76 protein-coding genes and 1 pseudogene (1 of these 77 cut by a window edge) are annotated in these 92,403 nt (G+C 38.9%); 42 read left to right on the forward strand and 35 right to left on the reverse strand.

Going from position 1 to position 92,403, the window contains the following annotated elements:
- Positions 1–750, forward strand: the final stretch of a protein-coding gene (locus FZF08_RS03475) for an efflux RND transporter permease subunit (protein ID WP_159467203.1). Its footprint begins 2,355 nt before the window's first position; the window shows 750 of its 3,105 coding nt (coding positions 2,356–3,105); the start codon falls outside the window, past its left edge; its stop codon occupies positions 748–750.
- A gap of 202 nt (positions 751–952) precedes the next feature.
- Positions 953–1,504 (forward strand): hypothetical protein, encoded by a 552-nt coding sequence (locus FZF08_RS03480; RefSeq protein WP_159467204.1) that lies wholly within the window; start codon positions 953–955, stop codon positions 1,502–1,504.
- A gap of 119 nt (positions 1,505–1,623) precedes the next feature.
- On the opposite strand, the gene FZF08_RS03485 is transcribed toward FZF08_RS03480, so the two are convergent.
- From FZF08_RS03485 to rpoN, 5 genes are all read right to left on the reverse strand, one after another.
- On the reverse strand, positions 1,624–2,343 hold the full coding sequence (locus tag FZF08_RS03485; protein ID WP_159467205.1) for a type II CAAX prenyl endopeptidase Rce1 family protein: 720 nt from the start codon (positions 2,341–2,343) through the stop codon (positions 1,624–1,626).
- A 157-nt stretch (positions 2,344–2,500) separates the two neighbouring features.
- The gene (locus FZF08_RS03490; RefSeq protein WP_159467206.1) at positions 2,501–3,925 is read right to left on the reverse strand and encodes an ATP-binding protein; all 1,425 of its coding nucleotides are present in this window, start codon (positions 3,923–3,925) and stop codon (positions 2,501–2,503) included.
- Between the two features lie 24 nt (positions 3,926–3,949).
- Positions 3,950–5,443, reverse strand: a complete 1,494-nt coding sequence (locus FZF08_RS03495) for an ATP-binding protein (protein ID WP_159467207.1) — start codon at positions 5,441–5,443, stop codon at positions 3,950–3,952.
- 4 nt (positions 5,444–5,447) lie between these two features.
- On the reverse strand, positions 5,448–6,905 hold the full coding sequence (locus FZF08_RS03500; protein ID WP_159467208.1) for a sigma-54 dependent transcriptional regulator: 1,458 nt from the start codon (positions 6,903–6,905) through the stop codon (positions 5,448–5,450).
- Between the two features lie 21 nt (positions 6,906–6,926).
- The gene (rpoN, locus tag FZF08_RS03505; protein ID WP_159467209.1) at positions 6,927–8,378 is read right to left on the reverse strand and encodes an RNA polymerase factor sigma-54; all 1,452 of its coding nucleotides are present in this window, start codon (positions 8,376–8,378) and stop codon (positions 6,927–6,929) included.
- A 256-nt stretch (positions 8,379–8,634) separates the two neighbouring features.
- On the opposite strand from rpoN, the gene FZF08_RS03510 reads away from it, so the two are divergent.
- Positions 8,635–10,077, forward strand: coding sequence for a sensor histidine kinase (locus FZF08_RS03510; protein ID WP_159467210.1), 1,443 nt, complete (start codon positions 8,635–8,637; stop codon positions 10,075–10,077).
- 35 nt (positions 10,078–10,112) lie between these two features.
- Here the strand turns inward: FZF08_RS03510 and FZF08_RS03515 are convergent, their stop codons facing one another.
- Positions 10,113–10,430 carry a hypothetical protein gene (locus FZF08_RS03515; RefSeq protein WP_159467211.1) on the reverse strand — a complete coding sequence of 106 codons (318 nt, stop codon included), beginning with the start codon at positions 10,428–10,430 and terminating at the stop codon, positions 10,113–10,115.
- Between the two features lie 63 nt (positions 10,431–10,493).
- Positions 10,494–10,781, reverse strand: a complete 288-nt coding sequence (locus tag FZF08_RS03520) for a YtxH domain-containing protein (RefSeq protein WP_159467212.1) — start codon at positions 10,779–10,781, stop codon at positions 10,494–10,496.
- 424 nt (positions 10,782–11,205) lie between these two features.
- Here FZF08_RS03520 and FZF08_RS03525 point away from each other — a divergent pair, with 424 nt between their 5' ends.
- Positions 11,206–11,574: a response regulator gene (locus FZF08_RS03525; RefSeq protein ID WP_159467213.1), complete on the forward strand. Its 369-nt coding sequence runs from the start codon at positions 11,206–11,208 to the stop codon at positions 11,572–11,574.
- 109 nt (positions 11,575–11,683) lie between these two features.
- On the opposite strand, the gene FZF08_RS03530 is transcribed toward FZF08_RS03525, so the two are convergent.
- The 4 genes from FZF08_RS03530 to pgmB all read right to left on the reverse strand — a co-directional run bounded on the left by FZF08_RS03530 (position 11,684) and on the right by pgmB (position 17,918).
- Positions 11,684–13,960 carry a hypothetical protein gene (locus FZF08_RS03530; RefSeq protein ID WP_159467214.1) on the reverse strand — a complete coding sequence of 759 codons (2,277 nt, stop codon included), beginning with the start codon at positions 13,958–13,960 and terminating at the stop codon, positions 11,684–11,686.
- A gap of 126 nt (positions 13,961–14,086) precedes the next feature.
- On the reverse strand, positions 14,087–14,812 hold the full coding sequence (locus FZF08_RS03535) for a DUF1080 domain-containing protein (protein ID WP_159467215.1): 726 nt from the start codon (positions 14,810–14,812) through the stop codon (positions 14,087–14,089).
- 75 nt (positions 14,813–14,887) lie between these two features.
- A complete protein-coding gene (locus FZF08_RS03540; protein ID WP_159467216.1) occupies positions 14,888–17,197 on the reverse strand; it encodes a glycoside hydrolase family 65 protein in 2,310 nt (769 codons plus the stop codon).
- A 64-nt stretch (positions 17,198–17,261) separates the two neighbouring features.
- Positions 17,262–17,918, reverse strand: coding sequence for a beta-phosphoglucomutase (gene pgmB, locus FZF08_RS03545; protein WP_159467217.1), 657 nt, complete (start codon positions 17,916–17,918; stop codon positions 17,262–17,264).
- A gap of 217 nt (positions 17,919–18,135) precedes the next feature.
- Here pgmB and FZF08_RS03550 point away from each other — a divergent pair, with 217 nt between their 5' ends.
- From FZF08_RS03550 to FZF08_RS03565, 4 genes are all read left to right on the forward strand, one after another.
- Positions 18,136–19,878, forward strand: a complete 1,743-nt coding sequence (locus tag FZF08_RS03550) for an alpha-amylase family protein (protein ID WP_159467218.1) — start codon at positions 18,136–18,138, stop codon at positions 19,876–19,878.
- A 327-nt stretch (positions 19,879–20,205) separates the two neighbouring features.
- The gene (locus tag FZF08_RS03555) at positions 20,206–22,197 is read left to right on the forward strand and encodes a hypothetical protein (protein ID WP_159467219.1); all 1,992 of its coding nucleotides are present in this window, start codon (positions 20,206–20,208) and stop codon (positions 22,195–22,197) included.
- A 188-nt stretch (positions 22,198–22,385) separates the two neighbouring features.
- The gene (locus FZF08_RS03560) at positions 22,386–23,222 is read left to right on the forward strand and encodes an N-acetylmuramoyl-L-alanine amidase-like domain-containing protein (RefSeq protein ID WP_159467220.1); all 837 of its coding nucleotides are present in this window, start codon (positions 22,386–22,388) and stop codon (positions 23,220–23,222) included.
- A 3-nt stretch (positions 23,223–23,225) separates the two neighbouring features.
- The gene (locus FZF08_RS03565; RefSeq protein ID WP_159467221.1) at positions 23,226–24,275 is read left to right on the forward strand and encodes a mechanosensitive ion channel family protein; all 1,050 of its coding nucleotides are present in this window, start codon (positions 23,226–23,228) and stop codon (positions 24,273–24,275) included.
- A 710-nt stretch (positions 24,276–24,985) separates the two neighbouring features.
- Here FZF08_RS03565 and FZF08_RS03570 read toward each other — a convergent pair.
- The 3 genes from FZF08_RS03570 to FZF08_RS03580 all read right to left on the reverse strand — a co-directional run bounded on the left by FZF08_RS03570 (position 24,986) and on the right by FZF08_RS03580 (position 27,812).
- Complete coding sequence (locus FZF08_RS03570) at positions 24,986–26,356, reverse strand: cell wall metabolism sensor histidine kinase WalK (protein WP_159467222.1); 1,371 nt, start codon at positions 26,354–26,356, stop codon at positions 24,986–24,988.
- On the reverse strand, positions 26,353–27,030 hold the full coding sequence (locus FZF08_RS03575) for a response regulator transcription factor (protein ID WP_159467223.1): 678 nt from the start codon (positions 27,028–27,030) through the stop codon (positions 26,353–26,355). Before FZF08_RS03575 ends, FZF08_RS03570 begins: the two co-directional genes overlap by 4 nt.
- A 221-nt stretch (positions 27,031–27,251) precedes the next feature.
- Positions 27,252–27,812, reverse strand: coding sequence for a DinB family protein (locus FZF08_RS03580; RefSeq protein ID WP_159467224.1), 561 nt, complete (start codon positions 27,810–27,812; stop codon positions 27,252–27,254).
- Between the two features lie 322 nt (positions 27,813–28,134).
- On the opposite strand from FZF08_RS03580, the gene FZF08_RS03585 reads away from it, so the two are divergent.
- The 3 genes from FZF08_RS03585 to FZF08_RS03595 all read left to right on the forward strand — a co-directional run bounded on the left by FZF08_RS03585 (position 28,135) and on the right by FZF08_RS03595 (position 31,671).
- Positions 28,135–28,740, forward strand: a complete 606-nt coding sequence (locus tag FZF08_RS03585) for a DUF4136 domain-containing protein (RefSeq protein ID WP_159467225.1) — start codon at positions 28,135–28,137, stop codon at positions 28,738–28,740.
- A gap of 65 nt (positions 28,741–28,805) precedes the next feature.
- Positions 28,806–29,465 (forward strand): hypothetical protein, encoded by a 660-nt coding sequence (locus FZF08_RS03590; RefSeq protein WP_159467226.1) that lies wholly within the window; start codon positions 28,806–28,808, stop codon positions 29,463–29,465.
- A 52-nt stretch (positions 29,466–29,517) separates the two neighbouring features.
- On the forward strand, positions 29,518–31,671 hold the full coding sequence (locus FZF08_RS03595) for a hypothetical protein (protein ID WP_159467227.1): 2,154 nt from the start codon (positions 29,518–29,520) through the stop codon (positions 31,669–31,671).
- Positions 31,672–31,720: 49 nt separating this feature from the next.
- Here FZF08_RS03595 and pheA read toward each other — a convergent pair whose 3' ends face one another.
- A complete protein-coding gene (gene pheA / locus FZF08_RS03600; protein WP_159467228.1) occupies positions 31,721–32,800 on the reverse strand; it encodes a prephenate dehydratase in 1,080 nt (359 codons plus the stop codon).
- Positions 32,801–32,847: 47 nt separating this feature from the next.
- On the reverse strand, positions 32,848–34,722 hold the full coding sequence (locus tag FZF08_RS03605) for a DNA topoisomerase IV subunit B (RefSeq protein WP_159467229.1): 1,875 nt from the start codon (positions 34,720–34,722) through the stop codon (positions 32,848–32,850).
- A 270-nt stretch (positions 34,723–34,992) separates the two neighbouring features.
- Here FZF08_RS03605 and FZF08_RS03610 point away from each other — a divergent pair, with 270 nt between their 5' ends.
- From FZF08_RS03610 to nagA, 18 genes are all read left to right on the forward strand, one after another.
- Positions 34,993–37,491: an SLBB domain-containing protein gene (locus FZF08_RS03610; RefSeq protein WP_159467230.1), complete on the forward strand. Its 2,499-nt coding sequence runs from the start codon at positions 34,993–34,995 to the stop codon at positions 37,489–37,491.
- A 19-nt stretch (positions 37,492–37,510) separates the two neighbouring features.
- Positions 37,511–38,584, forward strand: coding sequence for a hypothetical protein (locus tag FZF08_RS03615; protein WP_229216400.1), 1,074 nt, complete (start codon positions 37,511–37,513; stop codon positions 38,582–38,584).
- A gap of 3 nt (positions 38,585–38,587) precedes the next feature.
- Positions 38,588–39,415, forward strand: a complete 828-nt coding sequence (locus FZF08_RS03620; RefSeq protein WP_159467232.1) for an ABC transporter permease — start codon at positions 38,588–38,590, stop codon at positions 39,413–39,415.
- An 18-nt stretch (positions 39,416–39,433) separates the two neighbouring features.
- Positions 39,434–40,699, forward strand: coding sequence for an ABC transporter ATP-binding protein (locus FZF08_RS03625; protein ID WP_159467233.1), 1,266 nt, complete (start codon positions 39,434–39,436; stop codon positions 40,697–40,699).
- Positions 40,692–41,774 (forward strand): DegT/DnrJ/EryC1/StrS aminotransferase family protein, encoded by a 1,083-nt coding sequence (locus FZF08_RS03630; RefSeq protein ID WP_159467234.1) that lies wholly within the window; start codon positions 40,692–40,694, stop codon positions 41,772–41,774. Before FZF08_RS03625 ends, FZF08_RS03630 begins: the two co-directional genes overlap by 8 nt.
- A 4-nt stretch (positions 41,775–41,778) precedes the next feature.
- Positions 41,779–43,836 carry a glycosyltransferase family 39 protein gene (locus FZF08_RS03635; protein ID WP_159467330.1) on the forward strand — a complete coding sequence of 686 codons (2,058 nt, stop codon included), beginning with the start codon at positions 41,779–41,781 and terminating at the stop codon, positions 43,834–43,836.
- 102 nt (positions 43,837–43,938) lie between these two features.
- Positions 43,939–44,637 (forward strand): WbqC family protein, encoded by a 699-nt coding sequence (locus FZF08_RS03640; protein WP_159467235.1) that lies wholly within the window; start codon positions 43,939–43,941, stop codon positions 44,635–44,637.
- 2 nt (positions 44,638–44,639) lie between these two features.
- On the forward strand, positions 44,640–45,302 hold the full coding sequence (locus tag FZF08_RS03645) for an acetyltransferase (RefSeq protein WP_159467236.1): 663 nt from the start codon (positions 44,640–44,642) through the stop codon (positions 45,300–45,302).
- A 56-nt stretch (positions 45,303–45,358) separates the two neighbouring features.
- Positions 45,359–46,582 carry a glycosyltransferase family 4 protein gene (locus tag FZF08_RS03650; RefSeq protein ID WP_159467237.1) on the forward strand — a complete coding sequence of 408 codons (1,224 nt, stop codon included), beginning with the start codon at positions 45,359–45,361 and terminating at the stop codon, positions 46,580–46,582.
- Entirely contained in the window at positions 46,579–47,562 is a 984-nt protein-coding gene (locus FZF08_RS03655; RefSeq protein ID WP_159467238.1) for a glycosyltransferase, read from the forward strand. The genes FZF08_RS03650 and FZF08_RS03655 overlap by 4 nt, the downstream gene beginning before the upstream one ends.
- On the forward strand, positions 47,562–48,323 hold the full coding sequence (locus FZF08_RS03660; protein WP_159467239.1) for a DUF5672 family protein: 762 nt from the start codon (positions 47,562–47,564) through the stop codon (positions 48,321–48,323). The genes FZF08_RS03655 and FZF08_RS03660 overlap by 1 nt, the downstream gene beginning before the upstream one ends.
- Positions 48,324–48,338: 15 nt before the next feature.
- Positions 48,339–49,289 (forward strand): hypothetical protein, encoded by a 951-nt coding sequence (locus FZF08_RS03665; protein WP_159467240.1) that lies wholly within the window; start codon positions 48,339–48,341, stop codon positions 49,287–49,289.
- A 24-nt stretch (positions 49,290–49,313) separates the two neighbouring features.
- Positions 49,314–50,198: a glycosyltransferase family 2 protein gene (locus FZF08_RS03670; RefSeq protein WP_159467241.1), complete on the forward strand. Its 885-nt coding sequence runs from the start codon at positions 49,314–49,316 to the stop codon at positions 50,196–50,198.
- Positions 50,199–50,260: 62 nt separating this feature from the next.
- Positions 50,261–51,526 carry a hypothetical protein gene (locus FZF08_RS03675; RefSeq protein WP_159467242.1) on the forward strand — a complete coding sequence of 422 codons (1,266 nt, stop codon included), beginning with the start codon at positions 50,261–50,263 and terminating at the stop codon, positions 51,524–51,526.
- Positions 51,527–51,598: 72 nt separating this feature from the next.
- Positions 51,599–52,651 carry an acyltransferase gene (locus FZF08_RS03680; RefSeq protein ID WP_159467243.1) on the forward strand — a complete coding sequence of 351 codons (1,053 nt, stop codon included), beginning with the start codon at positions 51,599–51,601 and terminating at the stop codon, positions 52,649–52,651.
- Positions 52,652–52,758: 107 nt separating this feature from the next.
- Complete coding sequence (gene trxA, locus FZF08_RS03685; protein ID WP_159467244.1) at positions 52,759–53,055, forward strand: thioredoxin; 297 nt, start codon at positions 52,759–52,761, stop codon at positions 53,053–53,055.
- 20 nt (positions 53,056–53,075) lie between these two features.
- Positions 53,076–53,639: a pentapeptide repeat-containing protein gene (locus FZF08_RS03690; protein ID WP_159467245.1), complete on the forward strand. Its 564-nt coding sequence runs from the start codon at positions 53,076–53,078 to the stop codon at positions 53,637–53,639.
- Between the two features lie 54 nt (positions 53,640–53,693).
- On the forward strand, positions 53,694–54,803 hold the full coding sequence (gene nagA / locus FZF08_RS03695) for an N-acetylglucosamine-6-phosphate deacetylase (RefSeq protein WP_159467246.1): 1,110 nt from the start codon (positions 53,694–53,696) through the stop codon (positions 54,801–54,803).
- Positions 54,804–54,842: 39 nt separating this feature from the next.
- On the opposite strand, the gene FZF08_RS03700 is transcribed toward nagA, so the two are convergent.
- Positions 54,843–57,041, reverse strand: a complete 2,199-nt coding sequence (locus FZF08_RS03700; RefSeq protein WP_159467331.1) for a radical SAM protein — start codon at positions 57,039–57,041, stop codon at positions 54,843–54,845.
- A gap of 189 nt (positions 57,042–57,230) precedes the next feature.
- On the opposite strand from FZF08_RS03700, the gene FZF08_RS03705 reads away from it, so the two are divergent.
- Both FZF08_RS03705 and tnpA read left to right on the forward strand, forming a co-directional pair.
- Entirely contained in the window at positions 57,231–58,634 is a 1,404-nt protein-coding gene (locus FZF08_RS03705) for a metallophosphoesterase family protein (protein ID WP_159467247.1), read from the forward strand.
- A gap of 155 nt (positions 58,635–58,789) precedes the next feature.
- Positions 58,790–59,251, forward strand: coding sequence for an IS200/IS605 family transposase (tnpA, locus tag FZF08_RS03710; protein ID WP_159467248.1), 462 nt, complete (start codon positions 58,790–58,792; stop codon positions 59,249–59,251).
- 1,047 nt (positions 59,252–60,298) lie between these two features.
- Here tnpA and FZF08_RS03715 read toward each other — a convergent pair.
- The gene (locus FZF08_RS03715) at positions 60,299–60,757 is read right to left on the reverse strand and encodes a DUF1569 domain-containing protein (protein ID WP_159467249.1); all 459 of its coding nucleotides are present in this window, start codon (positions 60,755–60,757) and stop codon (positions 60,299–60,301) included.
- A 90-nt stretch (positions 60,758–60,847) separates the two neighbouring features.
- Positions 60,848–61,651 carry a DUF3891 family protein gene (locus tag FZF08_RS03720; RefSeq protein ID WP_159467250.1) on the reverse strand — a complete coding sequence of 268 codons (804 nt, stop codon included), beginning with the start codon at positions 61,649–61,651 and terminating at the stop codon, positions 60,848–60,850.
- A gap of 131 nt (positions 61,652–61,782) precedes the next feature.
- On the opposite strand from FZF08_RS03720, the gene FZF08_RS03725 reads away from it, so the two are divergent.
- Complete coding sequence (locus tag FZF08_RS03725; RefSeq protein ID WP_159467251.1) at positions 61,783–62,964, forward strand: glycosyltransferase family 2 protein; 1,182 nt, start codon at positions 61,783–61,785, stop codon at positions 62,962–62,964.
- Between the two features lie 13 nt (positions 62,965–62,977).
- Here the strand turns inward: FZF08_RS03725 and FZF08_RS03730 are convergent, their stop codons facing one another.
- The 5 genes from FZF08_RS03730 to FZF08_RS03750 all read right to left on the reverse strand — a co-directional run bounded on the left by FZF08_RS03730 (position 62,978) and on the right by FZF08_RS03750 (position 70,210).
- Positions 62,978–63,583 carry a class I SAM-dependent methyltransferase gene (locus tag FZF08_RS03730; RefSeq protein WP_159467252.1) on the reverse strand — a complete coding sequence of 202 codons (606 nt, stop codon included), beginning with the start codon at positions 63,581–63,583 and terminating at the stop codon, positions 62,978–62,980.
- A gap of 4 nt (positions 63,584–63,587) precedes the next feature.
- Complete coding sequence (locus FZF08_RS03735; RefSeq protein WP_229216401.1) at positions 63,588–64,334, reverse strand: PIG-L deacetylase family protein; 747 nt, start codon at positions 64,332–64,334, stop codon at positions 63,588–63,590.
- A gap of 50 nt (positions 64,335–64,384) precedes the next feature.
- Positions 64,385–65,602 carry an amine oxidase gene (locus FZF08_RS03740; RefSeq protein WP_159467253.1) on the reverse strand — a complete coding sequence of 406 codons (1,218 nt, stop codon included), beginning with the start codon at positions 65,600–65,602 and terminating at the stop codon, positions 64,385–64,387.
- Positions 65,603–65,636: 34 nt separating this feature from the next.
- Positions 65,637–66,779 carry a glycosyltransferase family 1 protein gene (locus tag FZF08_RS03745; RefSeq protein WP_200837018.1) on the reverse strand — a complete coding sequence of 381 codons (1,143 nt, stop codon included), beginning with the start codon at positions 66,777–66,779 and terminating at the stop codon, positions 65,637–65,639.
- Positions 66,780–67,243: 464 nt separating this feature from the next.
- Entirely contained in the window at positions 67,244–70,210 is a 2,967-nt protein-coding gene (locus tag FZF08_RS03750) for a DPP IV N-terminal domain-containing protein (RefSeq protein ID WP_159467333.1), read from the reverse strand.
- Between the two features lie 673 nt (positions 70,211–70,883).
- On the opposite strand from FZF08_RS03750, the gene FZF08_RS03755 reads away from it, so the two are divergent.
- From FZF08_RS03755 to FZF08_RS03765, 3 genes are all read left to right on the forward strand, one after another.
- Complete coding sequence (locus tag FZF08_RS03755) at positions 70,884–71,519, forward strand: response regulator transcription factor (RefSeq protein ID WP_159467255.1); 636 nt, start codon at positions 70,884–70,886, stop codon at positions 71,517–71,519.
- 516 nt (positions 71,520–72,035) lie between these two features.
- Positions 72,036–72,428, forward strand: a complete 393-nt coding sequence (locus FZF08_RS03760; RefSeq protein ID WP_159467256.1) for a hypothetical protein — start codon at positions 72,036–72,038, stop codon at positions 72,426–72,428.
- Positions 72,429–72,519: 91 nt separating this feature from the next.
- Positions 72,520–73,143, forward strand: a complete 624-nt coding sequence (locus tag FZF08_RS03765) for a response regulator transcription factor (protein ID WP_159467257.1) — start codon at positions 72,520–72,522, stop codon at positions 73,141–73,143.
- A 78-nt stretch (positions 73,144–73,221) separates the two neighbouring features.
- Here the strand turns inward: FZF08_RS03765 and FZF08_RS03770 are convergent, their stop codons facing one another.
- From FZF08_RS03770 to FZF08_RS03785, 4 genes are all read right to left on the reverse strand, one after another.
- Complete coding sequence (locus tag FZF08_RS03770; protein WP_159467258.1) at positions 73,222–73,839, reverse strand: hypothetical protein; 618 nt, start codon at positions 73,837–73,839, stop codon at positions 73,222–73,224.
- A 39-nt stretch (positions 73,840–73,878) separates the two neighbouring features.
- Complete coding sequence (locus FZF08_RS03775; RefSeq protein ID WP_159467259.1) at positions 73,879–75,111, reverse strand: efflux RND transporter periplasmic adaptor subunit; 1,233 nt, start codon at positions 75,109–75,111, stop codon at positions 73,879–73,881.
- 9 nt (positions 75,112–75,120) lie between these two features.
- Positions 75,121–79,461, reverse strand: coding sequence for a CusA/CzcA family heavy metal efflux RND transporter (locus FZF08_RS03780; RefSeq protein WP_159467260.1), 4,341 nt, complete (start codon positions 79,459–79,461; stop codon positions 75,121–75,123).
- A 94-nt stretch (positions 79,462–79,555) separates the two neighbouring features.
- Positions 79,556–79,876 (reverse strand): DUF6660 family protein, encoded by a 321-nt coding sequence (locus FZF08_RS03785; RefSeq protein ID WP_159467261.1) that lies wholly within the window; start codon positions 79,874–79,876, stop codon positions 79,556–79,558.
- 117 nt (positions 79,877–79,993) lie between these two features.
- Here FZF08_RS03785 and FZF08_RS03790 point away from each other — a divergent pair, with 117 nt between their 5' ends.
- Positions 79,994–80,335: a type II toxin-antitoxin system RelE/ParE family toxin gene (locus tag FZF08_RS03790; protein ID WP_159467262.1), complete on the forward strand. Its 342-nt coding sequence runs from the start codon at positions 79,994–79,996 to the stop codon at positions 80,333–80,335.
- Between the two features lie 4 nt (positions 80,336–80,339).
- Positions 80,340–80,666, forward strand: coding sequence for a helix-turn-helix transcriptional regulator (locus FZF08_RS03795; protein ID WP_159467263.1), 327 nt, complete (start codon positions 80,340–80,342; stop codon positions 80,664–80,666).
- A gap of 21 nt (positions 80,667–80,687) precedes the next feature.
- Here the strand turns inward: FZF08_RS03795 and FZF08_RS03800 are convergent, their stop codons facing one another.
- From FZF08_RS03800 to FZF08_RS03810, 3 genes are read right to left on the reverse strand one after another with little or no spacing between them, the layout of a single operon-like run.
- Positions 80,688–82,268, reverse strand: a complete 1,581-nt coding sequence (locus FZF08_RS03800; protein WP_159467264.1) for a glycoside hydrolase — start codon at positions 82,266–82,268, stop codon at positions 80,688–80,690.
- Positions 82,269–82,285: 17 nt separating this feature from the next.
- On the reverse strand, positions 82,286–83,458 hold the full coding sequence (locus FZF08_RS03805) for a glutathionylspermidine synthase family protein (protein WP_159467265.1): 1,173 nt from the start codon (positions 83,456–83,458) through the stop codon (positions 82,286–82,288).
- 45 nt (positions 83,459–83,503) lie between these two features.
- Positions 83,504–84,115: a hypothetical protein gene (locus FZF08_RS03810; protein ID WP_159467266.1), complete on the reverse strand. Its 612-nt coding sequence runs from the start codon at positions 84,113–84,115 to the stop codon at positions 83,504–83,506.
- A gap of 238 nt (positions 84,116–84,353) precedes the next feature.
- Between FZF08_RS03810 and FZF08_RS03815 the strand changes: the two genes are divergently transcribed.
- Positions 84,354–84,812 (forward strand): HEPN domain-containing protein, encoded by a 459-nt coding sequence (locus FZF08_RS03815; RefSeq protein WP_159467267.1) that lies wholly within the window; start codon positions 84,354–84,356, stop codon positions 84,810–84,812.
- Entirely contained in the window at positions 84,794–85,090 is a 297-nt protein-coding gene (locus FZF08_RS03820; protein WP_159467268.1) for a hypothetical protein, read from the forward strand. Before FZF08_RS03815 ends, FZF08_RS03820 begins: the two co-directional genes overlap by 19 nt.
- A gap of 87 nt (positions 85,091–85,177) precedes the next feature.
- Here FZF08_RS03820 and FZF08_RS03825 read toward each other — a convergent pair whose 3' ends face one another.
- Both FZF08_RS03825 and FZF08_RS03830 read right to left on the reverse strand, forming a co-directional pair.
- On the reverse strand, positions 85,178–86,464 hold the full coding sequence (locus FZF08_RS03825) for an aminotransferase class V-fold PLP-dependent enzyme (protein WP_159467269.1): 1,287 nt from the start codon (positions 86,462–86,464) through the stop codon (positions 85,178–85,180).
- Positions 86,465–86,571: 107 nt separating this feature from the next.
- On the reverse strand, positions 86,572–87,354 hold the full coding sequence (locus tag FZF08_RS03830; RefSeq protein ID WP_229216402.1) for a M23 family metallopeptidase: 783 nt from the start codon (positions 87,352–87,354) through the stop codon (positions 86,572–86,574).
- 120 nt (positions 87,355–87,474) lie between these two features.
- On the opposite strand from FZF08_RS03830, the gene FZF08_RS03835 reads away from it, so the two are divergent.
- Complete coding sequence (locus tag FZF08_RS03835; protein ID WP_159467270.1) at positions 87,475–88,446, forward strand: aldo/keto reductase; 972 nt, start codon at positions 87,475–87,477, stop codon at positions 88,444–88,446.
- 310 nt (positions 88,447–88,756) lie between these two features.
- On the forward strand, positions 88,757–89,068 hold the full coding sequence (locus FZF08_RS03840) for an isoamylase early set domain-containing protein (protein WP_159467271.1): 312 nt from the start codon (positions 88,757–88,759) through the stop codon (positions 89,066–89,068).
- Positions 89,069–89,412: 344 nt separating this feature from the next.
- On the opposite strand, the gene FZF08_RS03845 is transcribed toward FZF08_RS03840, so the two are convergent.
- Both FZF08_RS03845 and FZF08_RS03850 read right to left on the reverse strand, forming a co-directional pair.
- The gene (locus FZF08_RS03845) at positions 89,413–90,747 is read right to left on the reverse strand and encodes a transposase (RefSeq protein ID WP_159467272.1); all 1,335 of its coding nucleotides are present in this window, start codon (positions 90,745–90,747) and stop codon (positions 89,413–89,415) included.
- A 160-nt stretch (positions 90,748–90,907) separates the two neighbouring features.
- Positions 90,908–91,834, reverse strand: a complete 927-nt coding sequence (locus tag FZF08_RS03850) for a hydroxypyruvate isomerase family protein (RefSeq protein WP_159467273.1) — start codon at positions 91,832–91,834, stop codon at positions 90,908–90,910.
- A 343-nt stretch (positions 91,835–92,177) separates the two neighbouring features.
- On the opposite strand from FZF08_RS03850, the pseudogene FZF08_RS03855 reads away from it, so the two are divergent.
- Positions 92,178–92,403 (forward strand): annotated as a pseudogene (locus tag FZF08_RS03855) (IS110 family transposase); the annotation flags it as partial.

Below are 92,403 nucleotides of genomic sequence, written 5' to 3' on the forward strand. Positions count from 1 at the left end.
CCTACTTTAACAGGTGGCAAAATCCCGTTGAAAGAAATTTCGTCCATTCGGAAAGTTACCGGTCCTGCATTTGTTTATCGTGATAATAATAAACGGTTTATTGGTGTGAAATTCTCAGTTCGTGGCCGTGACCTTGGAGGTACTATTGCAGAAGCGCAGCAACGTGTAAGAGAAAAATTGCCTAACCTGCCAAAAGGTTATTCTATTGAATGGGTTGGAGAATTTGAAAATCAGGTTCGCGCTACTTCCAGATTAGGACAAGTTGTCCCGATCAGTTTGATCGGTATTTTCATTCTTCTTTTCATCATGTTCAGCAATGCAAAGGATGCAGGTCTGGTTTTGGTGAACGTACCTTTTGCATTGATTGGAGGAATTCTTGCACTGCATGCGACACATATGAACTTCGGAATTTCAGCAGGTGTTGGTTTTATCGCACTCTTTGGGTTATGCGTCCAGAACGGGGTAATTCTGATTTCTGTCTTTAATAAAAATCTTGCAGCCCATATGCCTCTTGACGATGCCATTCGAGAGGGTGTCAAGTCAAGAATCCGGCCGGTAGTCATGACCGCACTCATGGCTGCCATTGGGCTGCTCCCAGCTGCTACTTCCACAGGTATCGGATCGGAAACACAAAAACCGCTGGCGATTGTCGTAATCGGAGGATTAATAACAGCAACTGTTTTAACGCTGTTGATTTTCCCGATCATTTACGCATTCTTCAATAAAAAGAAACAGCCGGTACATTCTTGATATTATAATAAACTCTGCTTTCCCCGCTCTGAACATTCGGAGCGGGGATTTTTTGTTGTCAAATTTCTCAGTCACTAATAGGCTGTACGTCGACAAAAAGTAACCATACGTCGACATTACAAATCATCGATTAAACAAATCGGTTATATCGGTGTCATAGAATCACAAAACGCAGAAATTAACTTTATAAACATCAGAAATCATGAAAAAGATAATCGTAGCCATATTCGTTTTTGTTGCAGCTTTCTCAGCTCCAAAAGCAGAAGCACAAATCAGTTTAAGTATTAATATCGGTCAGCAGCCAGCATGGGGCCCTACCGGTTATGATCACGTAGATTTTTATTATCTACCAGACATCAATGTTTATTATGATGTGGTAAGAGCGCAGTATGTTTATCCAAGCGGAAATCAGTGGGTTTATGGACAAAACCTTCCGGCACGCTATCGTAATTTTGATATATACAATAGCTATAAAGTGGTCGTAAATGAAGCAAGACCATATTTGCATAATAATGTATATGTTACAAAATATGCCAGATACAAAGGTCAGCACAACCAGCAGATCATTCGTGACAGCAGAGATCAGAAATATTTCCAAAGTGCTCAGCATCCGCAACACCAACAATGGGAAAAACAACAAACAAAAGTTGTTGTGAAAACAAATAATAATAACAACAACAGAAATAATAACGCAAGAAACAATAATAACGGTCGTGATAACAAAAACGACAAAAAAGGAAATGGCAGAAATTAAGATTCTGAATTTAAGCTATTTCGTTAATTCTTTTATATTGATAAATTAATAAAAACCCTCATCTTGAAACAGGATGAGGGTTTTTATTATATATCAGATCGTTTCGGAAGATTATCGTTTTAAAACTGAAAACATAATAGGAAAAAATTATATGCTGAATGGAGCAAAATTCCGTGTAAAAAACCATATTTTAGACGGACATAACCCAACAAAAAACCTAAGGAAGTTTGTGGAAGCGTAATGATCGGAATTAATAAAAGTGTAGAAAAACGCAAATCAAAATCGGTCATATGATGCAACCCAAAACCAACCACCGACACATAGAAAATTACTTTATAATACTTTTGCCAAAATTCTTCCAACCGATTATTTATGTCCCGATTTTCATACAGAAAACTATAAACCATTGCCATTAAAATAAGACTTAATCCAACAGCCAGGGAAGTATGATTAGGCTCTCCAAAAATACCATAACCCGTGACAAATTTTTGTAATAAATAAAACAACCAAATACCAGAAAACGCTGCGAAGTTTATTTTGGAATATTTAAGACATAGACGAAATTTAAGTTCTTCCACAATGGGCGCATATAAACAAGCTAATCCGATTTTATAAACCCAGGTCTTCTGCCTGACAGAATTCAGAAAAACACTTACAGGTTTTTCTATATTGAAAATTTCAAAAAAAGAGAATACGATTAATCCTGAAACCAAACTCAACAGTAATGCCAACAGAAATACTCGAAGAAATTCTATCTGACTAAAATAAAACTGATTCTTACCAGAAGTAACTTTTCCACCTGATAATAAAATACCTAATTCCGAAATGATCATTTTCATAACAACAGGATTTACTGAGGAGATAACGTTTCTGTTGTTTGACACAAATTTGAACCTCGCGTCACTGTATGAAATGAAAAAATCCCTCGTGAAAGGGATTTTAAATCTTATTAATATGATTGATTGTATCGATTATAATCTGACTTTGGGGAATTATTTAATTTGAAAAACTTACTGTGAAAGTTGTTCCCTCTCCTACTTCTGACTGCACGTCGATACGTCCGTGGTGTGCATGAAGAATGTTTAGCGTTGTCGCTAATCCAAGCCCCATACCATTTTTCTTGCCTGTAAAGTAAGGTTCAAAAACCTTGTCCATATTTTCCTGACTGATACCTGAGCCATTATCCGCAAAAATAACCTGCAAAGAATCTGCCTGAATCCGGGTCGTTATCCTCAATATTCCTTTGTCCTCATCCATGGCTTCAATAGCGTTGGTGATAAGATTTAAAAACGCCATTTGTAAGGAAACGGAATCAAGCGGAATGAAAAAATCCTCGTCTGCATAAGCCTTGACAATCTTGATTCTTTTCAGCTGCACCCGGTCATAAGCAGTTGCAATCGCTTCATCCAGAATGTAATGGATGGATTGTTCAACCAAAACAATATCAGCAGAACTCGAAGGTTGCAGCAATTGCGTGATCAGATCATTGATGCGGGTACAATTTCGCTTGATAATCTGGGTATAAAATTTATGGTCCTCATCAACCAATTCCATTTCCAGCTGTTCCGCAGAAAGATTTACATTGGTAAGCGGATTTCTTACTTCATGCGCCAGCATTCTAACCAGCCGGCTTGTTACAGCTAGTTTTTCAGAAAAAAGCCTTTCTCTTTCCGACTGCTTTCTGGCAGTAATATCATGCAAGCGGCCCTGAACATAAGGGTTATCCTCATCCATTTCCATAGAAGCTGAAAAAACACAATACTTCTTCTCACCATCCGTCGTTGCAATCCGAACTTCAAAATCCTGTATCGCCCTATCCTCGATACCATCCCAAACCAATCCAAAATTTGAGTCATCTACAATTTCAAGAATATTTTTCCCTTTCAATTCTCTTGGCAAGTAACCGGTAAGCGTGCAGGCCGACGTATTAAAATCAGTGATAACCCCTTCAAGATCACTGATAAATAAAAAATCATTGGATTCCTCAAAGACCCTTCGATAACGTCTTTCACTATGGCGCAATGCTTTTAAAACCGAGGTGCGCTCCAAGGCATAACGAATCGTCCGTTCAAGCTTTTCAGGATCCAGCTCATTTTTTATCAGATAATCCACCGCGCCGAGGCGCAATGCTTCTACGGCAATTTTTGTATCGCCTTTTCCTGTAAGAAGAATCATTGGCTCTTCACATTCAAGGGTTGTGGCTTCCTCAATCAGGTCAATTCCATTGCGTTCACCCAACAAATAATCAAAAAAGTAGAGATCAAACTTTTTGTTTTGAATGGCATGAATCGCTTCCTTGTATGTCGCACACCAGGTTATGTCGAATTTCCAGTTTATAAGATCGTTAAAATACTCTCTGGTAAGAAAGTAATCATCTTCATCATCGTCAACCAGGAGTACGGTAATCAATTTGTTGTTCATTAGAAATGAATAGAAAAAGTCCTTTTAATTTTGACTAACCGGAAGAATAATTTCGAATGTTGCACCGTGATCCGGGATTCCAAATGCTTCAATATTTCCATGATGGCTTTCAACCACTTTTTTACATACAGAAAGCCCAATGCCCGCCCCCTCATACTCCGAACGGCCTCTTAAACGCTGAAAAATCGTAAAAATCCTGGACGCGTTGTCATTAGAAAATCCTATACCATTGTCTTTCAAAATAATCTTTATGTAATTTTTCTCTACCGGCATTTTTCTTTTCAACACCTCTGCAACGCTCAGCTCAGTTACATGAAGTGAAATCACAGGAATCGTTTCCGGTCTTGTAAATTTCAAAGCGTTGGAAATAAGATTGATAAAGAGCTGAGACATCTGAGACGGATTCGCATCTATTACAGGAAGTTTATCAAGCGCTATTACAGCTTGTTTTTGCTGAATTGTAACTTCTAAATCACTAACCGTACTTCTCAGGATTTCATTCAAATCTGTCTTCTCAAAAACATTCAAAGTGCCTGTAACTCTTGAAAATTCTAACAGATTATTTATCATTTTCTGCATTCGACCGGTAGCGCTCATAATGCGGCTTAGATAAACCTTCTGCTCCTGATTGAGTATGTCTTTTGTCTTACTTTCCAGACGCTCACCAAAAGAAGTAATTTTCCGCAGAGGCTCCTGCAAATCATGGGAGGCTACATATGCAAACTGTTCCAGGTCCTCATTGGATTTATTCAAATCACTGACTTTCCTTTCCAGTTCACTCTGTATTTCTCTAAGCGTGGTAACGTTGAAAGCGGTTCCGATTGAAATATTATGACCTGTTACTTCATCAATCGAATTATGACCGCGCACATACAAATATTTCTCCTCTCCATCCTCAGCTAAAATCCTGAATTCCAAAATATAAGCATCGGTATAGGAAAGTACATTTTTCAATTTTTCCGAGATAAGTTCAACGTCATCCGGATGAATATTTTTTTTGAAAGTTGCGCTGCTTAATTTTTCCATCGGCAAACTTTCCGGGGTGTAACCCATGAGTTTGTACATACCTTCCGTCCACTTATACCGGGCATCTTGTATGTCCCAGATCCAGCTTCCGAATTCCATGGTTTCCTCAGCCTCAGCTGATAATTTTTGCAGATGTGCCAGCTGAGCTTCTACATTTCTTTCCGCAGAAATATCGGTGAGTGTATATAAATTATGTTTTTCGTCAATTGCCGACTTATCAATTCTGCACCATATACCTGATTTAGTAAATTGAAAATTGAAAAAACCACTTTCCCTTAAAATATTAAAGTCAACATGCGCTCCGCATATCGACTTTAATGTTAATCCTTCAAGATCGGAAATTCCTGTTAGTCTGGATGCAGCATTATTGGCATAAAAACACTCAGAATCTGAAAACGGCATTACCTCTTCATCGCTTCCGCAAACAAGAAATCCGGTTGGCGAGGCATTTAATATTTCATGAAAAGAAAATGGATATAACTGATTTTTCAATCTATTAAATATCAAATTGTTTCATCTTGTTATACAACGTTTTCCGGTCAATATTTAACAAACGTGCCGCTTTGCTTTTGTTAAAATTAACATCCCTCAAAACCTGCATGATCATATCATATTCGGCTTCATTTGCGACTGTTTTAAGGCTTGGCTTTGTATCATCGGTATCGGCAGCTTCAAGTATAATCGGCGCTGAAATGATAGGCGAGGGTACAATTTCATCGTCCAGGTCTTTAAGTTTGTTATGATTGACAATCTCAAAAGGAAGTGACTTTTCTTCAATAAATTCACCATCAGACAATAGTGTTGCACGTTTTATTACGTTTTTAAGCTCACGTAAATTACCAGGCCAGGAGTAATTGACGAAATCCTTCATCACCTCATCTGAAAAGCCTTTTACATTTTTAGACAACTCTGCATTTGTCGTATCCAGAAAAGTGGTAGCAAAAAGTATCAGATCATCCTTACGATTTCTTAGCGCCGGTACCTCAATTGTAAATTCATTGAAGCGATAGTAAAGATCTTCTCTGAATTTACCATTTTTGGCTGCATCCAGCAATCTTTCGTTACTCGCCACAATAATCCTTACGTCCAGTTCAATTTCTTTGGAAGCTCCAATACGACGCATCTTACGCTCCTGCACTACGCGAAGCAAAGCAACCTGAATTTCGTAAGACAAATTGGAAACTTCATCCAGAAATAAAGTACCTCCGTTGGCCATCTCAAAGTGGCCGATTTTGGTTTGTAAGGCTCCTGTAAAAGATCCTTTTTCATGACCAAAGAGCTCACTTCCTGCAAGTTCCTTTGAAATGGCTCCACAATCCATTGCCACAAATGGCATATCTTTTCTGCGAGATCTGTTATGTATTTCCTGCGCAATCGCCTCTTTGCCAGAACCTGACTCTCCGTAAATAATTACACTAAAATTGGTTGGGGCAACAAGATCTACCTGGCGGAAAAGATTGTCCGATACTTCACTTTGTCCCATCACATAACCCGCTTTCATCTTATGAGAGGTTTTACGGGCTGCTTTTGGTGCAGCAGAAGCCGAATTATTGCCAGAAGCTACTGATTCTGTTTCTCCTGTTCTTTCAAAATCGGCATCGGCCAGGGCTTTTTTGACAGTCACTAATATTTCATCCGGAAAAAGAGGCTTTGTGATATAGTCGTAAGCACCCAGTTTCATTACGTTTACTGCAACCTTTATATCAGAATAACCTGTAATAATCAAAACCGGCACATGCGGGCGTTTGGATTTGATCGCATTCAATAGTTCTGTACCGGTAATATCGCCCAAACGGAAGTCCGTCATAACAAGATCCGGTTCGAAGGATTCAATTAACGCAAGTCCGTCTTTTCCAGTCAGAGCTGTTTCAACTATAAAATCATTCTTTGATAAAAATCTCTTTAACAAGAAGCAAATATCCGCTTCGTCATCGACCACTACTATTTTTTTCATGTGGAATAAGTGCTTTCTTAATTAAATGGTGACCCGCAAACGAGCGGTTGGTATATTTAATTGCTCCCTGTATTTAGCAACAGTGCGGCGGGCAACAGAATAACCCTTTTCTGACAACAAGTCGGTAATTTGCTGATCATTATATGGATGGCGTTTATCTTCAGCTGCCGTGATTTCCCGAATCGCTTCCTGAATTTCACGGTTTGAAACTTCCGTACCATCCTCATTTGTAACACCTTCAGTAAATAGATCTTTCAACAGAACAATTCCAAAAGGTGTCTGAACATATTTATTTGTAGTAACGCGTGATACTGTGGAGATATCCATATCAATAATTTCCGCAACGTCTTTAAGGATCATTGGGCGAAGTTTCTTGATATCACCCGTTTGGAAATAATCGTATTGCAGTTTTACAATGGCCCTTAATGTGCTTAGCATCGTATTTTCACGCTGCTTGATGGCATCAATAAACCATTTGGCAGAATTCATTTTATTTTTCAAAAACTGATTCGTTGCCTTATCGATTTTCTGCTCAGCCATTTGTGTAAACAATTTGTTCAAACGTAATGCGGGGCTGTTTCCCCAGGTCAATTGTACCTCAATTTCACTGTCTTCAATATAACGAAGCATAAAATCCGGCTTAATACTTTCATTGACAAGGGTATCATTCCTAAGTCCCGACGCAGGTTTGGGATTAAGTGTTGTGATAAGCTGAATTGCCTTTTTCAGACTTTCTTCATCCAGGCTCAAAACACGCATGATCTTATCATAATTTCGCGAACCCAGTTCATCAAACGTATCCGAAACAATCTTGTATGCCCATCCCCAAACCTCATCCTGATTTTCAATCCTATGAAGCTGGATGATCAGACATTCACGCAAATCCTTGGCGGCAATTCCAGGAGGATCCAGCTGCTGGATTACCCTCAGCATCATTTCAACTTCTTCCGTGTCGATAAACATGCTGTTGGCAAAAGAAATATCATCAGCAATTACCTCACTTTCACGTCTCAGGAATCCGTCTTCATCCAGCGAATCAAGAATAAAATCTGCAACAAGCTGCTGCCGTTCATCAAGTCGTAAAAAGTGAACCTGTTGTTTTAAATCATCCCTGAAACCGATTGATTCCACCATAGGGCGGGTATACAGCTCGTTATCAGCTGATTGATTATTTGCATACGTTTTATAGTCTGGAATATCATCATCTCTGAACTCGTCCCAGTCCTGATAATCCTGAACTGACGGATAATCATCTTCTCCTGAACTGCCAGAATCGTCGGCATCCTGAAATTCATCCGCAGTATCTTCTGAAGCTGTATCTTCCTTACCCTCTTCCAGTATAGGATTTTCCTCTAATTCTTCTTTAATTCTTTGCTCAAGCTCCATGGTTGTCAGGTGCAATAAATTCAGCATCTGAATCTGAAGAGGAGAATATTTAAGGGTTTGTCGTTGCGTCTGCGTTTGTCTTTGCATATAGCAATTAATTGTAATATTAAAAGTTCTCTTTAATGATATCGTTTGAATCGAAACCTGGTATATTACGGATTTTACCCGAAATGTAGGATCAAAAGGATCCCGCTGTTTCTCTTGCTACGTACATCTGATAAATTTACTATTCTTTATCATAACTTACTTAACCCCGATCAGCAAAATGACAATATTGCGTACATATTTCCACAGACTGAGTATATTAATTCGAAATGTAGATTTTTCACACAACGCTTAATTTATGAAACTTGCTACCTTATCTCTCCTCAACCGTACGCTTAGTGAACATTCACTTTCTTTAATCACCAGATTCCTGTTTGGTACTTCGCTGATACTAATCATTGCTTTATCATATAGTTACCATGAAATTAACCAGGAACAAAACAATTATTCTGAAAAGGTAAATCAGACTCAAAGGGTCATCAGCGTACTCCATCAGGTTTCATCTGCAATGTATGAAACGACTTACCATACCAATAGCTATTTATTTCTAAAAGATACCGCTTATGTTAACAAAACTCTTGCCGCGTTACAAACAATATTTCCTCTGACGCTAAAGTTGGATACACTGGTGGCAGAAAACCGTGCACAACAAAAAAGGCTTAGTGCTCTTAGAGATCATTATATTCAATTTGACAAGTATACAAAGCGGTTAATAAAGGGTGGAAGTTCATCCGATCCGGCGCTTGTTTTTGTCCTTTCAAAAAGAAAAAATTCCGAAGTTGATTCGATGATGAAGCTGATTGTCCAAATGGATCATGTAGAAGATCAACTGATGTTTACGCGTTTGAGGAGCCGGGAAAATTACACCGCCCAGGTTTTCCGATATAACTGGATTATTATGGTTGTGGCAATTGTTTTCCTGTCATCCGCTTTTGTCCTTTTGGATCGCGAGCTTAGGCGTAACAAATTTTACAGGGTTGATCTTGAAAATAAGATTGAAAACCTCAATCGTTCCAATAGTGAGCTTGAACAATTCGCCTATGTAGCTTCCCATGATCTGCAGGAACCTCTTAGGAAAATACGCTCATTTTCCGACCGGATTATTACGAAATACCAAAATGAAGTATCGGGAGAAATTTCGACTATGCTGGGCAAGATTGACGGATCTGCGCAGCGAATGCAGCTTTTAATAAATGATTTGCTTTCTTTTTCAAGAATTGTAAAAACCGGAACAGAAGCTAAAACGCTGAATCTCAACATGGCACTGTCCGACGCACGATCTAACCTTGCCCAAATGATTTTGGAAAACAAGGCCATAATACATGCTGAAAATCTACCAACAATCGAAGGGTATGGCTCGCAAATGGTTCAGCTTTTTCAAAACCTACTGTCCAATTCTCTAAAATACCATCAGGAAAACCTGCCACCTGTTATTTACATCACACATCGCGTTGTTGCGGGAGACATTATTCCGGGGATCAAACCTTCTCACAGCGACATCCATTTTCACCAAATAAAAATTAGTGACAACGGTATAGGTTTTAAAGAAGAATTTGCTGAGAAAATTTTTATAATTTTTAAAAGACTACACGGCCAGCACGAATTTGCAGGAACAGGAATCGGCCTGGCAATATGCAAGAGAGTAATATCAAACCATAACGGTTATATATTCGCAGAGAGTACGGAAGGAAACGGCGCAAATTTTTACATATACCTGCCGTCAGAATCCTTACTTAACTGATCGTCAAAGTTTTAATCTAGGTAAACTATAAAAAACTATTTATCAAAAACCGGTTCAAAAGGAATATTTTCATCTGTGGCTTTTTTAATCCATCTCAAACCTTTGAGCAGAACCTCACGGCCTTCTTCTACACCATGTTTCATAATGACTTTTTCCAGTATAATCGGGGCAATAAAATTCAATGGTACAGGAAGCCGTTTTAATACTGTTTTTGCGAGTGCCGCACCAACACCTATCTCAACTCCTTTTCCGGCCAGCCCTCCGGGCGCAGATGCCATAAATAAATCCTTTACATACGCCGATGCAGTGTGAAGTGATTCTTCAACTTTCTCCTTATCAATATTAGTTTTCATGAGATTAAGTGTAATTGTTAAGCAAATCAACCCGGGTGATTTTTGACATCACCCGGACCTGTTTTAGTTATATTTATTTAGCTCATCAGCGGCATCATCTTTAACCTCTTCGGCTTTTTCCTTGAAGTCACTTTTGTACTGCTCTCCTTTTGCTTTTAAATCATCAGCAGTCTTACTTGCTTTTTCTTTACTTTTTTCAAGTGCTTCAATGAGCTCACTTGCCAAACTATTTGTTCTCTTTTTAATTTTCTTACGAATCTGAGTTCCTTCTTCAGGAGCAAAGAGCATTCCTATTACGGCACCGGCAGCGGCAGCGGTTACAATTCCCCAAAACACTTTACTATTTACCATGATATTGTTTTTTAGATAATGATTTTGAAAAATTAATTGATGACATGAATAAAACTGCTAAAATCTTGTACCCGGCCACCGTAAATTTTTTTACAATATTTTTAAAATATTAAAAATCAATCAGTTGACTAAATAATTGTAAAAAATAATAATACCAAAAGCTAAGTGCAATTATATAAACCAAAATTTCTACTATACACAAATGGGACGGGGTTCTACAAGATGGGGAAGAGCTTTCCGAAAACTAAAATTAAATTAATCCATGAAGATTTTCATTCGAATTTCAATGAACAATATGGCAAGGTTATTGTTTAAAACCGATTATTAATTTAATAGAAAGTACTTGCTGGACTTTCTATTAAATATTAAAAATACTATCACAAATTCCAAAATTTTATCGACTACTTATTTTAGATTGGCAACCATGAAAATTGTTATTATTGAGGATGAAAAGGATTTGGGGATATTGATGCGCAATTTTTTGGTTAAACAATTTAATGTAAAAGCTCCTGATGTTGTAAAAATAGCAACAACGCTGCATGAAGGCATTAATTTTATTGATCAACTAAATCCTGAATGGGTTTTTATTGATAATAACTTACCAGACGGAAAAGGAATTAACGAAATTGAAAATATCAAAAACAGTGGAAGATTTTACAATAGGAAGGTTGTGATGATGAGTGCAATGACAAATCTTCGTGAAGAGGCATTGAGGAAAGGAGCAGATTATTTTCTTGATAAGCCTATCAGCTTTGTTGAAGTTAAAAATCTATTTCACGGGGAGCAACAGTAGATGTTGTTTCCATAGATGCACAAATTATAGCATTTCCCGAATTGGGCAACCAATTCACACTCGTGTAGAGATTAATACACACGAAATAAATGTTCATTTTAGACTATTTTTAGATTAAAACAGGACATCGAGTCCCGCTCCTGCCCTTTTTTCCAGGCATTTTTACTTTCTGAGATTTGTATTTAGGCCTTTTACCTTTCACCATATCCTTGTGCTTTGGATAAGGCAAAAATTTAAAATCGTATTCCGGTATAAAGTAATCCTCCTTATACTCAGCCACAGGTAGTGGCATATAATGTCTTCCTTTGAATGCCAGCGTATCGTACTCATAATCGTAAAGATAAATGGTCACGAATCCGTCTCGACTATATTTTATACCAATGTCGGCGAATGGACCATCATCACCCGCAGAAGCTACCAGTTTCATCATTTCTTTTTGTTTCCCTTTTACAAGTACATTCATATTGTACTGAAAAACCCGGTGAAGAGAATCAATCTGTATCGCGACGCCAAGATAGTATTTGGCATCCTTCATTTTCTGCTGCCCGGCATACATAACAGCCGTATTATTCAACGCACTTTTGTCCTGATAGGTCTGATAACTCAGAGACGCTTCGTCATATTTCTGCCAGTATTTATAAACATTCCCTTGATTAACATTATAAAACTTTCTGGCAGGGGCAACGTCCATGGCCGTTTTGAAATCCTGAAAAGAATTTTCATAACGCACATTTGCATCTTCAATCTGGCGACGCTGCTCATGACGATTTCCCAGGTAAGCCTGCACAATCCCACGGTTGTTATACAAATACGGTAGCTCCGGATTTTCCTTAATCAGACTGTCAAATAACACCATCGATTTGTCAAGCTGATCATTTTCGAGCAAGGTTACTCCCCAGCCATTTTGTGCTTTTATATTTTCACGGTTTAGAGAAATGGCTTTTTTAAATACGTTATATCCCTTTTTAAACATGTCAAAATGTAAAAGAAGGTTTCCGTAATTGCTCCACATCCGGTCGTAAGTCTGTTCGTAATTAAGTGCTTTGCTCAAAAATTGGCCTGCTTCCGAATATCTTTTCTGGTCAATCATGATACTGCTCATACCGGCCAAAGCCTCGTAACGCGCACCATCCAAACGAATTGCGGTTGCAAAATCTTCCTGAGCCTCCTTTGATTTTTTCAAGTAATAGTTTGTAAATCCGCGGGTAACAAACAAATCAGCATAAAATTTATTTTCCGGATCCATGATCGATTCGGCTTTTTTGAAATCCGCCAGCGTAAGTTCAAACTGTTTCATTCCATAATGCGCAACCGCCCTTCCCAGATAGGCGGGCAGATAGGCAGTATCCTTTTTTATTGCCCGGTCGAAAGAATTATAGGCTGATGGATAATCGTGGTTGGATAAATGCGTGTTACCAATTCCGGAAAGTAAAGCGGGTGTTTCCCTTTTCAGCGTGGATGCCAACCGATAATATTGCTGTGCTTCTCTGATCTGGTTCAGTCCGTAAAAAGCATGGGCAATTCCCAGATAGGCATCGCCGCGGAACATTTTGTCATCACTTTCAAGATATTTTTCAAAAACGGCTTTTGCGTTTCCAAACTGGTTAATAGAAAGCAAAGCGTTAGCATAACGAATCTGTGCTTTGGCATGTTTTCGTGCCACTTTTTCAAAATCCTTAACTGCTTTTTTCTGATTTCCGGTATGCATCAAAATATCACCGCGCTGCAAACGATACGCCATGATCTCATCTTTCTGACGAATAGCGTTTGAAAATTCATCTGTAGCCTCTGGAAGTAGATCTGTTTTTTTGTACAACAGCCCAACATTATAGCTCCATTTTCCTTCGGAATTCTTTTGCTGGTTTCCCTGGGCAAAACTTAATCCTTCCGAAAATTTTTTCTCTTTTCCATACGCTACGATGGAGTTTACAACACTGTAAGAATGGTTGGAAACATTGGAAAAATCATCCCGGGCTGCCTGAAATTTACGACTAAGAAGATTGAACAAACCTCTGTTGTACTGCAACTGAGCCTCCTGATCTGACACATCAAGAGATTCCAAAATATGCAGTGCCTTTTGATAACTTCCCGATAACGCAAGGACAACAGCCTCGTTGTTCAAACGCTGAACTGAATCGGAAGGCATAAAAGACTGTTTATCGTATTTTAAAAATTCAGTTTGAAGTTCCCGGAGTTGGTACTGATACTCAGGAGTTTTTAGTAAGGCAGGATTATTTTCTTCGAATGACCTATTGAAAATAACCAGCATATCTTTCAGAAGTCGCTGGCAGGCACTAAAATCCTGCGCTGATGCCGGCTGTTTTACACATACCAAAAACATCACCGACATAATGATCAAGAACGACTGAATGACTTTCCTTCTCATGAACCATAGGCTAGCGCAATTACTAACGTACTATAAATGAACTACATTATCAAAAATTACTTAGTGACCGTGTCATTATAGTTCTTTAGTATCATTTTTTCTTACAATAAACTTATTCAGAATATTTTACAACTTTTTCAACTTAATGTTGCGGTACCAAACCGTACTCCCCCAATCCTGCAAACCGATCCTTCCTGTAAAAGATCCTTTTGCAATAGGTGCTGCTTTGAGCCCGCTGCCTGCGATCCGCTGTTTCCAGTCTGCTCCGGCCAGGTCATGTTCCTGAACCATGAATCCGTTCTGGTATACAGTAAGTTTGTTTTGTTTGATAATAAAATGGATCTGATTCCACTCACCTTCCGGATTTCCTTCTCTCAAACGCGCATTGGCAACACTGAAAAAATCGCTGGCGCGATGCGTATTTTCTTTGGCGCCTTCATAAATTTTATCATCAATGACCTGAAGTTCGAGGCCCGTATCGTGCATGTTTTTGTATTGTGGCGCTTCCTTTACAAAAAAGAAAATACCACTATTGGCATATTTACTAACTTTCCATTCCACCTTAAACTCAAAATCTCCGTTTATAGCTTCATCGATAACGATATCACCACCGCCTTTTGCTTTATTTCCGGCACGTTCCGGCACATTCAATTTAATGGCTCCTTGCTCAATAATCCATGCCGGACCAACCTCTTTTGCGCCATAGGAATGCCAGCCTTTATAATCTTTGCCATCGAAAAGCAATTTCCAGCCTTCCTTTTTTTCCTGTGCCGAAAGTGTATTTAAACTTTGAGAATTAACCTGAAAACTAAATAAAAGAAGAAAATAGAAGAGATGAGGAAATTTGCGCATGATAAATCAGTATTTTATTGATCCGGTGAATACAAGTTCGCCGGATCAATAAAATACTGATTTATCTAAAATAAATTATTTTTTCTCTGTTGTATTGGCAGCAACTGTAAGCGGCTCGCCCTTTATCAAAATGGTAACATCATGGTCTGAAATATTTTCAACAGCCACGCATTCCTGAGTCACCTCAATGCGAAGCAAAGCACCCCGGAATCCGATCCTGAAAGAATAGGAATTCCATTGTTCCGGAATGTACGGATTCAGCGTAAGTACTCCATCTTTTATCCGCTGACCTGCAAAGCCTTTTACAACACTCATCCAGGTACCTGCCATGGAAGTGATGTGCAATCCGTCTTCAGTATCGTTATTATAATCGTCCAGATCAAGCCGGGAGGTCCTAACATACATTTCGTATGCCTTTTCTTTCAAACCAATTTTGGCGGCAAGAATAGAATGTACACAAGGCGACAGTGAGGATTCGTGAACCGTCATAGGCTCGTAAAACTCGAAATTCCGTTTGATTTCCTCAACAGAAAAGTCATCTTCAAACAAATACAAACCTTGCAGAACATCCGCCTGTTTGATAAAACAAGACCTCAAAATTCTGTCCCACGACCATTTCTGGTTGATCGGGCGATGCTCTGTGATATCATCTACTGTCAATATTTCCTTATCAAGAAATCCCTGCTGCTGCAAGTGAACCTGTCTTTCCTGATCGTAAGGGAAATGCATGTTGTCAATAATATTTTTCCAATCTGCCATTTCACCATTAAGGTTAAAATGCGTTTGGAAAATAATTTCGTTTAACCGTTCTGAACCCCATATTTTACTGATCACTTCCAGTGTATACCGCAGCGTCCAGCAAGCGATATAATTGGTATACCAGTTGTTATTGACGTTATTTTCATACTCGTTCGGCCCGGTTACACCCAGCATCACGAATTGTTTTTTCTCGGCAGACCAGGTAATCCGCTGTTTCCAAAATCTCGAAATTCCGATTAATACTTCAAGTCCGTATAGCGACAGATACGTTTCATCACCGGTATATCTTGTATAATCATAAATCGCAAAAGCAATGGCACCGTTCCGGTGAATTTCCTCAAACGTGATTTCCCATTCATTATGGCATTCCTCGCCATTCATGGTCACCATCGGGTAAAGTGCCGCACCGCCGCTAAATCCTAGTTTTTCCGCATTTTCAATTGCTTTTTGCAAATGTTTATGACGATAAACCAGCAGATTTCTGGCAACTTTTTCGTCTGCCGTTGAAAGATAGAATGGAATACAGTAAGCCTCGGTATCCCAATAGGTACTGCCGCCATATTTTTCACCAGTAAATCCTTTCGGCCCGATATTCAGGCGCTCATCTTCCCCGGTGTAGGTCTGGTTTAAATGGAAAATATTAAAGCGGATTCCCTGCTGGGCGGCAATATCACCTTCAATGGTAATGTCATTTTTCTCCCATTTGGCAGCCCAGGCCTGCACATGTTCTGCATATAATTGTGCAAACCCTTTTTCCGAGATGCGTTTTATGTATGTCTTAGCCTCAGGAATCAGCTGATCTCTGTCATAATTGGTTGACGATAAATTAACCGCGTATTTATAAATCGTCAGTTCGTCTCCTTCTTTCACTTCCAGATGCACAACACCGGCCACGTACTTTTCACGGCGTGCTGGTAAAGATTGATAATCCGTTTTCAACCCATTGATTTTCAAATCAAAAGCCATCCCGGTCGCTACCTGAAATTGCTCAACACCATATGGATTTTCTTTCGTTTCCAAAACCAGGTAACCTTCGGAAAAACTGGTTTCCTTATGGATCTCATTCCAGAAGGTTTCATCATAATTAGAATCCCGGTTGCTGATATTCCCATCCAGATACGGTGTAATGGTAAAAGTATCGGTAAAATCCAGCGGCGTAACAGCGTACTGAATCGCTCCGGATTCATCGTCTGCCATACTGCAAAACCTTTTTGAATAAATCTTCAACCGTCTGCCACTGGCAAGCTGAACCGTCGTGACACGTTCGAGTGTTCCTTCCTGCATATTGAGCTCGCGACGAAAATCTTCCACCTGACACGTATTCAGATCCAGGGTTTCCTCTCCTATTTTTATATCAATTCCCGTCCAGTTGCAGGCATTCAGTACTTTTGCAAAATAATTTGGATAACCATTTTTCCACCAGCCAACACGTGTTTTATCCGGAAAATAAACACCTGCGACGTAATTTCCCAGCAACGTTTTTCCGGTATATTGTTCTTCAAAATTCCCGCGCTGACCCATCCGGCCGTTGCCGAGGCTCATCAGACTTTCTGTAATTTCATTGTTGGCAGCGTGGAAACCGTCTTCCACAATGCTCCATTCCTCGTGTGTTATGTAGTTCTTCATTGATTCTGGCTATTGGCTTTTAGCTTTTAGCGGTTAATTTTAGCAGTTCGAATTCTGGTTGCTATTATTTTAATTTTTCGAAAAGATCTTTTACAGTGACACCATCAAAACCGGGCATCACATAATCCGCTTCCGTCAAAACTGAGGCCTGCCCAATACCAACCCCGATCATCCCACCCGCTTTTGCAGCCTGTATGCCAGCCACGGCATCTTCAAACACAATGCAATGTTCCGGTAAAACTGACAAATCTTCGGCACCCATTAAAAAAACCTGAGGATCAGGTTTTCCTTTTGTGGCGCGGTTTCCGTCTACTATGGTATCAAAATAGGCAAGCATGTCCAGATTTGTGAGAATGGTTTTTGCATTCTTACTGGCCGATCCCAAACCTGTTTTTATCGAATCTGCTTTTAATTCATCCAAAAAATCACGCACCCCCGGAAGTGCATCATCTGGCGTAATTTGTTTGCAAAATTCCAGATACTTAACATTTTTCTCAGCAGCATATTTCAATTTCTCCTCTTCGCTTAATTTTACCTTGCCAATTCCAAGCACGATTTCCAGCGATTCCATACGGCTGATCCCCTTTAATAATTCATTTTGTTCCAGTGTTAAATCAAATCCAAGCTGGTTAGCAAGCTGGCGCCAGGCCAGGTAATGGTATTTGGCAGTATCTACGATCACTCCATCCAGATCAAAAAGGCAAGCTTGAACAGTCGGCATATCATTTCAAAATTTAATATCTTGCAAAATAGTAAAAAGAGCATTTTCGCTCACGTAGTCAAACGTTATTTAAAAAAAGTAATTCTATAATCCGTAATAAACCTGAAATTAGCCTAACTAATTTTATCAATTAAATAAAGATTTCTTTTTATTTCAAACAAATAACACGCCCGGTGCCTGTTATTTGTATTTTTGTTCTAATACACCGAAACCTGCTATGCCTGCGATCAACCAAGATAAACATATCTTTTATCAGATTTTTACACGATTATTTGATAATCAAAATACAACAAACAAAATATATGGGACAATCTCGGAAAATGGGTCCGGGAAATTTAATGATATCACGGCAACTGCGCTTGAATCGATTAAAAAATTCGGGATAACGCATGTCTGGTATACCGGAATAATCGAACACGCAACGCTGACTGATTATTCCGAATTTGGAATAAAAACAGATCATCCGCTGATTGTTAAAGGAATGGCGGGTTCACCTTATGCCGTAAAAGATTATTATGATGTGGATCCGGACCTTGCAGTTGACGTAAAAAACCGGATGCAGGAATTTGAAGATCTGGTAAAAAGAACGCATCATTCCGACTTAAAAGTCATTATTGATTTTGTCCCCAACCACGTTTCCCGTCAATACCATTCAGACACGGCCCGGTCATCAGGAATCAAAGATTTTGGAGAAGATGATGATACTTCGGTAAGCTTTAATCCAAATAATAATTTTTATTACATTCCAAACCAGGATTTCATTGTTCCGGAAGGCCACAAACCGCAGGTTAATGTGACCTCTCCCTATTCGGAAAGACCAGCAAAAGCGACAGGAAACGATGTTTTCCAGGCACAACCAAGCCAGTACGACTGGTATGAAACAATAAAATTGAATTATGGTGTAGATTACCTGGACGGGCACAGAACCTATTTTGATCCGATCCCGTCGACCTGGTTGAAAATGCGGGATATTCTTATTTTCTGGGCTGCAAAAGGGGTTGATGGATTTCGTTGCGATATGGCAGAAATGGTACCTGTTGAGTTCTGGGGCTGGGTGATTCCGGAAATCAAAAAGATCAATCCTGAGATTATTTTCATCGCCGAAATTTATAATCCAGCCCAATATCACAGTTACCTGAAAACCGGCCAGTTCACGTATTTGTATGATAAAGTTGGCTTATATAATTCCCTTCGCAGATTAATGGAAGGCGGCGGAACTGTGGAAGATATCACAAAATTGTGGCAGCAAGAGTCAGGCGATATTTCTGAAAATATGCTCCGATTTTTGGAAAACCATGATGAACAACGTATTGCATCGAAATATTTTGCCAACGATCCATGGATAGCGGTACCTGCCATGACGCTCAGCGCTACCTTGCACACAGGCCCTTTGATGCTTTATTTCGGACAGGAATTGGGCGTGAACCCAACTGAATCCGAAGGTTTTCAGGGAGAGGATGGACGTACGACTATTTTTGACTATTGGAGTATTCCCGAAATTCAGGAATTTGCAAACGGGGGAAAATTTGACGGCGCATTATTGGGAAATGATCAGAAAAGACTGCGTGCTTTTTATGAAAATCTGAATAAGTTCGTCACCAAAAATGAAGCGGTTTATGCAGGAAGTTTTTATGATCTTCAATACGTAAATATTGACGGACAAAGCCCGGATTATGACAAAACACGTATTTACAGCTATTTACGTTACACCGACAAGCAGAAACTGTTGTTTATTTACAATTTTGATAAAGAAAAAACCTATCATACTAACGTCCGTATCCCTCAGGATGCGTGGACGGATACTTTGAAATTAAAATCTACAGGATCTTATATTTTGAAACAGGTTTTCCCATTGCTGATCTTAACTCCAAATATTAAACCATCCGAAATAACTTCTACCGGAATTGCCATCACACTTCCGCCAGTTTCGGTTTATGTTTACGAAATTGTTGAAAATTAGTATGCTTAACAATACTGGAAATTGGCCTTTATTCTTTCTTCTAAACACAAAAGAAAGAATAAAATTACCAAGCCAATTTTCCTGTATTATAAAAAAAATAAACTTTAAATATCCCAACACATCCTTGCACTATTGGGGCAAAAGTCCTATTTGGGTCAAAAAGAAGTATTAGATTTACGTTAATGGCATAGCATTTATTGATTCGTGCCGGTAACGAAACTGATATTTATTGAAAATCAGATCATTTTATTTTTTATCAATATCCCGAATATACGGATCGGACGAAATATTTTTTATCCGGTATAAACGCTTAAATTCTTCTACCTTATGAGCAGCGTTTTAGATCCAAGCCGTATTAATTATCTGGGGAAATTTATTGAACTCATCCGAAGTTCATACAACGCGAAGACCAACAAGGATAAACCCTCTTCGGAAATCCTTACTGCTGTCCTGATGGATCGTCGTGAAAAAGACCTGTTAGCAGACCAGATTAATTCCATTCTTAAATCAACCAAATTCGTTTCACTGCTTACAGAATCTGAGATTGGTGCGAACCGCGGTTTTTTTTCGGATGCATTTGCAAGATTAGGTTATAAATTTCTCCCGCCGGTTCATGAAGAAACCGAACTTCGTACACAGTTTGATAATTTGTTTAATCACAAAAAAGATTATTTCTGGGTACAGGCCATTCCGGATGAAAACTGGTGTAATTTCTTTGTAGACATATTCAGGAAAAACAGCCCGGCTTTAACTCAATACATTGAACGAGAACTTTTAAACTCCATTTTGGTGCTCGCACAACGCGCTGCCAATTTGGGAATTGAACCGGAAGTCGTCTCCAAAATTCCACGTGTGGATGATCTTGATTCTCCTTTTTTAGGATTGAATCGTGAAGTGATGCTGTATGTTGAAAAAACGATAAACCAGTTTGACTACAAAAACGAAGACCGGGATAATGATTACAAACATATTCTGGTGATGATTAATCAATGCAAAAGCCAGGTTTCATATATCTATAAACACAAAGATCTTTTTGGAATAAGTTTGCAACTTACAGCGCTGATCCGGCAACTGGAACAATATTTAAAACGACTTACCCAATTACTTGATTTGCTGCAAACGAATGAAAAAGACAGGCAGTGGCTCATTATAACACATTTGTTGAAAGAATTCGTTTATGCAGAAAATACAAAATACAGTCTTCGAAAACACTTTTCTATAAACCTGCAATTACTGACTTTCAAAGTCATTGAAAATACTTCCAAAACAGGGCAACATTATATTTCTTCAGACAGGGCCGGTTACTGGAAGTTATTTCGAAGAGCTTTGGGAGGAGGAGTCGTGGTGGGTTTGCTTTGCTGCAACAAAACAAGATTGTATTTTCAGCATCTGCCTATTTTCTGGGAAGCCTTTTTTTACAGTATGAATTATTCGTTTGGCTTCATGCTGATCCACATACTTGGTTTTACAATCGCGACCAAACAACCAGCCATGACGGCCTCCACTATTGCTGCCAATCTTAGCAACAACGGCGAAAACCCAAACTGGCTTGAAACAACTACGCAGCTTCTGATCAGACTTATCCGAAGCCAGTTTATTTCGTTGGTGGGAAATGCTGCCATTGCTTTCCCCGTTGCTTATGGTTTTGACAGACTTTATTATTACGCCTACGGTTATCACATTGCCGATGCTGCGAAAGCAATAAAACTGATTGGAGAACTGAATGCGTGGGAAAGTCTGGCTATTCCCCATGCAGCTATTGCCGGCGCTTATCTAATGATATCAGGCTTAATTTCAGGATATTATGAAAACAAATGGATTTATGACAAGTATACTTTAAGGATCAAAAGTCACCCCGGACTTATCCGGTTTTTTGGACAGGACAAACTGAACCGGATTGCGATTTACCTTGAACATAATTTCGGCGCTCTGGCCGGAAATTTTGCATTGGGTATTTTTCTTGGAGCAACAAGCGCGGTTGGTTTTACGCTCGGGATACCGCTGGATATCCGTCACATTACATTTGCTTCTGGCAATTTCGGATTGGCATTTGCCGGATTGCACAGCCACATTTCAACTGATTTGTGGATTAATTCCATTATTGGTATTTCTTGTATTGGCATAATGAACGTGCTCGTAAGTTTCGGGCTTTCTATCGCGTTTGCTCTTAAATCCAGAAATGCAAAATTTAGTGAGGTGAAAAGCCTGTTGGGGAATTTGTCATGGCAATTCTTTCATCACGGGTCTGCATTCTTTTTCCCGGTGAAGGAAACTGTTGCAGTCAATGACGAGCTTCCTGAGGTAATTGTTAACCGATAGGTGCGCAATTGATATGGAAAGTGGTTTGAACGAAGACCATTATATTTCCAAATTATCATAAATTTGTTTTAAATAGCAGTTTTAGTGAAGTGAGTGATGTAGATACTCTTCAAAATTCACTTTATTGTTAAAAATAATTTCTCCTTAAAGATTATCACGTTATGAACAGCGGTAAATTATTACCTGCAATGAAAATAAGAATTAAGATTTTACAATTATTCACATTTTCATTACTAATATTTTTCTCATCAGCATCACAGGCGCAATTAGCCACACAGAAAGTTTTTACCCAAAAAATGGAGCTTCCCGGTAACGGTGATTTGGGAACACAGGTTTTACGCATGGCAGAATCTTTTCTGGGTACGCCGTACGTCGCAAGCACATTGGAAGGAAATCCGACTGAAAAGCTTGTCTGCAAATTCGATGGACTGGATTGTACCACGCTTGTTGAGAGTTCAATAGCACTGGCTATTGCGAAAAGTGAAAACCTGAGTTATGATGGCTATAAAACTGAACTTACAAAAATCAGGTACCGGGATGGCGTTATAGACGGCTATCCTTCAAGATTACATTACGTTTTGGACTGGATGTATGAAAATGAAAAACGCGGCCGACTGGAAGATATAACATCCAAAGTGGGTGGTATACCTTATAAAAAGGAAATTAATTTTATGTCAACCCACGCTAATTTTTATCCGGCACTGGATAATACGGAGGTTTGGGAGAAAATTAAGGAACAGGAAAATATTATTAACAGCAGAGAGTATTCTTACATTCCAAAAGCGCATCTTCAAAAAACAGAACCTATGCTGCGCGATGGAGATATTGTTGCTTTCACCTCCTCTGTGGAAGGACTTGATTGTAACCACATGGGTATTATTACAAAAATCGGAAACCGCGCATACTTAATGCATGCATCGCTGGCAGGAAAAAAAGTAATGTTATCCAGTCTTCCCTTAGCAGAATACGTGGCATCCGTTCCTAAACATACAGGGATGATCGTGGCGCGGCTCACAGAACAATAAACAATGAATAACTTTCTGGCATTACTTGATTACAAAAATTCTCCCTGGCTAATTATTTTACTGGCCATGATCATTGGCCTGGTCATTAGTTTGATTGTCATCAAAACAATTGCGATTACCGCAAGAAAAAAGGAATGGCCAGTCATTCGGGCAATTCATCAGAATCAAACCAGCGTTCTGTATTTTTTCATTCCGTTACTGATCATCACATTAATAACAAAAACCTACTCAGAATCACATCCTCCCTATGAATTTACGCATGGAATCAGCAAAATAGCACTGATTGCGGTAAGTACCTGGTTGATGACGCGTATTGTTATTATCGTTGAAAAAATCCTGATTGATAAACTTGATTTTGACACTCCGAATAATAACGATGCAAGAAAGCTTTACACTAAAATCAAATTTGTAAAGCGGATGATAATCATTCTGACAATTATTTTTGGTGTTTCAATCTTATTGTTGAGTTTTGACAGCGTTCGTCAATATGGTGTCGGGATACTAACATCAGCAGGTATTGTCAGTGTGATCATCGGTTTTGCAGCGCAAAAATCGCTTGGTAATCTGTTAGCGGGTATTCAAATCGCCTTTACCCAGCCTATCAAAATTGATGATGTTGTGATTGTCGAAGGCGAATGGGGACGAATTGAAGAAATAAATCTGACTTATGTCGTTGTTAATATCTGGGATCTGCGCCGGATGGTTTTACCGATAACTTATTTCATCGAAAAACCTTTTCAAAATTGGACAAGAAATGACAGCACCTTAATTGGTACAGCATTTTTCAATTTAAATTATCACACGCCCGTTGAAAAGTTACGCGAAAAATTGGAACAAATTCTGTTAAATACGCCTCTTTGGGATGGGAAATCCTGGGCTTTACAGGTGACAGATACACAGGCACAATTCATGGTTGTTCGTGCTATTATGTCTGCCCGAAATTCTTCACAGGCTTTCGATCTGCGTTGTCTGGTTCGTGAAAAAATAATTGAATTTATTCGTGATGAATATCCGGAATCTTTGCCAGGACTGATGATTGAAGAACAGAAATAACTATCCCACGGGATAAATCCCACGGCGATCAAATCGGTCATACCTATGTTATTTTTCCTAAATAAATTTTAGATTGATATAACCAATGCCGTAGGCATGGCCGACATTGTAGCCGTGGGTTTCAACCCACGGAACCACGGAACCACGGAACCACCGACGCACGGAACCGAAACCTACGGAAAACACGAAAAAAACCAATTTATATTTTCAAACAAAACGTAAAAAAATGGCCATCGAAACCCGATGGCCATTTTTTGTCTTACTACTCACCTCTCAATTTAACTTATTACAGTTAAGCGTTGAATCTTACATGCTGCCAATAACTCATTGAACAGCGTCGATAGTTATTTCTATCAATTTCATTTTTCCATTTCCAAGTCAATATGGAACGGGTTATATTTTCATTGCTCCGGATCAATTAAGACACTTTAAAATCTCAATTACTTCCTTTTGGCAATTTTATTATTTACTTATTTATCAAACAATTAATATCACCAACACCCATTTCACTTTTGACAATAAACCCTGCGGCCGGACCATTTATTGCCAAGTAAATACCTTCCTAAAAACGGCGATATGAAAACTTATACAATTGAAAACCAGTCCTATCATAAAATCTTCGACCGCGATTTTATGATACAAATGACCTCAGACCTTGTTAAAGTCAGATTAATGCAAAATTAAAAACGAATTAAAAAGAAAGAGATTTTTCAGAAAGGCGGGAATTTCAATGTAAAGGTACTTCCAAGGCCAACTTTGGACTCCACATCGATACTTGCGCCCTGCATTGTGATAATGCGTTTTGTAAGCGCTAATCCAATACCATAACCGGCCTTGCTCATCGTAGTGGCACTGCGGTAAAAAGTATCAAATACATAAGGTAATTCAGAAGCTGCAATACCCATGCCGACATCCTTGAAGGAGATTTTAATAAGGTCTTTATCTATTTCAAGAAATACATTAACGCTATGATTATCAGAATATTTACATGCATTATCCATCAGATTCATAAATGCAGTTCTCAAAAGGCTTTCATCGCCATATCTTAATAATTCCTCTTCATTTTCCGGAATCTGGTCATAATTGATATGAACCTTATAGCCCGAATTTTTTTGCTGGATAGAAGCTTGCGCCTGCCACAAAACTTCATCAATCCTGATTTTCGAAAAAGTAACCCGAAATGCATGTTCCTCCGTCCTTGCCAGTTCAAGCAATCTGCTAACGAGTTCATTCATTTCCTTTACCTCTTCCAGAATTCCTTTTAAAGCTTCCTCATAATAATCCCCGTTCCGGGCCTTCATGAGGGCGACTTCCACTTCGCTCATAATTAACGCAAGCGGTGTGCGCAATTCATGGGAAGCATGTGAAACGAAATTCTTCTGGGCTACAAATGCGATTTCCAGCCGGTTCAGCATAAGATTGAACGTTTGTGCGAGCAATGCCAGCTCGTCCTTTTCGCGGCCAACTGTAACTTTATCATGGAGGTTTCCTGCGGAAATATTATTTACCTGAGCGATAATATCGGATACAGGTTTTATCGCATCCGTAGCAAATTGCCAACCAGCCACAGCTACCAAAATGAGCGAAAGTAGCCATCCAATAACCAAAATCTCGCGCAAGCGCTGTAATTGACTTGAACCAAGATGGTCATTTGCAATAGCCACCACCACCCAGGGCTTGCGGTGGTCCTGCAAAATATGCCTGATAACTATTACTTCTTTTTTAGCATGTTTGGTGTGAATCTCCTTGCCGCTCCGGGCATCCGTCAGCATTTGATGTGTAAGAACAAACTCAAAAGAACCACTATTAAAAATCACAGAATCCCCACCGTCATAAATCGTTATTTCTTCATCGAGCAATACGGTGTTATTTTCTTTCTCAATTTTGTCAATGTCCGCCTTACTTATTCCTTTACTAGCCTCCACCAACTGCGCAATTGTTTGTCCACGTTCATTCAGGAATGAATAAAACTGTTTTTCCCGGTACTGATCATAAAAAAAGTAAATCGACAAACAGAAAAGCGCCATGATGGAACCAACCAACATGGTAAATAGTAAAGTAAGCCGGGTTTTTATGTTCATTCTTCCTTAAAAATATAACCCATCCCAACCACCGTATGAATCAGTTTTGTCGTGTAATCTTTATCTACCTTTTTGCGTAAAAAATTGATATAAACGTCAATTACATTCGTACCTGTATCAAAACGAATATCCCATACCTGTTCTGCAATATCAACCCTTGATACTACCCTTCCCCGGTTTCGCATCAGATATTCCAGCAAGGCAAATTCTTTGGCTGTCAGATCGATCCGGTTACCGGCTCTTCTGGCCACTTTTTCGTCAAGATTCAATTCCAGATCAGCAAGTTTCAATATCTGGCTGGATTGCTCACGGTTGCTGTTTCTTTGTGATAAAACTTTGATACGGGCAATCAGTTCCCGGAATTCAAAAGGTTTTACCAGATAATCATCACCACCTGCTTCAAAACCATCCAGTTTGTCATCAATCGTGCCAAGTGCCGTTAGAAACAAAATTGGCGTGGTCAATCCGTCATTCCTAAGTTGTTTAGCCAAATCGTAGCCATTGAGCAATGGCAGGTTAACGTCCAGAATAATGACATCAAATCTGTAATTGGAAGCCATTTTCTTTCCGACCTGACCATCATAGGCGAGTTCTACTTCCCAAGACTGTTCTTCAAGACCGCGTTTTAAAAATCCAGCCAGTTTCGGCTCATCTTCTACAACTAATATTTTCATACGCTTAGGGTTATTCTGAAAAATCTATCAAATGTGGCACAGATTTCAGACATTTCATAAAAAAAGCCACTCGATGAACCGAATGGCTTTTTGACATATATCCACACCATTAAAGAGATTGTATTCATAGAATACTTCCTTCAATTATTATGCAAAATATAACATTTTCTTAGTATTTATCGCAAAGTTTATAAGAAATGCAAAATTTTATATAAGTCAGATCAATAATAATCGTCACTGCCACCAAAATTCGCTTTGTCATCAAATGCTCCGAAATCATCTTCTTCTTCCAGTTGCATTCCCTTCAAAGCCTTCTTGATCAGACCTATCTGGCCGGCATGATACACATCATGCTGGATTACGCCGTGTATCATTGTGTAGTAAGAATAATCTCTTCCAGGCACAAAATCTTCTAGAAAACTATCATTTTCTAATTTTTCAAGCTCTGAAATAAGCTCTTCCTGTGACAAGCTTAATTCCATTTGAATAGCTTCCCATTCAAATTCGTCTACAACAGGAAACTTTTTCCAGTCCTTGTCCAGCGTTTTTATATCAAATTCTTCATCACCCTGAATTTTGCGGACGGCAAATATTCTCCAGGTAGTCATGTGATATACAATTTCTGCAATGGAATGTGTATTTGAGCTTAGTCGTAACTCAGCCATTTTTGGCGTCACATCCCGTAATGCCTCAACTACGGACGGGCCGTACCAGGCTTCCTCACTTTCATAAGTATCGTTGAGTACATCTATGATCCTTAAAATCTCTTCTTTTGTTTCCATATATAATTGGTTCGAATCTCGAAATTACATTTCAGCTTGCGTGACAAATTTTTATTAATACTAAAATAAAACAACGAACGGGACAAAATCAAATAAAGTTCGGCGGCACTAATTTCAATGTTCCAAACTACACAATTCCACCGAAATAAATTTATTCAACATTGTTATTTTATTGAAATCATTACAACCAAAATCTATTCCGCATGGTCATAATAAAACGTATCGCATAAATAAAAAGAAAAAATAAATGTGTTAAATACGGAAAAGTAAAATGATCATTTTTAAAATTCGTTATTAAAAAGTAAAAACAGAAAATATCATCATGCTAAAAAAAGCTTCATTTTTAATCATTTTTGCCGCAATCTGGCTGACATCCTGCACCAAGGATCCGATCAACGATTTAACTGATCTGGATTCTCAGGTTTTTATTACAAATCATGATAAAAGTATAGATTTTAAACAATTCAAAACTTTTAGTATTGCCGATTCTGTCATCGTTGTCCAAGACGAAAGATCTGGTACCGCGCTGACTGATCTTGACAAACAAATGTTATCCAGCATTATATCAAAAATGCAAAGCCAGGGCTACACCTATGTAGCTGCCAGCAGCAAACCTGATGTTGACCTTACCGTTGCCCGAATTACAAATACGTATCTTAATGTAACTTCTACTCCCTATTCATCCTATTACGGTGGGTATTATGGAGGTTATGGCTACGGCTATCCAAGTTATTATTCTTATTACGAAACCAGCGAAAGCTATTGGTCCGTTTCCATGCTTGACCTAAAAAATGCAAATGCCACAACCAAGACTTTAAATGTGGTATGGAATGCGCAAATTCGCGGTTCCGGTTTAGCTAATACGGATTATTTCAGCCAGATGATGGATTCCATTTTCGGCCAGTCAACCTATCTGAAAATCAACTAGACCAGTTTTATTGCTTTCTGATTTTATTGATCGGGAAATAAATAATTTAAAAACATTATTTCAAAATGAAAAAATTAGTCATTGCTGCGTTTCTTTTAGCTGGTTTTGTACCTGCTTTGGCTCAGGAACAGGCACCGAAATTATATACATTAGCCTCTCCTTATGAGCGTTACACCACTTATCTCGTAACTGCACGTTTAACGAGTGCTATACCGATTGGATCTTTCAAAAATGATTACATTGATAAAACATCCTTTGAAAATTATTCGATTTCACTGGAATGGGTTTTACAAAATTCTTTTTCTGTCGGCGGTGAGATTGGATATTCTTATTTCAAACAAAGATTACCAAGAGCACTTTACATGTCAGGAGACCAGACAATTTCTGCTGTTCAAACCCGAACTGTATCTCAATATCCAATCCAGGCATTTGTGAACTATCACTTGTTGCCAAAAAATTCATCCATCCAGCCTTACGTCCAGCTAAGCGCCGGAGGCAGTATTCTTGATTATACCGTTTATTACGGAAGCCTGGCCGATCAGAAACAGAAAATCCGTCCGACTTATGGCGTTGGCGTTGGTTCCAAATTTCTGTTTAAAAAAGACGGCTCTTTTGGCGCGGATGTGCGGGTCAAATACGCGGCAACATCTTTTAAATACGACTATCTTACCACCGGAATTTCATCTCTCAATACTTCCATTGGTTTGTTTTACCGTTGGTGGTAGCCTATATTTAGCCGTTCACAGTTAATTTTCAGCTTTGCATAAAAAAAATATTTTGTCAAAATCAGTAATTATTTGGATCAGTACACTACTCCTGGTTTTTTCGGGAGCGGGTATCTGGGCCTGGCAAAGGTATGGGCCATCAGAAGGAAAAGTTTTTGTAGAAATCCCAAACGAGCTGCCTGTCGCCATCACGATCGATTCTGCTTCTAATGCCTGTGATCTAACCGTGCGTCGCTACCGGCAAATTGGAAAAGAAATGCAGTTTGAACTTGCCGCCAACGCGGGAGGACTTGCGCCATACAATGTTGAAATTGTCCAGAATGGAAAAGTACAACGTTTTGAAAAAGTACCGCATCGTCTGGGTCTGTGGCTTACGTTGACCAATCTTACTTTGAATGGTGGAAAAACTTCAATAAAGGTAAGCAGTCTTGGACAGCCTGGATGTGAGACAACGGCAGAATTTGATTACAACGCTTCTTTAATAACCCAGATTCTTGACGAGTCAAAATGGGTACGACAAGGCAGTAAGGACACCTGGCTTGATGTCCGTCCGGTTGTCAAAAATAACCGCATTTACCTCAAAGATTTTGCCAATTTTCAGGATGGCCGCACGCATGTTGTCATGATTGATAATATTGTGGTAAGCGGACTCGAAAACGGCGTGGAAGTTAAACCCGGATATCTTTACAATGTTACTGCCAAATGGATTGATGCACCCTATAACGATTGGTGGAACAGTCTGAAAAACCGCAGCGTACGTCAGCAAAATATCTGGATCAGTCCAAATGGTGTTGCAACAAAAGAAGAGTCCACGCTCACGCGCATAGATATTCCTGCATGGTACGCACCAAAAAAGGATATTAACGTGCACTTTGACACCGATTTTCCTGAATTCAAACCCATTGAAGGAAAGCTGGTAATGCAATACAGGCTCAACAACTGGGTACCTGCGCAAAATTATTTCAACCGGGGTATCACACATTTACCCGCGTGGGAAAAAAATATCCCTACGGATAAAATGCACTGGACTGCGTCTCCTGGTCTTTTTCAGGATAAAAATCAGGATTGGTTTGCAAGTTTATCAAGGGAAGAAGTAGAGAAATCAGGAAATAATATTACAGGTTTCGGAGCTTATGCTTTCGATTTTGAATTCTGGAACCAGGTCTATAATCCGGAAGTAAAACAGCGCCTAATCTGGTTTGCGGAACGGATCAGAAAAAATAACCCAAACATAAATCTGTTCGATTATTGGGGAGGAAGTGCTTACACCAATCCGCATTTCAATACACTGAATGATAAAAAGCCGGGTGCGTTTTTGAAAGATTATGACAATCCTGCTCCCAATCATACCAACTATGATGCTTTGCCAAATGGCGACAGTTTTCAAAATGTATTCAATGTTTCGCCCACGGATGTGTACCCACGGCCTTCTTTTGGGGTAGATGAGCAGGGAAATACACCTAACAATTTCGCTTTACTTTCTGCCATTCACGCCCTGCGTATCAATGAACTGATTCCGTTTCAAAAGAAAAATAAATCGATATTTTACGCCTGGAACCGTTATATGCCACTCTATAAAGATCCGGTTGTGCCCTGGCATTTAGAAACTTCCAATCCAAAAGGAGAACTTGTTTTTGGTCAGCTCGAAATGATGCCTGCGAGCCAGGCATTGAGTATGTCGCTTTTTTCACTTATTCTTTTCGATGGTTATTACATTTGGCATGATAGCCAGCCGGCAGGCAGAGGCGCAAATTCCTACCGAATTACGCCGGAATCATCGGATTGGGGAAAGGAATGGTATCCGGCTGATGCGAAAACCAATATTTCCGTTTTCAACAGAACAGTTCCTGATGGAGAAGCTCCCCGCTATTGGGATTATCCCACAGAATTCTACGTCCTGGGAAACTGGATGGCAAAACAGGTTGAAGATGTTCTCGTTGGCGGGACAAATCAAGATTTGGCCTATGAAATAAATGGAATCTGGCACGAGCCAAAAAAAGGCCAGGCAGCGTTGGTAGCAGATAAAAAAGAACCTTTTATTTCTGCAATTGTAAAAGGAAATAAAATTGTAGTACTGGGTGTAGATAGCTTCCAGCCTCCTACCGCTACTAAAAAACTTACAGTAAAATTACCTGACGGAGAAAAAACCACGATTTCACTTTACGGAAATTGGCCTGCGCTATACCGCGGTACTTTGAAAAAATAAAATGATTGAGCCGGAATTTCTTACAAATTCCGGCTCAATCATTTCAATATTATAAATCTGAAACTCTTACATAACTTCCAAGCCATTTCAGATGCGTTCCATATTTGTGCATGATTTCCTGAACGCCCGGATCATTGACGTGACCTAAAAATTCTACAAGAAACCAATTACGGAAAACAGATTCTCCCCGAAGCGGACGACTTTCTATTTTTGTAAGGTTGATTCCTCTGTCATTAAAATCTTTCAAAAATTCGTACAAAACACCCGGACGGTTTGTATTTGGAAGATTTGCAATAATCGTAGTTTTATCATCTCCACTTTTATCGTTCAATACATCTTTTGACAGAATCAAAAAGCGTGTGCGGTTTTGATCGCTGTCTTCTATGTTGTCAAAGAAAATCGGCACGCCGAAAATATGTGCTGAAATTGATGAGCAAATAGCGGCCGAATCAGGCTCGTTTGCAGCTAACCTTGCCGCTTTTGAGGTTGACTCAACCGGGATCAGTTCAACGCCAAGTCCTTCAAGATATTCACCAATAAATTTCCCGCATTGACGGAACGCGATATCTTTTGAATAGATACGTTTGATATCTTTTAAAGAATCCGACTGCGTGGCAAAAGTAAAATGGACCTGCAATAAAACTTCGGCAACAATTGTAAGTGCTTTTTCTCTTAAAAAATCAGCAGTTTCAACAACAATTCCTTCCTGGTTATTTTCAATAGGCACTACACCAAATTTGGCCCGGCCTGTTTCTACACTTTCAAAAACTGAATGAATCGTAGGCAACACAAGATATTCACTCATTCCGCCAAAACGGCTTTCGGCTGCCTGGTGTGTAAAACTTCCCTCTGGCCCCAGATAAGAAATCCTTTCCGGCAATTCAAGATTTCTGGATACAGCAAAAATTTCGAAAAAGATTGCGTCAATTGCCGAACGTGTCAGAAGTCCTGTATTTCTCATCTCAAGACGGTCCAAAATCTGTTTTTCACGCTCCGGACGGTAAATCATTGATTTTGAAGAGCGTTTTAAATCTCCGACACTTTTCACCAGTTCCATTCGTTCGTTAAGAATGTTCAGCAGCTGGTCGTCCAGTGTATCAATCCGCTCTCTTAATTGTTGTAAATCCACAAATAATCTAATTTATTAAACAGTATCAGTATCGTAATCGGAACAGGTTAACTCACAATGGCCAACTCTTCAATATTATTTTCGATTTTCAGATTATCAATAATAAATCGTTGGCGTTCCGGTGTGTTTTTACCCATATAGTAGGTTAGCAACTTTTGGATCGAAGTTTCCTTTTGAAGAATAATAGGTTCCAGATGCATATCTTCACCGATAAACTTACCAAACTCTTCAGGTGAAATTTCTCCTAAACCTTTAAAACGCGTGATCTCTGGTTTGCTACCCAATTTGGCAATAGCCGCCTTTTTTTCGTCGTCATTATAGCAATAAAATGTTTCCTTCTTATTCCGAACACGGAACAACGGCGTTTCCAACACGTAAAGGTGTCCATTTCGAACCAGATCAGGAAAAAATTGCAGGAAAAAAGTCATTAACAGTAAGCGGATGTGCATCCCGTCAACGTCAGCGTCCGTAGCAATGACAATACGTGCAAACCGCAAATTTTCGACACCGTTTTCAATATCCAGCGCGTGTTGAAGAAGGTTGAACTCTTCATTTTCATACACGATTTTTTTATTCAGACCAAAACAATTCAAAGGTTTTCCCCGCAAACTAAAAACAGCCTGTGTCTGGATATTTCTGGATTTTGTAATCGATCCACTTGCTGAATCTCCTTCTGTAATAAATAAGGTACTTTCCTGACGCAGATCACTTTTAAGATCCGTCAAATGAACTCTGCAATCACGAAGTTTCTTGTTATGCAAATTTGCTTTTTTCGCACGGTCATTAGCAAGTTTTTTAATTCCCGCCAATTCTTTACGTTCCCTTTCCGACTGCTCAATACGTTTTTTCAGAGCATCCCTCGATTCGGGATTCATGTGCAGATAATTGTCAAGCCTTTCCTTAACAAAATCGTTGACAAATGTCCTGATCGTAGTACTGTTCGGATCCGGTGTAATGGTATTTGATCCAAGTTTTGTTTTTGTCTGAGATTCAAAAACCGGCTCCTGAACCCTTATCGCAACGGCTGCAATAATCGAAGAACGAATATCTTCCGGCGCATAATCCTTACCAAAATGTTCACGAACTGCTTTTACCACTGCTTCCCGGAAAGCCGCCAAATGCGTACCTCCCTGGGTTGTATACTGGCCATTTACAAATGAATAGTATTCTTCACCATATTGATTTCCATGCGTCATCGCAAAATCAATATCCTCACCTTTCAAATGGATAATCGGATAACGGATTGCTTCTGCATCGGATTTACTAACCAGAAGGTCCAGCAAACCATTGTGTGAAATATATTTTTGCCCATTAAAACTCACCGTAAGCCCGGCGTTCAGATAACAATAATTCCAGATCATATTGTCCAGATATTGCGGAATATATCTGAAATTTTTAAATATCAGCCCGTCTGGTTCAAACGCAATGTGAGTTCCGTTACGCTGATTTGTGGTTTCCTCTTTGGATTCTTTTAACAAAACCCCTTGCTGAAATTCGGCAATTTTGGATTTCCCCTCACGGAAAGACTGTACTTTGAAATAATTGGAAAGTGCGTTTACCGCTTTGGTACCTACTCCATTCAATCCCACAGATTTTTGAAAGGCACCGGAATCATATTTTCCACCCGTGTTAATTTTTGAAACGCAGTCCACCACTTTTCCCAAAGGGATACCTCTCCCGTAATCCCGCACCTCCACTCGGTGCTCCGAAATTTTGATCTCGATGGTTTTTCCATTTCCCATCATGTGTTCATCAATGGAATTATCTACGATTTCTTTTACAAGAACATATATACCATCATCAATCGAGGAACCATCACCCAACTTCCCGATATACATCCCCGGCCGCAGGCGGATATGCTCTTTCCAATCCAGTGACTTAATGCTATCCTCGTCGTATTGTATGCTGACAGTATTTTCCATAATCTACGAATACTCTAGTTTGGATATTTATGATTTTAATATTGTATTTTAATAATTTGGGTCATTTATCGTTACCCTATTGTACCTTTGCTAGTGTGCTAGTTTCAAACCGAATACTAGAAATTCTTTAAAAATAAGAAAAATCTAATTTACTTTGTCTTAATAATAGAAATCCGAAATCTAATTTAGGTCTAATTTAGGCGCAAAAATAACAGTACAATTATATATTATTAATGAACCGGTTGCATTTCATAGTACAATAAACTTCATATGAACACATTCAAGTTGGCTAAAAATTGTAAATTTCTATTACCATATCTATTAAGCCTGATCATCTCATTACCTGCTTTAGCACAAGTTGTAGCGCCATCTGCGCCGACGACTGCGCCAACATCAACCGGAGCAGGAAACACACAAAGTGGCCAGCCATCAGGTAATGCTCCCCAAGGATCTCAACAGGGAAATCAGCCGGGAAATTCAAATCAGCAACCGAATACGCCAAAAGCGACTGATCCACAATCTACTGAAAAAGGGAAAGCGGCAGCGAATACAGATCCCAATGCTCCAAAAGATGCAGCCACGGATCAAAGTAAAATCAATACATCAACTTCCGGAACTTTGACTCCGGCAGAACAGGAAAAATTGGCTCTACGGGAAAAAATTTACGGTTATTCTATTTTCGCCGATAAAAAATTTGATCCGATTCCCGATTTGCAAATTGCAACGCCAACCAATTATGTAGTTGGCCCAGGAGACAATCTTAATATTTACCTTTACAACTACGCGGAAGCTACTTATAAGACCATTGTAAGCAGAGATGGTTTCATTACCATTGTACGTCTGGGAAATATTTATGTAAACGGAAGAACAATTGAAGAAGTCAGAAAAATATTAATTGATAAATTTTCCAAATTTACACCCGGCCTGATTGGTGAAAACGGAGAGACCGCCAAAACCAAATTAATGGTAACGCTTGGAGAGATACGAAATGTAAAAGTATTTGTGACAGGTGAAGTTATCAATCCTGGAACTTACACCATTACTTCTCTGGCTTCTGCATTTAATGCGCTTTATCAGGCTGGTGGGCCAAACGAAATTGGTTCTTTCCGTGATGTTCGCGTAGTTCGTGCAGGGAAAGTCATTTCTCATATGGATATTTACGATTACCTCGTAAATGGAAAAATTGATGGGGATATTCGTGTTCAGGACAATGATAATATAGTTGTTGGTTTTTATAAAAAGAGAGTGGAAGTTACAGGCGAAATGAAAAGACCTGGTATTTATGAATTGAAGCCGGAAGAAAAACTGGCCGATGTAATTAAATATGCAGGTGGTTTTACAGACCAGGCTTACCAGTCACGTGTCAAAATTGAGCGTATTACTGCCAAAGAAAGAAAAATCGTAGATGTTCCTCAGGATCAGTTTGCAACGGCCGACGTTGTTACCGGTGATTTAATAGATGTAGAAACGGTTCTTGACCGTGTTGAAAATATTGTCACCATTGAAGGTGCTGTGATGCGTGCCGGAAATTTCTCTCTTGATACAAGTCCTACATTAAAGACTTTAATTGAAAGTGCACAAGGTTTGAGAGAAGATGCCTTTACAGGAAGAATATCAGTATTAAGAACAAGACCGGATCTGACTATCGAAAGTATACAGCTGAACCTTGGCGATGTCTTGAATGGAACTGTGCCTGATCTGGTACTGACCCGTCTAGACCAGATTGTAATTCCTTCCAAATTTGATATGGCACAGTCAGCTATCGTAACGGTTGAGGGAGAAGTTAATAATCCAAAATTTGGTGACAACGATGGAAAATATCCTTATGTTGCCAACATGACACTTGAAGATGTACTTGTAAAAGCCGGTGGTTTCAAAGAATCTGCTTTCACTACGGAAGTAGAAGTGATCAGAAGAAAAAGAAACAGCATTCCCGGAGCAGCCAATGCTCAAATTGCAGAGACATTTAAATTCAATGTGAACCGCGATCTTTCTATAGGCAACAAAGAAACTAACTTTGTCCTTCTTCCTTTCGACCAGGTTATTGTAAGAAAATCACCTAACTATGTAGAGCAGCAGTCTGTTTTCCTTGAAGGTGAAGTTCTTGTACCAGGCTCTTATACTATTGTCAATAAAAACGATAAAATAAGTGATATCATCAAAAGATCAGGCGGGTTAACCGAACTTGCATTCCCTGAAGGCGCTACTTTATTGAGAAGAACTTTTGTACAAAATGTAAGTCAGGCTACGGATTACGAGCAGGAAGAGGCAAGTCAGCTTAGTATTAAAAAAGGTAAAGCAGCAACAGCTCTTCCAGGTGTTAAAGAAGAATCTATCGGAATTAAATTGAGTATTATCATGAAAAATCCTGGTTCATTTGAGGATCTGGTTGTTCAGGAAGGCGATATTATACGTATACCTAAAAGACTGGAAACGGTACAGGTTACAGGAGAAGTTCTTTATCCTACCACAGTAAAATACGGAAAAGGCTTATCATTTGCGGATTACATTTCACATTCAGGAGGATTTACCACAAGATCTTTACGTAAAAGCTCTTACATCAAATATCCAAACGGATCGGTAGACAGAACAAGAAAATTCATGTTCTTCAATGTATATCCAAAAGTTCAGCCAGGATCTGAAATTTTTGTTCCATCGCGCGGAGCTCCTTCACTAACTCCGCAACAGGCGATTCAAACAACTATTGGTGTATTGAGTTCTGTAATGACATTAATTGTAACTATTCTTGCCTTCCGTACTTTAAAGTAATCACAATAGAATGTCGAATATGACTAATCAAGTTTCTGAGGAACAAATTACACCGAGGGAAGTTATATTAAAGGTTGTTGCAGCAAAGAATGCTCTTCTTAAAAGCTGGAAAGCATTTTTGCTACTGATATTGCTGGGGTTTGGAATTGGATATGCTATGGATGTATATCTTATAAAACCAAATTCCTACGAAGCGACCATCGTGTTTAACATGGGAGGTAGCTCCCCAGGCAGCGATATGGGAAACCTTGGCGCGCTTTTTGGCATGAGTTCAGCAACGGATGCCAATATTTTTACAGGAGAAAACTTTTTCTATTTTGTTGAATCCCGTCCTGTTATCGAAAGAGCACTCTTGAAAAATGTTGTTGTAAGTGGCAAACCCATGATTCTGGCAAACTTTGTAATTGATTCCAGTGGAATTAAGGATGAAGAATGGAAGGATTTACCAACATTTCATAATTTCAGGTTTAGTAAAACAAATCCAGATTCTTTAAGTATGGATGAACGGGTTGTGTTAAATCAGCTTGTTATAAAGTTAAAATCACTTACTGATATCGCAACATTAGAGCGCAAATCGTCATTTATTGCACTGACAGCAACCATTCAGAATGAGACTTTAGCAGCTTTATGGGCAAAGACCCTTCTAAAAACAGTTGAGGAGGTTTACACAGAAAAACAGACAAAAAAATCCCGTAATACATTAACATTGCTACAAAGAAGGGCGGATTCACTAGCTATTATGCTGGGCAAAACCGAACATAAGCTGGCAAAAGAAATGGATTACAGCACACAGCTGATCGTTCCGGAAGCCAAAATTTCGGTAAATAAACTGGAAAGAAACACCAGTTTCTTACAACAGCTTTATTACGAAGCAATGGGTAATGCAGAAAAAATGCGTGTATCTCTTGTTAGAGAAGCACCACTTTTCACCATGATTGAAGATGTTAAAGTTCCCTTGGATCTTAAATCAGAAAGTAAAAAAAGAGCAAAAATCGGAGCATTGGTTGGCCTGATGCTTGCTTTGATTTATGTATATGTTAAAAGCATTTACAGCGCCATTGTTGAGGATACCACACCATTGCCTAAAGCATAAATAATGCAGCATACGACTACTATTAAAGCCGGAGGATCGGAAAAGGATTACTGGAAAGATTTATGGAGAAATAAACAATTGCTACTAATCCTCTCCAAAAGAGATATATCAGTTCGCTATAAACAAACACTTTTAGGAGTGGCATGGAGTGTTTTACGCCCCATTATGACAATGACCGTTATGGTCTTTGTTTTTAGTTATGTAGCAAAATTAAAAGGTGATGAAGGAATACCATATCCTTTAATGGTTTTGTGCGGTATCACAATCTGGACTTTTTTCGCCAACACATTTTCCCAGATTAGTAACAGCATACTTATTAATTCCAATCTGGTTTCCAAAGTATATTTCCCAAGGCTGCTGATGCCCCTTAGTTCGGTGGCTGTCGGATTTGTTGATTTTCTGATAACACTCGGAATTTTCCTGATTCTGACGGTATTTTTCCATCACCCACTTAGCTGGAATATTATTTATCTGCCAGCATTTTTGTTACTGGCCTTTATTACATCAATGGGTTTCGGCCTGTTCTTTGCGGTTTTAAATGTGCGTTTCAGAGATATCGGACAATTAATTCCATTCATCGTTCAGGTTGGATTCTATGTTTGTCCTATTGCTTACAGCAGCAGGCTTGCACAAGGTACATGGTATGAGAAATACTATAATTTAAACCCGATGGTTGGGATTATTGATGGTTTCAAATGGTGCCTTTTAGGTAACAAAGCTTATTTTAATCCTAATAGCGTGTACTCCACTGCAATAATTTCGGTTGTTATTCTGATATTATCCTTAATTTACTTCCGTAAAAAGGAAAATACTTTCGTAGATCATATTTAGAACCTGTTACTTTTGGCCATGTCTGTAATCACAGCTGAAAATATCAGCAAAAAATATATTATCGACCACAAGCAAAAAAGCAGTGGTCCATCAACCTTTCGTGACATTTTCAGCGAATCGTTTGATAAAATGTTTTCATCAAAAAAGAAAAGTCAGTCTCACTTTGATGAAAAAGAAGAATTCTGGGCACTCAAAGATGTAAATTTCACAATCGATCAGGGCGACCGGATTGGGATTGTTGGTCATAACGGAGCAGGGAAATCTACATTGCTCAAAATTCTTAGCCGTATCACAGAACCTAGTACCGGTCAAATCACGATTGATGGCCGCGTTGCAAGTTTACTGGAAGTAGGTACAGGCTTTCACCCTGAACTTACCGGCCGCGAAAATATCTATCTGAACGGTGCTATTCTTGGCATGGCAAAAAGTGAGATCAAACAATCTTTTGATGCGATTGTTGATTTTGCGGGTGTTGAAAAATTCCTGGATACTCCGGTAAAACGATATTCTTCAGGCATGTACGTGCGTTTGGGATTTGCCATTGCTGCACATTTAAATCCCGAAATTTTGATCGTAGATGAAGTACTAGCCGTTGGTGATACTGAATTCCAGAAAAAATGTCTTGGTAAAATGCGTGACGTTTCTGAAAGTGGCAGAACACTTTTATTCGTTAGTCACAACCTTACGGCAATTCAGGCGCTTTGTAATAAGTCTTTTTACTTTGAAAAAGGAAAACTGATTGACCAAGGCGAAACAACACATATTGTAACCAATTATCTGAGTAAAGTTTCCCACAAAACATTAGAACGCCATTGGGATGATGTAAACAACGCTCCTGGGAATGATCAGGTGCGTATAAAAAGTTTCAGGCTGCTGGCGGAATACCAGGACAACCTGATGCACATCGATGTGCGCACGCCGATGAATTTCCAATTTGAATTTTGGAATATGGAAGAAGGTGCTAATCTGAATTTAAGTATGCACCTTTACACCTTCACCGGTGAATGTATATTTAACGTGGGAACAGCATCACAACAATTTGGTAAAGGATTAGTAACAGGTACCTGCGAAATTCCTGGTCACTTTTTGAATGATGGTTCCTACGTAGTTTCCATGATGATAGTAAAAGATACAAGTACCGTACTTTACAACATGGAAGAAGCGCTGATTTTTGACATAGAAGATTACCGTGAAAACGTAACCTGGTATGGCAAATGGCCTGGGTACATTCGCCCGAATCTTAATTTTTCTATTCGTCAAACTGAACATATAGTGAATGATTAACGTCACTAAGGCATATTTACCAGATCAGGAGCAGTACATTAAATACGTTCGTGGGATTTGGGACCGCGGATACCTGACCAACAACGGTCCGTTGGTTCAGGAACTTGAAGCCAAACTGAAAGAATATCTCAACGTAGATTATCTCTATTTTTGTGGCAATGGCACAGTTGTGCTTCAAATTGCCATGAAAGCCTTGGGAATAAAGGGAGAAGTGATTACCACACCTTTTTCCTATGTTGCCACTTCCAATGTTATTCTTTGGGAAAACTGTTCACCTGTTTTTGTGGACATCGATCCGGAAACTTTCAATATCAATCCGGATTTAATTGAAGCTGCGATCACACCAGAAACTTCTGCTATACTGGCAACGCACGTATATGGAAATCCATGTGATGTAGAAAAAATTGAAGCCATTGCCAAAAAGCATAACCTTAAAGTAATTTACGACGGAGCGCATGCCTTTGGTGTAACCTACAAAGATCGTTCTCTTTTTTCTTATGGTGATTTGAGTACATGCAGTTTCCATGCTACAAAAGTTTTTCATACGATTGAAGGCGGCGCATTAATTTCAAATCATCCTGAACTTGATAAGGAATTACATCTACTTCGGGCTTTTGGACATAAAGGTGACGAGGAATATTATTTCGCTGGAATAAACGGTAAAAATTCAGAATTCCATGCCGCCATGGGTTTGTGTAATTTGCCCAATGTGCCGGATATTATTGCAGCCAGAAAAGAAATTTTTGACTGGTACGACAGTTTTATAAACTGGGATGTTTTGTCAAAACCGAAAATAAGTAAGGATATTGAATACAACTATGCTTACTATCCTGTTGTTTTTCCATCGGAACAAGTACTAAGAAAAGTACAGGCGGCATTAGCTGCTGAGGACATAATACCAAGAAGATACTTTTACCCATCGTTGAATACTTTGGCCTTTATGCCAAAATATATACCTTGCCCGGTTTCGGAGGATATGTCCGAAAGAGTGCTAAGTTTGCCGCTTTATGTCGGCCTCCCTCTTCCGGACGTAGAGCGAATCAGTAAAATTATCAATGATCACATATCTCCATAGTCTCATGGCTATTCTTTATCTGCTTTCTTTTTTTCTGTTTATATATAGTGTTGGTTATACTTCAAAGAAAATAGCACAACCATCACTGACCGAATGGCTCATCACATCATTTATCCTTTTTGTCGGAAGCATAATCCCAACCGGGTTTGTGCTTTCAGCATTGGATCTTACAGCAAATGTTCCTGCCTGGATAGCAGGTAATTTCATTGCCATCGGCCTGCATTTTGCGCTTTGGTCAAAGCTTCTTCCCGGCAAACCCATATTTTCCGTACGTGCTATTATCAGCAACCGGTTCAGCACTTTTAAATTGTGGGCCAGAGAATTGTCTCCGTATCTGAAATTTATTTTCGTGATGATGTTCGGTACGCTAACCATCATTGGGATCACAAATCTGATATTGGTACTTTTTACGGTTCCAAACGAATGGGATAGTATGACCGGACACCTTAACCGGGCCGTTCGCTATATTCAACGCGGAACCATGGAACATTTCGGTGGTACAAACTGGAATATGGATACCTATCCAAAAAGTGTCACCACAATTCAGATTTATTCTTACCTGATTACCGGGAAAGTTGAAAACGCTTTCAAGCTCATTCACCATCTTGCATTCTGGGTCACGCTTATTTCTGTTTTCGGGATAGCACAAAGAATTGGCAGAAATCTTTCGGCAAGTTTTTTCTGCGCGCTGGCTTACAGCATGTTCCTGAATTTCCTGATGCAGGCGGTTACTACCGAAACGGATATCGTTTTAACGGCCTATTTGAGCTGTCTGATGTATTTCATTTTTACATTTTACAGTACGCGCGACAACCGTTATCTATATCTGGCGGGTATGGCATTCGGTATCGTATTCGGGCATAAAATCACGTTTGCCTTCCTGTTGCCGTCTGTTTTTGTGTTAATGATCTATGCGGTTTTCATTTCCCCAAACCTAAAAATATTCTTTGACAGGTTTATAAAACTGGCGATTGCTATATTTCTGGCTGTCCTGATTTATACTTTGCCAACCGGATATATAAAAAATATGCAGGTTTTCGGACATCCGATCGGGCCGCCAACGGCATTGAAACATCAGTCCGTTGAACGCTTTGGAACAGTAAGAAATCTTTTAAAACAAGGTACAAGAAATGTTTTCCGTTACAGTTATGAATTTTTTAACCTGGATGGAATACGGAATGCGCAGTGGGGATATGATTTGAATACTCAAATCCGTAAACCGATTGTGGTGCTGGAGGATAAAATGCATTTACGTTTGGATGAAGAAACGACTTATGCCATTGTTCCTTTTTCATTCCAGCGACATTTTGATAATTACAATGCCAATCCTTACTGGGGCGTTTTTGGTTTCGCTCTAATTTTGCCTTTGTTGGTTCTGGTATTTTTAAGAATATTTTCATCCAGAGTTCACTGGTTTCTGGCGCTGGCATTTATTCTTGATTTTATCGCGATTTCCTATTCCGCAGTTTATGATCCGTTTAAAGGAAGATATTTTATAGAACCCGGTTTGTTCGGCGTATTATTTCTGCTTCTTCTTTTTTCAAATCATCGCCTATCCATTATAAAACCACGACGCAGAATCTGGAAAGGTTATGTGTTGATCGTTGTTGTTCTAGCTTGTACTTCTGCGATTATGGCCGTATTTCTTAATATTCGGAGTCTGCCATTTCCTGCTTACGGAGCTGAATCTGCATTGAAAATGGATCGTATCAAATACCAGACATTTGCCCGTCCTGATATTACGAAAGCTTATGAAACGTATGATTCTATTGTCCCTCAGGATGCAGTAGTGGCATTGGCTACGATCAATGATGATTTTGAATATCCATTATACGGGGCAAAATTAAGCCGCAGGTTAATTTCAATTAATCCTTTTGAAAAAGGTTTACAACCTATTCCAAAGGATGCGGACTACTTATTTTATGACAGAAGTGTCGTAAATGATACCAGCAAAATTAAGGCATTACCAACCGATTTTAGATTAGGAAGTGATACCATCTCAGCAAAATACCGTGGCCTCGCTGTTAAAGGAGAGGATTATTACCTCAGAAAGCTGAAATAATTCGCACCGTTAAATATGTTTTTCCGCTAACCCGGAAGATCATTTTTTTGATATAAAAGCATAATACAGCACACTTTTTAGTATTCATTAAAAAATTCTTCCATGACCATTGCCATCATGCAGCCTTATATATTCCCTTATATCGGGTATTTTCAGCTGATTAATGCTGTTGATAAGTTTGTGATATATGACGATGTGAATTTCATAAATAAGGGCTGGATCAACAGAAACAACATTCTCGTTTCTGGGCAGGAACATCTTTTTACTATTCCCCTAAAAGATGCAAGTCAAAATAAACTGATCAACGAAGTTGAGCTGGGGATAAATGATCCGTGGAAGAAAAAATTTATTAAGACCGTTCAGCAATCTTATCTGAAAGCACCCAATTATCAAAAGGTTTTTCTTCTGGTTGAAGAAATTGTAAATTTCGGTGCGGAAACGATATCAGAATTTACTTTGAATGCTTTGCAGCAAGTTTGTGCTTACATGGAAATTACGACAGAAATTGTTCCGTCTTCTTCCTTATACAAAAACACTGATCTGAAAGCGCAGGAGCGAATACTGGATATTTGTAAACAGGAACAAGCCAATCATTACATCAATCCGATTGGTGGAATGGAATTGTATGATAAAAATAAATTTGAAAAAGAGGGTATTAAACTGAATTTTATCAAAAGTACAGCGAGTGCTTATCCTCAATTTAAAAATGCTTTCGTACCTTGGCTATCTATTATTGACATACTAATGTTTAACGATGCAGAAAGTATCGGCAAACTTCTTAAAGAATACGAACTTATATAAGCATGGCAAAGGTTATTATTTTTGGAGTTCTGGATACAGCGGAATTGGCGCACTATTATCTTGAACACGACTCGGAACATGAAGTAGTAGCTTTTTCAGTAAATCGGGAATATATACAGGAAGAATCATTTCGCGGCCTCCCATTGGTGGCTTTTGAAGATGTGGAAACGATTTTTCCACCGTCTGAATTTTCATTTTTCGCGCCAATGACTGGACGAAATATGAACAGAAATCGCGAAGCGATTTACAATGAAGTAAAAGCCAAAGGATACAAGTTTATATCATACATCAGCTCGCACGCCACAATTCTGGACAGAAAAAATGTAGTTGGCGATAATTGCTTTATTCTGGAAGACAATACGATTCAGCCTTTTACAACGGTTGGAAATAACGTGGTCATGTGGAGTGGAAATCATATCGGGCACCACGGAAAAATCAAGGATCATGTTTTCTTTACCTCGCACGTAGTTATGTCGGGCCATTGTGTGATAGAATCGTATTCTTTTTTTGGTGTAAATAGTACAATCAGAGATTATATGACCATCGCTCAGGGAACTCTTGTCGGAATGGCGTCTGCTATTACAAAAGATACGGAGGAATGGGGAATTTACATTGGAAATCCGGCAAAGAAAGTGCCTGGAAAAAAGAGTTTTGAAGCATACTAAGCGACCCTCCCATACGACTTTGAGATCTGAAATTTGAGATATCAACTTATTACCGAATGACCCAAAAGAAAATACTATTTATAAGCCACGATGCAAACCGCGCAGGGAGCCAGTTATTGCTGCTTCAGCTGTTGCGTTTGCTGAAAGAGCGACGAGTTCCAATGCACTTGCTCCTATGTAACGGCGGCGAGCTGGAAAAGGAATTTGCAGAAGTAGTAACCATTACGCGGTTATTTAGTCAGGACAGTATTATATCAAAACCTTTGTCAGGAAAAATACTGAGAAAGATAAGATTGCATAGGTTATACGAACAGCACAGTGAACAAAAAGATCGGGAACGTGTTGTGGCAGAACTTGAAAGCCAGAATATCGGACTTGTTTTCGTCAATTCTATTGCTAACGCAGAAGTGTACTGCGAATCCCTGAAATTTTTGCACAATCTGCCGGTTGTCCTTTTCGTACACGAATTAGGCATGTCGGTGAAAATATATACTTTCGAAAGTCACCTTAAATTTTTACTTAAAAAGGCCGACCATCTTATTGCAGTTTCACACGCAGTTGCCAACCATTATGTTCGGGATTATGGATTTCCAGCTGAGCAGGTCAGTACATTTACATTAATCGATCATGATCATATTGATGAAATACTGAAAAAAGCACAGCGTAATCTTTTAGAAAAAACGTATAATATTCCAAAAGACGCCGTTATTATTGGCGGCTGCGGAAATGCGGAATGGAGAAAAGGAAACGATATTTTTAACTGGATCGCCCGTCGGGTTATCCAGAAAACGAGTCCTTTGCCCGTTTATTTTGTCTGGGTTGGAGCTGGTTCCCAGCATGAAATTTATGAGCTGATAAAAAGCGACATTCACCGGATGGGACTTGAAGAGCGTATTATTTTGATACCTCCAACTTCTCAGGCCCTGGATTATATCAGTCGTTTTGATGTACTGATGTTAAGTTCGCGTGAAGATCCATACCCGCTTGTGGTATTAGAAGCTGCATTGAATGAAACACCTGTGGTATGTTTTGATGGTGCAGGCGGAGCACCGGAATTAATAGAGGCAGATGCCGGATTTGTAGTTCCTTACATGGACATTTCTGCTGCTTCGGAAGCGATTATAAAACTGGTCCTGGATCCGTCAATGCGGGAAACTATGGGCCAAAAAGGACGTGAAAAGGTATTGGAACGCCATAATACGGACAAGAGCGTTTCAAAAATTGAAACCATTATTCAAAAGTACTTACCTTTGCAGGTCTCTGAAAAACACAATCAATGACCATTGCTTTTACAATTTGTTCAATAAATTACCTTGCACAGGCCCGCACACTCGGAGATTCCCTTGCCAGCACCAATCCTGAAATTCTTTTTGTGATTGGTCTGGTTGACAGTCAGGAGGGCGTAGCTTTTGAAGAATCTTATCAGCCAAAATACCCGATGGTTGAGATCGATAAAATAGGCATTGAGGGATTTGAGGAAATGGCTGCACGCTATAATATTACCGAGCTCAACACGGCTGTTAAACCTTTTTATTTTACCTATTTTTTCAGGCAATATCCAAAGGCTCAGAATGTGATTTATTTTGATCCTGATATTATTGTTTACCAGCCATTAACCGAATTATTAACTTCGTTAAAAAATCATGAAGCGGTTCTAACGCCACATATCAATACACCCATTGAAGACCGGCTGACACCTAATGAACTACATCATTTAAATACAGGTATTTGCAATCTGGGTTTCGTCGCATTCCGGCGGAGTGAAGTGAATACAGAATTTATCAAATGGTGGGAAGAAAAGCTTCGTTATGAGTGCCTGATCGATCTTTGTAACGGGTTATTCGTAGATCAGAACTGGATGAATTTCCTTCCTGTTTTTGTTCCTGATACGCATATTGAAAGAAATCCGGGTTATAACGCGGCCTATTGGAATTTGCATGAACGTACATTTTCACAAAAGGAAAATGTGTTTTATGTCAATGAAAATAATCCGCTTATCTTTTTGCATTATAGCGGATACGACCCGGAGAAACCAGCTGTTTTATCAAAATATCAGGATCGTTTCCAACTTTCGGAGCGTCCCGATGCTATGCCGTTGTTTGATATTTATAGGGAAAGTCTGATTAAAAACGGAAACGCATATTACCGAAAATTCGCTTGCGCTTACATAAAGCCGCCAAAAGTTTTTAGATATCAACGCGTCCGCAAGCTACTGAAACGGCCATTTAATTATTTAAAAGATCAGCTTGATACGATGTAATGAAAGAACTTGTATCCATACTGATCCCGATATTAAACCCGGAACTAACCGTTCTGGAAGAACTAATTTTAAGACATAGTCTCGAAGCGCTGAAAAGATATCCGGTCATTTTATTTTCTTATGATGGAGCCGATTTATCTGGTATAGAAAAGAATCATCCAAATCTGGAAATCTTAACTTTCAGGCCAAAATATTTTGAAAACAGACAAGCGTTAGCGAACCTCTTCCTGATGGAAGATTTTTATAACCGGTTTACATGGAGTGATTTTGTTCTAATTCATGAGCTAAACAGTTGGATTGTCAAGGACGAAATTCATTACTGGTGCAAGCAGGGCTATGATTATCTGCATGCAAATCCGGTTCTTGATAATTCAGTTTTCAAGAATGGGCAGCTGAATGACTTTTCAAAAGTTTTAGGTCTTAATGAAGGACAGAAAAAAGCGCTTGGCAAGAGCTTTGACCATGACGGATTAAAACTTTGTCATGTACAACGGATGATCAGCACTTTATCTGCCAAGAAAAAAGAAGCATATAAATACAGGGAAGAAAATAATTTTGAGAATAAGGATTCTCTTTTTTGGGAACTGGAAGCCAACAAGCTGTGGCCCTATCTAAGGAAACCGACATCGATTGTTCAAACTCGTTTTTCTCAAAATATTGAAAAAAATTCAAAGTTATTTCCGGATAACCGGGATGCATGGCCAACCGGAATAACCGGCGTCACTACCCAAAATATTGATCATCTTCCTTTTTATAAATAGAAGAAACACACCATAATGAATATAGTTTTTACCGTTTGCAACAGAACTCAGTTACCCAATGCTCTGGCCTTGGGCGTATCGGTGTTGCGCCACCATCCTGATTATTTATTTTACATTGGCTGGGCGGATACAACACCGCTATCCAACCTACCCAAAAACATAAAAACGATTTCGGCAGAAAAACTTGAAATTCAGGAATGGGGAGAAATGTGTGCGCGGTATTACGATTTTGAACTGGTCGCAGCTTCGCGTCCCTGGTTTGCAAAAGGCATTTTAAAAGCAAATCCTGCTTGCAGTTCGCTGACTTTTTTGTCCCCGACAACCCTACTTTATGACTCGATGCAGGAAATCAATGATCCTGCCGCCGATCTGTTTTTAACACCCAACATTACCAAACCACTAGCCGCCTCAAAATATCTGGATGACAAAAGAATTTTGAATATTGGTATGTTTCATTCCGGAAGCTGGACTATAAAACCTAATCCGGTTACGATCAAAATGCTCGACTGGTGGGCTCATCGCACGATTGACAGAGCAAAATTTGACCTTTGCAATGGTATGTGTATGGATCAGCTCTGGCTAAATTTTGCACCGGTTTGGGTAGCAAAAAACACAAAAATCAGCCATCCCGGTTGGCACTACGGATTGCATAGCATTTTGAATAAAGCTTTAACAGAGAAAAACGGAAACTATTCCGTTGACAACGAAAAGCTCATTTCGGCAGATTTTGCTGGACTTATGCACTTTGATCCGGTTTGGTCGGATCATGTAATGCTTGTAGATCAAAGTCCGGTATTTAAAAAGTTATTTAAACAATATTCAGAAACCGTTAAGACTTTTGACAAAGTATTCACGGAAAAAGAGCCTGGTTACGGAATGATTCCTGAAATAAGCGATCAAAGATTGCTTCGGAAAAATTTGACCGGCAAATTAAAAGCTATCACAAAATTCATTGATCAGTTTTAAGATCAATAAACAGGAATAAAAAGCATGAAGCCTCTTCAGGAAAGTACAACCGAACTTCGCAATTTTGTAGACTCACTAAAAGTGAAAACTTTCAGTGCTGAAGAAAAGTCGCGTTTTCCAAAACTTACCATCATTACCCCGTCATACAACCAGGCAGATTTCCTGGAACGCACCATTTTGAGCGTTTTAAATCAAAATTATCCAAATCTGGAATATATCATTATCGACGGCGGCTCAACCGACAAAAGCGTTGAGGTTATAAAAAAATACGAATCTTACCTGACTTACTGGGTTTCTGAAAAAGACCGGGGACAAGTTCACGCCATTAACAAAGCACTGGAAAAAGCCACAGGTGAATGGATAAGTTTCCAAAATTCGGATGATGTATATTTTGCCGGAACCTTTGCGCGTTTTGGTAAAGCAGCATCGGAACAACCGGCAGATATTTTGTATGGCGATTTATTTATGATCACCACGGATGACGAAGTGACGGAAATATTAAAAACAACGTCTTACAGTTTAACCTGTCAGATCCTGGAAGGAATGCAGATTCATAACCAGTCATTATTTTTCAAAAAATCACTGGTCGAAAAGTTTGGGAAATTTGATGAATCGTATCGTTTTGCATTTGATTATGAATTTATCACCCGTTACACGATGCATGATACCACACGGATCAGGAAAGTGGAAGGATTGGGCGGAGCACTTCGCGTACATGCAGATGCGAAGTCATCTACCATTGCATCCGTTGGCTCGGAAGAACATTTGAAGATACAACAATTGTACAATTCTGCGTTAACATTCCCGGCTCTGAACAAAATCAGGTATCTTTGGTGCAAGGTTAGAAAAATAGCCTATTTTACTTTTCGATTTGATTTCAAATACATACGTTTCAGGCTATCAAGATGAATTTGAGTCTAGGCAATTTATTGAAAAACTTTAACTATCTGAGGTATTCCGTGGGTATAGCTATGCTATTCAATGGATTTCCTCTAATATTCTTTTTCCGTGATACTTTGGGAATTGGCCCTGCAAGCAGCACTTTCACAGCTGTTTTCTTTGCGCTTGCGCTTCTTTTGATGGTTCCGACAAATCTCTTTCTCAGATTTTACCATCCCAATCCGGTTTTGTTCAATCTGGGAGTTGGTTTTTTACTGTTATCGGTATACTATTTTCTTTTTTTCAACAACATGGGAATGGGCGTTACCGATATTGGTAACTATGCCTATATTTTTGCTTTTTTAATATTACTACTGAGTATTCCCAGCGATGTAAAAGATACGCTTGTACCCGTTCTTTTCTTCTTTTCCTTGTTTTCAAATCTAACGCTTGTGTATTCGCTAATGACGGATCCGAGTTGGTCACTTGGTATGCGGGCCGCGGTAAGTTTCTCCAATGAAGGTGCCCAGGCGGGTGGAAACCCCCATATTACCGCTAGGAATGGTGTAATTTGTCTGCTAACTGCTATGGTTCTGATACCTAAATACAAAAGCATCTTTGCCAAGCTATTCCTATATTTTTCCGTACTGTTTAGTTTGGCAGTAATTGTACTTTCTCTTGCGAAATCCAGTTATCTGGGTGTTGGTATGATGTTGGGTTTATACATCTTTTATAATTTCAAAGTCACCAAAATATTCTCAGCCGTTGGAAGCTTCTTCACCTTTAAAAATATATTGCTGGTTTGTCTTGTCATGCTTGGTATAAGTTATTTCCTTAGCCAGTATGGTGGAGTTCTGGATAACCTCCTCAATTATTGGGATATATTTGAAGGACGGATAATGGATGTAATATTTACATCCTTCGGTGTAAAATTATCTGATACCGCTGATATTGACGCATCAGCTATGGGTCGTGTAAGTGGTTTTGGAACATTTCTTGATACTATTTATTCATGGGATGTGTTTTTAGGACGTGGCTATAAAAGCGGTTTTCTTGACGTTCCTATACTTGAAGCTTGGGTAAATCACGGGATTTTAGGATTTCTTTTTTTCAACGGATTCAACTTTTTTCTTTTCATTTATTCCATTCAGGAAATCAGAAGAAATACTACTCCACTCTCAACCTTTCTGGCGTATTTCTTCATTTCACTTATTGTGCTTTTGATTTCCGGCGGACGGCCTTATGATATTTCATACTGGTTTCCATATGCTGTGATGATCCGCTTTCTGGGTATTGATTATTTTTACAAGTTATCGCGACAACCAGCCAACGGCACATTAGCCGCTGCCAGTTCCTAATATCATCCAATTATCAATTTCGAAATGGCCTCGATCCAGTACAAATTGAGGTTAATGACATTGTATTCATAAATGAGAAACAGAGTAAAACAGTTGGATGGATTAAGAGGGATTTTTTCCATTCTGGTCATTGCCCATCATCATAATGCATTCAGAGATTCCATTTTTTACAACAATTTTTTCGTAATCAATTCCAGCCTTTTCGTTGATTTCTTTTTTGTATTAAGTGGATTTGTTATCGCGATGAATTACATCGAAAAAATCCAAACTGGCGAAGATTTCATTACGTTTCTTAAGAAAAGGTTTGTCCGCCTTTATCCGCTTTTATTTTATACAGAGGTCATTTTTATCATTGCCAATCTTATCGGAGATCAAAGTGCCTTGAAAAATATGACTGATATGAGGCTGTCTTATTATTTAAGGTCAGGGCTGGATACACTTACTTTTATGGGCTCTACTCCTATTCTCGGTGACTGGATGGGAATTAATTATCCGGCCTGGTCGATATCGTCAGAGATGATTTCTTACGTCGTTTTTGGTTTGATACTCTTATTCATTCCACACAAAAAATATTTAATTTTCCTGCTTGTAAGCTTAATTTGCGTTGGATTTATCGTTTCAAAAAATGATTATATGCTCGTATATGATTACGGGTTTGTTCGCGGCCTGTTATGTTTCTGTATGGGAATATTCACTTTTGAATTTTTAAGAAATAGGACTTTTGAACTGACCTATTTTGAAATTCCATTCCTCTTGTTGCTGGTTTCTGCGATGTATTTAACGCATCATTATGAATGGAATCTGATCAGACTCATTTTCCCTGTTTTGTTCTCCCTTGGCATTATCATTTTTGCCAGCTCGACTGGTATAGTTACTCAGCTGCTTTCCAGTGCACCGTTTCAATATCTTGGCAAGATTTCCTACTCGATTTATCTGAATCACGCGATTGTTCTCATCTTTGTCAACATCTGTATTTTCAGGATTTTAAAATCGGAGCCGACAGAACCTATGATTGCATTTTCATTAATTACTTCGATCGCGCTTACCATCATTTATTCGCATTTCACATACGAACTGATAGAAAAACGATTTGGGAAATTCTTAAAATCAAAATTTGATTTATAAATACATACAACGGATCATTATTTAAAAATCAATATAAAGTTCAGGTTAACAAGTAAACCATTCGGCTCGGAGATTGGTTATGGTGATGTACTTATCCAATGTAAATCATGTCAGCATTTTCGGATTTAATTAACAGCAACAAACCGGTTCTTGTCGACTTTTCAGCCGAATGGTGTGGACCTTGTAAAATGATGAAACCTATTCTGGAAGAATTAAAAGCAGATTTGGGTGATAAAGCGACGATTGTGAAAGTGGATGTGGACAAAAATCCATCCGCTGCAAAAGCATATAAAATTCAAGGCGTACCTACCCTGATTGTTTTCAAACACGGCAAAGTCATGTGGCGTCAGTCTGGCGTTGTACAGGCCAGTCAGTTGCAAAGTATTATCAGTAAATATTTATAGCAATCCTATTTTTTAATTTAATGTTTAATAAAAGAAACGTCGAGTCAATCAGTAATATAGATTTCACAATTCAGGATCTTCCGCTGCAAAGCTTTGAACAGTACGAATTTACAAATTGCACATTTTCAAATATTTCGGGTACTGATTTCACCGACTGTTCTTTTATTGAATGTAATATGAGTAACGCGGTCATTACAAACTGTAAATTGTTTGATGTTGAATTTGTTGACTGTAAACTGATCGGCGTTAACTTTTCTGATACAAAAGACTTTGGATTTTCGGTTCGTTTTGAAAAATGCCTGTTGGATTACACCAATTTTGACAATAAAAAACTGAATAAAAGTACCTTCGTAAATTGTAAAATTAACGGTGCCGATTTTACCCAGGCCGATCTTTCCAAATCAAAATTTGTGAATTGTGATTTAATGGCTTCCGTTTTTTCTTATACCAATCTGAGTGGTATGGATTTCACAACGAGCCAAAATTTCACTATTGATCCTGCTACCAATAATGTTAAAAAAGCAAAATTCCTATCTTCCGATCTAGCGGGTCTTTTGACTAAATTTGACATTATAATAAAATGACGATCATCTGGTTTTCGTCATCAGTCCTAAACCTCATAAAAACGCCTTTACCCTATGTCTTCTTACCAGATATTTGCAGAGAAAGTTTATACCGGTAATTCCATTTTAACCGGACAGCTGATTTCTGTTGAAAATCGTGTGATATCATCCATAACTTCTTCCGGATTTGTCGAAGGAGCACGGAGCGTTCAAAATATTTGCGCAGGTCTTTTTGATGCGCATATCAATGGCGGTGAACGTTTTCATTTTACTGAGAAAGCAGATGAAGAAACGATCGATGATATATACCAGGCCAGCAAAGCCCTAGGAACTGCCTACGTTTTGCCAACACTGATCACTTCTTCTCTTGAAAATATTCTGAAAGGAATTGAAGCCACCAGAAATTATATCCGGAATAATCCGCGATCAGGTGTTCTCGGAATGCATCTTGAAGGTCCATTTTTAAACCCTATAAAACGGGGTGCCCATCTTACCGAATATGTGAGAAAGCCTTCTGACACGGAACTTGAAGCCATTATAACGCATGGAAAAGATGTGATCAAACTGATTACGATTGCTCCCGAGATGTTTACGCGTGAGCAAATTGATATGCTTTTAGCGTCTGGAATCGCGGTTTCGGCAGGACATTCCAATGCAACGTATCAGGAAGCCAGCCAAGCTTTTGATCAGGGAATAAAACTGGTAACGCATTTATATAATGCGATGTCGGCCTTTGGTCACCGTCAACCCGGACTTGTTGGCGCAACTTTTGACAATAATTCCGTTTATGCACCAATCATTATTGATGGTGTTCACTGCGATTATGCAGCCGCAAGAATTGCGTATAAAGCCAAAAAAGAAAAACTGTTCCTTATCTCGGATGCACTTTTTGTTGGAGAAAAGGTAACAGAATTCAAGTGGGGCGAATTTGACGCTTATCTGCAAAATGGTCAATATAATAATTCAGAAGGAAATCTTGCAGGTGCTACCATTTCTTTGGCTGATGCCGTTAGAAATTCTGTTCGTGAAGTTGGAATTCCGTTACAGGAAGCTATTGAAATGGCAACCATTCGCCCGGCAATTGCCGTTGGATTAAACGAAAAAATCGGAAGTCTGGAGTTAGGTTATCCTGCCGTTTTTACTTCTTTTGATGATTCGTTAGAGAAATTTGAGGTTATAAACTAAGTTATTCTTAACCGCTCCGGTAGCCCGGATCGGTTGAATTTACACGACCAGTAATCCTCCGCTTTTCAATTCCTCCCAGACTTTTGAACGCATAAAAGTTTCGAATTCACCTAAACCTTGTGATTCAAAAGTGTTTTTCAATTTGTCCAATGGGTAAGGATCATGTCTTCCGATAAGCAGTTCCGGCATTAACTCTGTCAGCCATTCGCCCACTGGCACGCTGGTTTCCAAAGCCCATTCCTGTTTTTTGTTATAAAAAACCAACTCGGCAACTTCCACAATATTTTTTCCTTTTTTCTCTTCAAAAACAGAAAGTGAAGGCAAACTTCCCATCCAGACAACCATCGCATTGGTTCGCGGAATGGCATCAGGAAACTGGCTTATGCTTTTTTCAATATATTTTGGCGAAATGGACGGTGATGGAATCTTGAAATTAAACCATTTTGACAAAGGAAAATCGAAACAAACGCCGTGCATATAATTGAACAACGATTTCCGTAAACCTTCCCCAAACAAGTCATGATTTGCTCCGGAAGGATCATCATGTTCCAGATCATTATTTGCAAATCCTCCAATCTCGGGTCCAATGCGCATCACATCAAATTCTTCTGGATGAAGCCCAACCGGACTATGGGCCGTCATGGCAAAACGATGCCAAAAACCCGATTGAACAATTCCCTGATGAAATAATTGACGTACCATTTCCAGAGAATCAATAGTTTCCTGAGCCGTTTGGGTTGGAAAACCATACATCAAATAGGCATGAACCATAATACCAGCTTGTGTAAAAGCATCCGCTACCCTTGCAACCTGAGCTACGGTTACACCTTTTTTCATTCGTTCCAAAAGCCGATCTGAGGCAACTTCCAGTCCACCGGAAATGGCAATACATCCGGAAGCTTTTAACAGCAGGCAAAGATCATGGGTGAAATTCTTTTCAAAACGAATGTTTGTCCACCAAACCACGGTTAACTTACGGCGAATTATTTCCAAAGCGAGATCCCGCAATAAAGCTGGCGGTGCCGCTTCATCGACAAAATGGAAACCGTTTTGCTGGGTTTGTTCGATAATTTCCTCAATCCGGTCACAAAGAAGTGCGGCCGTCATGGGTTCATATCGTTTGATATAATCCAGAGAAATATCACAAAATGAGCATTTTCCCCAATAACAGCCATGTGCCAAAGTCAGCTTATTCCAGCGACCATCACTCCATAACCGGTGCATTGGATTGACTATTTCAATAACCGACAAATAATCATGTAAAGGCAGATCGCTGTAATCTGGCGTTCCGGTATCTCGTTGCGGCACATCGCGTTCCTTTGCACCGTTGTAATAAATTACTTTGCCGTCAGTCCTGGCGTAAACACGTTTTAATTTTTCTCTTTCACGATGCCCGTCCAGATATTCCAGTAATGACAAAAGCGGTGCTTCACCATCATCCAGACAAATAAAATCGATGTAATCAAAAACGCGGGGTTCTTTTAATGAGCGTAATTCTGTATTGGCAAAACCACCACCCATCACCACAGAAATTTGCGGATAATGTTTTTTGATAAATTGTCCGCACTTCATCCCTCCATAAAGATTACCCGGAAAAGGAACAGTAATACAAACAATATCAGGCTTATAACTCTGAATTTTTTCATCCAGAATATTCACCAGTAAATTAGTCAGTAAGGTATTTGGCATTTCCAGAGCCTCACACATTTCATCAAAATGGGAAGCTGAACGGCCAAGGCGTTCCGCGTAACGGCTAAAACCAAAATGCGGATCGATGGCTTCCTGGATCAAATCGCCAAGATCTTCAAGATATAAAGTGGCCAAATGCCGCGCTTTATCGTGAATTCCCATAGTCCCGAAGGCCCAGTCCATATCTTCCAGCTGTTGAAAACGATTTGCTTCCGGCAGATAACTTCGGTCACAAATACTATGAGCTAATGTGGGATTTCTATTTTTAAGAAAACGGATTACAGGATCAATCGTACTGATATATTCATCCCGGAGCGAATAAATCCGGAAGCTGTTGTCGGTTAATTCCGTATCAGAATCTTCCAGCAAATTAAATAACTGACGCAGCCCTTTCGAAGAAAAAAGTGCCAGAATTACGTCAATTCCTAAATCCGCCTGATGTGATTCCCGTCCTAATGTATTTAAAAACCCTTTCAGGTAAGCTGTGGCCGGATACGGAGTATTTAGCTGCGTAAACGGCGGGGTTATAAATAAGGTTTTCTTTTTCAAAGCACTACGTATCTCAATTTTCACAGTACAAAGGTACGGTAAGTTTTGGAGGGATTTAAGCAAAAAAATGAGGGATCGACATCCAAATAAACTGATTATTCACATTATCATAACATTGCTTTATAGCCTGATATTAAACATAAAAAGTACTATTACAGCTTCTACTATTTTACTAAATGCAAATTGCCCATGTTATTTTCTTCAAAAAATAATCCTCTCATCTTATTCATAACGGTAAGCCTTGCACTTTTGCCGGCTTTTGCTTTCTCTCAGGAAAATAAATCCTACCCCGCTTCCAAATTTCCTGACCGTATTATTCTTGGTTGGAAAGGCGATGCCGCTCATTCCCAGGCTGTAAACTGGCGTACGGATTCTACAATCACAAGAGCAATCGCAATGATTCACGAGGCAGATCCTTCGCCTGATTTTCAAACCAGCGCAAAAAGTGTTGATGCAAAAACAACAGCAGTTGTTCTGGAAGGCAAACAGGTAAAGTACCATGAGGTAGATTTTACCGGACTTAAACCTGCGACGCAATACATGTACCGTGTTGGCGAAGGAAAACACTGGAGTGAATGGTTTCATTTTACAACGGCATCAGATAAACATGATCCTGTATCTTTTCTTTATTTCGGAGATGCACAAAATGATATCCGGTCTTTATGGTCGAGAGCCATTCGCGGGGCTTACTCTACTTTGCCAAAAGCTGATTTTATGATTCATGCAGGCGATCTAATCAATAGCTCCAATGTTGATTATCAATGGGGTGAATGGTTCGAAGCCGGTGGCTGGGTCAATGGAATGGTGCCAAGTTTGTCAACACCTGGCAACCATGAATACTATATGGATAAGAATAAAAAACCTCATGTTTCCATGCATTGGAGACCACAGTTTGCACTGCCGGAAAATGGACCGGAAGGTTTAACTGAAACTGCATATTATTTTGATTATCAGGGAATAAGATTTATTTCTCTCAATTCACAGGAAGCAATTCTGGATTCAACAGTTTTGGACAGACAAGCTGCCTGGTTCGAAAAAGTTGCGACAGGACATGCTATGCGCTGGACAATTGTGATGCATCATCATCCTATTTATTCGACTAAAAACGGACGCGATAACGACGAATGGAGGGCAAAAATGGAACCTCTTTACAAAAAACACAAAGTCGATCTGGTATTACAGGGACATGACCATACCTATGGCCGGGGTATTAATATGCCTCTGGGACAAAGTAGAAAAAAACCGGATGGACCGATCTATGTCGTTTCTGTAAGCGGGCCAAAAATGTACGATATCGGTCTGCAAAACTGGATGGACAGAGCGGCATCTAATACTCAACTTTATCAGGTTATTACGGTAAACGACGCCTTGCTTTCATTCAAAGCCTTTACCGTTAGCGGAGATTTATATGATTCCTTTAACCTTGAAAAAGATAAAAAAGGACAAAATACACTGGTAGAATTATCTACAACCCTAAAAATGCAGGAACGTCTGGAACTGCCCGACAATTTGAAAAAGAGTTTTAAAGCTGAACAATTAGAGGAGTATAACAAAAGATTTAAGGAGTATAAGGCAAGGAAAAATTTGAAATAAAAATTGATTATAGTACCAGAAAGAGCACTTTGAGGAAATATCAAAGTGCCCTTTTTGCTTTTAACGAAGGTTTAAATTTTCCCAATATTATACATTATAGAGACATTTTAAATATTTCACGTCTTATTGATCGCATTCATTAACATCAATAGGCTATGGCAAACACTTATTATCAACTCTACGTGCACAGCGTCTTCGCTATAAAATTTAGAAATGCAGTCATTGGGAAAGTATGGAAAAATGATTTCAACGGTATTATCGGAAATTTAATTAATGAAACTGGTTGTAAAACCTATATCGTCAATGGCGTCGAGGATCACGTACATTGCTTTTTCGGTTTAAATCCCGCAGTTTCCATATCAGATGTTATGAGAAGTGTTAAAGCAAAGTCGTCAAAGTGGGTCAATGAAAGTGGGATTTTGCAAGACAGGTTTGAATGGCAAAAGGGATTTGGTGCATTTTCTTACAGCCACTCACACGTAGACAGTGTTTTTAGATATATCCAAAATCAGGAGGAACATCATAAAAAAAGAAGTTTCAGTGAGGAGTATTTGGAGTTACTTACAAAATTTGAGACTGAACATAACAAAAAATATTTGTTTGAAGATTTGATATAAATCTGGTTTAATTAATCATATCGGTCATGCCTCACGGCATTTGTAACCCGATAAATCACTCTCAAACCACGGAATAAATTCCGTGGCTATTATGTCGGTCATGCCTCACGGCATTTGTAACCCTATAAATCAACCTCAAACCACGGAATAAATTCCGCGGCTATTATGTCGGCCATTCCTCACGGCATTGTAACCCAATAAATTAACTTCAAACCACGGAATAAATTCCGCGGCTATTATGTCGGCCATGCCTCACCGCATTTGTAACCCGATAAATCAACCTCAAACCACGGAATAAACGAAACAATTTCAAGATACCACGGAAATTCAAAATTATCCACAGTGCCAGAAGCACGACCGATATGATAGCCGCGGAATTTATTCCGTGGAAAATAAACGAAACAATTTCAAGATACCACGGAAATTCAAAATTATCCACAGTGCCAGAGGCACGACCGACATGATAGCCGCGGAATTTATTCCGTGGAAAATAAACGAAACGATTTCAACATACCACGGGAATTCAAAATTATCCACAGTGCCAGAGGCACGACCGATATGATAGCCGCGGAATTTATTCCGTGGAAAATAAACGAAACGATTTCAACATACCACGGGAATTCAAAATTATCCACAGTGCCAGAGGCACGACCGATATGATAGCCGCGGAATTTATTCCGTGGAAAATAAACGAAACGATTACAACATACCTCGGAAATTCAAAATTATCCACAGTGCCAGATGCACGACCGATATGATAGCCGCGGAATTTATTCCGTGGAAAATAAACGAAACGATTATAACATACCACGGGAATACAGAATTATCCATAGTGACAGAGCCACGACCGACATGATAGCCGCGGAATTTATTCCGTGGAAAATGAACGAAACAATTTCAATATACCACAGGAATTCAAAATTATCCATAGTGCCAGAGGCACGACCCATATGACAACTGCGGAATTTATTCCGTGGGAAATGAACAATTATCTCAGCATACGACTGGAAAATAGTATGTCTAATGTTAGATCGAATTACATAAAATCTAAACCCCAAATTGAGTCAAATGGTGATCCAGATGTTTGTAAAACATATTATTCCATTCCTGGATAGTTAGTTTTCCAAATGAGTGAGATTCTTTTCCATCAAAAAAATTAGCTCCCAAGTCCTGTGTTTTTCTGACGTAATCGGTTAATCTAACTTTCTCCTTTTCAAAATTCCTATCACCTTTGATAATAAAATCTGGTGCAGTAGCGCTATTTCTTTTGTATGGAATTTCAGTAGTTACCTTATCTTTTACAAACATTTTCAGAATAAACTTCATGAGCTTCCCGGGAGGCTTGTGCGTGTTATCATAGACATATTCATAAGAAACGCAGCAATGAGCAAGCATTTGTGCACCAGACATTTTCCCCCATAATGGCTGACTTTCGCCTGTAAGCATATCAATCCGCTCTATAAGTTTATCTGTTACCGCTTTTGTAAAAATATCAGGAAGGGCCATATTTATATTATTAGTGATGTGATTGATTTAAAATTATCATAAGTTAAATGAATAATTTCACTACACCAAATTAATACAATTCTCTGATATTTAGTGCCTAGCCAACTGGTAACGATGTAAATCCGGTGTAGTATTCATTAGCAAATTTCGGAATTCATTTTCACTTTTAAATTCAAGTTGTGAAATAGTCTTCGATTCATAGTGTATCTCAAAAATTTCGGATTCGAATGGCCACGGATCTACCGTAAGTTCACTTTCTCTTAACGCTTGTAACATATAACATTGGCTATCCGGGCCGGTAGCAACTTCAATTTTCCGATTTTCCGGCTGAATCAATTGCTGACAAATAAGTAAAGAAAGGGCATCACACCATTGCAGAATAGCATAAGCATAGATTACTTCTTCTTCGCTGCAAGCCGCAACTTTAATCCATTTTTTGTCTGTTTTTTTCAAATCCTGACAATATTTTTTAGCAATCTTATCCTCCGAATTTGCGTACAAAAACTGAATGTGGCGGGAAATCAGCAATCCGATATAGCTACTTTTCGAAAGTGCCATTAGAAGCAATTGTTGACACCTCTTTTCCTCAAATTTCCTCATTTTGAAATTTAACGGCCCACCATTATCATTAAGCAGATTTTCATCCGACGCAAACTCGTTAAATGCATCATCATGCTCAATGGTGGCTACCACTGTTTCCATCCAGATTTCAGGGCGAAGCTTATCTCGCCAGTTATAACAAATTTGTCCGGCCAAAAGCCCGTGTGCTCGCTGGGTGATAATATTCCAGCCGTTTTCCTGATATTTAACAATCATACAACAGACAATAAATTCGGGATTTACAATCAAAAAGTATGCCGAAAGATAATCCAGCCATCCGGCCAATCTTCCCACTTTTTTTCAGAATCAGCGGAAAAAGAGGAAAAATATTTTGGCATAGTTTTTACAAATACTTGTCAAAATTATGCCATACGGTTATAATTTTCATGAGCAGATATCTCTCAATTTAATTTTTTAACTAATTTATGGTACAAACTTTTTCTGAGGAAACAGCAGAATATGAGCCTGTTATGGCATCATCTTTATTTTATACCATACCACCTTCTCAGCATCTTAAATTATCCGTTATTTTACCGGTAAGAAATGAGCAGGACAATTTATTTAAGACACTGGAAGCACTTCGTCATCAAAAAGATAACGAAGGATTCCAACTCCCATATTCAGAATACGAAGTGTTGCTTTTAGCAAACAACTGTACGGATGATTCGGCAGAATCTGCAAGAACTTATCAGAAAACATTCCCGGAATTCAGCCTTCATATTGAAGAAATCCAGCTTGCACAGGACGTCGCCCATATAGGCACCGTTCGCAGACTTTTGATGGATGCTGCCTATAACCGCTTCACGTTATTGAACAGGCCGCAAGGAATTATTGCAAGCACCGATAGTGATAGCGAAGTGGATAAAAACTGGGTTTTTAACACCATTGAAGAAATAAAAAAAGGAAATGACGTCGTGGGCGGAAGAATTCTTACCCGTCCGGAAAACAGTCTTTCACGGATTTATTATCTTCGGGATGTAACCTACAAACATCTGGTTTCCAAAGCAGAAGCACTATTAGATCCTGTCGCAAATGATCCGTGGCCAAGGCATTATCAGTGTTTTGGAGCCAGTTTCGCCGTTACTTGTAGCATTTATGACTTATCTGGAAGGCTCCCTGTAGTGCCATTTCTGGAAGATATGGCATTTCATAGAGCACTGACCAGAATTGATGCTAAAATCAGATTAAGCCCGTTGGTTAAGGTTATTACTTCTACCCGCATCAAGGGCCGGGTTGATTTTGGATTTTCAATCCAGTTAAAACAATGGGGAGAAATGAATGAAGCGAATGATCCCGTTTTAGTAGAACAAGCAGGTGCTTTATTTAAAAAATTAATGGCTAAAAGACTTCTTCGCCAATACTGGAATAGTGATTGCTGTCAAAAACAGGCTCATTTACATATGCTCAATGTTGTTGCCGAAATTCTCAAACTGGATGTATCATGGCTGATATCTCAGGTTTCGAGAGAGATTTATTTTGGGGTGTTCTGGGAAAAAATTGAGGAAGAATTGGAAAAGGGGGAATGGATCAAAACCTGGCCTAAAATGGACGTTGTAGATGTGATCACAGAACTTAAAATAAAAATCAAAAACTTACGGATACAATAAAAGAAAACGAAACTCAAAGTTCCGTTTTCTTTTCAAACAAATCCAACCTATACTGATCCTCACGTCTTCCGTATAAATGTAACAAAGGTGCAGATTCATTTCCCGCGGATTTAATAAAAAGCTCATGTACTTCATCACCCGTTAGAGGAAATTCCTCGACCACTGGCGTCCAATGCACCATCAGCAAATGACCTTTTGGTAAAAGCGCATGGATAATTTTGTCCTTTGCAATGCCGAGATCTTCCTCGCTTAAAAAATACCCAACCTCAGAAAATAAGATCAAATCAAAACTTTCGTCGGGAAAGTCTTTTGGGATAATCATTTCACGGACTTTAACAAAAGGATAATGCAAAAGCCTTTTTCTTGCATTTTCGGTTGCAATTTCACTGGCATCCACAGCCAGTAAATGTGTACAACGTCTGGCTAATTTTTCACTTAATATACCGTTTGAGCATCCGATCTCAAACGCATTTTCATAAACAGGATTTGGAATGGCACGTAGCGTGGCTTCGTATTTTTCCCTTTCGTAAGGACTATTTTCAAAATCCCAGGGATCTTCATTTCTCTGATACATTTTATTAAAAAACTCAGCATCAAGAGATCTAGTCGATTTTTCCATAATTTTATTTGATAGCAGTTTCAAAGAATAATTCCCGCGGAATATCAAAATGACCAATAACTTTCGGCGTCAGCATAAAGCCTTCCGGGTCATCGTCAATCATATGCGTAACCTGCGAAATATGCGCTGCCAATGCTTTATTTTTCGTTTCCAAAGTATCTTCAATATTGACAGTAAATTTTTTCATGCGGTCTAGTAATTCTAAATCTTCCGGATTTCCCAGCTCCCAAAGCCAAATTGGATATTCAATAAACCTTGGTTTTATTCTTGCCCGGTTTACTGCTTCTGACATGATTTTCCATGTTGCCTGATGGTCCGGATGCGGATCTTTTTGCCAGGGAACAAATACGCTTTGGGGTTCTATTTCGTCAATAATTTTTACAATTTTCTCTACCGTTTCCTCAAACCGATTATCGTTTTCGTGCGGAACTTTGGTATCTTTTAATCGTAAAAACTCCATATGATCAACTTCTCCGCCAAGTGTCAAGACAGCCACTTTTGCTTCTTCTTCCCGTACTTTTGTTAACCTTTTGGCAGGGTATTTTTTAGAATTCGGATGTGACATACTTCCGTCACTAACAAATAAAAAATGAACCGGAATTCCGTTTTTTCTCATTAGAGCTACTGTTCCACCACAACCAAGCGTTTCATCATCCGGATGTGGTGCCACGATTAAACTGCATCCAAATTCTTCAACTTTTACACTTTTCATTTTGCCAATGCGGCTATGCAATTCTGATATTTGGTCCATAATGTGTGACATTAAACATGACTATCAACATAGATCAGGTTATTTATTTCTCAAAGCATAACCATTTCTTCAACCCTAATACTGAAATGCTGCTGATTGACGGCTTCATTTAATTCTACCGACAAAGTATCCTGAGCATCCTGTAATGCTTTTGCAGAAGGCTGATGCAAAATCCTACTTTTAATACTGATCGCCGGATTCATATCCCACAATCCGGAATTATGCCAGTCGTCCAGATGATCCCAATTCGGACGGTCAATGATTGGATAAATACAAATACCCCAAAAGGGAATTTTCTGCCGGATTGTTTTAGAAATTTGTGCAGCAATATAGTTGATCCAAAGTGGGCGATCCTTTCCCGGATGGCTTGTTTCAGCTAAAACAATTGGGCGATCATAACGCAAATGCGCTTCGTACAACAAATCCGAAAGCTGTCGTAAATACGGATGAGGCACAGAATCGTTCCAACCCAAAATTTGATGCGGATTTAGAACCCATTGATTATTGTAATAATAATTGAATCCCAGAATATCCAGATATTCTGGTTTCCCACCCAACTCCGGGCACATTTTACCGCTTAATATATCCAGCGATTGATACTGTAATTCGTGATGGTTTTTGGCATCCTCAATCTCCCGGGACGTTGCATTGAGATTTGGAACAACATTAACTAAGGGTTCTGTGGTAAGAATCCTTATAGTCGGGTCAACTTCTTTAAGCGCCTTTACACCAGCAATATATGCCTTCATGTATGAGTACTTTACTTCCCACCCATTGTTATGGCAATAGGGAGAAGTTCCGGCTACGTCACCACCAAGCCAGGACATAAAACTTACCTCATTAATCGGGGTTACGATAAGCGGCTCGCTATAACCTAATGACTTATAGAATTGCGCAAAAGCAGTGCAAAGAGCAGCAAATCGCCCGGTAAAATGCGGATGTACAGGACTTAAATCATCAGGAAATCCAAAATGACAAATATCCCATATTTGCTGAATACCATTTTCCTGGCCTGTTTCCAGCATTTTTTGAAAAATACTGAAATCGTAAATACCAGGTATTTTTTCAACCTGGCTCCACCGTAAACCTTCACGAACTGTTTTTATATTAAATGCCCCCAGATTTTCATAATCCTGCTTCAAAAGTTCCAAATGTGAAGTTACATGAAGAAAATCGACACGGTTTCCGAAAGCATTTAATTGATCTGTACATTCAAATCCAGCCATCCAGAACGATTTAAAAGGATTTTCGATCTTTTGATCAGACATGATTTATTCTTAAAATTTATTGTGAGCATTTCTACTATTCACCTGCTACTAAAACTTGCGCTGTTTTGCTTTCATAAGTACTGGCCATAATGCCCATCATCAATCGGAAAGTATTATCCCAGCAATTATCAGCCAAAAATTCATCCACTTCGGTAAGCCAGGCCTCATTTTCCGGACTGGCCAGCAATGCTTCAATGGCAAGTATAAAATCATCAGCATCCACACCTATGGAAACAAGTTTATTTTTGGCATAAGGCGTTACAACATCCCGGATCGCAGTAGATACTACCGGTTTACCACCAGCCAGATATTCCGGTGTTTTGGTAGGACTTATAAACCTTGTGGATTCGTTCAATAAAAATGGCACCAAAGCGATGTCCCATCCTGACAAATAAAGCGGAAGTTCATCATACTTTTTGGAACCCAGATAGTGAATGTTTTTATTTTTTGGCAGTCCGGCAGGATCAATTTTCACGACAGGCCCGATAAGCATAAACTGCCAATCAGGGCGTGCATCGGCAATATTTTTGATCAGATCTGTATCAAAACGTTCATCTATTACGCCATAAAACCCTAATTTAGGCCCATTAATGGAAGCCTGATCGGCAGGTTCTGAATCTTTGGATCTTGCTTTTGAAAAGTGCTTTTTATCAATGCTGCTTTGAAAAGGGTGAATATTGTAATGCTGATGTTTCTTAGCTTCATAAAGTGATTGTCCTCCTGTAAAAACTACGTCAGCTTTGTTGAAAAGTCTTCTTTCCAAGTCCTTTAAGTCGTCAGGAGCAAATTTAAAAGCCGACAATTCATCCATACAATCATACACAGTCAGCCCGGGAACAAACTTGTACGAAAATTCAAGAGCCATTGGTGTATAATACCAAAAAATAAAATCCTTGAGGTCCCGATTGACAAAAAATATATTTAACAAAAATTTAAGCTCCTTGTTGATTTCCACCTTATCCAGTCCATGAGGCAAATGTGGTACACAAACCCAAAGATTTGGCATTCTTTCAGAGAAGCTGATAAATGCTTTGTCATAGGATCCAAATATTGGTTCTTCAAGATAGTAGACCGCAGAAAACTCAGAAAAACGTGTCATGAGATGTTGTGGACGCTGATATACAAAATCCCAACGTAAGTGCGAAAAACATAGTAAGTTTTTAGGTAATTGATTCATAGTTGTCATGAAGTAAATAATCAGTAGTCAGTTGTTGTGAAATGATGCACAAGTAATAATTTCGAAAAAAAAGCACGCATTTTTACGGGAAGTAAAATATAATACTTCCAAATAATTTAGATTTAAATCAAACCATATCGCGAAGTAGGCCTGACTAAAAATCCACCATTAAAAATTTAGAGAAAAAGGGAATACGAATTGTTAATCCACATTTGCAATTGCCTTCGATGGGATTTGCTTGCATCAATTATAACAATTATGCCAGCATGAATGATTGTAAACCTCCTAAAAAGCAGTATACAAAAAAAATCATTGTGGGGAATTCTTGTGTACAGACTTACTCAGCATAAATGAGTTACAGTGAGTAAAATATGATGCAAAATATCCTGAAAGCGCAATAATTATGCCATTCCGGATCTACGACCTCATTTCAAAAAAATCCGACATGGTATAACCCAAATTGATCAAAAACCAGTTTTTAATTTTTTCAAATCAAAGAATTCTCCATTTTTATATACACCATTGATGTTTAGCATATCCTTAATATTTGTCAAAGGATCACCATCAATTATCAGTATATCAGCCAATTTACCCGGCTCAATTGTTCCCAGATCTTTTTCCACACCTATTTCTTGCGCAGACCATAAAGTGGCGGCCCGTAAAGTTTCAAATGGCGAAAGGCCGGCTTTAACCCACGATTGTAATTCAGCATGATAGCTTAATCCCGAAGGAATAATCGGCGAATCTGTTCCCAGAGTAACCTTTGCCCCTGATTTGACAAGATTATAGAGCGTTTTTTCAACATTGGAATAAGTACTTTCACTCATTCTGGAAGCCGATCCCAGAAGATCCGTTTTTAACTTTTCAGTATAGAAATTCCCGTACTGCCAATGACTAAAAAAAGTGGTATCATTTTTGGCCAAAGCAAAAAAACCGCCATGAAGTGAAACAGTAGGTGTGATATACATTCCCGATTTGATAAGAAGTTGCTGCACATCCTGATAAGTGTTATTCATCGCCGTAAGTTTTGGTGAATAACCTCTTCTGCTCGTTGCACCGATATGTTCCACGCCATCCACACCATTTCCCACTGCGGGATAAATCTCGTGTGACGTCACCGGCAAACCGTTTTCGTGAGCAAATTCGGTCACTCGTTTCTGAAGATTATCCGGTAAGCCCACATAGGTTTTTATCAGGTCATAACCCAGTTTTACTGCCCGATTTAATTCCAGATCCAGCTGTCCGCCACCTACATTACTCGTACTACGGTTGTAGTACACCCGGCTTCCTTCCATATGCCCGCCCGTAAAAAATGTACGTGGCCCCATTCTTTTTCCACTGTTCCAGGATTCCTTTCGTTCCAGCGCATCATAGGGATCGGTACCCGGTTCACGGATAGAAGTAATTCCATAAGCCAACCAAAGTCTGCCGCCACTTTCACCCAACTGTGCATTCTGGTGCGTGTGCATTTCAAAGAGTCCTGGAATTAATACTTGTTTTGAAGCATCAATAATTTGCAAATTTCCATAAGCTCCTCTGCGGTGAGGTGTAATTTTACTAATTCGGTTACCTTCAATCAAAACATCAACGTTTTCGAGATATTTGTCTGACCGACCGTTAAAAACTTTCCCGGCATGAATAACAAACTTTCCTTCCGGCTGTTTTTTCTGCCAGGTAAAATTCATATCTATTGTTTTAATTTCGCCGTCAGCAACAGATACTTCTTTCAAAATATCCGTTGCCAGAAAAACGATTTTTTGAGAATCGCCTGACCAGCTTGGCGCTTCGGCCAATTCATTTGTCAATCTTTTGGGTGGACCAACGATATTTAATTGAGGATCAACCGGTACAATCCATAAAATATTATCAAGAATATAGGCAATTTTAGAACCGTCAGGAGAAACAACCGGTCCATTTTTCCCTCTTGTTGCCAGGGTGCGCTCGGGCACAGGAGAAACAAAGCGGGACGGAGATTTGTCCAGCGGAATGATTAGTATTTTATTAAGTCCTTCTCTAAACCTCGTCGAATAAGCTTCAAGAGAAGAAATAATGATGGATTTTCCATCCGGTGTCCAGCCAGGCTGCGAACATTCGAAAAGGGAACCGTAAATCACAGCATTTTTATTGGTTGCCAGCTCCATGATGTTAAGTGCACTTTTGCCAGGTGATTTCAGATCTGCCTGATAAAAAGCAATTTTCGAACCGTCAGGCGACCAGGAAGGAAACTTTAAATTATCAGGTGCATCAAGCATGCAGGTATCTTTTCCCGTTAAAAGATCTCTCACATACAGATCCATATTCCCCTTCTTATCGCTTGTATACGCAATTTTTTTTCCATCTGGCGACCATACAGGATCAATATCAATAAAGATATCGTTGGTGATCCGGGTGGGTTTTTCTGCTCCTTTTTTGTAAATCCACAAATCACCTAAGGCTGTAAAAACGATACTTTTTCCATCTGGAGAAACAATCGGGCTTCTTATTCCCTGAACAGTTTGCGGTTTTTTCGAATCAAAATCCCGGATCTTCGCAGCATACTTTTTACGGTTTAAAATGACTTCGGCCTGAAAAGGAATTTTTGTGGTTTTCCTTTCCCCCAAACGAGCCCGAAGAATCTGGCCATTAGCGGTGTATAAATATTCCGTATCCGAAATCCAGCTTACTTTAAAAGGAAATACATCTTCAGTCTTATCCGATAAAGTTTGCCAGTCGCCACCGCCAATCGCAACATATTCCAACTGACTTCCCTGCGGTAAAAGACTATTAAAAATCACCTGTTTCCCGCCAGGATGCCATACCGGAGAAAACAACTTTTCTTTGCTGTGCACAAGCAATTTCGGCTCTCCGCCCGATTCAAGAATATACAATCCGGAAGCCGAACTTCGCTCCGAAACATAAGCTACCTTTGATCCGTCAGAAGAAAAAGAAGGGTAATAATCATTTCCAGGCTCTTTTGTAAGCTGTGTAAGATTTCCTTTATCCAAGTCAATTTTCCAGATATCGTAATTTCCACTTCGATCGGAAGAGAAAACAATTTCATTTTTTGCCTGAGACCAATGCGGCTCGCGGTCATGATATATGCCGAATGTCAGCTGTGTTAGTGAGCTGCCATCTTTAGTCACTTTCCATATATGGAAATTCCCATCCCGGTAAGATTGAAACACTATTTGATTGCCATCCGCCGACCAGCTTGGCTGGCGGCAATCACCCAATGCATCCGTCAATGCTGTCGCTTTCCCACCATCAACAGGCAGGAGCCAGATTGTCCCCTGAACATCCATTGCTATACTTTTTTTATCTGGTGAAAGCGCAATGGCCATGTTGGTTCCTTCTGTCAGCGTAACACGAATCGAATCCGGTGAAGTAGCTTTTAAATCAGTGAAAATCAATAAAAAAAGGAAAATACTTAAGAAGTTTAGTTTTACGCTCATTATTAAATAATTATTGAATTTGGGATTATTCTTCTGAATCTGATTTGGCTTAAAATTCTTCCTGGCATTAAAAACCAAAGTGAGCCATTGATCATATTTAAACGCCAGATACAATCTCATTATTCACATTTTAACAAGTTTTATAAATTTGGTTATATTATCAATTGATAATATAAATCATAGTAAATAATTCATTAATATATAAATTAATTCTCTTAAATAGAATATTATCAAAATTAAATATATAACCAACTTCACTCCATACAATAAATTCCGTTTCAAAAAATCCTTGCTAATGCTCAAAAATTTTATTCCTTTACCTTTCAAAAATGAATACATTTGCATGAAATATCAACGTTGTGCTATACACGTTACTGATAAATTTTGCAATTCTAAAAACCAGCGACCTGGACTTTTACAAACTTTGGCTGTTACAGCATATTTCAAAATATTATATAGTATTCTGAAATATGCAACGCATTTATGAAGCTTAAAATGATTGACGTTGATTTAAAGTTCATAGAAAATAAATTCAGCAGATTATCCAGATAAAAATTACGAAAATATTTACTACCAAATTACCACAAAGTGGATACCTTTTGTAGATATGTTTCGATATCTAAACCCATATATAATAATTAGATTTGTACTTAAACTATACCTGCACTATTCTATGAATATTTTAATTATTGAGGATCATCCTTTAATCCGAATGGGTCTTGGGCATTTGATTTCAGAAACAGATCCCAAAGCAAATGTGACGCAATCCGATAGTTTTCCGGTAGGATTGACATTACTGGATAAAGAAAAATTTGATTTATTGATCCTCGATATTGACATTCCGGGTGGAGAAAACATCAGAATGATGGAAATGGTACGCGAAAGGCAGCCTGATATCGTAATCCTGATACATTCAGGGTATGACGAACAGGTTTATGCTTTACCGTATATGCAGGCAGGTGCAGATGGATTTCTCTCCAAACAGGCATCGCAAGATGAATTTCAGGCTGCTTACAAAGCCCTGATGAACAAAGGAAAATATGTAAGTTATCGTATTCAGCAAACCTTGTTGAATAATCTGGGAGACAGTAACTCCAAAAAACTCAAAAATCCAATCATGACTTTATCACCACGTGAAATGTTGGTCATGCAGCTTTTAACGGAAGGTAAATGGACAAAAGAAATTGCATCGATTTTAAAGGTCAAAGAAAATACCATCAGCACATACAAGCGCAGAATATTTGATAAACTTGAAGTGTCTGACGAAATTGAATTGTCTAAGAAGGTTTCTCTATTGAAAAATTTCTGATTAAAGTTAAAAAATTCTATATGCCGTGTTTCATGACATGGCTTTTTTTATTTGCCCCCACTTGATATTCCTCTGTGCCTTCTATCTCAAATACAGGCCATTAAAACAGATCTCTATGTTTTAATATAAAATTTCTATTTCTTATTTAGCAGATTCAGCGACAAAAACAATAGAAATGACATAGAGATATTTCTACAAAATGAAAATTTGATCTCGACAAATACATCTAAAAATCTCCCTTAGATTTGGTTTAGTAATAAGCACTATCACAAACAATTTAACACACACATCTATGAGAAAAAATAAATACTCACATCCGGCTGCGCTGCACACACACTAATGCCAGAAACAAGAGCTATTTGAACCACATTCATTTGTGATTCAAATAGCCCCTGGCAAAATGAAATTTACCTTACCCTCATCAAGGAATCCTGTCATTGATCTAAGCTGCCTTCAACCACAGTCATCTTTTTGTAAATAACGGTGTCCCGAACTTTAATAAAAAATTAGACCGTTATGAAACGACTTCTTGCTTATGACCTGCAAAGCAACACGCACACCAAACTGGTTGATATGTTACAGGTATATAAAGAAGAAGTATGCATAGAAGAAGCCGTAGGCATTAGCGATGTTTTCAGGAAACTGGCATTTGGAAAAAAAACACCTTTGACAGAAGATGTTAATAATTTGCTAATTGTCCGCCTCAATGTTCCGGATATGGAGGTTCTTGATTTCCTGGGTTATCTCCAAAAAAGCAAACCGGCATTAAGAATCATCCTCTACACTTCTGAAAGTGGTGAATGGCTGGAAAAACTTAATCTGATAACGGGAAAACCAATAATTCCCGGAAGTATCATTGTTACAACTAAAATTAACGAAGTCGTCCGCAATCTGCTACTATCCAATTGAACCCACAATAATGGTTAACAGCAGTAATGATTGACAGCAAAAATTACGAAAAGAGTTATTCAATTTCCAAACACTTATAATCAGCACTAAAATGACACGCATATTAATTTTAATTAAAAATGACTTTTTCAGACTGGGTATCGCCGCTTCCATTAAAGAATATGTGAGCAACGTATATATTGAAGAAGCAGATAGCTGGGAAAGTATCCCCACTGTTTTGAGAAAATCCTATTTTGATGTACTTATCGTTGACATTCGCCTGTCTAATCTAACGAATTTAAATAGTTTTGAAGGAATCAGACGGATTCAGCCTTCCGTGAAGATTCTTGTCCTGGGAGAGGAAAATGAAAAAGTATGGGCTCTTCCTTATCTAAAAAAGGGAGTTGACGGAATTTGTCTTAAAACGATGTCAAAACATGAATTCCAGTCTGCATTTAATACGATTATCAAAGGCAGGAAATATATGGACGACGGGCTTACAGATTTTTTATTGAAAGGAATCGTTGAGAACGATCTTGTAAATTTACTTTCTGTTCGTGAATCGGAAATTATGCAATTGCTTTTAAAAGGATTCCGAACTGCCGAAATTGCCCGCGAATTAAAACTAGCACCTTCCACGATCAGTACGGTAAAATTTAAAATTTACCGTAAAATGCAGGTAACCAATGTAGTAGACCTTATGAATAAGGTTGAAGCATTTCAATCTATTGCATAAGTACGATAAAATAAAGGCTGTGAAAATATTATAAGCTAAGTTCCTTTGCACAAGCATTTGGAACTTAGCCTTATTATATTAATGAAGGAAAAAAGTAATAATACCGACCAGAATCAGAATAACTCCGGTGATCCGCTTTTCATTGTGTTCAATAAAATGAGTGTCTACCAGATGAATTCCCTTAAAAGCAAGCATCACCAGACTTATAATTCCTACAATGCTGGTAATCGCATAAGCAGCAGCGAGGAGTAAAACGCCTTTTACTCCGAAAGCCCCCGCAGAAAGAAATAGGCTTTCTACTTCCAGACAAGGTGATAAAAACATGATTCCGACTAAAATAAGAATCCACCGTGTCCGTGATTTCTCATACTGTTTTACGTCTTCCTGCGCGCCGTGATGATGATGAGGAAGGTTGACGGAAAAGTAGATCAAACCAAAAATAATCAGCAGAACCGGTGCGATGATATCTACGAATTCATTGTATTTCCCAGCCAGCCTTGTTCCGATAATTCCCAGAATTATACCCAATGCTACGGTGCCGGCAACATGAGCTAATGCTATAATAAAAGCAACACTTAACAGCTCAGGACGCTCCCATTTTTCAGATTTCGCCACTGCTACCAATGGAAGCCAGTGGTTTGGAATGAGCGCGTGCACCAAACCTAATAATACTGCTGCTGTAATAATACTGTACATAATTTCCTCCTTTACATCTTATCAACATGTTAACAAAACTTAATGTTCATGCCCACCACCTCCATCACTTTTAAGGAGATGACTTTGAATATAATAAGCTCCTTTTAGAACAATTTTAGCATTTTTTTCCAAAACCTGTAAGGGAGTCACCTGAACATATCCCAGTTGGGTTGTCCCCGATTTTACTTCTATTCGCTGGAAATGATATAACTTTTCAACGCTCTCGTTTTTCTCCGGTTCCGCCTTTTCATCTTCCAAAACAAAAATAAATTCCCGGCCATCCGCTTTGATTACGGCATCGACGGGTAAGGCATTTACTTTGTTTTTACCAATATCAATAAGTGCATTTACATACATTCCAGGAATCAGTATCTGCTTGTCGTTCAGTATGTCAGCATGAACGGCGACGGATTTCGTCTCATTCTCGAAGGCCTTTCCTACACTAAAAATCTTACCATGAATTTCTGCATTATCCTGATTTGTCAGGACAAAACGAACCGTTTGATCCGGTTTTACCTTTTGCAAATCCTTTTCATAAACGAGTAAATCTACATGCATTTTCGTATTATCAACAATACTGAAAAGCGAATTTCCCGGCTGGACATTACTTCCGATCTTGATATTAACCTCCGTGATATAACCAGAAATTGGAGCCGTCACAGCAACCGTTGATACAATATTCCCCGACCCGGATACATTGATATGCAGTATATTTAATTGTTTTTGAAGAGAATTGTAACGCGCCTTTTCGGTTTCAAAATCTGCCTTCGTTTTTTGAAAAGCCTTTTTCGCATTTACATTTTCGTCCGACAATGTTTTTTGTCTTTCAAATTCAGCAGCTAAAAACTCGGTATTGCTTTTTGAAATAAGAAAAGATTCCTGAAGTCTGGTAAATTCCGGACTTTCCAAGATAGCAATGGTTTGTCCGGCTTTAACGAACTCTCCTTCAATCACTCTGATCGACTTAACAATACCCGCCATAAAAACAGAAACGTCTGCCTGATTTTGTGGAGGTAATTTGGTATACCCATTGGCATTGATTACTTCGCTCAAATTTTTACTTTCAAATGTTCCCAGTACAATATCGGAAGCGTCATATTGTGCCTGTGTAAGTGCTACTTCCTTATTTTCCGGTTCCTGGGTCTTTTCTTCAGTTTTAGGTTTTTCCCGTTCCTCCGTTTTTTCGTCAGAGGTATTTTTACAGGAAAACAGAAACTGCACTGCCAAAAATGCCAGCAAAATATTAAAATATATAATGGTTTTCCTTTTCATGATTTTCAACTATTGATTTAATAAATATTGCAGGCTCACAAAAGCCTGGTTGAAATCTGCAATCGCTTTCAGATAATTTATATCAATATCAAGCGCTGTCTGAATGCCCTGAAGGTATTCTACATAGGATATTTCACCACTCTGATAACTTTTGGAAGCATTGATAGAAATCGTCCGTGCGTTCGGAATAGCCGAAGTTTGGTAATATTCGATCAGCGATTGATAGGTATAAAGCTGAGTAAGCTGCTGCTGATATTGATTTTGAAGCTGCGACTGAAGATAGTCCAGATTTTTTTGTTGAAGCTGAATATTGGTTTCCGCAGCCCGGACTTTTGATCGGTAACTCTTTGAAAAAACCGGAATTGCAATACCAGCCTTAAAACCCTGAAAACGCGGGACGCCATTATAATTAATATTCCGCCCGCTAATATCCTGGTTCCCGGTAAGCGACTGAATAAAGTATCCGGCTGTAAAATCTGGCATTAGCAACGCCTTTTCCAGGTTTTTGTTCGCTTTCGCAATCTCCACTTGCTGTAATGCATGAAGGAAAACGGGATTTTGATTGATGGTTAATGTATCAAATAAAGAACCAATCGGTATGGCCGAAAACGCAGTATCACTTATGACAAAATCAGTTTTAAGATTACTAAGCAATCTGATTTTTGATTTTTCTACTGATATCAAACTTTCATTTTGTTTAACCCGCTGCTGGATTTCCTGTTGTTTGGTAATCGCCGTTGTCTTTTCCAGCAAATTAGTTTCACCGGTTTGAAATCTCAGAGAGGCTGCTTTTACAAATTGGCCAAGAATACTATCCTGCTTTGTCAACGAATTATTCAGCTTTGTCAAATACAAAAGCGTCGACCAGTTTTGCCGGATTGAGAAGGTAATTTCCTTTTTAGATTGTTCCAGTTTGATCTGACTGCCTTTCAGATTACTGGTTAAAACTTCTTTCCGCGCTCCATATTGAAATGGGCTAAAAGTCTGGGAAATTTCATAATTCTGGTCAAAAGCTTTGGTATTATACTGCCCGAGCATACCACCAATATTCGTTTTTGGAATATCAAAAGCAGTTCCTCTTAACTCAGATTGCATTTTTATTTCCAGTTCTCCCGCAGAAATAAGCTGATTGTTTCTCGATCCTAATTCAATTGCCTGTTGTAAAGTCAATTTAGGAACTGACTGCGCTTTGGTGTCAAATCCGATCAAAAACAAAATAATCACAGCGGCTATACCGGATTTCTTAATTTTTAAATTACTTTCGAGATACCAGTAAAGAATTGGTAAAACAATCAACGTCAGCAGAGTAGCACTGATTAAACCGCCAATCACTACTGTTGCCAACGGTTTTTGCACTTCAGCACCGGCGCTTGTGCTTAACGCCATCGGGAGAAAACCGAGCGAGGCTACGGCCGCAGTCATCAATACAGGACGCAGACGCACACTTGTTCCTTCCTTAATCCGCTGCATGATATCTGATAATCCTTCGGATTTCAGCTGATTGAAATAACCAATTAAAACAATTCCATTTAACACCGCAACACCAAACAACGCAATAAAACCAACACCAGCCGAAATACTGAAAGGCATATTCCGAATCCACAAAGCAAATATGCCGCCGATCGCAGAAAAGGGAATAGCAGAAAAAATAAGCAGCGACTGGCTGACCGAGCGAAAAGTGAAAAACAGCAATACAAAAATCAGAAGCAAAGCCACGGGAACCGCAACGGCCAAACGTTCATTCGCCTGGATCAGGTTTTGAAATTGTCCGCCATACGTTACATAATAACCAGCAGGAAGACTTAATTTTTGATCCAGTTTTTGTTGAATTTCTTCAATCACACTTTTTACATCACGGTCACGAACATTAAATCCGACCACAATTCTTCTCTTTCCATCTTCCCGGCTGATCTGCATCGGGCCGGGTTCATATGCAATATCGGCAACCTGTTCCAGCGGAATTTGACTGCCGGATGGAAGTGATACAAAAAGTGTTTTCAAATTAGAAATATCCTGCCGTTTTTCCTGGGCCAGTCGAACAACCATATCAAAACGTTTTTCACCTTCATAGACCACACCAGCCACTTCCCCGGCAAAACCGGTCCGGATCACCTTGTTAAGATCACCAACATTTAGTCCATATAAAGCCAGCTTATCCTTATTGTAACGAACCGTTATTTGCGGCAATCCGGCAACTCTTTCCGCTTTGGCTTCGGTAACACCTTTTACGTCCTGAATTATTTTCAAAACTTCATCGCCCTTGCTAACCAGCATTTCAAGATCTTCCCCAAAAATCTTCACGGCCACATCACTCCTCACACCTGTCATTAACTCGTTGAAACGCATTTGAATAGGCTGAGAAAACTCGGTAGTAGCGCCAGGAATTGCTTCCAGTGCTTCTGACATTTTGTCCATTAATTCTTCCTTCGTTTTCGCCGAAGTCCAGTCTTTTTTATCTTTCAAAATGATAATCATATCGCCTACTTCCATCGGCATCGGATCGGTCGGAATTTCGGAACTGCCAATTTTGGTCACGATCATTTTTACTTCCGGAAATTTGGCTTTCAGAATTTGTTCTGCTTTTGTAGTTGCTTCAATTTCCTGGGACAGTGAACTTCCGGGTGCAATGACCAGATTTGTAGCGATATCACCTTCGTCGAGCGTTGGAATAAATTCACCTCCCAGAGAGTTGAAAATGAAAGCCGAAATTGCCAGAAGAATCACAGCAACTGACAATACTAATCCTTTAAATCGTAATGATTGGGCTAGTAGCGGTTGATAAATTTGCTGAATAAAATGAATGATCTTGTCACTGATATTGATTTTATGGCCCGTTTGTTTTTTCAAAACCAGCGCAGTCATCATGGGAATATAGGTAAGAGAAAGAATGAACGCACCCAGGATTGCAAATGAAACCGTTTGTGCCATCGGACCAAACATTTTGCCTTCAATACCCACAAGTGCCAAAATCGGCAGGTATACAATCAGGATAATAATTTCTCCAAAAGCAGCGCTGCTACGAATTTTCGCAGAAGCTTCGTAAATCTCCGCATCCATTTCCTGCGATGTTAATTTCCCTTTGACACTAATCTGCAACCTGTGAATAATCGATTCAACGATGATCACAGCGCCGTCAACAATCAGCCCAAAATCAATAGCACCAAGCGACATCAGATTTCCGGAAACACCAAATAAATGCATCATACTGACTGCAAACAATAACGAAAGAGGAATAACCGAAGCCACAATTAAACCCGCCCGAAGATTTCCGATCAGTAGAATCAAGACAAAAACGACAATTAAAGCACCTTCCAGAAGGTTTCTTTCAACCGTTCCAATGGCGCGGTTAACCAGTTTTGTCCGGTCAACAAAAGCTTCAATGGAAACACCTTTTGGCAAAGATTTCTTAATCTGTTCCATTTTTTCCTTGACCCACGAAACTACTTCGGCGCTGTTTTCGCCTTTCAGCATCATCACCATTCCGCTTACTTCTTCCCCTTTTCCATCTTTTGTTACGGCCCCATATCGAATACTACTGCCGATTTGAACGGTGGCAACATCACGGATTAAAATCGGGATTTCATTTTTTGTTTTGATTACGATTTTATTGATCGCATCAATCCCGTTGACCATTCCAATTCCACGGATAAAATAAGCGTATGGTTTTTTGTCAATGTAAGCGCCGCCGGTATTTTCATTATTCAATTCCAGCGCATCCAGAATTTCGGCGATGGTAGTATTCATCGCTTTCAATTTATCCGGTTCTATCGCGATTTCGTATTGTTTCAGACTTCCGCCAAGGGTATTAACTTCTGCCACGCCTGGCGTTCCGATCAACTGCGGACGAATGATCCAATCCTGAATTGTTCTTAATTCCGTAGCTGAATATTGCTTTTCAAAACCTTTTTGAGGAAAAACTACATATTGATAAATCTCGCCGAGCCCGGTACTTATCGGCGCCAGTTCCGGGTTTCCCAAGCCTTTCGGAATTTTACTTTCTGCCTCTTTCAGACGTTCCGAAATCTGTGCGCGGGCCCAATATATATCCGCATTTTCTTCAAAAACAATCGTAACAACACTAAGTCCAAAGCGGCTTACCGATCTTAATTCTACAATTTTGGGAATTGATTTTACAGCCAGTTCGATCGGATAGGTAATAAATTGTTCAACTTCCTGCGTTGCCAGCGTGGGGGAAGTTGTAATGATCTGTACCTGATTATTGGTAATATCAGGCAGTGCATCAATGGGCAAATTGGTAAGTGAATAACTGCCAACAGCGATTAGTGCCAGCATAAATAGCCCTATAATAAATTTATTATAGATACTGAAATGAATGATTTTATCTAACATGAAAATTTAAATTGCCAAATAACAAACAGGCGAAATTTCTACATGAAACCCAATGGCTCAATAGCACAAAATTTTACCAAAAAATAAGATGTTATCAGGCAATCTTCGGCGGCTGCCAAATGGAATAGGAAAGTTCCGGGCGGAAACAATCAGCGTAAACAGGAAAACTTACCGCAGCAAAAACAACTTTTGGAATCTTAATTGTTGCCACTGAATATTGAAAAAAAGTGGACGCTGCACAACAGCTGCACGTACAAAAAGGCGTACAGGATTCCGTTTCATGCGAATGGTCCTTATGTTCCGCAGAAGCAGAAATTTTCAGCTCATCTTTCCCAATACATTCTAGCCCATCCCCGCACGGAAAGCACGATAATAGTAAAATGTAAAGACTTAATATGAGCTTGAATATTTTCATTGGGCGCAAAGATAGGGAATGGGGGTTGATAAATCGAATTCAAATTTGGAATACTTATTTGAAATGTAACAATAAGTTTCTAAATTTAGAAACTTATTACTTTTTGCTAATAACAATTTGCAATACTTTCACACACGATTCCTTGAAGAAGCAGATCATTTTCTGGCCAGCCTTAATAGAAAGGCAGTTCGAAAAATATTTTACAATATTGACCTTGCTCAACAAACCAATGACCCCAGACTTTTTAAAAAGTTACAAGGTGATATTTGGGAATTCCGGACACGATTCGAAGGCCAACAGATCCGGCTTTTAGCATTTTGGGATAAAACAAATGAAGCGACAACATTAGTTTTTGCCACGCACGGTTTGATCAAAAAAGTGGATAAAATGCCTACAGGCGAAATTCAAAGAGCAATTAAAATCAGAACAAAATACTTTGAAAGTAAACTTAAAAAATAACGTTATGGCAGACAATGAAATGAAATCGTATTCGCTTGCCGAGATGAAGGATAAATACATCGGTAAAGCAGGAACATCAGAAAGAGAAGACTATGAATACGAACTAAGAATGGATGTTTTGGGACAAATGATTAAAGTTGCCCGCAAGGAACGAAATTTAACACAAGAGCAACTTGGGCAACTTGTTGGGGTTCAAAAAGCTCAGATTTCAAAGTTGGAAAGTAGTGTCAATAGTGCCACTATTGATACTATTTTAAAAGTTTTCAAAGCATTAAATGCGAATATATATTTTAGTATAACATTGGAAAATCAGCATTTAAAATTGGTTTGATAAGATTCCAAACTACACATTTCACTCGACGACCATCGTAACCACCGACCGCGCGGGCAAAATTACCTCATCTTTTATTTTTTGAACAGGATAAGATTTAAGATTATCGCCTTCCAGAGCACTGGTAATATATTTTGTCAAATTTGAGGATTTAATCGCATTGACAAGGTCAAGCTTTATGTGTTTTTCTGATGTTGAATAATTAATTGCAACAGCGACAACTTTACCTTTGTCACCCACGTAAGCTGAAAACATTACATTTTGTGCAGCTTCCAAATCGGTTATTTTATCACTTCGGTCAACAATTAATCTTTGCATCCCGGGACGAATAAAGAGACTAAAATTGCCAAATGACCACAAACCTTTGGTTTGAAAATAGTCTCCGTCTGTGTGTTTTTCATTTGGTTTTAAAGCAATCAGAAAATAACGCGTGTCAAAATCCGGGCTTCCTGGTTCGTAAGAATTCCATAATTGCCAGGCAGAAGCATTTCCTACAACCAGATCATTGTGAATAACTTTGGCAAGAAACAGTGCACAATCGATCGCTGAACGTTTTCCTTTTGTTCCTTCCCGAAATCCATCGGCTAACATGGAATATTCAGTTTGCCAAAATTTTACATCATATTTCCTTGCAGTATCCGCGACATTTTTTCTGATTTGCACCAAACTGCTATCTCCATTTTCCGTAAAATAGCTATGCCCGCCAATGAAATCAGACATATTTTTCAGATTTCTCACTTTCAGCTTGCTATCTTTTCCAAAAAAATTCTGAATCTGACGGTTGGCATTTCCTGAACCTGCGTATAAATAATTTAACATTCCGGCTTCCACAAGCATGATTTTGGAAGAAAGTTTTTGTGCAGTTAAAGCACTGTCCAAAGCAATAGTCACTTTATAGATTTCTTCATTCTGCCACGAAGTTCCTTCCTGACTTGCCTGTCCGGGTTTATTCGACCAATCCCATTGCGGCTCGTTGACAGGACTGATGTAATTAAAATGTAAATTTTCTGTATCAAAATGTTTGATCACGTCCGCCAGAAAACCGGCATATGCACCGTATTGATCCGGTTTTAGATTTGATTTATAGTCTTTTTCTGTTTTGAAACCGCGGCCATTTTGAGTGAATTGTACCGGAGGCGTGTTTGAAAATGCGATCAGGTTTTCGACTCCATACTGTTTTGCTTTTTTGACAAACCATACATAGCCAGCTTGTTTATTCCAGTCATAGCTGCCATCCGGATTTTGAAATGATTCCACCCTTTTCCGAAAATCCTTGATTCCGCTACTATCGCCTTGCTCCGCTGTTCCTCCGCCTACGTTAAACCGCCATGCAGAAAGTCCTATACCTTTGGGATTACCCTTGTCGTCAAAAGATTTGCTAAAAAGCCATTCGGCAATTTGTTCCTTTTTCTGTTCCGGCCAATATTTTCCAATTCCTTCTGAAAACCAGCAACCGGCAGCTCCAAAATTTTCAATAACCTGCGCCCTATTTCCTGTATCAATTTTAAAAATAATGGGCTGTTCTTTTTCCTGTGCAGAAGATTTTAAGTCAAAAGCAAGAACCAGCGAAAACACGGATAAAACAGAAAAAGCAATCTTCATAATAAAATCAGAGCCAGTTACTCAACGATATGTCCTACAAACTGAGCGGTATTATCAAGTATTTTTCCGCCGCGCCGAAAACCTAAGGCGCAAGGCTCTCCCGCATAAAACACGCCTGCCTGATAAGAAAACCCCTCTTCATCCTTCGGGAACTCTACATATTCCTGATAAATCCTTTTCTGTCCATCATAGTCTCCATCCACTTTTTCAAGCACTTCCCCTCCCCTTTCAATGATCGAAACATTGGCTCCTTCTCTTCCAAAAAGAACTTTACTAACCGATTTTTTATGTGGAATAACATATCGCTCCGTTTGCAGCAAAAGCGGATGATATGGAAATAAATCCCACAAAATTTTAAGAATATATTTTGATTGAAACAGTAAGGTATAAGCTGGATTAAGAATTACAGCCAACCGATTTTTAGCAATTTCTGTCAATAAAACCGTCAGTTCTGGTTCATCTCCTCCTATATATTCCCAGGGAACAAGTTTAAACCAAAAATCATAACGAACGAAATTTCCCGAGCCCGAGCTATCCTGTTTAAAAACACCTTCTTTCGAAAATTCAACTTCTTCGATGTATGCAAAGTCAACATCAAAACCGGCCTCTTTGGCTGCTTCCGACAAAATATTCACATTCGTATCGTCTTCCGGAAAACCACGCATGGTTGAGAAAAGTATAGACGCGGTCAGGTCAGAATTGACTAGTTTTATGTACTGGAACTGTTTGACAAGTGTTTCATACAAAGTATTGAACTGATGAGAATCGTCCTCATTATTTGTCCGCAAATGCGCCCATTGCACCACTGCACTTTCTGGCAGACAAGTAGCAGTATCAGCATTAAACTCTATCAATTTTACGGGTTGCCCGTCAAAACCTCCTGCAAGATCAAAACGACCGTAAAGATGTACATTCCGGTCTTCTTCCCATGAAAGTTTTACAAGCTCAACCAGATTAGGAGAAATCCCCATTTCATCAAAAAGCTGATTATCAATAGCATACTGACCTGCTTCAACAAACATATCATAAAGTGTTGCGGCGGCTTCGTAGTATTGGGTAGCGATATCTTCATTAACTACGACAACATCTTTTACCAGATAAGGCGTTGTATCCGTACCCAGCATCCAGTTCCAGCCTAATTTTTGAAGCGCACTTTCAGGAGTTTTTGGGAGAGACTTTAATTTTATCATATTATTAGCAAGATTAGGTTTTCAGATTTTTTTCAAAAACTGAAATCAACCTCCGCTTCTTCCTGATGAACGGCCAAAAAATCCACTTCTTCCACCGGAAGGACGCGTAGTAACCACTCTTGTAGATCGCGATGCGGTAACATCATTTACTGCACTTTGCGATTTACTAAAAACGCCCGGACTGCTGTAAACACTTCCTCTGGAATTGTTTTGGTCCCGGTACGTATTCATATAACTGTTACTATTATTTCTTCCCAGCATATATCCCATTCCTCCATAAAGAAGCATACTGGAAAGTCCGCTGTGATGGCCGACATAGGACTGGTTGTTTTGTATATCTTTATCGATCAACGCTTTGGCGGCTGTTGTGCTTAGAGAATCGGTATGTCCGTCCAGGTAAGTTACAATGGCAAGGGATTTATCCGCACCAACACTTTCCTCGTCTGTAATTTTAAATTCGCCTGGTTTTATTTCTTTAATATGCGAACGGATTCCCTTGGAATAAGTAGTTTCTTCATAACTGTAATCCGATTCATCGTCATTTGACGAACAGCTGCTTAGCATGGAAGTTCCTGACAAAATCGCCAGAGTCAATGCGCTACTCAGTGTTATATCTTTGGCTCTTTTGATGAAAGAACCTTTACGTAGTTTGGTCATAGTCGATTTGGTTTTTTAACTAAGGCTTATTCCCAAATGTAGCCCTTTATCAAATCGAAGTAAAGAAGTATTGGTTTAATGGTTAAATGATCTTATCAGAAATACGAAAATGAGATGAATGGTTTTTCATTTTTCAATAAATAACGTGTAAATATGAAAAGTTTGAATATCAACATTTTATCACGGCTAGGTATTTTAAAATAATATAACTTGCTATTAGTTCTATCCGTTTTTATTGATGACAAATCCTCTTGAAATAAGAAACCTAGCAAAGCAACGCCTGAAAGAGGCTAAAATTCTTTATTACAACGGCATGTGTGATGGAGCATTTTATCTTGCCGGGTATTCCGTAGAGTTAATGTTAAAAGCGAAGATTTGCGAAAAACTTGGCATCCCCAATCTATTTGACGAAACCAATAAAGACGTCAATCAAATAAAAGGAATTGGAGAAATTAGGAAAACGCTGAAAACGCATAATCTTTTCATGCTATTAATTTTTAGCGGATTGAAATTAAAGTTTGATAATGACAAAGCAAGCAACTACGACTTAGCAAAAGCTAATTCTTTATTATTTAACGCATGGGACGAAACTGCGAGATATAAGCCGTGTGGCTATATGCTTGATAATGATGTGGAAAAGTTGTTAAATTTACTATCTGGAAATAACGGTATACTGACATGGATAGAAGAGAATTAAAAGAACTGCTGAAACCATTTATCGCGAAATGTGCCGATTATGGTAAGCCGTTATCTGATTTATCTATTGAGGAGGCATATCCTGGCGATAATTCTACTTCTTACATCATTAAGGTTATGGCTCCGTGGATTAATGACATGAGTTGTTTTAGTGCGATAGACATTCTTTTTGATATACTTTGGGAAACTACGGATGAGGAGATCAGAAAAAAAGTATTCTCAATTCAAGTGGTAAATGATAAAGAGGAATTACAGCTTAATCCCGAATTGATGTATTAGATCTCAATCTTTAACAAAATCATAAGTAAAATGCCGGTGATCTGAGATCAACCGGCATTTTTGATTATTTTAAAATATTTTAATGATTTACGCTTTCTTCGAAATCTTCTCCAAAGCCCCAACCAACCTATCCAAATCACTAATCTTGGTATAAACATGTGGCGTTACTCGTACACAGTTTACATATTCATAACTAATTGGCGTTGTGTGGATTTTGAAATCCGTGAACAGTTTACTTTCCAATTCACCAGGCTTAATTCCGTCAACACTGACTCCGGCAATGGCGCAGGAATATTCAGGTTTTAAAGAAGTATGAATTTTCACACCTGGAATTTGCTGTGCTTTTTCTGCCCAATATTTTTTAAGATAATGAATACGCTCTTGTTTACGTTTCGTACCAATTGCTTCCTGGAAATTAATGGCTTCCCCGATCGCTTGTTCAATACAAAAACTTCTGGTTCCCAATGTTTCAAATTTTCGGATATCGGCACTCGTAGGCTCATGATTACAAACAAGCGGCCATATTTTCGCGATTTTATCTTTTTTCACCCACATCATTCCGCTTCCCACGGGCGCACTCAAAAATTTGTGCAGACTGGTACCAAAATAATCGCATTCAAGATCTGCAATTTTGAAATCAAGTAAACCAAAAGAATGCGCACCATCAACAATCACCTCAACGCCTTTTTTGTGCGCCATCTGACAAATTTTCTTAACGGGCATAATTTGTCCAACCCAGTTAACGACATGTGTAAGATGGATTATTTTTGTATTTGGTGTGATGGCATCCTCATAAGCTTTGACAATCATCGCATCATTTTCAATGGGGAATTCAAAAGACAATTGTTTGTAAACAATTCCATCCCGAAGCTGGCGCTGACGCCATGCATTCATCATGTTTGGATAATCAAATTTCATCCCGATTACCTCGTCTCCTTTTTGCAAAGGCAAACCAAAAATCACGGTATTCAAAGCCTCTGTGGCATTTCGGTTGATCGCAACTTCCTCCGGATCACAACCGCCTAGTGCAGCCAGGCGCTGACGTAAAGGCTCGCGCCCTTTATCCATAATCCGCCACATGTAATACGAAGGGCCTTGTGCAGCTTGTCTGTTATATTTCTCCAACGCTTCCTGAACCACCAACGGAGAAGGGGAAACGCCGCCATTGTTCAGGATAATAATATCACTTTTGCTTGCTGAATACGCTTCCTGAATAACCGCCCAATAATCTTCATTATTGCCTATATCATCTTTCCAAAATTTATCAGCAGACTGAAAATCAGCAGCATGCAATTCGTTAAAAAGACTATTAGCTCCAAAGGCACCCAGGCTCAGGGCAGCACTTTTTTTGATAAAAGATCGGCGGTTGTTCATAGTTATGAAAAATTAGGAATAGTTAAGGGAGTGATTTATAAAATATTACAAATATTTTTCAATTTACAAAACCTGGCCCTTCTTTTCCTAACATTCCATACACAGGGCTATTTTTTTACTATCGAACTCATTAACCAGTCGTAAGTATCACCTGGATAAGGTAAGGCTTCACTATTTAATTTCAAGAACATTAAGTGTAAATGTGTGGGCGAGCGTCTTTTGAATGCATTAAAACCGCTTCTCCCCATTTCAGAAATTTTATCTCCGGCATTTACCCATTGTCCGGGTTCTACAAATAAAACGTTATTATGAGCATAGTAAAATAATCCGTCGAGGCATGGATCATAAATCCAAATCCAGTTTCCGCCGCGCAAATCACTGTCGTACTTCCAGTTATTTTCCACTGCCACAACTACACCGGAAGTAAATGCCAAAACCTCAACCGGTTTCCAGGTTCTGTCATCCAGATTGTCCTGATTTTTATCGTAAACAAAAAGATCATGCGCCGGGTGACTTCCTTTTACATCCATGTCAAAAAGATCAAAACCATCCGCCCGGTAACCCATTCCTCTGCCTCCAATTGATTTCTCAGGTGTATAACCTTTGATTGGAAAGACGAAATAGGTCGAATCACCCATGCGGCACGTGTCCCCGTTATGAAAAGTGGCCCTTATATTTCTAATATTTTCCTGCCATGCCCGTGCTGCCGAATCCGGTGTAATGGCGCAATCTCTTATGTCTTCCTGTATTTGCCGAAACGCACTGCAATAGGATAACATATTCTCTTTGGGCAACGTTTGTGTATTCCACCCTGCCATTCCCAAAATCAATAATAAGCCAACCAATCGTTTCATGGTACCCTCCAACAATGCTCTCCCGCTAAATAACATTTCTTTTAATAACAAACGCAGTATCTTCTAAATGTAATAAATTAAAACAAATGTATTTCAATAGCATTAAAATTGTACTATAAATTCCTTTAAACAAAAAACAACTAAACTTTAACGAAAATGCAATACCGCCGTTTTGGACGTAGTGACTGGAAGATCAGCGAGATAGGTTATGGAATGTGGGGACTTGCCGGCTGGACTGGCTCCGATGTTAAGGAAATTCAGGATTCACTGGATCTTGCAGTGGAATCCGGATGTAACTTTTTTGATACAGCCTGGGGTTATGCCGAAGGCAAAAGTGAGATGATTCTGGGAGATCTGATCCGCCGCAATCCTGATAAAAAATTATATGCAGCAACAAAAATTCCGCCTAAAAATCGTCAGTGGCCTTCAAAACCTTCATTTCTTTTGAAGGACGTTTTTCCGGCCGATTATATCGTTGAATATGCTGAGAAAAGTTTAAAAAATCTTGGTGTTGAATCGATCGATCTATTGCAATTCCATGTCTGGGAAGATGCCTGGGCACATGAAGATGAATGGAAAGAAGCAATTCAGAAACTTACAAAAGAAGGAAAAGTGGAGCGTTGGGGAATCAGTGTAAATCGCTGGGAACCTAATAATGCATTACAAACATTAGAGACAGGTTTGATTGATGCGGTGCAGGTTATCTATAATATTTTTGATCAGGCGCCGGAGGATAAACTTTTCCCACTTTGTAAAAAACTGGATATTGGCGTTATTTCACGTGTTCCGTTAGACGAAGGCACGTTGTCAGGACATTTTACAAAAGAAACCACTTTCCCGGCAGACGACTGGCGCTCTACGTATTTTGTGCCTGAAAACCTGAATACCAGCGTTGATCACGCCGAAGCACTTCGCCCGGATCTGCCTGAAAATATGTCTATGCCGGAAGCTGCTTTACGATTTATTCTTGAAAACGAAGATGTTCATACGACCATCCCGGGAATGAGAAAACTATCTCATGTAAAATCCAATATTGCTACTAGTGATGGACAAAGACTATCGGAAAATGAGCTTGAAAAAATAAAAAAACACCGTTGGGATCGTGAACCTACGGAATGGTCACAGTAGATTGTTTTTATTAATTTGATTCAAAGAAATGCTACGTGACACTAAACTGTTATGTAGCATTTTTCGTGACAATAAAGTCAAGTCTTCTAAGAATAATCCTACATTCAAATAAGTTTTCCGAAAAAAAATGAACTTAATAATAAGATTTAAATTTTAGTAAAAAGCCGCTAAAAATTGCACTGAAAGCCCTTTTTCAAATAAAATCATATAACTATTCAAAGAAAGAAAAAATTTATTATGCTGACAGTCATTTATTTGTATAATTTTTGATTGTATATTTGTCCCATCAACCAAAAAAACACTACCGATTATGGCATTAACGAAACAGTATTTGAAAAGCAAGCCCGTTGTGAAAGTAACGTTTACCTTGCCTGCTGAAGCCGTTGAAAAATCTGAAACAGTTGCACTTGTAGGCGAGTTTAACGGATGGAATCCGGAAGAAGCTATTGCATTGAAAAAACAGAAAGATGGTTCGTTCAAGGCTAGCCTTGACTTGATTCCTGGTAAAGAATACCAATTCCGTTACCTTTTAGATAACGAAATCTGGGAAAATGACTGGGAAGCTGATAAATATGTTTCTGCGGGTGTAAATGCAGAAGAAAATTCAGTTGTAGTTCTTTAATAGCTGTTAGCTGTTAGCTGTTAGCTGTTAGCTGTTAGCTGTTAGCTGTTAGCTGTTAGCTGTTAGCAAAAAAATGGCCAATAGAATCAATCTACTGGCCATTTTTATACTTTATTGGAGCTAAAAGCTAGGCCTACCTTGAAAATTCGATCAATAGCGACATTTCATCAGAAAGAACCTCGAATTTAGATGCTAAATTTTCTTCATAGCCGACGAAAACTTGGAATAATTCAACTTTTCGTCGGCTATTCTTGCGTTTATTGAAAAAGAGTCTTTAATCGAACTTAGCCTTCCCTTCTCTTGCAAATTTGAAGAGTGTGAAGGTTTGGATTTGTAAGATAAAGCTAGGCTGCTCTTTTGAGTTCTTGTTGCCTTCGTCGGCGTTTCGCTATTAATACACAGTTGGCTGTCAGTACTCCAAAAAATAGCCAAACCATTTCTGTTTCAGGCTTTCGAGCCTTAATTTTTCGAAGCAAGTATTGTTCCTTTTCATTTCCAAAGCTGCCTTCTAGACGCGTGGATCGTTCTTTATTGAGCAGTGCCTTGATTTGCTTAGTGGGTTTATCATCTTTTCCTCTACCTTTCCTTACAAAATTTGTAGTGATTTCCTCCTTGGTCGTAAATTTTCGATTTTCGTTCGTGGCGTAGATGGCATCCCCCGCCAAATGAGAGCATGAACCAAATAGATTTTTATGCTTCAATGTGCTTATTTTAAGCCTTTTGCATTCGTTAAAAGCTTTGTAGCTAACATGTTCCAGAATACTGATCCCACCTACTTGTATTTTATGGACTTTAACTCCAAACTCAACAGACTTGTTCTCTTTACCCCGAACAATAGGTCGAATATAAGGCTTATATATACTGACAATTCTCTCTTTTATTTTAACTTTTGGATAACGAAAATGATGATACTGCTGCTGATAAACCATTTTAATAGTCTTGAAAGTGGCGGCATCCTTGCCTGTTAATCCACTCGCTTTTACTTGATTAAGTAGTTTTTGATATGCATCAATGCCTTTCAATAGCAATTTTAATAAAGCACTCCTTCTGCTCTTTGTTTTCCTGTAAGACTTCTTCCTTTGCTTGCTATATACATTTGTTTTCTTCTTTTGCTCCTTGTATTTGGAACGTGGTTGACGAATGCCATGAAGTTGGCAAAGAGCTGGAATTTGCTTTTCCCAGATCCATTGACAGGCTTCCCACAAGATCTTGGTATCGGTAGGAAAACGCATGTGTACTTCATAGCAGGTAGCATCCATCAGAAGCACATTTTTATCAGGAATTTCTTTTTTCCAGGCAGAGATTAACACGTTTTGCACCGCCTGCATATCGACATGATGGCCAAGATAGCTTCTTATCTTCGACACAAAGGAATTGTCTTTAATTGATTCATTTTCAGCCAACAAAACGCCACAAAATAACTGCATCGCCCAATCCGTATTAAATCGATCCAGAAGTTTTTGATCACTCAAGCCTGTGTAATGCTTCAAAAACATCATTCCAAAGAACCCCTTGGAAGGCAACCAGGATGGTGCTCCTCTCAATGTCTTCTTTTTTGGGAGCAGCTCAACCAAACTATTCCAATCGATACAGTCATGGACGCGGCCAAGTTCAATATTCTTGAAAATATACCATTTAGACGAGTAATAAGAATCCGAGGAAAATAGAGTATTTTGCATCCGTTTATATTAAAGCTTCGTAACCTTAAGATAAACAAAACCCCGAATAATGTCAAATTTTGACCTATTCGGGGTTAATTATTTCTGCAATTGACTGACTAATAGGGACTTGTAGCTATAAAGGTCGCCCAAAGCTAATTTCCTAATCGCTAAAAGCTGCTCAGATTGTAAAGTTATCGCTGTCTACGTAAGCTTTTATTAACGTTGCTTCTCCCTCTTTTCCTTTTTGAGAATTTCCGTGCTCCATACCCAGGATGAAATTTCTTCCTTCTTTTTTGCTGCGGGTATAAATGTATTTGAAAATATTTTTATAGTTAATTTCTCCTGTAGTTGGTTCGTTTCTACCTGGTTCGTCGCCTATCTGGAAATAATCAATTTCATTCCACGTTGCTTCAATATTGTGGATTACACGCCCTTCGTTTTTCTGCATGTGGTAAATATCATACAGGATTTTACAAGACTTGCTGTTTACACCACGACAGATTTCATACGTCTGATCGGAAGTACGTAAAAACAAATTTGGCGTATCACTCAGTGGCTCCAAAACCATTACCAAACCGTTTGGTTCCAGAATTTCAGCACCTCTGCGCAACGCGTCAATGACATTTCCAGTTTGTACACCAATTGGAATACTGCGGTCGAAATCTCCCGGCACAACCGTCATCCATTTTGCATTCACACGTTTTGCTGTTTCCACTGCTTTTTTACACCCGGCAAGGAAAATATCAATATGTTCTTTTTTGTTTGATGCTAATGTATTTGCCCCGTTTCCACCTTTATCTACAACAAAAACACCCATTTCCATACCCAAACGAGTCATTTCCTTGGCTATTTTTTCCTGTTCTTCAACCGGACGGCCCATCATGCCGTTATCCTCCAAAGCCATAAAACCCTGATCAGCCATAAATTTAAGCTGATCAATCACGTCTTTTCCAGCACTGTTTTGAAACATGCCAAAGTGTGATGCGTATTTAAGTTTGAAGGTATTTTTTGCCATATTCGAAGTTGGAGTTGCAAAAGCGTCATTCGCTGCAATGGCAGCACCGGCTATTCCAAGAGATGATTTAACAAAGTTTCTGCGGAGCATGATTTATTGATATTGTTATGGTTTTAGGGGATAAAGAAAAGTTTTCTTGATTTATACCGATTTTGAAGTTCAATTTTAAGATTTCCCGCAAAGTTACCCAATAAGGATTTTTGTTTCGTGATTAATAACTTTATGAAAGCTCTCTGCAGCAAAACCGTTACTGTAATGAATTTGAATTCATCGCAAAGTTTGGTTCGGATTATTTTTTGAGTTTCAAATTGAACGTAGGAGTTCTTATAGTAGAGTAATCTCATCGAAGTAATCTGGCAGAGAGCTTTTCACATTTAAAGTTACAAACAAAATGGAAAAAGTCAATCTTGCGGGCACTTCAAAATTTATTGAAATGGCCTTAATTAATCCTAATGCCGCCGGGATAGATATAGGCGACACGATCCATGCAGTAGCAGTTCCACCGGGCCGGGACATGGAAAGTGTGCGTACCTTCGGTGCCTTCACTTGTGATCTGATGGAAATTGTTTTGTGGTTAAAAAAATGCTCTATCGAAACAGTAGCGATGGAAAGTACAGGTGTATATTGGAAAAACCTGTTCAACATGCTGGTTCAAAATG

The organism is Dyadobacter sp. 3J3, assembly GCF_009801115.1.
GTDB lineage: Bacteria > Bacteroidota > Bacteroidia > Cytophagales > Spirosomataceae > Dyadobacter.

What these genes read in the sequence shown, in the direction of transcription:
- FZF08_RS03815 (WP_159467267.1), top strand. Translation starts at nt 84,354, where the DNA reads ATGACAAATCCTCTTGAAATAAGAAACCTAGCAAAGCAACGCCTGAAA.
- FZF08_RS03765 (WP_159467257.1), top strand. Translation starts at nt 72,520, where the DNA reads ATGACACGCATATTAATTTTAATTAAAAATGACTTTTTCAGACTGGGT.
- FZF08_RS03680 (WP_159467243.1), top strand. Translation starts at nt 51,599, where the DNA reads ATGAGAAACAGAGTAAAACAGTTGGATGGATTAAGAGGGATTTTTTCC.
- FZF08_RS03705 (WP_159467247.1), top strand. Translation starts at nt 57,231, where the DNA reads ATGTTATTTTCTTCAAAAAATAATCCTCTCATCTTATTCATAACGGTA.
- FZF08_RS03690 (WP_159467245.1), top strand. Translation starts at nt 53,076, where the DNA reads ATGTTTAATAAAAGAAACGTCGAGTCAATCAGTAATATAGATTTCACA.
- FZF08_RS03780 (WP_159467260.1), bottom strand. Translation starts at nt 79,461, where the DNA reads ATGTTAGATAAAATCATTCATTTCAGTATCTATAATAAATTTATTATA.
- FZF08_RS03660 (WP_159467239.1), top strand. Translation starts at nt 47,562, where the DNA reads ATGAAAGAACTTGTATCCATACTGATCCCGATATTAAACCCGGAACTA.
- FZF08_RS03825 (WP_159467269.1), bottom strand. Translation starts at nt 86,464, where the DNA reads ATGAACAACCGCCGATCTTTTATCAAAAAAAGTGCTGCCCTGAGCCTG.
- FZF08_RS03520 (WP_159467212.1), bottom strand. Translation starts at nt 10,781, where the DNA reads ATGGTAAATAGTAAAGTGTTTTGGGGAATTGTAACCGCTGCCGCTGCC.
- FZF08_RS03535 (WP_159467215.1), bottom strand. Translation starts at nt 14,812, where the DNA reads ATGCGCAAATTTCCTCATCTCTTCTATTTTCTTCTTTTATTTAGTTTT.
- tnpA (WP_159467248.1), top strand. Translation starts at nt 58,790, where the DNA reads ATGGCAAACACTTATTATCAACTCTACGTGCACAGCGTCTTCGCTATA.
- FZF08_RS03590 (WP_159467226.1), top strand. Translation starts at nt 28,806, where the DNA reads ATGAAAAAATTAGTCATTGCTGCGTTTCTTTTAGCTGGTTTTGTACCT.
- FZF08_RS03480 (WP_159467204.1), top strand. Translation starts at nt 953, where the DNA reads ATGAAAAAGATAATCGTAGCCATATTCGTTTTTGTTGCAGCTTTCTCA.
- FZF08_RS03800 (WP_159467264.1), bottom strand. Translation starts at nt 82,268, where the DNA reads ATGAAGATTGCTTTTTCTGTTTTATCCGTGTTTTCGCTGGTTCTTGCT.
- FZF08_RS03655 (WP_159467238.1), top strand. Translation starts at nt 46,579, where the DNA reads ATGACCATTGCTTTTACAATTTGTTCAATAAATTACCTTGCACAGGCC.
- FZF08_RS03715 (WP_159467249.1), bottom strand. Translation starts at nt 60,757, where the DNA reads ATGGCCCTTCCTGATATTTTTACAAAAGCGGTAACAGATAAACTTATA.
- FZF08_RS03665 (WP_159467240.1), top strand. Translation starts at nt 48,339, where the DNA reads ATGAATATAGTTTTTACCGTTTGCAACAGAACTCAGTTACCCAATGCT.
- FZF08_RS03575 (WP_159467223.1), bottom strand. Translation starts at nt 27,030, where the DNA reads ATGAAAATATTAGTTGTAGAAGATGAGCCGAAACTGGCTGGATTTTTA.
- FZF08_RS03675 (WP_159467242.1), top strand. Translation starts at nt 50,261, where the DNA reads ATGCTATTCAATGGATTTCCTCTAATATTCTTTTTCCGTGATACTTTG.
- FZF08_RS03645 (WP_159467236.1), top strand. Translation starts at nt 44,640, where the DNA reads ATGGCAAAGGTTATTATTTTTGGAGTTCTGGATACAGCGGAATTGGCG.
- FZF08_RS03490 (WP_159467206.1), bottom strand. Translation starts at nt 3,925, where the DNA reads ATGAACAACAAATTGATTACCGTACTCCTGGTTGACGATGATGAAGAT.
- FZF08_RS03605 (WP_159467229.1), bottom strand. Translation starts at nt 34,722, where the DNA reads ATGGAAAATACTGTCAGCATACAATACGACGAGGATAGCATTAAGTCA.
- FZF08_RS03770 (WP_159467258.1), bottom strand. Translation starts at nt 73,839, where the DNA reads ATGTACAGTATTATTACAGCAGCAGTATTATTAGGTTTGGTGCACGCG.
- FZF08_RS03510 (WP_159467210.1), top strand. Translation starts at nt 8,635, where the DNA reads ATGAAACTTGCTACCTTATCTCTCCTCAACCGTACGCTTAGTGAACAT.
- FZF08_RS03810 (WP_159467266.1), bottom strand. Translation starts at nt 84,115, where the DNA reads ATGACCAAACTACGTAAAGGTTCTTTCATCAAAAGAGCCAAAGATATA.
- FZF08_RS03580 (WP_159467224.1), bottom strand. Translation starts at nt 27,812, where the DNA reads ATGGAAACAAAAGAAGAGATTTTAAGGATCATAGATGTACTCAACGAT.
- FZF08_RS03610 (WP_159467230.1), top strand. Translation starts at nt 34,993, where the DNA reads ATGAACACATTCAAGTTGGCTAAAAATTGTAAATTTCTATTACCATAT.
- FZF08_RS03540 (WP_159467216.1), bottom strand. Translation starts at nt 17,197, where the DNA reads ATGAAGAACTACATAACACACGAGGAATGGAGCATTGTGGAAGACGGT.
- FZF08_RS03820 (WP_159467268.1), top strand. Translation starts at nt 84,794, where the DNA reads ATGGATAGAAGAGAATTAAAAGAACTGCTGAAACCATTTATCGCGAAA.
- FZF08_RS03515 (WP_159467211.1), bottom strand. Translation starts at nt 10,430, where the DNA reads ATGAAAACTAATATTGATAAGGAGAAAGTTGAAGAATCACTTCACACT.
- FZF08_RS03750 (WP_159467333.1), bottom strand. Translation starts at nt 70,210, where the DNA reads ATGAGCGTAAAACTAAACTTCTTAAGTATTTTCCTTTTTTTATTGATT.
- FZF08_RS03830 (WP_229216402.1), bottom strand. Translation starts at nt 87,354, where the DNA reads ATGTTATTTAGCGGGAGAGCATTGTTGGAGGGTACCATGAAACGATTG.
- FZF08_RS03640 (WP_159467235.1), top strand. Translation starts at nt 43,939, where the DNA reads ATGACCATTGCCATCATGCAGCCTTATATATTCCCTTATATCGGGTAT.
- FZF08_RS03560 (WP_159467220.1), top strand. Translation starts at nt 22,386, where the DNA reads ATGAAAATAAGAATTAAGATTTTACAATTATTCACATTTTCATTACTA.
- FZF08_RS03635 (WP_159467330.1), top strand. Translation starts at nt 41,779, where the DNA reads ATGGCTATTCTTTATCTGCTTTCTTTTTTTCTGTTTATATATAGTGTT.
- FZF08_RS03500 (WP_159467208.1), bottom strand. Translation starts at nt 6,905, where the DNA reads ATGAAAAAAATAGTAGTGGTCGATGACGAAGCGGATATTTGCTTCTTG.
- FZF08_RS03550 (WP_159467218.1), top strand. Translation starts at nt 18,136, where the DNA reads ATGCCTGCGATCAACCAAGATAAACATATCTTTTATCAGATTTTTACA.
- FZF08_RS03805 (WP_159467265.1), bottom strand. Translation starts at nt 83,458, where the DNA reads ATGATAAAATTAAAGTCTCTCCCAAAAACTCCTGAAAGTGCGCTTCAA.
- nagA (WP_159467246.1), top strand. Translation starts at nt 53,694, where the DNA reads ATGTCTTCTTACCAGATATTTGCAGAGAAAGTTTATACCGGTAATTCC.
- FZF08_RS03755 (WP_159467255.1), top strand. Translation starts at nt 70,884, where the DNA reads ATGAATATTTTAATTATTGAGGATCATCCTTTAATCCGAATGGGTCTT.
- FZF08_RS03735 (WP_229216401.1), bottom strand. Translation starts at nt 64,334, where the DNA reads ATGGACCAAATATCAGAATTGCATAGCCGCATTGGCAAAATGAAAAGT.
- FZF08_RS03565 (WP_159467221.1), top strand. Translation starts at nt 23,226, where the DNA reads ATGAATAACTTTCTGGCATTACTTGATTACAAAAATTCTCCCTGGCTA.
- FZF08_RS03650 (WP_159467237.1), top strand. Translation starts at nt 45,359, where the DNA reads ATGACCCAAAAGAAAATACTATTTATAAGCCACGATGCAAACCGCGCA.
- FZF08_RS03570 (WP_159467222.1), bottom strand. Translation starts at nt 26,356, where the DNA reads ATGAACATAAAAACCCGGCTTACTTTACTATTTACCATGTTGGTTGGT.
- FZF08_RS03485 (WP_159467205.1), bottom strand. Translation starts at nt 2,343, where the DNA reads ATGAAAATGATCATTTCGGAATTAGGTATTTTATTATCAGGTGGAAAA.
- FZF08_RS03745 (WP_200837018.1), bottom strand. Translation starts at nt 66,779, where the DNA reads ATGAATCAATTACCTAAAAACTTACTATGTTTTTCGCACTTACGTTGG.
- rpoN (WP_159467209.1), bottom strand. Translation starts at nt 8,378, where the DNA reads ATGCAAAGACAAACGCAGACGCAACGACAAACCCTTAAATATTCTCCT.
- FZF08_RS03555 (WP_159467219.1), top strand. Translation starts at nt 20,206, where the DNA reads ATGAGCAGCGTTTTAGATCCAAGCCGTATTAATTATCTGGGGAAATTT.
- FZF08_RS03615 (WP_229216400.1), top strand. Translation starts at nt 37,511, where the DNA reads ATGACTAATCAAGTTTCTGAGGAACAAATTACACCGAGGGAAGTTATA.
- FZF08_RS03785 (WP_159467261.1), bottom strand. Translation starts at nt 79,876, where the DNA reads ATGAAAATATTCAAGCTCATATTAAGTCTTTACATTTTACTATTATCG.
- FZF08_RS03670 (WP_159467241.1), top strand. Translation starts at nt 49,314, where the DNA reads ATGAAGCCTCTTCAGGAAAGTACAACCGAACTTCGCAATTTTGTAGAC.
- FZF08_RS03725 (WP_159467251.1), top strand. Translation starts at nt 61,783, where the DNA reads ATGGTACAAACTTTTTCTGAGGAAACAGCAGAATATGAGCCTGTTATG.
- FZF08_RS03620 (WP_159467232.1), top strand. Translation starts at nt 38,588, where the DNA reads ATGCAGCATACGACTACTATTAAAGCCGGAGGATCGGAAAAGGATTAC.
- FZF08_RS03525 (WP_159467213.1), top strand. Translation starts at nt 11,206, where the DNA reads ATGAAAATTGTTATTATTGAGGATGAAAAGGATTTGGGGATATTGATG.
- FZF08_RS03530 (WP_159467214.1), bottom strand. Translation starts at nt 13,960, where the DNA reads ATGAGAAGGAAAGTCATTCAGTCGTTCTTGATCATTATGTCGGTGATG.
- FZF08_RS03760 (WP_159467256.1), top strand. Translation starts at nt 72,036, where the DNA reads ATGAAACGACTTCTTGCTTATGACCTGCAAAGCAACACGCACACCAAA.
- FZF08_RS03775 (WP_159467259.1), bottom strand. Translation starts at nt 75,111, where the DNA reads ATGAAAAGGAAAACCATTATATATTTTAATATTTTGCTGGCATTTTTG.
- FZF08_RS03850 (WP_159467273.1), bottom strand. Translation starts at nt 91,834, where the DNA reads ATGCTCCGCAGAAACTTTGTTAAATCATCTCTTGGAATAGCCGGTGCT.
- FZF08_RS03630 (WP_159467234.1), top strand. Translation starts at nt 40,692, where the DNA reads ATGATTAACGTCACTAAGGCATATTTACCAGATCAGGAGCAGTACATT.
- trxA (WP_159467244.1), top strand. Translation starts at nt 52,759, where the DNA reads ATGTCAGCATTTTCGGATTTAATTAACAGCAACAAACCGGTTCTTGTC.
- FZF08_RS03625 (WP_159467233.1), top strand. Translation starts at nt 39,434, where the DNA reads ATGTCTGTAATCACAGCTGAAAATATCAGCAAAAAATATATTATCGAC.
- pgmB (WP_159467217.1), bottom strand. Translation starts at nt 17,918, where the DNA reads ATGCCGACTGTTCAAGCTTGCCTTTTTGATCTGGATGGAGTGATCGTA.
- FZF08_RS03840 (WP_159467271.1), top strand. Translation starts at nt 88,757, where the DNA reads ATGGCATTAACGAAACAGTATTTGAAAAGCAAGCCCGTTGTGAAAGTA.
- FZF08_RS03845 (WP_159467272.1), bottom strand. Translation starts at nt 90,747, where the DNA reads ATGCAAAATACTCTATTTTCCTCGGATTCTTATTACTCGTCTAAATGG.
- FZF08_RS03795 (WP_159467263.1), top strand. Translation starts at nt 80,340, where the DNA reads ATGGCAGACAATGAAATGAAATCGTATTCGCTTGCCGAGATGAAGGAT.
- FZF08_RS03585 (WP_159467225.1), top strand. Translation starts at nt 28,135, where the DNA reads ATGCTAAAAAAAGCTTCATTTTTAATCATTTTTGCCGCAATCTGGCTG.
- FZF08_RS03740 (WP_159467253.1), bottom strand. Translation starts at nt 65,602, where the DNA reads ATGTCTGATCAAAAGATCGAAAATCCTTTTAAATCGTTCTGGATGGCT.
- FZF08_RS03835 (WP_159467270.1), top strand. Translation starts at nt 87,475, where the DNA reads ATGCAATACCGCCGTTTTGGACGTAGTGACTGGAAGATCAGCGAGATA.
- FZF08_RS03730 (WP_159467252.1), bottom strand. Translation starts at nt 63,583, where the DNA reads ATGGAAAAATCGACTAGATCTCTTGATGCTGAGTTTTTTAATAAAATG.